Origin of the sequence: Halioglobus maricola (genome assembly GCF_009388985.1) — a bacterium.
GTDB lineage: Bacteria > Pseudomonadota > Gammaproteobacteria > Pseudomonadales > Halieaceae > Halioglobus > Halioglobus maricola.
On sequence record NZ_CP036422.1, the window covers coordinates 3,299,626 to 3,414,968 of the forward strand.

General features: G+C 56.3%; 100 protein-coding genes and 1 pseudogene (2 of these 101 only partly in view). 48 read left to right on the forward strand and 53 right to left on the reverse strand.

All coding sequences use genetic code 11. The features are described 5' to 3' along the window. The 4 genes in view from EY643_RS14935 to EY643_RS14950 are tightly spaced (at most 57 nt apart) and all read left to right on the forward strand, a layout consistent with a single transcriptional unit that may run on beyond the window. A protein-coding gene (locus EY643_RS14935) for a MaoC family dehydratase (protein ID WP_153239978.1) crosses the window boundary here: on the forward strand, positions 1–7 show its final stretch. The gene continues 497 nt to the left of window position 1, outside the view; the window shows 7 of its 504 coding nt (coding positions 498–504); its start codon lies beyond the left edge, outside the window; its stop codon occupies positions 5–7. After that, positions 4–1,155, forward strand: coding sequence for a CaiB/BaiF CoA transferase family protein (locus EY643_RS14940; protein ID WP_153239979.1), 1,152 nt, complete (start codon positions 4–6; stop codon positions 1,153–1,155). The genes EY643_RS14935 and EY643_RS14940 overlap by 4 nt, the downstream gene beginning before the upstream one ends. 57 nt (positions 1,156–1,212) lie before the next feature. Next, complete coding sequence (locus EY643_RS14945; protein WP_153239980.1) at positions 1,213–2,061, forward strand: alpha/beta hydrolase; 849 nt, start codon at positions 1,213–1,215, stop codon at positions 2,059–2,061. 4 nt (positions 2,062–2,065) lie between these two features. After that, positions 2,066–2,899: a fumarylacetoacetate hydrolase family protein gene (locus EY643_RS14950; RefSeq protein ID WP_153239981.1), complete on the forward strand. Its 834-nt coding sequence runs from the start codon at positions 2,066–2,068 to the stop codon at positions 2,897–2,899. 8 nt (positions 2,900–2,907) lie between these two features. Here EY643_RS14950 and EY643_RS14955 read toward each other — a convergent pair whose 3' ends face one another. Beyond that, positions 2,908–4,128, reverse strand: coding sequence for an MFS transporter (locus tag EY643_RS14955; protein WP_153239982.1), 1,221 nt, complete (start codon positions 4,126–4,128; stop codon positions 2,908–2,910). Between the two features lie 197 nt (positions 4,129–4,325). On the opposite strand from EY643_RS14955, the gene EY643_RS14960 reads away from it, so the two are divergent. Next, on the forward strand, positions 4,326–4,985 hold the full coding sequence (locus EY643_RS14960) for a hypothetical protein (protein ID WP_153239983.1): 660 nt from the start codon (positions 4,326–4,328) through the stop codon (positions 4,983–4,985). A 24-nt stretch (positions 4,986–5,009) separates the two neighbouring features. Here the strand turns inward: EY643_RS14960 and EY643_RS14965 are convergent, their stop codons facing one another. The 3 genes from EY643_RS14965 to EY643_RS14975 form a co-directional block, all read right to left on the reverse strand. Then, positions 5,010–5,669 (reverse strand): DsbA family oxidoreductase, encoded by a 660-nt coding sequence (locus EY643_RS14965; protein ID WP_153239984.1) that lies wholly within the window; start codon positions 5,667–5,669, stop codon positions 5,010–5,012. Between the two features lie 65 nt (positions 5,670–5,734). Further along, positions 5,735–6,220: a nuclear transport factor 2 family protein gene (locus tag EY643_RS14970; RefSeq protein ID WP_153239985.1), complete on the reverse strand. Its 486-nt coding sequence runs from the start codon at positions 6,218–6,220 to the stop codon at positions 5,735–5,737. A 57-nt stretch (positions 6,221–6,277) separates the two neighbouring features. Then, the gene (locus tag EY643_RS14975) at positions 6,278–6,997 is read right to left on the reverse strand and encodes a sulfite exporter TauE/SafE family protein (protein ID WP_153239986.1); all 720 of its coding nucleotides are present in this window, start codon (positions 6,995–6,997) and stop codon (positions 6,278–6,280) included. 272 nt (positions 6,998–7,269) lie between these two features. Here EY643_RS14975 and EY643_RS14980 point away from each other — a divergent pair, with 272 nt between their 5' ends. Next, the gene (locus tag EY643_RS14980) at positions 7,270–8,442 is read left to right on the forward strand and encodes an MFS transporter (protein WP_240732911.1); all 1,173 of its coding nucleotides are present in this window, start codon (positions 7,270–7,272) and stop codon (positions 8,440–8,442) included. A 68-nt stretch (positions 8,443–8,510) separates the two neighbouring features. Here the strand turns inward: EY643_RS14980 and EY643_RS14985 are convergent, their stop codons facing one another. From EY643_RS14985 to EY643_RS15005, 5 genes are all read right to left on the reverse strand, one after another. Then, complete coding sequence (locus EY643_RS14985; RefSeq protein WP_153239988.1) at positions 8,511–9,389, reverse strand: carotenoid biosynthesis protein; 879 nt, start codon at positions 9,387–9,389, stop codon at positions 8,511–8,513. A gap of 59 nt (positions 9,390–9,448) precedes the next feature. Continuing rightward, positions 9,449–11,152, reverse strand: a complete 1,704-nt coding sequence (locus tag EY643_RS14990) for an FAD-binding protein (RefSeq protein ID WP_205743083.1) — start codon at positions 11,150–11,152, stop codon at positions 9,449–9,451. Positions 11,153–11,267: 115 nt separating this feature from the next. After that, positions 11,268–12,125, reverse strand: coding sequence for an SDR family NAD(P)-dependent oxidoreductase (locus EY643_RS14995; protein WP_153239989.1), 858 nt, complete (start codon positions 12,123–12,125; stop codon positions 11,268–11,270). Between the two features lie 117 nt (positions 12,126–12,242). Beyond that, positions 12,243–13,052, reverse strand: coding sequence for an SDR family NAD(P)-dependent oxidoreductase (locus tag EY643_RS15000; RefSeq protein ID WP_170287416.1), 810 nt, complete (start codon positions 13,050–13,052; stop codon positions 12,243–12,245). A gap of 59 nt (positions 13,053–13,111) precedes the next feature. Continuing rightward, positions 13,112–15,484, reverse strand: coding sequence for a TonB-dependent receptor (locus EY643_RS15005; protein WP_153239991.1), 2,373 nt, complete (start codon positions 15,482–15,484; stop codon positions 13,112–13,114). Between the two features lie 344 nt (positions 15,485–15,828). Here EY643_RS15005 and EY643_RS15010 point away from each other — a divergent pair, with 344 nt between their 5' ends. Then, complete coding sequence (locus EY643_RS15010) at positions 15,829–16,608, forward strand: SDR family NAD(P)-dependent oxidoreductase (protein ID WP_153239992.1); 780 nt, start codon at positions 15,829–15,831, stop codon at positions 16,606–16,608. A 238-nt stretch (positions 16,609–16,846) separates the two neighbouring features. Here EY643_RS15010 and EY643_RS15015 read toward each other — a convergent pair whose 3' ends face one another. The 5 genes from EY643_RS15015 to EY643_RS15035 form a co-directional block, all read right to left on the reverse strand. After that, positions 16,847–17,446, reverse strand: coding sequence for a TetR/AcrR family transcriptional regulator (locus tag EY643_RS15015; protein WP_170287417.1), 600 nt, complete (start codon positions 17,444–17,446; stop codon positions 16,847–16,849). Positions 17,447–18,021: 575 nt separating this feature from the next. Next, complete coding sequence (locus EY643_RS15020) at positions 18,022–18,939, reverse strand: alpha/beta hydrolase (protein WP_170287418.1); 918 nt, start codon at positions 18,937–18,939, stop codon at positions 18,022–18,024. A gap of 104 nt (positions 18,940–19,043) precedes the next feature. Next, positions 19,044–19,940, reverse strand: coding sequence for a sterol desaturase family protein (locus tag EY643_RS15025; protein ID WP_153239995.1), 897 nt, complete (start codon positions 19,938–19,940; stop codon positions 19,044–19,046). A gap of 110 nt (positions 19,941–20,050) precedes the next feature. Next, positions 20,051–20,257 (reverse strand): helix-turn-helix domain-containing protein, encoded by a 207-nt coding sequence (locus EY643_RS15030; protein WP_153239996.1) that lies wholly within the window; start codon positions 20,255–20,257, stop codon positions 20,051–20,053. Continuing rightward, the gene (locus EY643_RS15035; RefSeq protein ID WP_153239997.1) at positions 20,257–20,769 is read right to left on the reverse strand and encodes a DUF2975 domain-containing protein; all 513 of its coding nucleotides are present in this window, start codon (positions 20,767–20,769) and stop codon (positions 20,257–20,259) included. The genes EY643_RS15030 and EY643_RS15035 overlap by 1 nt, the downstream gene beginning before the upstream one ends. Positions 20,770–20,897: 128 nt before the next feature. Between EY643_RS15035 and EY643_RS15040 the strand changes: the two genes are divergently transcribed. From EY643_RS15040 to EY643_RS15050, 3 genes are read left to right on the forward strand one after another with little or no spacing between them, the layout of a single operon-like run. Further along, the gene (locus EY643_RS15040) at positions 20,898–22,199 is read left to right on the forward strand and encodes an aspartyl protease family protein (RefSeq protein ID WP_153239998.1); all 1,302 of its coding nucleotides are present in this window, start codon (positions 20,898–20,900) and stop codon (positions 22,197–22,199) included. A gap of 49 nt (positions 22,200–22,248) precedes the next feature. Beyond that, positions 22,249–22,596: a hypothetical protein gene (locus EY643_RS15045; RefSeq protein WP_153239999.1), complete on the forward strand. Its 348-nt coding sequence runs from the start codon at positions 22,249–22,251 to the stop codon at positions 22,594–22,596. 48 nt (positions 22,597–22,644) lie between these two features. Further along, positions 22,645–24,906 carry a fatty acid cis/trans isomerase gene (locus EY643_RS15050; protein ID WP_153240000.1) on the forward strand — a complete coding sequence of 754 codons (2,262 nt, stop codon included), beginning with the start codon at positions 22,645–22,647 and terminating at the stop codon, positions 24,904–24,906. Positions 24,907–24,937: 31 nt separating this feature from the next. Here the strand turns inward: EY643_RS15050 and EY643_RS15055 are convergent, their stop codons facing one another. Together EY643_RS15055 and EY643_RS15060 are read right to left on the reverse strand one after the other, a co-directional pair. Next, a complete protein-coding gene (locus EY643_RS15055; RefSeq protein WP_153240001.1) occupies positions 24,938–25,918 on the reverse strand; it encodes an outer membrane beta-barrel protein in 981 nt (326 codons plus the stop codon). A 37-nt stretch (positions 25,919–25,955) separates the two neighbouring features. After that, on the reverse strand, positions 25,956–26,915 hold the full coding sequence (locus tag EY643_RS15060; protein ID WP_153240002.1) for a SphA family protein: 960 nt from the start codon (positions 26,913–26,915) through the stop codon (positions 25,956–25,958). A 188-nt stretch (positions 26,916–27,103) separates the two neighbouring features. Here EY643_RS15060 and EY643_RS15065 point away from each other — a divergent pair, with 188 nt between their 5' ends. Further along, on the forward strand, positions 27,104–28,915 hold the full coding sequence (locus tag EY643_RS15065) for a DUF3604 domain-containing protein (protein WP_153240003.1): 1,812 nt from the start codon (positions 27,104–27,106) through the stop codon (positions 28,913–28,915). A 12-nt stretch (positions 28,916–28,927) separates the two neighbouring features. Here the strand turns inward: EY643_RS15065 and EY643_RS15070 are convergent, their stop codons facing one another. The 4 genes from EY643_RS15070 to EY643_RS15085 form a co-directional block, all read right to left on the reverse strand. Further along, positions 28,928–29,698 carry a hypothetical protein gene (locus EY643_RS15070; RefSeq protein WP_153240004.1) on the reverse strand — a complete coding sequence of 257 codons (771 nt, stop codon included), beginning with the start codon at positions 29,696–29,698 and terminating at the stop codon, positions 28,928–28,930. A gap of 61 nt (positions 29,699–29,759) precedes the next feature. Next, a complete protein-coding gene (locus EY643_RS15075) occupies positions 29,760–32,225 on the reverse strand; it encodes an LssY C-terminal domain-containing protein (RefSeq protein WP_205743084.1) in 2,466 nt (821 codons plus the stop codon). 26 nt (positions 32,226–32,251) lie between these two features. Beyond that, positions 32,252–33,805, reverse strand: a complete 1,554-nt coding sequence (locus tag EY643_RS15080) for a phospholipase D family protein (protein WP_153240006.1) — start codon at positions 33,803–33,805, stop codon at positions 32,252–32,254. A gap of 64 nt (positions 33,806–33,869) precedes the next feature. After that, complete coding sequence (locus tag EY643_RS15085) at positions 33,870–34,727, reverse strand: ThuA domain-containing protein (RefSeq protein WP_420841656.1); 858 nt, start codon at positions 34,725–34,727, stop codon at positions 33,870–33,872. A gap of 136 nt (positions 34,728–34,863) precedes the next feature. Here EY643_RS15085 and EY643_RS15090 point away from each other — a divergent pair, with 136 nt between their 5' ends. The 6 genes from EY643_RS15090 to EY643_RS15115 are packed head-to-tail and all read left to right on the forward strand — an operon-like array spanning position 34,864 to position 40,571. Next, the gene (locus tag EY643_RS15090; protein ID WP_153240007.1) at positions 34,864–35,679 is read left to right on the forward strand and encodes a PhzF family phenazine biosynthesis protein; all 816 of its coding nucleotides are present in this window, start codon (positions 34,864–34,866) and stop codon (positions 35,677–35,679) included. Next, the gene (gene egtB, locus EY643_RS15095) at positions 35,661–36,980 is read left to right on the forward strand and encodes an ergothioneine biosynthesis protein EgtB (protein ID WP_153240008.1); all 1,320 of its coding nucleotides are present in this window, start codon (positions 35,661–35,663) and stop codon (positions 36,978–36,980) included. The genes EY643_RS15090 and egtB overlap by 19 nt, the downstream gene beginning before the upstream one ends. Further along, entirely contained in the window at positions 36,941–37,963 is a 1,023-nt protein-coding gene (gene egtD / locus EY643_RS15100) for an L-histidine N(alpha)-methyltransferase (protein ID WP_240732729.1), read from the forward strand. The genes egtB and egtD overlap by 40 nt, the downstream gene beginning before the upstream one ends. A gap of 12 nt (positions 37,964–37,975) precedes the next feature. Continuing rightward, the gene (locus EY643_RS15105) at positions 37,976–39,232 is read left to right on the forward strand and encodes an MFS transporter (protein ID WP_153240009.1); all 1,257 of its coding nucleotides are present in this window, start codon (positions 37,976–37,978) and stop codon (positions 39,230–39,232) included. 34 nt (positions 39,233–39,266) lie between these two features. Next, a complete protein-coding gene (locus EY643_RS15110; protein ID WP_153240010.1) occupies positions 39,267–40,166 on the forward strand; it encodes a transporter in 900 nt (299 codons plus the stop codon). A gap of 51 nt (positions 40,167–40,217) precedes the next feature. After that, positions 40,218–40,571 (forward strand): DUF3127 domain-containing protein, encoded by a 354-nt coding sequence (locus tag EY643_RS15115; protein WP_153240011.1) that lies wholly within the window; start codon positions 40,218–40,220, stop codon positions 40,569–40,571. A 3-nt stretch (positions 40,572–40,574) separates the two neighbouring features. On the opposite strand, the gene EY643_RS15120 is transcribed toward EY643_RS15115, so the two are convergent. Further along, entirely contained in the window at positions 40,575–41,399 is an 825-nt protein-coding gene (locus EY643_RS15120) for an SDR family oxidoreductase (protein WP_153240012.1), read from the reverse strand. Between the two features lie 18 nt (positions 41,400–41,417). After that, positions 41,418–42,281, reverse strand: a complete 864-nt coding sequence (locus EY643_RS15125; RefSeq protein WP_153240013.1) for a sugar phosphate isomerase/epimerase family protein — start codon at positions 42,279–42,281, stop codon at positions 41,418–41,420. 111 nt (positions 42,282–42,392) lie between these two features. Here EY643_RS15125 and EY643_RS15130 point away from each other — a divergent pair, with 111 nt between their 5' ends. Together EY643_RS15130 and EY643_RS15135 are read left to right on the forward strand one after the other, a co-directional pair. After that, the gene (locus EY643_RS15130; RefSeq protein WP_153240014.1) at positions 42,393–44,078 is read left to right on the forward strand and encodes a GMC family oxidoreductase; all 1,686 of its coding nucleotides are present in this window, start codon (positions 42,393–42,395) and stop codon (positions 44,076–44,078) included. Further along, positions 44,075–44,803 (forward strand): gluconate 2-dehydrogenase subunit 3 family protein, encoded by a 729-nt coding sequence (locus tag EY643_RS15135; RefSeq protein ID WP_153240015.1) that lies wholly within the window; start codon positions 44,075–44,077, stop codon positions 44,801–44,803. Before EY643_RS15130 ends, EY643_RS15135 begins: the two co-directional genes overlap by 4 nt. Here EY643_RS15135 and EY643_RS15140 read toward each other — a convergent pair. From EY643_RS15140 to EY643_RS15165, 6 genes are all read right to left on the reverse strand, one after another. Beyond that, a complete protein-coding gene (locus tag EY643_RS15140) occupies positions 44,800–45,321 on the reverse strand; it encodes a DUF4252 domain-containing protein (protein WP_170287419.1) in 522 nt (173 codons plus the stop codon). The genes EY643_RS15135 and EY643_RS15140 overlap by 4 nt on opposite strands. Before the next feature lie 4 nt (positions 45,322–45,325). Then, positions 45,326–45,850 carry a DUF4252 domain-containing protein gene (locus tag EY643_RS15145; protein WP_153240017.1) on the reverse strand — a complete coding sequence of 175 codons (525 nt, stop codon included), beginning with the start codon at positions 45,848–45,850 and terminating at the stop codon, positions 45,326–45,328. Next, positions 45,847–46,284: a hypothetical protein gene (locus tag EY643_RS15150; protein ID WP_153240018.1), complete on the reverse strand. Its 438-nt coding sequence runs from the start codon at positions 46,282–46,284 to the stop codon at positions 45,847–45,849. The genes EY643_RS15145 and EY643_RS15150 overlap by 4 nt, the downstream gene beginning before the upstream one ends. Then, positions 46,281–46,766: an RNA polymerase sigma factor gene (locus EY643_RS15155; RefSeq protein WP_153240019.1), complete on the reverse strand. Its 486-nt coding sequence runs from the start codon at positions 46,764–46,766 to the stop codon at positions 46,281–46,283. The genes EY643_RS15150 and EY643_RS15155 overlap by 4 nt, the downstream gene beginning before the upstream one ends. 91 nt (positions 46,767–46,857) lie before the next feature. Beyond that, positions 46,858–48,528: an alkaline phosphatase D family protein gene (locus EY643_RS15160; RefSeq protein ID WP_153240020.1), complete on the reverse strand. Its 1,671-nt coding sequence runs from the start codon at positions 48,526–48,528 to the stop codon at positions 46,858–46,860. Between the two features lie 90 nt (positions 48,529–48,618). Further along, positions 48,619–49,413: a class II aldolase/adducin family protein gene (locus EY643_RS15165; protein ID WP_153240021.1), complete on the reverse strand. Its 795-nt coding sequence runs from the start codon at positions 49,411–49,413 to the stop codon at positions 48,619–48,621. A gap of 40 nt (positions 49,414–49,453) precedes the next feature. Between EY643_RS15165 and EY643_RS15170 the strand changes: the two genes are divergently transcribed. The 3 genes from EY643_RS15170 to EY643_RS15180 all read left to right on the forward strand — a co-directional run bounded on the left by EY643_RS15170 (position 49,454) and on the right by EY643_RS15180 (position 51,672). After that, complete coding sequence (locus EY643_RS15170) at positions 49,454–50,053, forward strand: Crp/Fnr family transcriptional regulator (protein WP_170287420.1); 600 nt, start codon at positions 49,454–49,456, stop codon at positions 50,051–50,053. Between the two features lie 29 nt (positions 50,054–50,082). Further along, positions 50,083–50,301: a DUF1653 domain-containing protein gene (locus EY643_RS15175; RefSeq protein WP_153240023.1), complete on the forward strand. Its 219-nt coding sequence runs from the start codon at positions 50,083–50,085 to the stop codon at positions 50,299–50,301. Positions 50,302–50,373: 72 nt separating this feature from the next. Continuing rightward, the gene (locus tag EY643_RS15180) at positions 50,374–51,672 is read left to right on the forward strand and encodes an NCS2 family permease (RefSeq protein ID WP_153240024.1); all 1,299 of its coding nucleotides are present in this window, start codon (positions 50,374–50,376) and stop codon (positions 51,670–51,672) included. 88 nt (positions 51,673–51,760) lie between these two features. Here the strand turns inward: EY643_RS15180 and EY643_RS15185 are convergent, their stop codons facing one another. Continuing rightward, the gene (locus EY643_RS15185) at positions 51,761–54,043 is read right to left on the reverse strand and encodes a TonB-dependent receptor (protein ID WP_153240025.1); all 2,283 of its coding nucleotides are present in this window, start codon (positions 54,041–54,043) and stop codon (positions 51,761–51,763) included. A gap of 194 nt (positions 54,044–54,237) precedes the next feature. Between EY643_RS15185 and EY643_RS19910 the strand changes: the two genes are divergently transcribed. Next, positions 54,238–54,348 (forward strand): hypothetical protein, encoded by a 111-nt coding sequence (locus EY643_RS19910; protein ID WP_170287421.1) that lies wholly within the window; start codon positions 54,238–54,240, stop codon positions 54,346–54,348. Here EY643_RS19910 and EY643_RS19820 read toward each other — a convergent pair. The 3 genes and pseudogenes from EY643_RS19820 to EY643_RS15200 all read right to left on the reverse strand — a co-directional run. Then, positions 54,339–54,908 (reverse strand): annotated as a pseudogene (locus EY643_RS19820) (exosortase H-associated membrane protein); the annotation flags it as partial. The gene EY643_RS19910 and the pseudogene EY643_RS19820 sit on opposite strands and share 10 nt — an antisense overlap. Next, on the reverse strand, positions 54,835–55,338 hold the full coding sequence (gene xrtH, locus EY643_RS15195; protein ID WP_153240026.1) for an exosortase H: 504 nt from the start codon (positions 55,336–55,338) through the stop codon (positions 54,835–54,837). The pseudogene EY643_RS19820 and the gene xrtH, both read right to left, overlap by 74 nt. Before the next feature lie 49 nt (positions 55,339–55,387). After that, positions 55,388–56,572 carry a patatin-like phospholipase family protein gene (locus EY643_RS15200; RefSeq protein WP_153240027.1) on the reverse strand — a complete coding sequence of 395 codons (1,185 nt, stop codon included), beginning with the start codon at positions 56,570–56,572 and terminating at the stop codon, positions 55,388–55,390. A 132-nt stretch (positions 56,573–56,704) separates the two neighbouring features. Here EY643_RS15200 and EY643_RS15205 point away from each other — a divergent pair, with 132 nt between their 5' ends. After that, positions 56,705–57,094: a YbaN family protein gene (locus tag EY643_RS15205; protein WP_170287422.1), complete on the forward strand. Its 390-nt coding sequence runs from the start codon at positions 56,705–56,707 to the stop codon at positions 57,092–57,094. On the opposite strand, the gene EY643_RS15210 is transcribed toward EY643_RS15205, so the two are convergent. Beyond that, positions 57,078–59,759: a bifunctional acetate--CoA ligase family protein/GNAT family N-acetyltransferase gene (locus tag EY643_RS15210; protein WP_153240029.1), complete on the reverse strand. Its 2,682-nt coding sequence runs from the start codon at positions 59,757–59,759 to the stop codon at positions 57,078–57,080. The genes EY643_RS15205 and EY643_RS15210 overlap by 17 nt on opposite strands. Before the next feature lie 131 nt (positions 59,760–59,890). Between EY643_RS15210 and EY643_RS15215 the strand changes: the two genes are divergently transcribed. Further along, positions 59,891–60,817 carry a histone deacetylase family protein gene (locus EY643_RS15215; protein ID WP_153240030.1) on the forward strand — a complete coding sequence of 309 codons (927 nt, stop codon included), beginning with the start codon at positions 59,891–59,893 and terminating at the stop codon, positions 60,815–60,817. A 4-nt stretch (positions 60,818–60,821) separates the two neighbouring features. Here the strand turns inward: EY643_RS15215 and EY643_RS15220 are convergent, their stop codons facing one another. Next, positions 60,822–62,093, reverse strand: a complete 1,272-nt coding sequence (locus tag EY643_RS15220; protein ID WP_153240031.1) for a cation:proton antiporter — start codon at positions 62,091–62,093, stop codon at positions 60,822–60,824. A gap of 135 nt (positions 62,094–62,228) precedes the next feature. On the opposite strand from EY643_RS15220, the gene EY643_RS15225 reads away from it, so the two are divergent. After that, on the forward strand, positions 62,229–63,470 hold the full coding sequence (locus EY643_RS15225) for a cytochrome P450 (RefSeq protein ID WP_170287423.1): 1,242 nt from the start codon (positions 62,229–62,231) through the stop codon (positions 63,468–63,470). 3 nt (positions 63,471–63,473) lie between these two features. On the opposite strand, the gene EY643_RS15230 is transcribed toward EY643_RS15225, so the two are convergent. Then, entirely contained in the window at positions 63,474–64,499 is a 1,026-nt protein-coding gene (locus tag EY643_RS15230; protein WP_153240032.1) for an AraC family transcriptional regulator, read from the reverse strand. Between the two features lie 172 nt (positions 64,500–64,671). On the opposite strand from EY643_RS15230, the gene EY643_RS15235 reads away from it, so the two are divergent. The 3 genes from EY643_RS15235 to EY643_RS15245 are packed head-to-tail and all read left to right on the forward strand — an operon-like array spanning position 64,672 to position 70,273. After that, positions 64,672–66,426, forward strand: coding sequence for a Vgb family protein (locus EY643_RS15235; protein WP_153240033.1), 1,755 nt, complete (start codon positions 64,672–64,674; stop codon positions 66,424–66,426). Continuing rightward, positions 66,423–68,324, forward strand: a complete 1,902-nt coding sequence (locus tag EY643_RS15240) for a pyrroloquinoline quinone-dependent dehydrogenase (RefSeq protein ID WP_240732731.1) — start codon at positions 66,423–66,425, stop codon at positions 68,322–68,324. Before EY643_RS15235 ends, EY643_RS15240 begins: the two co-directional genes overlap by 4 nt. Next, positions 68,321–70,273, forward strand: coding sequence for an outer membrane protein assembly factor BamB family protein (locus EY643_RS15245; RefSeq protein WP_153240034.1), 1,953 nt, complete (start codon positions 68,321–68,323; stop codon positions 70,271–70,273). Before EY643_RS15240 ends, EY643_RS15245 begins: the two co-directional genes overlap by 4 nt. Before the next feature lie 36 nt (positions 70,274–70,309). On the opposite strand, the gene EY643_RS15250 is transcribed toward EY643_RS15245, so the two are convergent. Beyond that, positions 70,310–71,683 (reverse strand): mechanosensitive ion channel family protein, encoded by a 1,374-nt coding sequence (locus tag EY643_RS15250; protein WP_153240035.1) that lies wholly within the window; start codon positions 71,681–71,683, stop codon positions 70,310–70,312. Between the two features lie 105 nt (positions 71,684–71,788). Between EY643_RS15250 and EY643_RS15255 the strand changes: the two genes are divergently transcribed. The 3 genes from EY643_RS15255 (at position 71,789) to EY643_RS15265 (ending at position 75,282) form a co-directional block, all read left to right on the forward strand. Continuing rightward, positions 71,789–72,463 (forward strand): DNA-3-methyladenine glycosylase I, encoded by a 675-nt coding sequence (locus tag EY643_RS15255; RefSeq protein WP_153240036.1) that lies wholly within the window; start codon positions 71,789–71,791, stop codon positions 72,461–72,463. After that, positions 72,464–74,068, forward strand: coding sequence for a S1C family serine protease (locus EY643_RS15260; RefSeq protein WP_153240037.1), 1,605 nt, complete (start codon positions 72,464–72,466; stop codon positions 74,066–74,068). It begins immediately after the preceding gene. Between the two features lie 560 nt (positions 74,069–74,628). Beyond that, entirely contained in the window at positions 74,629–75,282 is a 654-nt protein-coding gene (locus EY643_RS15265; protein WP_153240038.1) for a hypothetical protein, read from the forward strand. Between the two features lie 282 nt (positions 75,283–75,564). On the opposite strand, the gene EY643_RS15270 is transcribed toward EY643_RS15265, so the two are convergent. Then, the gene (locus EY643_RS15270) at positions 75,565–77,460 is read right to left on the reverse strand and encodes a TolC family outer membrane protein (protein WP_153240039.1); all 1,896 of its coding nucleotides are present in this window, start codon (positions 77,458–77,460) and stop codon (positions 75,565–75,567) included. Positions 77,461–77,794: 334 nt separating this feature from the next. Here EY643_RS15270 and EY643_RS15275 point away from each other — a divergent pair, with 334 nt between their 5' ends. Both EY643_RS15275 and EY643_RS15280 read left to right on the forward strand, forming a co-directional pair. Beyond that, entirely contained in the window at positions 77,795–78,463 is a 669-nt protein-coding gene (locus tag EY643_RS15275; protein ID WP_153240040.1) for a transglutaminase-like cysteine peptidase, read from the forward strand. A 24-nt stretch (positions 78,464–78,487) separates the two neighbouring features. After that, entirely contained in the window at positions 78,488–80,413 is a 1,926-nt protein-coding gene (locus EY643_RS15280) for an EAL domain-containing protein (protein WP_153240041.1), read from the forward strand. Positions 80,414–80,434: 21 nt separating this feature from the next. On the opposite strand, the gene EY643_RS15285 is transcribed toward EY643_RS15280, so the two are convergent. The 5 genes from EY643_RS15285 to EY643_RS15305 all read right to left on the reverse strand — a co-directional run bounded on the left by EY643_RS15285 (position 80,435) and on the right by EY643_RS15305 (position 92,118). Continuing rightward, positions 80,435–80,749 carry a tryptophan synthase subunit beta like protein gene (locus tag EY643_RS15285; RefSeq protein WP_153240042.1) on the reverse strand — a complete coding sequence of 105 codons (315 nt, stop codon included), beginning with the start codon at positions 80,747–80,749 and terminating at the stop codon, positions 80,435–80,437. A 68-nt stretch (positions 80,750–80,817) separates the two neighbouring features. After that, positions 80,818–87,717, reverse strand: coding sequence for a retention module-containing protein (locus EY643_RS15290; protein WP_153240043.1), 6,900 nt, complete (start codon positions 87,715–87,717; stop codon positions 80,818–80,820). A gap of 242 nt (positions 87,718–87,959) precedes the next feature. Further along, on the reverse strand, positions 87,960–88,589 hold the full coding sequence (locus EY643_RS15295; RefSeq protein WP_153240044.1) for a response regulator transcription factor: 630 nt from the start codon (positions 88,587–88,589) through the stop codon (positions 87,960–87,962). After that, positions 88,589–89,998, reverse strand: a complete 1,410-nt coding sequence (locus EY643_RS15300) for an HlyD family type I secretion periplasmic adaptor subunit (RefSeq protein ID WP_153240045.1) — start codon at positions 89,996–89,998, stop codon at positions 88,589–88,591. Before EY643_RS15300 ends, EY643_RS15295 begins: the two co-directional genes overlap by 1 nt. Next, positions 89,995–92,118, reverse strand: a complete 2,124-nt coding sequence (locus EY643_RS15305) for a type I secretion system permease/ATPase (RefSeq protein ID WP_153240046.1) — start codon at positions 92,116–92,118, stop codon at positions 89,995–89,997. Before EY643_RS15305 ends, EY643_RS15300 begins: the two co-directional genes overlap by 4 nt. A gap of 399 nt (positions 92,119–92,517) precedes the next feature. On the opposite strand from EY643_RS15305, the gene EY643_RS15310 reads away from it, so the two are divergent. Next, positions 92,518–92,736, forward strand: a complete 219-nt coding sequence (locus tag EY643_RS15310) for a hypothetical protein (protein ID WP_153240047.1) — start codon at positions 92,518–92,520, stop codon at positions 92,734–92,736. Here EY643_RS15310 and EY643_RS15315 read toward each other — a convergent pair. Both EY643_RS15315 and EY643_RS15320 read right to left on the reverse strand, forming a co-directional pair. After that, a complete protein-coding gene (locus tag EY643_RS15315) occupies positions 92,672–93,781 on the reverse strand; it encodes a COX15/CtaA family protein (protein ID WP_153240048.1) in 1,110 nt (369 codons plus the stop codon). The two genes, EY643_RS15310 and EY643_RS15315, sit on opposite strands and share 65 nt — an antisense overlap. A 48-nt stretch (positions 93,782–93,829) precedes the next feature. Beyond that, positions 93,830–94,735, reverse strand: coding sequence for a LysR family transcriptional regulator (locus EY643_RS15320; protein WP_153240049.1), 906 nt, complete (start codon positions 94,733–94,735; stop codon positions 93,830–93,832). 128 nt (positions 94,736–94,863) lie between these two features. On the opposite strand from EY643_RS15320, the gene EY643_RS15325 reads away from it, so the two are divergent. Genes EY643_RS15325 through EY643_RS15340 form a run of 4 tightly spaced genes read left to right on the forward strand, consistent with a single transcriptional unit; the run spans position 94,864 to position 99,358 of the window. Continuing rightward, positions 94,864–95,565, forward strand: a complete 702-nt coding sequence (locus EY643_RS15325; protein ID WP_153240050.1) for a CoA transferase subunit A — start codon at positions 94,864–94,866, stop codon at positions 95,563–95,565. 11 nt (positions 95,566–95,576) lie between these two features. Next, positions 95,577–96,233 carry a 3-oxoacid CoA-transferase subunit B gene (locus tag EY643_RS15330; protein ID WP_153240051.1) on the forward strand — a complete coding sequence of 219 codons (657 nt, stop codon included), beginning with the start codon at positions 95,577–95,579 and terminating at the stop codon, positions 96,231–96,233. Positions 96,234–96,245: 12 nt separating this feature from the next. Then, positions 96,246–97,433: an acetyl-CoA C-acyltransferase family protein gene (locus EY643_RS15335; RefSeq protein ID WP_153240052.1), complete on the forward strand. Its 1,188-nt coding sequence runs from the start codon at positions 96,246–96,248 to the stop codon at positions 97,431–97,433. A 38-nt stretch (positions 97,434–97,471) separates the two neighbouring features. Further along, positions 97,472–99,358 (forward strand): ATP-binding cassette domain-containing protein, encoded by a 1,887-nt coding sequence (locus EY643_RS15340; RefSeq protein ID WP_153240053.1) that lies wholly within the window; start codon positions 97,472–97,474, stop codon positions 99,356–99,358. Positions 99,359–99,378: 20 nt separating this feature from the next. Here the strand turns inward: EY643_RS15340 and EY643_RS15345 are convergent, their stop codons facing one another. From EY643_RS15345 to pepD, 3 genes are read right to left on the reverse strand one after another with little or no spacing between them, the layout of a single operon-like run. Beyond that, positions 99,379–99,987, reverse strand: a complete 609-nt coding sequence (locus EY643_RS15345) for a cadmium resistance transporter (protein WP_153240054.1) — start codon at positions 99,985–99,987, stop codon at positions 99,379–99,381. Between the two features lie 25 nt (positions 99,988–100,012). After that, positions 100,013–101,200 (reverse strand): amino acid aminotransferase, encoded by a 1,188-nt coding sequence (locus tag EY643_RS15350; RefSeq protein WP_153240055.1) that lies wholly within the window; start codon positions 101,198–101,200, stop codon positions 100,013–100,015. Positions 101,201–101,217: 17 nt separating this feature from the next. Next, complete coding sequence (gene pepD, locus EY643_RS15355; protein ID WP_153240056.1) at positions 101,218–102,660, reverse strand: beta-Ala-His dipeptidase; 1,443 nt, start codon at positions 102,658–102,660, stop codon at positions 101,218–101,220. A 159-nt stretch (positions 102,661–102,819) separates the two neighbouring features. Between pepD and EY643_RS15360 the strand changes: the two genes are divergently transcribed. Further along, entirely contained in the window at positions 102,820–103,005 is a 186-nt protein-coding gene (locus tag EY643_RS15360) for a hypothetical protein (protein WP_153240057.1), read from the forward strand. Positions 103,006–103,104: 99 nt separating this feature from the next. On the opposite strand, the gene EY643_RS15365 is transcribed toward EY643_RS15360, so the two are convergent. Beyond that, positions 103,105–103,932, reverse strand: a complete 828-nt coding sequence (locus EY643_RS15365; protein WP_153240058.1) for an alpha/beta hydrolase — start codon at positions 103,930–103,932, stop codon at positions 103,105–103,107. 146 nt (positions 103,933–104,078) lie between these two features. Between EY643_RS15365 and cmoA the strand changes: the two genes are divergently transcribed. Together cmoA and cmoB are read left to right on the forward strand one after the other, a co-directional pair. Next, a complete protein-coding gene (gene cmoA / locus EY643_RS15370; protein ID WP_153240059.1) occupies positions 104,079–104,819 on the forward strand; it encodes a carboxy-S-adenosyl-L-methionine synthase CmoA in 741 nt (246 codons plus the stop codon). Next, complete coding sequence (gene cmoB / locus EY643_RS15375; protein WP_153240060.1) at positions 104,816–105,802, forward strand: tRNA 5-methoxyuridine(34)/uridine 5-oxyacetic acid(34) synthase CmoB; 987 nt, start codon at positions 104,816–104,818, stop codon at positions 105,800–105,802. The genes cmoA and cmoB overlap by 4 nt, the downstream gene beginning before the upstream one ends. Positions 105,803–105,842: 40 nt before the next feature. Here cmoB and EY643_RS15380 read toward each other — a convergent pair whose 3' ends face one another. Then, positions 105,843–107,420: a peptide chain release factor 3 gene (locus EY643_RS15380; RefSeq protein WP_153240061.1), complete on the reverse strand. Its 1,578-nt coding sequence runs from the start codon at positions 107,418–107,420 to the stop codon at positions 105,843–105,845. Between the two features lie 149 nt (positions 107,421–107,569). Between EY643_RS15380 and EY643_RS15385 the strand changes: the two genes are divergently transcribed. From EY643_RS15385 to EY643_RS15410, 6 genes are all read left to right on the forward strand, one after another. Next, positions 107,570–107,902 carry a hypothetical protein gene (locus EY643_RS15385; RefSeq protein ID WP_153240062.1) on the forward strand — a complete coding sequence of 111 codons (333 nt, stop codon included), beginning with the start codon at positions 107,570–107,572 and terminating at the stop codon, positions 107,900–107,902. A 138-nt stretch (positions 107,903–108,040) separates the two neighbouring features. Next, entirely contained in the window at positions 108,041–108,373 is a 333-nt protein-coding gene (locus EY643_RS15390) for a hypothetical protein (RefSeq protein WP_153240063.1), read from the forward strand. Positions 108,374–108,455: 82 nt separating this feature from the next. Continuing rightward, on the forward strand, positions 108,456–109,079 hold the full coding sequence (locus tag EY643_RS15395; protein ID WP_153240064.1) for an NAD(P)H-dependent oxidoreductase: 624 nt from the start codon (positions 108,456–108,458) through the stop codon (positions 109,077–109,079). Continuing rightward, complete coding sequence (locus tag EY643_RS15400; RefSeq protein WP_153240065.1) at positions 109,076–111,022, forward strand: monovalent cation:proton antiporter-2 (CPA2) family protein; 1,947 nt, start codon at positions 109,076–109,078, stop codon at positions 111,020–111,022. The genes EY643_RS15395 and EY643_RS15400 overlap by 4 nt, the downstream gene beginning before the upstream one ends. A 62-nt stretch (positions 111,023–111,084) precedes the next feature. Next, entirely contained in the window at positions 111,085–112,368 is a 1,284-nt protein-coding gene (locus EY643_RS15405) for an ATP-binding protein (RefSeq protein WP_153240066.1), read from the forward strand. Continuing rightward, complete coding sequence (locus tag EY643_RS15410) at positions 112,361–112,891, forward strand: response regulator transcription factor (protein ID WP_153240067.1); 531 nt, start codon at positions 112,361–112,363, stop codon at positions 112,889–112,891. Before EY643_RS15405 ends, EY643_RS15410 begins: the two co-directional genes overlap by 8 nt. On the opposite strand, the gene lipB is transcribed toward EY643_RS15410, so the two are convergent. From lipB to EY643_RS15430, 4 genes are all read right to left on the reverse strand, one after another. Next, positions 112,888–113,502, reverse strand: a complete 615-nt coding sequence (lipB, locus tag EY643_RS15415) for a lipoyl(octanoyl) transferase LipB (protein WP_153240068.1) — start codon at positions 113,500–113,502, stop codon at positions 112,888–112,890. The two genes, EY643_RS15410 and lipB, sit on opposite strands and share 4 nt — an antisense overlap. Beyond that, positions 113,502–113,771 carry a YbeD family protein gene (locus EY643_RS15420; protein WP_153240069.1) on the reverse strand — a complete coding sequence of 90 codons (270 nt, stop codon included), beginning with the start codon at positions 113,769–113,771 and terminating at the stop codon, positions 113,502–113,504. Before EY643_RS15420 ends, lipB begins: the two co-directional genes overlap by 1 nt. A gap of 2 nt (positions 113,772–113,773) precedes the next feature. Next, a complete protein-coding gene (locus tag EY643_RS15425) occupies positions 113,774–114,934 on the reverse strand; it encodes a D-alanyl-D-alanine carboxypeptidase family protein (RefSeq protein WP_153240070.1) in 1,161 nt (386 codons plus the stop codon). A gap of 79 nt (positions 114,935–115,013) precedes the next feature. Then, a protein-coding gene (locus EY643_RS15430; RefSeq protein WP_240732732.1) for a septal ring lytic transglycosylase RlpA family protein crosses the window boundary here: on the reverse strand, positions 115,014–115,343 show its 3' end. Its footprint extends 504 nt past the window's final position; only the last 330 of its 834 coding nucleotides appear in the window; its start codon lies beyond the right edge, outside the window; the stop codon is at positions 115,014–115,016.

Here is a 115,343-nt window from a genome sequence, read left to right on the forward strand (position 1 = left end):
TGAGTGAATACCGAGCAGCACTCTGGCAGGCAGCCTCTCGGCCAGCCGCTCAAAGGGGTGACGGTTGTCGCCCTTGAGCAGGCTGTAGCAATGCCGTACTGCACCTTTGTTATGGCTGAGATGGGTGCGGAGATCATCAAGATCGAGCGCGTCGGTACAGGCGATGTTGTGAGGGGTTGGGATTCTGCCGTTCACGGTTTGTCGACCGGCTTCGTATGGGTCAACGCTGGCAAGAAAAGTGTTGAGCTAGACCTCAAGTCTGACGAAGGTCGCAGCGCCTTGCGTGAGCTGATTCGGGGCGCGGACGTTTTTGTTGAAAACCTCGGCCCGGGAGCTGCGGCCCGCATCGGCGCTGGCATAGATGATCTGGCCGATCAGCCAGAACTTGTTTACGCCAGCCTCTCTGGCTACGGGCAGGACGGTCCCTATAGGGATGTGAAAGCCTACGACCTTACCATGCAGGGTGAAACAGGCATTTTGCTAAGTAACGGCTACCCAGATCAGCCTGCCAAAGTGGGCCTGCCTATTACCGATCTGATCGCCGGTTCCAATGCGGTGATGGGCATCATGATGGCGCTCTATCAGCGCCATAATACGGGGAAAGGCGCTTACCTGGATGTCGCCATGTTTGATTCGGCATTGCCGTGGCTGGGCTACTTTCCACACCATGCCTGGCACAGCAGCTCAGAGCCCCCCATGTCAGGTATGCGGCACCAATACATTGTGCCTTACGGGCCTTACCTCGCGCAGGATGATCGATATGTGTCGCTGGTCGTTGCTGACGATAAAAGCTGGCAACGCTTTTGCGAGCAGGTTGTCGAAAAGCCGCAATGGATTGATGATCCGGTGATGGGAACTATCGCTTCGCGTCGTGAAAACCGACCGGAGGCGGAGGCTGCTGTTGAAGCCGTGATGGCGTCTCAGCCCAGCAAGGTGTGGAAGGAACGGCTTGATAAGGCAGGTATCCCCTACGGTGATGTCAACACGATGGCAGATGTCATCAAACATCCGCAGGCGATGGCTCGCGATATGTTTGTCGATACCAGTTCCGAGTTCGGGCCACTTCCCATTGTACGTTTTCCGCTCGCTCCCGCAGACAAGGAACGCCATTTGCCAGCCTTGGGTGAACACACTGGGCAGGTGCTAAAGGATTAGTAGCCCTAATCAGGCTATCTATAACGAATGAAATGAAGGATAAGGAAAAGCCTATCTATGAGAACTGAATTTCAGGTCGGAGCAGTACATGGTTACGAATATGCAACCGCAGGAGACGCCCCCTACAGTCTTCTTATCGCCCACGGAATAGGCGGTCACGGCGGCACCTACGACGTATTTTGCGAGCCTTTGTCTGCACGAGGGGTTCATGTTGTATCCATGGATCTTCCTGGGCACGGTTTGGCGCGGTGCAGAGATGGCGAGCGAGGCAACTTTCGTTTTTCTGATTGGCTGGAAGATATTGATGTGGCAGCCCAAGCTATGGTTGAAAAATTTGGCAAGCCTGTTTACGTGTTGGGCTCAAGTCAGGGAAGTGCTGCTGCCTTCCATTCACTTGCGTTCTCAGACGCTGTGACGGGCGCAGTGTGCATGAATATTATTTTGACCGAGGTAGAACAAAAAGAAGGTGATCCGCAATTTGAAAATTTTTCGATGATGCGCAGCAAAGATATGATCGAGTATGCCGAGAATGTCGGCGATAGCGAGCGCGTTGATCTGTCAACAGCAATAGATTGGAATAAGAACTACTCGGCGGATGACCCCGATATTCTGGCCAAAAAACAAGAAGATGACTTGCGTACCTGGAGCTATGGCATCGCCAGCATGATGAGCTACGCGAATTATCAGGCTCAGATTCCCGCAGCAGAAAATGCCAAGCCAGTCTTGTTAAGTTATGGCTCCGAGGATCCGTTCACCTCCTCTCGCTACATGGAAGCGTGTTTCAAAGCGATTGGTGGGCCGAAAGAGATGGCTGTCATTGATGGAGGCTCACATCAGTTGATGCTGTATCACACAGACGAGTACATTGAGATCATCGACAGCTGGATTCGATCGCAGGAGGCGTAGTGATATGAAGCTGGTACGAATCGGCCAGCCCGGTGCGGAGCGTGCGGGCATTATTGACGAGGCGGGAAGCGCTCGAGACTTAAGCTCGATTGTCGGTGACATTGACGGAACGGTATTCGCCTCATCGGTTATGGCTGAGTTGAAAGCGCTGGATCTCAGCGCGTTGCCGGTACTACCAGATGGCAGGTTTGGCCCCTGTATCACCGGGGTAGGAAAGATCATCTGCGTGGGGTTGAACTACTATGATCACGCGACAGAGTCAGGCTTCGAGGCGCCAAAAGAACCCGTATTGTTCATGAAAGCCTCAAGCTCGCTCTGTGGCGCCTATGACACTGTGGAAATGCCGGTAGGTGGTGAGAAGCTGGACTATGAGGTGGAACTGGGCGTGGTCATCGGCGCTACCGCCAAGAACGTATCAATCGAAGACGCCGCTGACTGCGTGGGTGGCTATTGTATTTTCAATGATGTGTCTGAGCGAGCCTTTCAACTGGAAGGTACTGGGCAGTGGTTGAAGGGTAAGAGCTGCGATACCTTTGGCCCTTGCGGCCCCTGGCTGGTTACTCCCGATGAAATCGAAGACATCGCTAACCTCGACTTAACGCTAAAGGTAAACGATGAGGTTCGCCAAAAAGCGAACACTCGCGATATGCTGTTTGGGGTGCCCGAATTGATTTCCTACATCAGCCGCTTCATGACCTTGCAGCCGGGTGATCTGATCGCCAGTGGTACGCCTTCCGGCGTTGCGATGGGTATGAATCCTTCTCGATATCTCAAGCCTGGAGATGCTATGGAATTAACCATAGATAGCCTCGGTCGGCAGCGTCAGGTCGTGACATAAATACTGCGTCAACTGCTACTTGCTCTCAAACTGCCAGAAAGCGTTCCGATCAGCACTGACGCTATAAACACTCCCACCGCGACTGGAATCAGAACAGGGCCAAAGCTCCCATATTTGTCATACGTGGAGCCAAACAGTACAGGACCGAATGCAGAGCCTATATAAAGTAGCGCCATAATAGAGCCAAATATTTTTGCATAATGCTCTGAGCCAAAAATGCGGTGTATCAAGTAGGACAACACATCAAACTCTACACCTGTGCCAAAACCAGCAAGCGCTATGGCCAGTAAGGTTATTGATACACTCAGGTCCGGTTGAGACAGAAGTATGAAGGCGATAGACAGCGACATAATCAAGGTTGAGCCAACGATACCCGGGTTGTACTTATCCAACATATAACCCCCGATAATACGCCCGATAACAACTGAAACCCCAAAAGTCGTTCCGGCTGTTACCACCAGCGCTGCATCTGCTCCACCACTCGCCAGAATGACTTCCATATTGGTGATCAAACCCGCTACTGCAAAGCCAATAGGTATGTAAGCAATGGCGATTGCCCAGAAGCGCCAGTCTTTAAAAGGCTTCTTTACCGGCACGTGAGGCGCGACCACAGTTCCATCTTCGTCTACGCGAACCGCCTTTACAATTCTGCTGGTGGGTTCCTTAAACCACGCGATAACCAGGGGAAAAACCACAACAAGGGGGATTATCCCCAGCACCACATAGGCACCGCGCCAACCAAGCTCAGCTATCAGTCCGGCGGTAGTCGGCTTTAGAATCGCTCCTCCCAACCCGGTACCAAGCAGTGTCAAACCGAGCGCAAGTCCGAGCCGGCGATCAAACCAGGAGGTGACCATCTTGGTCCAGGTGAGCGGCAAACTGCCAACAAATGCCAGCGCTGTAAGCACAGCCAGCATATAGTAGAAAACTATATTTTGAGACAGGAATGCGTGTAGAGCAATGCATAGAGACGTGAGAATGATCGAGAAAAGTGTCAGCCGACGAACGCCATACTTGTCGGATAGATAGCCCGCTAGAGGAAGGGCCAGAACGACGGTACCAATCGAGAATAGTGAGCCCAACTGAATAGATCCGTGAGACCAGCCAAACTCCTGAGAAAGCTGGGGTGCCAGCGCACCGATGGTGTAAAGCAAGATATTTGAGCCATTGAATGCCACACCCAGCATTGCCACTAACACTATCTTCCAACCCAGCTTGAACTCATTCATAAACAGCGACCACTTCCTCTTATTATTAGATAACAGCCCTACACTTCCATACCCCGTTCCTCTAACACTACTAGTCGCACGAGCGTCAGAAACACTATAATACACTAATGCATATATGGATTGATTGCCTGATCAGTAATAAAAGTGACACCCGATATAGCACAGCCATCGCAAGCGAAGAGCAAAGGAGTTAGAAAATGTTAGCCGGTCATTTCGCTGTGGGTTATGCGCTGAAGGCAGTAGAAAAAACAGTCCCGTTATGGGTCTTATTGGTCGCTGTTCAGTTTGTCGATATTTTTGCACAAATATTCATTTTTTTGGGTTTGGAGCGCATGTTCATCCCTGAAAATGCCACAAAGATAACCGACATTGTTATCTTTAACCCTTACACTCACAGCCTCATCAGCGTACCCTTTTGGAGCTTGCTGTTTGTCGCCATTTTCGCATTGTTCCGCCCAGTCAACTTACGCATTGCTGCAGTTCTGATCATCGCCGTTGCCTCACATTGGATACTGGATTTTGTAGTTCATGTCCCCGACCTGCCACTTAGCTTCAGTCCCGAAGAAAAGTTTGGCCTGGGCCTATGGAACTATCCACTGTTATCCGCTGCTCTTGAAACAGTGCTGCTACTGGCTGGCATTGCCCTCTGCCTCAAGGTTGTCGAATTCGGAGGATTGATAAACAAACTTCTTTTCTGGCTGCTGTGTACCCTACTTCTTCTTTTGGCGCTTTTCGGCTCTCACACTCAGCCACCAAGTACTATTGGCGAAGCTGTTGTTAAAGGTTTGATGCTGTACACCATCGTGCCTGCATTTGCATACTTCAGTGAAAAACGCATCCGCAAAAACAGTGTTTGAATAGCGGCATCTCGACCATAGCCCTCAATCGCAGTAGGGAGATTCCGAAGCCGCTTCTCTCAAAAGGTTTTTGAATACCTCTACTGGCTGCCCACCAGATGCCACGTTCTTGCCACTAATGAAAAAAGTGGGTACTGAGTGAATACCCATTGACGCACTCCTCTGTTGTTCTTTTCTGACTTGATCTGAATACGCGTCGGAAGTAAGTACTTTCGCGGCCTCTGTGCTGTCAAGGCCTACTGCGCGAACAATACTCAACACTGTCGCCTGATCGTACAGAGGCATACACTCTGAAAAGTGCGCCTGAAAAAAAGCAATACTTAACGAATGCTGTTTGCCCTGCTCTTTGGCCCAGGCTAACAATCGGTGCAAGTCAAAACTATTAAAAATACGGGACTCATCCGAAAAACTAAATTCAAACCCAACCTCTCGTCCTTTAGCAGCAATCATATTGCGCTGCTGCACAAATTGTTCGACTGGAATACTCGGATACTTTTCAGTCAAATGCTTGATGAAATTTTTCCCTTCTTTTTCATAGTGCGGGTTGATTTCAAAAGGCAGCCAGTTGATATCGGCCTCTATGTCCGGGGCAAGATCAGCCATGGCAATCTCCAGGCCTTTATAACCAATAATGCACCAGGGGCACATCACATCTGAAACAATATCAATGGATAATTTTTTCACCTAAGAACCTACTATTTGATCACTATATACGACTGAACTCGGCCAATACTGCTCGCGAGTTGATACTAGGAATCCATAATTGACTGGAAAAAGCCCGCATAAAGAGCAGATAAATCAGGACTTAGTGGATCAGGTCCCAGCTCTTTAAACCAGGTCACCACCTTCGATTTGAACCTCCAGCGCCCGTCGACATCTCGCACAATATCATCCGTATACTGGCCACTACCGCGAATCCTCCAGCCTTTTTCACCAAGCTCAATAACCATAAGCTGCGTGGTTGCCAGCGCGAAATCACCATCCACATTGATTACGGAATTCATTTGCAGGTGGCGGGTGCCACTAAGTGGTGGTGCTTCGGATTCTGCCGACAATGCGGCTTCCATTAACTGCAGAATTTTGGTTCGCGGAGTCAGTGTCACGCCACAGTCGGTAAACGAGCCATCCTCAACAAAGTGGTCAGCGTAACGTTGAGGGTCCCGCGGAAATGTGTCCACAACCTGACCATAACTGGCAATGAGGTTCCTGATTTCGTCAATGTCATTCATTTTCATATCACTTTTATGGACGATGCGTTTCGTCTATTTCCAAAGAACAAAAATATTGAACAGCTAAAAACTTCCATGAATCGCACTGACAGCAAGTGCAGACAATAGAAGCTTGATAACCCACACGTGTCTGGTCATATCAACCCTACGCCGGATGAGCGTGCCACAATATGAGCCCATAACTGCAGCAGCACTCATGCAAGCAATTGAGGGTGCGTAGTCGATAAACTCGAAGCCGACCGCATAGAATATGATGAGCTTCAGCAGATGGTCTGTGGTTACAAGAACCCCAATGGTAGACACAACTTGATGGTGATTCGTCAGTGTTCTCAGTAGTGCTGGCAACTGAAGTGAGCCGGTAGCGCCGACAATCAGACTTAGGCCAGCTTGGATCGCACCAAGAATCTGAAATGACTCGATTCTGGCCATAAGCGCTGAAAAGCTTGAACTCCATAGACTAATCAGAATATATGCCCCGATAATAGCGGGGGTCATTGTAAGATCCAGGTCACGCAGCAGCAGATATGCCGCCGTTATTCCAATACAGGCGCCGATCAAGTGGTCACGGACAATTGCCCAGTGAATTGATCTCCAACTGAATACTGCCAGGCTGGAATTACTGATCAACTGTACAGCGCTATGTACCGGAATTATCGCCGAGACAGGCAAAATATTTGGGAGTGTCGCCACCAGGATCATACCCCCACCAAACCCAAATACAGCCGCAATAGTCGAAGTACTTAACGTTATTACAGAAAGTATAGCGATATCGTCAAAAACCATGGAGACGGGTCTTTTCCTATAAAACTTAGTAAGCAGTGCTGGAGGGATAAACTTGACAGCTATAATGCACTAGTGCACTGTAGCTGTCTAGCTCCTGTAGTGCGGCTAAATAAGTTGTGCATAGCGCTGCAGAAAACAAAAAAGATACTTACTGCGGCTCACCAGCCACGTCCGCTCGGTCTGATAATTCGATGAAAAGCGAATCTCTGATTAGCTCCAATGAGACTGAACTCAAGCGCCCCTCATTACTGGTGATAGCGTGTGCACTTGGAATGTGTGTCAGTGTCGCGCCTCTCTATTTGACGTCTTTTTCGATATTTTTGTTACCTATTTCAGAGGAATTTGCTTGGAGCCGGGGACAGATGTCCGCGCTCTTCGCCGCCACCGCGTTTTCGATTGGCATAGCATCACCACTAGTTGGCCTGCTAATGAAGCGTCTTGGTATCCGTCGAGTCTTGCTAATAGGCGTCTTTTCGTTGTCAGCGTGTATTCTTGTCATATCACGCTTGCCTGGTAGCTTTCCTTTCTATCTCTTCATCACGACTCTTGTGGGTTTCGCCGGTGCCGCCACAAATACGTTCGTTTACGTCAGTATTTTGCCTCAATGGTTCACCGGTCGATTGGGCATGATGATGGGGATAGCAATGACCGGCATAGGCATAGGTCAGACCATTATGCCCGTACTCTCGCAGTTTTTGATCGAAAGCCTTGGCTGGCGAAACGCATATGCTTGTCTTGCATTACTTCCCATGTTGATCGCGTTGCCTTGTATTGTATTTCTCATCAAGGAAAAGCCTGCTCCTGCCATCCAAGACAAGTCCCAGCTTGAGCGGGAGCTCAGCCTTCGAAACATACTGACCTCCATGCCGTTCTTACTGCTAGGATTCAGCTTTCTCATAATCGCGGTTGTGGCGAGTGGCGTAGGCCTTCATACCGTACCCATTCTTATCGATCGTGGTCTCACACCGATGCAAGCAGCATCTATAGCAGCAGCCAGTGGCATCGCTGTCTTTGTCGGTCGTCTTGGTGCGGGCGTACTACTTGACTATCTTGGCGCGCGCATTGTGGGCGCAGGGATTTTTGCAGCAGCAACGTTGGCGCCATTATTGCTCACAAGCTACGCGCCCGAAATCTTGCTGTTTCTGGTTCCTGTACTCCTGGGGCTTGCGCTGGGAGCGGAGGGTGATCTTATGCCGTTTTCGGTCCGCAAGAGATTTGGTCTGGATAATTACAGTGTCATCTACAGCTGGTTATTCCTGATGTTTAATGCCGGGATCATGCTAGGCCCTTTGGTGATGGGCCTCTACTACGATTACGCCGCGGACTATAACGGCATACTTTTCGCCATCAGTGGGATGGTTTTCGTCTCGTATCCCCTATTTTGGGCTGCAATTGGTGGGCCTGAATCGGAACTTCCGGCGGAGCCCGTTACCAGAACAATATGACTTCAAAATTCTGACATAAGCTCACTCTACTGGTGTCAGTAATCCTCAAATCGCTACGATATATCTCATTACTCATTTTCCTTGGATCGAGCAATTAGCATTGATGACAACAGAATAACAAACCCCATCGTGAAGATCGTGATTAGCCCCATGCTGCTGTTGATATGATCCGTCTGCCAAGCGATGCCATTAGCATCGAATACTGTTGTATTTTCTTGTTTGTCGAGCGCCCTTAGCCCCTGATTCAGCGCCACCGAAGAATATGCGAGAACCACCGGATACCAATAGGACGGGAGAATCACCTTCGCACTTCGTAGGGCTGCGTCACTTTTCTCTCCCCTCGCAATAAACAGGGCAAACAGTTGAAATATTGTATAAACACACAGCAGCCAACCCATAAAATTGACAAATGGGACGCCAAAATAGTCTCCACCGTCTTCCCATGTCCAAAAGTTGTAAACAGTTGATGATTTGGGATCCATGACCACATCCCACATAACCATAACGAAACTGGCAACAACAGGGACCAAAATCCGCTCAGCTCCCCGGAGCCTCCGCCCCCAGGTCCCCAACAACACCTGGCCGATCATCCAGGAAAGGTAACCCATTCCAATGTAGGCTGGCGCTATTACCAGAGGAACATGGAAAAGCTTAGCGCCAAATTCATCGGTATAGGAATAATTTCCGAACGGAAACCCAGTCATAACACTCATGTTTTCATAGCCGTTACTGACAACAAAGCCAATCGCCAGGAATGCAAAGACCTCTATACCTGAATATATTCGCAGTCCATGGAGAATCATAAAGGAAGACAGCAGCAACACCATCCCAGGCGCGTTCAGTATCGGGGGTAGCAAATGAAAAACCATCAGAACTGAATGGATGACTAAGGCCCACCCCAGTATCCACAGTATTTTTCCTGATCGTAATTCAGATTGTGACTGCATTTAAAACTCTCCAAGCACTACACTGCTAATTTAAATAGTGAAAAGCTGGCTACTTCTCTTTACTGCTTTGATTTTTGCTCTGCTGCATGCTTACCCACGATGTAAGCGAAGGTCAGCCCTGGGCCCAAGGTCGTCCCCCCACCCGGATAAACGCCGCCCATGATAGAGTCCATTTCATTTCCACAGGTGTAGAGCCCTTCAATCGGCAGACCTCTCTCGGACAAAACCTGTCCATGGATATTGGCCGTCAATCCGCAAGCGGTTCCAATATCACCATGCTGCAATTTGACTGCATAAAAAGGCCCCTCGAGCGGCCTAAGACATTCGTTAGGCTGATGCCCTGGGTCGCCCATTAATCTTTGGTAGGCTGTTGATCCCTTTCCGAATTCCCTATCAATACCGTGAGCCGCATCGGCATTGAAGCCTTCAAGAGTTTCCGACAACTGATTCGCGGGAACACCGATCTCAGATGCCAGCGCTGCTATAGTCTCACCGTGTTTTAAATAACCTGACGCCAAGTGCTTTTTGTAAGGGATTGGCGCAGGCCTAACTGCTCCTAAACCAAATTTTTTCAACATGGTTTGGTCGCAGATTAACCAGGCGTGTTTGAGGCCATTGGCGATCATCGCCTCACCAAAATTGTGATACGAAATCGCTTCATTGGTAAATCGCAGCCCCTCTTCATTAACTGCAATTACGCCTGGCTTCGCACGATCAATCAAATTGGTATGCGGTACTACTGTCTCATCACCGTCAGTGACAAGGGTCACGGGCATCCAGAATGCGGCATTTGCTGAAACCGATATATCTTTGGCCCCAACTTTTACAGCGGCATCCTGTGCTTCACCGATATTTGCAGAACGTACCAAGGTATGATGCTCAGCACCGCCGCCCACATGAGGCATTCTCGCTGCTCTTTTTTCGGCACTTTGAGAAAACCCACCCGATGCCAACACCACACCGCGACGAGCGCCCAAGCGCATTTCCTGGCCCTGGTGCTCTACAACCAGGCCGGTGACAGCGCCATCTTCTTCAATTAAATCCGTCAGCCCGGTATTTAGTTTGAGTGGTATTTCGCGATCAAACACAGTCTTCGCCAATCGAGCCACCAGGGCCTGACCAAACAACAGGCGAGTACCGCGGCCATAGCGCAACAGGCTTACAATGTGATTACCGAGAAGACGGGTAACATACCAGAATGATTTTATTGATCGCGTGACGTTAAACAGATGAGGAAAGTCATCATGATTGACCATCAAGCCATTAAATAGGGTAATGTCCCCCAATGGTGGACAAAGATCTGCGAGGTGCGATTTCAGCTCACGCCCATCGTAAAGAGCAGCGTCCAAGGTCCGCCCACCCGTTGCAGCACCAGGCTTATCCGACTGGTAATCAGGCGAATAATCTCTATGTTGAAATCTCAGTTCTGTATTGCTCTCAAAAAAAGACACCATCTCCGGGCCTTTTTCCAAAAACGTCTGTATCAGCTCTGGCTTAAAGTACTCGCCTGCCAGCGTTTCTATATAGATATAGGCGGAGTCGTAACTGTCCTGCATACCCGCTGCACGCATCTTCGGATTATTTGGAATCCACGATGCACCACCGGAAATCGCTGATGTGCCGCCGTACTGACTGGCCTTTTCTATAATGAGCACATCGAGCCCACCCAGGCTGGCAGTAATCGCTGCAGCCATACCAGCTGCACCCGAACCAACCACGACTAAATCATAGACCTCGTCGTATTGCGCTTCCTGTGAGTTCAATGCATTGCCCGTGTCTTACTTGAGTTATTATGGCGGAGCTAACCCAACACAGTGTTTGGGTTAGCTCCGCAGGTTCAATTTAACCAAAGGGTTAACAAACAAATGTTATCGACCCTTAGTCGAGAATATCATTCATAAATTGACCTAACTTGTCGGCGTTTAGAGAATGCAGGCCCGCCATTCCGGTGTGAGTAAGACCACCATCAGCAAAGTAGTTAGTGCCTGTTATCCACTCCGACTCATCAGAAGCAAAATAGGCCACGATTGGGGCAATATCTTCAGGGGTCCCCATCCGATCAACGGCAAAGATTTGGTCGCGCATTTTCTTGGTTACGCTAACAATTGCTTCTGCATCTTCATAAGATATCCCCTGTCTCATTGCATTCGACGCAATGATATGCCGACCTTCAATTGAACCAAGCGCGAGACTATTAAAGCGAATTTTGTGGCAGCCAAATTCAACGGCAAGAGTTTTAACCAATGCCTGTAGACCACCCTTTGCAGCGCTGTAAGCAGATATATGTTTGATGCCAACATTAGCGGTCATGGAGGAACTGAACAAGACTGAACCAGACTTCTGCTCAATCATGGTAGGAAGCGCCGCACGAACTGGTAGCCACTGTCCGGTAAGCTCCAGTTCAAGACAGCGTGTCCAGAAATCCTTGTCCTGCTCCGATGCTTCAGCAACCCAAACATCGCCCGCATTTGCCCACACACAATCAATCCGGCCAAACGCCTCGTTGGCTTTAGCCGCCATCTCTTCACAGGCCTCCTCGGAACGGGTATCGGACACCAGCGTCACAACTTCGGCCCCAGCAGCCCGGCAGGCCTCTGCGGCTTCCATCAGCGGCTCTTCGCGTATATCGTTAAGAACAAGCTTGGCACCCTCTTCGGCGCAGCGCTTGACGGCAGCGGTACCAATCGAGCCGCCAGCACCTGTCACGATCATGACTTTATTTTCTAACCGTTTCATATGTGTTTTTCCTCAGTATCAATTTTTCGAATTAGATATTGTCTAAAACTTGTTGAAAATGCGTTTCTTAGTGTCGAGGAAATTGTGTTTTCGCACTTATTTACTCCCCACAAACATCTACCATTCACCGGCACCACGTCCACCACAGACAGGCAAGCTAAGGCCCGTGGTAAACGAAGCCTTTTCATCTGCGAGGTATAGAACGGCATAAACCACATCATCAACCAACCCCAGACGCCCTACCGGGTGTCGATCAGTAGCGAGTTGAACTACTTCCTCTTTGCTCTTTCCAAACGCGGAAAGTAGCTCTTGTGTCTCTGCAAACATGTCAGTATCGATAGTGCCGGGCTCTATCGCATTTACGCGTACTGGAACCTGTAGCCTGGCGAACTCCAGTGCCGCAGTTTGGGTGAGTGATGTCAAAGCCGCTTTACTCGCTGCATAAGCGCTAAAAAATGGCACTCCACCGCTAGCCGCCATTGATGAAATATTGACGACTGAAGCCGCTGGTTCCTCAGCACTTCGCTTGGAAAGCAGAGGCAGCAGAGTCTGTATCCCTGTATAAGCTCCACCCAGATTCACGTCCATTACCTGACTGAACTTCGACCATGGCGTGTCAGAAATAAATCCAAAATCGTTGCGACCGGCACAATTTACCAGCACATCAACCCGCTGATCCCTTGCATCAATCGCATCTCTCAATCCAATCCAGCCCTCTTCGCTGGTAATGTCCAACTGCCTGAACTCGGCATTACCCCCGTCATCCGCCAGGGATTGAGTAACCGCATGGCCCTGATCTTCATCGCGATCTGTAAGCCAGACAAAAGCCCCCTGGCTGGAAAATGCTTTTGCAACAGCGGCACCAATGCCGTTTGCGGCACCTGTTACGACGACCGTTTTTTGGGAATTTACTGTATTGTCGTTCACATTTTCTCCTAGAGCATAAAACCGCCTGATTCTAGCGACCTGGAACTAAAACGCCGCTATCAGAAATTGTACTGGGCATTGAAAAATACCTGCCTTGGTTTATCGACGTTCGACCAGAAACCACCTGGATACTGAGGAACGCCACCCCCATGGTTGACTGTTGTCTCGTCGGTGAGGTTTTTGCCTACAATAGAGAGCACCCAGGCATAATCCTCACTGGCTAATTCCACGAGCATATTAAATTTGTAAAACGAATCCTGGACAAGGTAAGGATCGTTTTGGCCAGAAAAATAGAAGTCATCGCTGAAAACAACATCGCCGCGGATTCCAGCCTGCATACCATTGCTTAAACTCCAGCGATAATCTCCGTACAAATTCCCCGTCCACTCGGGTGCAAAACGGAGCTTATCCCCCGCTGCATTTCGAGTATTAGTAGCGAGATCGCAATCATCTTCTACCGCTATCCCTGTAGAGCAATTTGCGCCAGGGTAATCATCGTATGTGGCGTCCAGATAGGCTAGAGCACCACCTAGCTCGAGCTCTGAAGTTACCGCAAAGCGAAAGTCTGCTTCTACGCCTTGTGACTTCGCTTCGGCGGCGTTCCCAAAGGTTATGCTGTTGGTTTCAACATTAAGTCCGCTCACCTGTAAATCGTCAAATTCGGAATAAAAGACTGCAAGATTAACGTTGAACCTGCCATCCATTAGAAAACTCTTTACGCCCAGCTCGTAACTTGTCGCATATTCGGGGTCATAGACACTGGTGCTCTGGTCGGGTGCCAGATTATTGAAGCCTCCCGCCTTGGTAGCCTCGGTATAGGACCCATACAGCATCGTGTCATCAGAGACGTCCCACTGTAGGGAAACACTGGGGTCCGTACTCGTTTCACTGACGTTTGTCTCATCTAGATCCGCAGTAGTGAACGGAACACTTCCGAAAGCGTCCAGTATTAGCTGGTTAAAAGGCGAATCGACCAGGAAAGTCGGTTGGCTTGAATGAACAGGCCTGTCTTTTGACTCATCTGTATAGCGAACACCCAGATTGAGTCGCAAGGCTTCGTTGATATTCCAGGTAAGCTGAGCAAAGGCAGACCAAGCCGTTGTCTCCTCTTTAAAATGTCGATCGTTATAGAAATCTGCAAAAGCCGGAGCTCCGAGCTCCGTCAATTTAAACAGTGTTCTGAAACCATCTTGCTCGATCGTGCGATCCATATAGAACAGCCCCAGAACATAATCGACCGTTTCACCACCTGGCGAGACAAGGCGAAACTCCTGGGTGTACTGACTAAGCTCATCACCACCATTACCTTTGTCACCCTGAAATGTAAGCCAATCTGCCGGCGCTACCGATTGCGCGTAATACTCCTCCTGCTCGTAAGCTGAGTAGCCGGAAATACCGGTAAGAGTACCCATACTTCCCACATCCCAATCAAATTGAAAGGTCGCGGATTCGGATTCAATAGACGCGGACAACTCTTTGTTGGTCACTTCAAGCCTAGTTTCATCGTCGCTTAAATCAAGCCGGTAGCCATTAGAAACCACGCCGTTATCGATAAAATCAAAATTGGGGTCGCGGGCCTGCCAGTCTGCAAGAACAAGCGCCCCTTCCGCGCCAGGCTGAACACCCAATGGAGCAAAGTGCTGGCCGTCGATATCTCTGTTTGAAGCCTCCAGCTTTCCGAAGAATGACAGTGAGTCCGTTGCATCCCAAACCATGCTTAAGCGCAAGACATCGACCGTGTTGGTATTCTGGTCACTAGCGCCTTTCAGGATCGTTCCATCAGAAGAAAGTCGCGTATTGGTGTCCAGCCAGCCGCCCTCCTCGGTGTATTGACCTGTTAATCTCGCATAAAAGTTTTCAGTCAAAGCGCCTGATACAGCACCTTCAACGTAGTACCCCTCATTTTCGAATTCATAACCGCCGCGGACATAGCCCTCGGTCTCTGCTGCAGGCCTTTTCGTGTGAATAACCACAGCACCTGCAACTGAGTTTTTTCCTGCCAATATACCCTGAGGCCCTTTCAACACCTCTACCCGCTCTATATCCAGAAAAGGCGCATTGAACTGATAGCCACGACTCACATAGATACTATCAATATACATACCAACAGATTGCTCGGCTGCCGTATTGCTGGCCCCAGTTCCCAAGCCTCGAATCGTCATATAGCTTGGGCCGGAGGCATTCGAGAAAGTGACATTGGTCAATTGTTCTCCGAGGTCCTGCATTTCAAAGACGTTCTCTCTGGCCATAGCCTCACCAGAGACAGCCTGAATCGAAAGGGGAGTATCGGACAGCGTTTCCACACGCTTTTGCGCGGTCACGATGATCTCTTCAAGCGCAAGATCGGCCGCGTAAGCGGCGTAGGGTGCGCACAGTGGCGCGCAAGAAAGGAGCGGGATAGCAAATGCGGGCTTGAGTTTGAATCGGTTCATAATAGTTCCTCTTATCTTTATGTTCCTATGCGGTGCGGCGGCAGAAACAGGTGAATGTCAGGTATCTCATCAACATTAGTCATTGACGGACGGTCAGTGTGCCACCGCCTAAAAAGTGCACTAGTATAAACTATAGAGACAAATATGCACTAATGCAAGGACTGGATCTGCGAGTTGGCTCGGAGCATGCAGGCCTGGTGCAAGCCCTCCTGCTTCAGAGCCGTGAGGCTGTCAGTCTATAGAGAGAAATGGTCAGTCCAGCAGCAGTTATGCGGTGAGCTTGACAGCATAAATGCACTAATGCATATTTATTGTTTTGGTATACTTCGTCCCGCGGAGCAAGTATGGAAAATGATAACAATGAGCCGTTACCGATCTACAATTTCGGCGGAAAAGTGGCGCTTGTCACAGGTGGTGCCTCTGGTATCGGGGCGGCAGCCGCCAGGCGCTACGCGCAGAGTAACGCCAAGGTTGTGGTAGCTGATATTGATGCAGCGGCGGCTGCGCGCTATGCCGATGCGCTTGTCGCAGAAGGTGGGAGCGCAGTGGGGTTTGGCTGCGACGTAGGTGATGAAGGTCAGGTGGAAAGCCTAATGGCCTTCGCGGTAGAGACATTCGGTGGTCTCGATTATGCGTTTAATAATGCCGGTATTATTGGATTCGAAGGTAATCCAACGGGGCAATTCACAACAGAAAACTGGACAAAGACTCTTGGTGTTAACCTGTCGGGCGTCTTCAACTGCCTCAAGCATGAGTTGGCGTATATGGCTGGGCATGGCGGCGGCACCATTGTTAACAACAGTTCATCAGCGGGCCTGTTTGCTGCTCACGCTGGCGCGGCCTACGGAGCCACCAAGCACGGGGTGATCGGTTTGACGAAAACTGCGGCCAAGGAATATCTGGGCAAGAATATCCGAGTCAACGCCATCTGCCCGGGTGGCGTGGCCACTCCTCTTCTGGAGGGCATGGCTGGTATGCCAATTCCTGCAACTGCACCTGGTGGTGAAATGCCCCCGATTGCTTCACCTGAACAAATTGCCGAGGGCGTTATGTGGCTCAGCTCACCTGCCTCTGCTTTTGTTATCGGCCAGGCATTATTGATCGACGGGGGCATGTTTCTGTAGCCGGATCAGCGGGGTAAAATTTTAACTGGCAGCTTTGGCTGATTTTCTGGGGAAGGTATATGGAACGATATGGAAAAAGTTGTGTTCTCAGAAATTCAACTCGCCTGATTCGCCTTGTATAGCTGGAAAATACAGAATCTCGCCGATTGCCTGCACCTAGTCGGCGGTAATGATTCTTGAAGTGTTTAGCCGTGATAAAACTGATGTTTATCGAAAGAGTTCCAGCAGATTCCGCGTATCAACCATTAATAATCGGGTAGGCTTCATCGACAACCTTATTGACCAGTGCCTCTACTTTGCGCATAGATTTACTAATAGATTCACCCTTGAGCAAACCCTGGGTGAACCACTGCTCACTCGCTATTCGAATAATTAGTGAGGCCTGTCCGGCCAGGATACGGGCCCGGATGCTCTTATCCCTACCCTTTAGCCGCCTGGCTATCTCCTCAGCCAAAAGTAATTCCCATCTTCCCATCAGCGACCACTGGGTGGACTTCATACCCAACCTCAACTGCCGGGCAAAACGCCGCCTGTTAACCGAGCTGCGGCGCTTGCTGTCGGGATTGGAAAAAAAACTCTCATTCATATGCTCCATGGCCAGCAGTGCAGCCAGCAGCGGTTCCTCCGAATCAGGCCTGGCACGGAACTCCGCCATGTGGTTGTCACAAATCGCGCGAAAATCCAGCATAAGGACATCGGCTTTGCCGGTGAAGTGGTTGAAGAAAGACCGCCTGGAGACACCCGCCTTTGCTACGATAAGATCGACAGTGGTCGCTTCATAGCCACCTCCTTCATACCCTCCTAGTTCAGCAAACAGTTCGTCTGCAGCAATAATCATTGCTTCTCGCGCTTTAGATTTCCGTAAGGTATTGCCGGTCGATGCTGTGTCAGATTTTTTTTTGGACTTGGATTTTGCCATTTTAATTCCAGTTTCGAGGCGCAAACAGGCGTGTACTCGCAAAGAAAGAAAAGTCTTGAATTACTATGAATAATCCAATTCTCCACTATCTTTTACCGAATTGCACCCGCACCGTAATCATTGAGCACTAGCCAGTCAAACAGCACGCAACCCAGAGCGCCGACACCCCCTACCCTAGCACGCCTCATTTACCCTACGGCAGCATTGAAGCGCAATACCAATAACTATGACCGAGTGGTAAACGGAAGCATCCGCACCAGAACCCCATCATTGTCTACAAAATGGTGCTTCAGCGCGGCCCAAATATGGATTAGCAGAAGAGCGACAATGGTCCAGTAGATGCCTTTGTGGAAACTCAGGAGTACGTCGTGCATAGAGTCAGCCACGAGATCGAAACAATAGTATTCGTCAGCCTGGTGTTACCCTTCACTCTGATCTTCCCGGGATCGCCTCTCAGGGAAAAGAACGTTGACAGGACCGTGTTCAGGGATAGCTCAGTCCAATTCCATAAACGCCAGAATTTGCTGCAGCGTCTCTTCCGGATGCACCGCAAAGGCTGCTACATGCGCCCCCCAATCTTTCCTCCATGCCAATTCCGGGTGCGAGGGTTCTATCCCAGGAGCCTCCCAGTAATCCACAAGCGTGTTTTCAGATCCAAAAGCGCGGGCATACGAAGCGAGAGTGACAGGATCTGAAGGATCCACAATCAGCAAGGTAGGCGTTGTAATTGAGTTTCGATAACTGAAGGGTTGCTTTTCCTGCCCAGTAGCATCGAAGAAAGTCACTGCAGACCAGATGGACAAAGCAAACGTGGCGGGGGGAACGCCGGTCTCTGCCGCAGCGCCCCGCGCCAAGGCGCTGTCGGTATCGAGTAGTGGGTCGAGGAGGATCAGGCCTTCAACGGCCTCAAAATCAGCTTCGGCGTAGATCAGTGTGGCGCCACCCATGGAAATACCCATGGCGTACAGTGGCACTTCGGGTGCCTCGGTTTTGGCCCATTGCAGGGCTGCCAATGCGTCATACCTCTCGGCCCGCCCAAGTTTCAAGCCGTTCCCGTCATTGTCGGATCTCCCATGATTACGAAGATCGATGGCCAGCACTGATATCCCCTTTTCGACCAGCGCCTGGTAGAAGCTCAGCGCTTTAAAGAAAGAGGAGTTTCTGTCAGAGCTCCCGCCGTGGATAAACACCAATGTCGCCTTGGCCCTGGGCGCTGGAATCCACCAGCCTGAAAGTGCCAGCGGCTGATCGGAGGGCGAGAGCGTTATCTCTTTGAAGTCCAGGTCGTAGTCCGCCGGCGACTCTCCGTTGATGATGTGCGGTGGGTATAGCAAGGCCTTCGGCACAGCCACAAGAAAGCCATACGCCAAACCGGCGACGACAAAAAGGAGAATGAATTTCAGTATTTTCACGAAGAAACCGAATTGCAGTGGGTAAGGTATTCTAGCGTATGCTTGGACAGAAACTCCCCAGTATTCCTAAAGAGCCACCACCTGACACCACCCCTTTCTATTTATCAGTCCAAAGCTTGGCGCAACGTTTTCGCTCTTCTATCTGGGCCGTCATGACTCCAACCGGGCGCGTACACCAGATACCTCAACTTGTCTCGCCAAAGATTGGCCCGCTTCACATCCCTGATAATCGACTGATATTCATGCAACAGCACGTGCAGGGGGCGCTGCGACTCCAGGTTGTGCGTTAAACCATAAACGGGTGGTTCATCAGACATCTCCTTGGAAAAGGTACCCAACAACCTATCCCAAATAATCAGTGTGCCAGCGTGATTGCAATCGAGGTAACGCACATTGGATGCATGATGCACACGGTGATGAGACGGCGAATTGAACACAAACTCAATTGGTGCAGGCAGGCGTTTCACCAATTCAGTGTGCAACCAGAACTGGTAAAAGAGACTAATGCTCATCATGGTGAACACCATTAGCGCGTCGAATCCCAGCAGAGGCAGAGGAAGCCAAAATAGATACTTGTGAACGCGCTCACCCACACCCTGTCGCAAAGCGGTGGCGAAATTCATCTTGATAGCTGAATGATGATTGACGTGGCCCGCCCAGAACCAGCGCACCTCATGGTTAGCTCGATGCATGCAGTAGTAGGTGAAGTCATCGAGAACAAAAAGCAAAGCCCAGGCCCACCATTGGCGGCCGACAACATCCTTAAGGGGGCTCATTTCGTGCAGATAGAAGAACACGTAGAATGCAGCGAATTTTGGCAGGAGGTCTGCAACAACGACATAAATCATCATCCAAAAAGACGCTATGGTGTCGCTCTTATCGTGCAAATCCAGCTTGTTGCGGCGAGCGTAGATGAGCTCCAGCAGGAACGCGAGCAGAAAGATCGGCAGGAACCAGTAGATGAGATCATCCTGCTTATACTGTTCCAAGATTTCATTCATCAGTGAACCCCGAATTTTGAGCAAAACTGTAGCTGAAATGCGACATCCCGATCAAGCTGATGACTCAACATCTATCGGCTACGCTCAACCTGCACTCTAAAGCCGGCTCTCTAGCCAGGCCGATATTCCAACAAGTCGCCAGGCTGACATTCCAGGTATTCACAGATTGCGGTAAGGGTTTCAAACCGCACACCCTTTACCTTGCCGCGTTTAAGCAACGACAGGTTTGCCTCGGTGATCCCGATCGCTTGCGCCAGTTCCTTGGAGCTCATTTTGCGCTGGGCGAGTACAACATCGAGATTGACGATAATGGGCATCAGACGAAACTCTCGTTTTCTTCCTTGATACCTTGAGCCCGCTTCAGGATATGCACGATGAGAAGCAATACCATCAGCTCGGTCAATGTACCTAAATCGAGCGTGAGTGCTGCGTCAACCTCGTCACCCCCGCTGGCCGCCAGCGATGCGAACACCGGCAGGAGCAGGTTGTAAAAGAAGCTGATGACTTTCAGCCAGACCAGCCAGAGATAACAGACCATGACATCGTCTGTGAAGAACCGTCCCATCTGGTAGGCGCCGAACAGGCGTTGCAGCCAGTAGACACCCAGCAGGAACAGAACAGCAACAGGTGCAACCAGCAGCGAAGCTGCCGTCGTGGAAACTTCGCCGGCTTCCACCTGCGCCGCCAACTGGTCGTCGCCAAGCGTCACCCACGATTGCCCCTCAGTGATAATAGCCAGCCCCACTGCCGCGGTAATCGTCAAGCCAACAGCGATGACCAGGTAGCGAAATACCTTGCTGATGCCCTGAATTCTTTTGCTTGATGCCATCACCGGCGCCTCTATTGCTGAAGAGTACAGTTTTGCATATATCTGCAAGGAAATAAATTATTATTGTTTTACGATAATTAATTACTGTACTATCCCGCTGAAGCCCATCGAGACGAAGGAACAGAGACATGCATGACAAGCCCTTTAGCCCCACCACCCATATCAGGGTGCTGCTGGCAGCCCTCCTTTGCAGCCTGGCAACAGGATGTGAACTCGTCACCATGGCCCGCTTCAGCTACGACAATGCCACGGCACCTCACAGCTGGCACAATGGTACGGGTACCACCACAGTTCCATTCTCTCTGGTCGACAACCACATTATTCTGCCGGTGCGCGTGAACGACAGCGCGCCACTGAACTTCGTGCTCGACAGCGGAGCCGCTGCCTCGGTGCTGATCGACAGTCGTGGCTCGCGGGCGCTCAAGTTACAGCCCAGCTCAACGATAACGGTTTCGGGTGTGGGCAATGGACCAGACCCGACCGCAGCCGTCATCCGGGACACTACGCTCGGTGTTGGTAGCCTGGAGATGGAAGAGCAATCACTGATTCACCTACCTCTTGAGGCCATACCGTTCTTCCGCGAATTGGATGACGCGTACTTCGATGGTGTCATCGGAGCGCCTTTTTTCTCGCGTTTCCTCGTTGCCATCGACTACGGCCGCATGGAGATCAGTTTTAGCGAACCCGGCTATTTCAGTGAACCCGGCGACGAGGAACAGCAACAGCCCGGCGCAGGCTGGCAATCAGTGCCGCTGGAAATCATCTCGGGTGTACCCTATCTGCACACCAGAGTGAGCAACGATAATGGCACGCCAGTAGACGTGATGTTATTGGCAGATACCGGCGCCCGCGGGACGGTGTCGCTCACGCCGGCAACGCATGCAGAGCTCGAGCCACCCCGCTACTACTACTCTGAAGTGGGCCAGGGCCTATCGGGCGATGTCATCAGCCGTGTGACCATGGCGCCATCGCTCACTCTGGCCAACTATCAACTGGGCCATCTCCCGGTGAGCTACGACATTGACGGGGGCGAACAGGAAGCCGGTAGCAACGGCATCCTTGGCAACGAGATACTGCGTCGTTTCAACCTCGTTTTCGACTACAGCAGTGATCGCCTCTACCTACAGCCCAATGATAACTTCAGCGACTCTCTCGAAGCCGATCGCAGCGGCCTGCAAGTCCGGCCGCATACAGCTGGAGCCATCGTGAGAAAGGTTGCAGGAGACTCGACCGCCTCCAAAAGCGGCCTGGCCGAGGGCGATATCATCACGTCGTTCGACGGCATTGCGGTCACGCCCACCACGATCGCGGGACTGAAACGCGCCCTGACAAGCCACGCAGCGGCGATCCACCTCTGCTGGACTGCCGCTTCGCTAAACCATTGCGAGGATGTCGCGCTGGCACCGCGAATGTCGCAGCATGAGACCTGAAAGTGCGCTATGGTTAACCCGATCCGATAGCGAGTACGGCGGGTAGGAATTGTCCAGGCATCCCGAGCATGACCCCGACGAAGAACACGAGTTCCCCAAGCTTCATCGCGATGAGGAGCTCGACCACGACGGCGTCGAACAGGTGGTAATTGAGCGCTTTGTTCACTATCGACTCCATTTTCTGTTAAAGGTAAAACAGGAAATGGACGACGGTAAAACACTCACCGAAGGTGAGTTAGAATTGATGATACGCATGATCCCGCGAGCCCAGAGGGTTAGTCACCTCGTCTATGACCACCCGGAGCTCAGTGTACTGGCGGCCAAGCTTATCGATTTGGTCCACGGCATTACCAGCGAGGCGCTGGAAAATGCTACAGGCAACAGTGGCTCGCGCTGAAGTCTCCCCACCGGGGAACCCGAAGTTATCTTGGAAGAAACGTTACCTATGCCTCAACTGACCACCTACTTTGCCACCCTCCTGCTCGCCAGCGTCTTCTCTACTACCGCAAAGGCGGCCAGCGATCCCGCCGCCGCAGAACGCGTTCTCGAGCAACGCTGCATCGTTTGCCACGGCTGTTATGACGCACCTTGTCAGCTAAAGCTGGAGGCCAATGAGGGCCTGGTTCGCGGTGGCACCCTGGCCCCGATATACGACGGGACTCGCCTGCGCGCGGCCGATCTGACCCGGCTATTCGATGACGCCCAATCTGAGCAAGAGTGGCGAGCCAAGGGTTTTCACCCCGTTATCGACAGAGAAGCCCCCGAACAAGGGGTGATGTATCGTCTACTGGAGCTAAAGCAGGAAAACCCCCTGCCCACGAATGAAGATCTGACTCGCGACTTTGATTTTTCACTCTATCGCGACCAGACCTGCCCAACTCAGGAAGAGTTCGATAGCTACGCCCGGGAACATCCTCTGTGGGGCATGCCCTACGGACTACCGGGATTAAACCAGGATGAACACAACACCCTGATTTCATGGCTGGAGGAAGGCGCACCCGCGGCTTCAATGGATGCTCTGTCCGCGCAGCAGCAGGCTACTTTGCAGCACTGGGAGACTTTTCTTAATACGGATGACAAACGCTCACAACTCGTTGCGCGCTATCTGTACGAGCACCTCTTCCTGGCCAGCCTCTATCTGGAAGTAGAAGAGCAGCCAGCCTGGTTTCGCCTGATTCGCTCGCGCACTGGCCCTGGACAGCCGATAGATGTGATCGCCACCCGCCGGCCCTACGACGACCCGGGTGCCGGACATTTCTATTATCGCTTGCAGCGCATGCCCACAGCTCCATTGGCAAAAACACACATGCCCTACCGCCTGGACCAGGCGCGGCTCGAAGAGTACCGGGAACTTTTTCTGGGTGATCCCTGGCAGCTCGATACTCTTCCCGGCTTCGACGCCGCCACCACCTCGAACCCCTTCAAGCGATTTGAGGCAATCCCTGTTGCAGCCCGCTACCGCTTCCTGTTGGGTGAAGCTCAATTCACCATCATGAACTTCATCAAAGGCCCGGTCTGCCGCGGCCAGATAGCGCTCAATGTTATCGACGACCATTTCTGGGTGATGTTTGCCAATCCGGACAAATTGGATCCGGTAGAAGATGCGAATTTTCTCGCGCGTGAAATGGACAACCTGTACCTGCCGGAACCACGCACCGGCACATTGCTGGACCTGCTCAGCTGGCGCAAATACGCCAAGGCAAACAGAAGCTATCATGAGGCCAGGGCACAATATATCGAGAAAGAGCTGAACCGCGACGAGCGGAAATTGGATCTCGACGCTATCTGGGATGGGGACGGAAACAACGCCAACGCAGCTCTGACGATCTTCAGACACTTTGACACAGCGTCCGTGGTGAAAGGCTTTGTTGGCGAAACACCGAAAACAGCCTGGGTGATCAGCTACCCGCTGCTGGAGAAAATCCACTACCTGCTTGCAGCCGGCTTCGATGTCTATGGCGCTGTAGCCCACCAGTTAGAGTCGAGGCTGTATATGGACTTCCTGCGGATGGAGGGCGAATTCAATTTTTTGATGTACCTGCCCGCCGACGAACGACCCAAGCTCTGGAATTACTGGTATCGCGACGCGCCGCACGGGGCCAGAAAATATTTTGACGACAGCAGCGAGTTGAGCGCAAGGCCATCAGATATTGAATTCCAGACCAGCGACCCAAAGAACGAGCTGCTGCAAACCTTGCGCGGGCGTATCCATGGCGCCACCGCCAAGCGCTACGATTACCACTCCCAGGCGTCTAGCGTCACCACCGAGGCGCTGCGTAAACTGGAACTCGCCACAGGCGCACACAACAGTTTTCTGCCCCAGGTCAGTTTTCTCAACGTGATTAGTGAACAACGTGATGAAGCCTATACGCTGATAGCCAACTCGGGCTACAGCAATATCGCGCAGCTGTTCAAGGAACAAAAACGACGCATCCCTGCGGAGGACTCATTGACCGTAGTAAGCGGATTTATTGGCGCCTATCCCAACTACTTTTTCCAGGTGAACGAAAAGCAAATTCCACTGTTCGCAGCCGAGGTACAGGCCATGGAATCCCTTGGTGACCTCGCCGAATTGAAAGCACGCTACGGTGTGCGACGCGATGTGCCGTGGTTCTGGCACTTGAGCGACAAGCTACATCGCATATCGCGGGAACAGGATGGGATTGAGTTCGGCTTGTTTGACTACAACCGATACGCGGCGCAGTAGCGGCCACTGCGGCGCCAATGGCACTGTTTCACTAGAGAGCCGCTGGCCGAAAGTTCAACTGCAAGCCCACAAACGCACTTGAACCGAAGTCCAGATCAGGCTCTTCCACCTCGCTGTCTTCCAGGCGAAGCCCTCGCAAGCCACCATAGCCCGCGCGGGCTCCCAGCCAGAAGCTGCCAGCCAGGCGATACTCGACGCCTAGGCCCACATCCCAGCCGTCGAGATTGACAGCAACATTCTGCGACTCACTATCAACTGACCAGGACGCTCCTGAGGGCGAAACGCCCAGCCGCACCATCCACCGATCATTGGGCGCGTACAGGATAGCCGGCCAGGGCATCACCGCGCTGATCGTCCAGCTCTCGTCAATCGTCCAGGACGCTCCCAGGTAGGGAATATAAAAATCGTCACCAGAACCGCCAACGTCTGCGTAGAGCCCAAAAGCCCACCACAACGTATCGCTTTGCACATAGCGCGCGAAGGCGCCTCCCAGATACTGCCAGTCCCAGTCACTGCCGGGCATATCGCTGTCGTGCCCTAGCGGCATCACAAAGGCAGCGGTCTGCCACTCGGGATTCACCTGGCGAATCCACCCGACTGGCAGGCCGATACTGGTCACTCCTACATCGTCACGGCCATCTGAGAAACTGAAGTCAGAGCGGCTGACATACTCGCCGACAAACACAGCATCTCGTTTACCCAAGAGAAAAGGCACAGCCGCCATTTGCGAGAAGCGATCAACATCGTACTTAAGAGAATCTTTCCCCTCGGCCTCTATCTCTATGTCGCTATAGTGGGTACCTGTGAGGAAGGCGATAGGCGGAAACGGAACGTGAGAGATGCCCCGCTGAAACCGGAAGTCACTGCTCTCAAACGCATTGATTGTCTGCTGAACGAATCCAGGGTTCTCCTCACTGGCCTGGGCTGGGTTAAACAGAACTTGCGCTGACACCAGCCCCAGTATCGCAGTCGTCCTAATCGCGCTCGTAAGCCAGCGGAACCCTGAATTCATAGCTAGTCTCTTTAGTAACTTCAAATTTCGCTCGTGGCTAGAACTTGGTCACGATCTTCAAAAACAGGGTATCCCCTTCAGGGCGACGTTCTACACCCGATTCGTGTAGCCACTTGAATGACGCAACGGTACTGACCCCGGCCACATCACCGACCCACGAAACCACCGGCCCAATACCGAGCGATTTGGCTTTGAAGTCACCATAATTGGCGCCATCGCCACTATCGCCTGTGATCTGCTTGTACCAGAAACCGGTGAGTCCAGCGCCCCCGAGCCCGCCCCACAGCGGGAAATGCTGGGAGGCCGTCACCTCAAGGTGCGCCTGGGTGCCAGACTCATAATCCGTTTTGTCATTTTCTTCATTGAACGTGGCCCCCAGGAACGCCGAAAACTCGCGTCCGCTTTTCGGGTTCAGGTAGACCATGGCAGCAGTGGGCTCGATGCTCCAGTAGTTCTTACCTGTATTGGCCAGTTGGCCTACCTCGTAGTCGCCGGTGGGCGCATATAGGCCGACGCGAAAGTTGTAGTTGAGCGCGGGGCTCACGTTGTAATTCAGCATCAGGGGAAACAACAGTACGTCGCCGAGGCCAGAGTCACTATCGCTACGGCGAACCGTTCGCTGTTGCGGGTCGGCGGGCACACGAACGTCCGCCTCGACCTCTATATCTACGAAGGGCACTGTGATGGCAGCGGCATAGCTCCAGCGTTCACCCAAATCAATGGGTGGGCGCCATACTCCAGTGAGACCTACCGCAAACGAATCAACCTCCACATCAAGCGCGGCCAGCCCTGCCACCGGCACAGTGACATCGGAGTCGAACTCGCCCGCATAATCCAGCACATTCAGACGGAATATGACTGTCTCCGAGGCAGGAATACCGTCTATGAAGGAAGACATGGAGCCGGGAAAATAGTGGCCACTGCCACCTTCTTCGGCGAGAGCTGACCCGGTAAACAGCGTGGTAATAGCCAGCGTCGCAAAGGTGCGCGATAGCATTGTCTGATAACTCGATTTCACTGAAAGCGACATCCAATACCCGAGGAATTAAGTCAGATACTAGTCTAAACTGACCGGGACTTGCCAGACATTATCGCGATCAAATAGAGCGCTTACTGCAAAGCGAAATGCCTGGGCACAACTTAGCAATGGCTACTCTTTTTGAAAAACAGGCACGGAGACAAGTAATGGTGAATCTCAAGAAAATGTCCCTCGGCATCGCCCTGGCGCTGGTTCCACTGACGTCGGTCACAGCTACAGACATTGAGCAAAATCCGGAGCGGAACCTCTACTTCGGTGAGACCCATATGCACACCGCGTACTCCCTTGACGCCTATATCGGTGGCACGCGGCAAACACCTTCCGACGCCTACCGCGCTGCGCGCGGCGAGTCAGTAATAGTGAATGGACTTCCCCACAAAATCCGCCGGCCACTCGATTTCGCCGCGGTTACTGATCATGCCGAATATATAGGTGAAATGTACTCGGCGCTCAACGCGGACGCCCCTGGTCACGATAATCCGCTCATACAGCAGCTGCGCCAGCTCGAAGACATAGAGGAGCGGGAGCAGTGGTTTTTCAAGTACGTCATTAGTAATAACCGCGGCGCCAAGCCCTCACATCCGGAATTTTACGCAGGCGAAGAAACCACCCGCAGCGCCTGGAAGCTGGCTATTGACGCTGCCGAATCGCACAATCGGCCTGGAGAGTTCACCACTTTCATCGCCTACGAATGGAGCGCTGCGCCCGAGGGCGGAAACCTGCACCGCAATATCCTGTTCCGGGGCGACAAGGCACCCGATCTACCGATGAGCTATATCGACATCAATCGCGAGGAGGGACTTTGGGATTGGCTGGCTCGGCTCGAGCAAGCGGGCATTCGTGGAATGGCCATTCCACACAACTCCAACGCCAGTAAAGGCATGATGTTTCCCGACAACAACTCCAGTGGCGAACCGCTTGATAGTGCCTACGCGGAAAAGCGCGCGGCATACGAGCGCGCTATTGAAATGCTGCAGGTCAAGGGTAATTCCGAGGTACACAGAAAGTTCTGGGCCGCAGACGAATTCGCCGATTTTGAAAATGCGGACTCCATACAGAATGCCAGCGGCCGCACGTTCGCCAAGGGCTACTTTGTCCGTTCAGGTGTCACCAAGGGCCTGGCCCTGGAGCAGAGCCTGGGCACCAACCCTTTCAAACTGGGTTTTGTCGGCGGTACCGACAATCACAATGGCATGATGAGTGACGTCGACGAAGACAATTTCGTCGGCGCCCATGGCCCGGAAGACGGCACCGTAAAGGCCCGTCGCGAAGGCAGTGTTACCGGCTGGATAAACAGCCGCGAGCTGAGCATCGGCTCCATTACCGGCGTGTGGGCACCCAGCAACACGCGCCCCGCCCTGTGGGATGCCATTTACAATCGCGAGACGTTCGCAACCTCAGGTCCGCGCATCGGTTTGCGTTTCTTTGGTAGCTGGAAGTTTGACGAAGACCTGCACACAAAAGGCGATGCTATTAAACGCGCTTACAAAAAAGGCGTGCCCATGGGAGGCGATCTGGAAGCGCCCGCGCGAGGCCGTGCGCCCCGATTCCTGGTAATGGCTAGCAAAGACGCGCTCGGTGCCAACCTCGACCGGGTGCAGGTCGTCAAAGGCTGGATCGACGCATCAGGCGGCCTGCAAGACAAGGTTTTCGATGTGGCGTGGTCGGATGATCGCGAGCGCGGCAGCGATGGCAAACTGGCTGCAGTAGGCAACACCGTCGACCTGAACACCGCTACCTATCGCAACACCATCGGCGCAACTGAGCTGGCCACCGTGTGGCAGGACCCGGAGTTTGATCCGGAGGTTCCCGCCTTGTACTACGTGCGTGTACTGGAGATTCCTACACCGCGCTGGACGACCTATGACGCAGTTCGTGCCGGCCTTCCCCTGCTGGACGATGTACCCGCCACCATTCAGGAGCGGGCGTGGTCTTCTCCTATCTGGTATCGGCCCTAAAAGAGTATCCCGTCAGCCGCAAAACCAGGCGCGAACTGATGCCAGTGTGTACTGGGGGTCGGCAGCGAAGTCGGTTAGCTGTATCAGCAATGACAGACGGGTTCTGCCTTGCTGGCTGGGATTAGCCGTCAGATAGCCGTAGAAAAGACCATCTGTATCGTAGATTACCGGCGCTGCTGTGGCGAAGATATTCCACGGGCTGAAGTTAGTATAAGGCGAGCCGAAGTCGCCCGACTCGTTCCAGATACTATAGGCAGCATATGGTGAACCATAACTGCCGTTGGCGTTACATACAGATTCAAAGTGCGCCGCCGGGCAGTTGATGCAACCCAGGAAGAACTGCTGCTCCTCACCCCCATACAGAATCAGGTACGGCGCTTGCTTTTCGAACACCGGCTCGAGATAAAAAACCTGGTCTGACTCCAGCACGGCCATGAGGCTTGGATTGTCGGCCATACCGGCAGTTTCCAGCGAACAGGCGTCGAGGCTGCCACCGCAAAGGCCCCGCTGTCTTTCGCGCCACCCGGTAAACACCTGCCCCTGAGCTGGCACCGCTTCGAAGACTTCAGCGAAGAAAATGTCGTACACATCAACCGTACAGGTTTCGCCGGCATCACAGCGGAAATTCCCGGACGCAGTAACGACACTGCCCCCGCTCGGCACGGTGACTTCAATTTTACATCCGGCTAATGTTAGCGCCGCCAGAAGCCCGGCGATCAATTTCCAGGTGGAGTTGTGCTTCACTGCGCTTTCCTCAACTTCATTGCGCGTATTATTCATCATCTGCCAGCCTCATAGAAGCTGGATTACACACATATTGTGGGGAAAATCGGGGTTGTATTGACTAGGGGCCTATGTGGCCTGTGTGGTAGGGCGTCAGATTCAGGGGAAGGATTTCATCGAGGCCCACCGGCTCATGCGACAGCCACATCACCAGCCTGTTCCCATCGGTGAAGTACGGATCGCCCGTCAGATTGCCGCGTGGCTGATCGTAGTCAGCGCTTCCCACACCGCCGACATAGCCGAATGCTTTGATGCCCTGGCTAAACGCCAGGTCTTCCAGCAGGAACTCACGGGTCTCATCCACGTCGGGGTCTATCTTGTGCGTGGTAATCGTCTTGCGGGTAAAGCGCACACCGATATCGCGACTAATCTGCCCGATCCACACTGGCTTGCCCTCGTGGCGCAGGGGCGACATCCAAACTCGCAGGTGATTGCGTTCGTTGATGCTCGTCCGCGCCCGCTGCAAGGCCGCATCCTGACCGCGGCCAAACACATAAAGAGCACTCACCGGAGAGTACCGGTAAGTGTCACCCAGGAGAGCCGATGCTGCAGTTTTAAGCAATGAGGTCCCGTAAATGGTCTCCGTTTCATCCCACCCTGCCCGCATCAGCGCGTAATACATATCACGGCCATCGCCAACAAAGGCAATATTCAGTGGGTCGCCCTTGTCCTCGCCGGCTGAATCGCGCACGCAGCAGGGCATTGTCTCCAATTCAGCAACCAGTTGTTCAAGAGTCACATCACGGACGCTCTCCTGGGGATAGAGCGCTGCAATATCCACTTCGTGGTGATCCAGGCGCAAACCAGGAACCGGCACGTGAAAGCTCATTAGATACGCGCGGCCATCGCCCACGACATCGACATTGAATGATTTGGTACCCTCGTCAACGCGGGTGAATATGTAGGCGGATTGGATACTCTGGGGCGCCACTGCCAGCCTGGCGTGACCGACACTTTCGAAACGGCTGGCGAATCCCGTGGTGTAGTCGGCCCGACTGCGATGAGCTGTCTCTCGAGGTGTGAAGTAAGCCCTGTCGACGCCCATGGGAGTGAGGTACATCATAGACTCACTCTTATTCTCCACCTGCACCCAGACCGGCTGGATATTCCTGGCATAGAGATCCATGCCGAATATTGCACGGGTCTCCTCCTTACTCGGCACGGCGGTGGCAATCGTTAAATGACCTTTCTGTTCAATATGCAGCCGGTCGTTGGGCGGTGACACCTGGCGCCCATCAAACAAGGCCGCCTCACTCTTCTTCACCCCCGCCTGCCCATCAAACAGGAATCGAGTTTCATCCAGCGCAAGCGTATCCTCTGAGAGAAAGGCCACCAGCCGCAATCCATCGGTAAAATAGGCCTCTCCACCGAACCCGGTTCTCGGTTCTTCGATGGAGACTTCGCCAACACCCGTCACATAGGCCACCTTCGCCAGGGACCCGTGATACCAGAGGTTCTGAAACAGAAAGCGTTGAGCGCTATCGATATCGGCGGTCACGCTTTCGCGCGCAAAAAACAATGATCCACCGGTGCTGTGGCCTTCGCCCTCGAGAAGTGAGAGTAGTCTGAGACTGTCGGCGTAGTAAAAGACCTGGGCGAGCCAGACGGCCTCTCCATCCACCTGCCAGGGTGCCAACCACAGATGCATCTGAATTCGTTCGTTACCGTCCCGGCGCCACTGGGTAAAGATAGCATCGGGCTCACGGCCACGGTAGGACTGCAATCTCGCTCGATCAAGCGCTTCCGTCTCGCGCGACGTCTCCAGCCAGCCGCCTCGTAACATGGCGCGCCGCACGGCTTGTCCAGTGCCCACTAAAACTGCGTTAAAAGGCGCTCCGTATTCAGTCCCTTCTACATTGGTACCGCAACAGGCCAGTTCCTCTTCGAGCCTGGTCCGCAATTCAGCAGGGCTGAGCTCAGCGGTTTCGGCTGAGGTGTAGAGCGAGTCAAAGTTCACCTCGAGAAAATCAGGCACGAAACCCGGGAGTGGCACGAAGAACGTAAAGTCCAGTGCGGTGCCCCCGTGGATCAAGTTCAGATTAAAAGCTTTGGAGCCGGGACGCAGGTGAGAGAAGACAAGGCCGCTGCGGGTCTCACCCGGCGGAACAAAGCGGGGCATACTGTTCTCATGAAACCAGCGCTGCATGGCGTCGTAGCCCTGGCTGCTGTAACCCCGCCGGTTCATATAGGCGACTTCAATTGGCGAGTAGTAATCCGGGTCAATACTGTGCGTCACCATCCGGGCGCGCGTCGGGCTGCGGTTTTCAACTTTCAACCAAATAGGCTGTATCCCCTGGGCATAGAGATCAAGCCCGGTGAGGGCGGCAGCCTCCTCTGCGGTGGGTACCGCCGCCGATACCCGTATATCCCCTTGCTCAAGAATCACAGCGCGCTGCAAGAAATCGGCACTGCCTACGGCAGCACCGTCGTACGGCCGGGATGCACAGGCCACAATTATCGGCAACAACAGCAGATATAATGCAGAACTACGCATCAATCGCACCACACTCTGAGTGCTATGGGTCACGTGCTGTCCCCTCTCCAGCGTCAGCTTCAGTACTGGTCCCGAGGACCAAGTTTCATCAACACGTTCATCACACGCTGGGTCGTATCACGCGCCGGTTGCCTGTCCAGAGTCTCTGTGTCGTTCTGCCAGGTAAGGTCGCCCTCGCTGTTCATCTGGACATGCCAACCATTCGCACCGCTCATATTTCGCTCCAGGATTTTCACCAGGTCTTCGGCCAGCGCCGGCGAGTCGATCATCGCTCCCATCTCGGTATTGATATTCCGGGAACGTGGATCGAGGTTCATCGAACCGATGAACACATATCGTCGATCAGCCACCGCGCACTTGCTGTGTAAGCCACTGAACTCCGCTTTTGCCGGCGCCACATCAATGATGCTTTTCTGTATCTCCGGATGAGCACGAAATTCCCACAGGTCCACACCCACCCGGACAAAATCATCACGCCAGGGCTCATAGTGGCTGTTTACTGCGGGTACATCATGAGAAGCAAGCGAGTTGGTCATCAGCCTAACCCGCACGCCAGCGTCGGTCTTGGATTGGATAAACGTTAGCGCTTCTTCCTGCGGAATAACGTAGGCGTTCTGAATCAGAAGCTCTTCCTGCGCCAGATTGAAGAAATTGAACATGCCGTTCTTCATCGTCTGGGTAATCTGCTCCGCTGCCGCTTCATCGTAGACGAGCTTACTGCGGCCTATACGGAGCTCTGGCGCAAGCGCCCGCCAGTCCTCTGTCCAATCCTTTGGGCTTCTGGGAAAAGCAGCCAGTACCGGCGCGTTGGCTGCTGAGTCCTGCAGAACCTTGCGCTGTTCCCGGGCGATGTCACGATCAGGTTCAGTGGTGAGTGCATCCGCCGTGACCACCCACTCACTGTTCCAGAACATATCGAACATGCCATTGGCCTGCTGTGCGATATGGCCGACGCCTAACAAGTCGGTATCGTGGAAATTGTAGGTATCACTAAGCCCGAAATAGTGGTCGCCGATATTTCTGCCACCGACGACGACAGCATGCCCATCGACGATCATCAACTTGTCGTGCATCCTGGTATTCAGGCGCTCCATCTGGGCGAGCATTTCACCGGCCCGATTTGCCATGGTCCCGCGGTTCTCCCAGGGATTGAACAAACCGAAATCGATATTGGGTGCTGCATGCAGGTTGGCGATCAACTGATCGTGGCCATGCAGAATAAGGTCATCGACAATCAGCCGCACCTTGACGCCGCGCTGGGACGCAAGAATCGCTCGCTCCAATATTAGGCGACCACTGAAATCGGGATACCAGAGGTAGGTCTGGATATCCAGCGAGGTGGTGGCGGAATCGATCATCGCCAGCCGCCACAACAAACCGTCATAGCTGCTGTCCAATATCTTGAATCCAGAGCGGTCCTGCCCGTGTTCCCGGGCGATTTCCGCCGCCATATCAGCGAGGACGCCACTTTTTGCAGGTTCGAGAGCGTGACTGACCATGCGCTCAGGCCGATCTTCTTTGAGGCCTGCCGAACTGCACCCTGCCAACACAATAAGAAACGACAATAGAATCCAGGGTGCGTGTAGCACCCGGGGTAGGCTATCTCTTTGCATCGTCGCTTGCTCTCCTCACATAGAACGACCGGAAGTTATCCGAAGTATAGACGGTAAAACTCACTTATCTCTGACCTGAACAGCCTTCGCCGACAGACCAGCGCATGGCATTGAGCAGCAGTTGACGGTGCTGGGGGTCTGCATAGGTACTGCCGCTGTGGCCCAGTGCTGAATAGAAGGCACTACCCTTCCCTACACAACGGCTCCAGATCACTGGATGGTCGCCCATTCGCAGGTCTTTTTCCGAGCCGAACATTTTTGCCACGGGTATGTAAGTAGTTTCGTCCACGGTAGCGAGAACGTTCACACCCGCCAGACGCGGGCTGCTGTGCCAGGAGTACCACTCTTCCTCGTGCGACCAATCACCCGGCAGCCCTTGCATAGTGGGATGCTCGGGCTGCTCGATAACAACATCGGCGGTCTGAAACTGTGGCTGTAGAATATGGGCGTTGTAGTCCGCTCCGATCAAAGTCTCGGTATACCAGCGCCAAGCCTTGTGGGAACCATCGCCAGCAGAGTGGATACCCATCCAGGCACCACCTCCCTCCAGCCAATCGCGGAACGCCGCCTGCTGTGCAGGGGCGAGCATGTCACCCGTGGCGCAATGGAATATCACGAGGTCGAACTTCGCCAGGTCATCGGAATTGAATACAGCGCCATTCTCCGTGTGGAAAAGGCTCCAGCCCTCAGCAGCGGCAATTTCCTTGAACATCGGCACCCCGGCATCGATGGCCTCCACATGGCGAAAACCATTGGTCTTGCTGAATACCAGTACCGCCGGCGCCGTCAGCGCCGGCAGTACTGGCGCCTCGACATCATGATCACTGGAAGGGAACAGCGCACCCCATGCACCCACTCTCCAAATGAATACCGCCAACACGATCGCCAGGCCCAACAGCACCAGGCCTAACCACTTCAACACCTTACCCAATGTCACTACCTCATTCTTCGCCGCAATTCGTTCTACATAATAGCGAATATTACTCCCCGACACAGTGAACTGCAGCGGGGGCCTGGCGGTGTTAAAGTAAAACTGAGTTCAGGCCGAATCACTGTCGATGATAGATATATACCAGGTTTTCCACGATCTCCCTCTTAGAGAAGGCAACTTCGCCGCGATCAGCGGAGCCAGGAAAGCCGCAGCCGGGCTCGACACTTCCAGCCAACTCTTCTCTGAGGCACTGGCTCAATGTCAGGTGACACTGCTCGGCAGCGAAAGCTACCGGGTAGCCTGCCAGCAGTGGAACCAGCGTATCCAATGCTGTGGCCACGGTTTGTTCGCGGCAGCTCACGCCCTGCTCGCGACAGGAGAGCACTCCCGAATTTCACTCGGAGAGGGTATTTCAGCCCAGCGTACACCTGACCCTCAGGGCAATCTGCAGACGTGGCTGAACCTGCCGGCGCTGGCGACCGTCGACATAGAACTCCCTCTCTGGGCCCGCACACTCGCCAGCCAACAGGGCAAGCAGATCACACCTGCCGGGGCCGCTGCCACAACCCGCGCTGACGGCTACCTGCTGTTGCACATTGACAACGCGGTCAACATTGCCGAACTCGAGGTCGATCTAGCGGCAATCACCCGTCATACCCAGCAGGCAGTATTACTGTGGCAGTATCAGGACAAAGTAGTGCGAATGCGCTACTTCGCGCCGCAGTACGGCAACGATGAAGACATGGCGACGGGATCCGCACTGCGCGTGCTCGCCCCGCATTTACAGCGTGCGGCCGGGCTGTCGTCTTTCGATGTCATACAGTGTTCATCTTCGGGAGGCAGGATGACGGCAAAGAATACAGATGATAGTGTGTCTATCAGCGGCAACATCCGACTGATCGAAAGCAGGGATTTCAGGGCCAGATGGCAAGTATCGACATAGACTCAGCTGTATCTGCCGCCCCCCGTTCGCGTGCTCCTTCCAAGAGCGCACAGATTGAGAACACCCAGGCCAACAGCGTCGCCCAACGCTATCTCGATGTTAGAAATTACTCAGAGGAAATTTGCGCGCCTCTGGCGATAGAAGACTACGGCCTTCAGGCCATGGCCTCGACCAGCCCCGCCAAGTGGCATCTGGCGCACACAAGCTGGTTTTTTGAGACCTTCCTGCTCAAGCCATATGCGCAGGACTATTGCGAATACCACCCTGGCTTCGAATATCTATTCAACTCCTACTACAACGGCGTGGGAGGACAGTACCCACGTCACCAACGAAGCCTGCTCTCGAGGCCGACCGTGGAGGAGGTGTACGCTTATCGTCGCCACGTAAACCAGGCGATGCTGTCCCTTCTGGAAAGCAAGGCAGCTGGCGAATCCACCGATATTCTCACGCGCACGGAATTGGGATGTCACCATGAACAGCAGCATCAGGAACTGTTCTTCACCGACCTGAAATACTGCCTGTTTCAGAACCCCCTCTATACCGCCTACGACACCAACCCACTGCCACCCGCTCACAAGCCCGACGCTTTGCAATGGCGGGCCTACGGTGGACAACTATTAGAGATCGGACACCGTGGCGACGGCTTCTGTTTTGACAACGAGCTGCCTCGGCACAAGCAGTATGTCGCCAACTTCGAACTGGCTGACCGGCTCGTGACCAACAGCGAGTTCATGGCGTTTATGGCAGACGGCGGCTATGAGCGCCCCGAACTCTGGCTGGCAGACGGCTGGGCTGTTTTGCAGGCGTCGCCGCACAGCCCGGCCCCGCTCTACTGGGTGCAGCGAGAAGGCGAGTGGTGGGAATACACGCTGCATGGTCTGGTAAGACTAGACCCACATCGTCCTGCGTCACATCTCTCGGCCTACGAGGCAGATGCCTTCGCCCGCTGGATGGGTTGTCGCCTGCCCACCGAATTCGAATGGGAGATGGCCGCTACGATATCGCCAGCGGCGGAGTTGCACGAAACCAGCAGCGCTCGACCTGCTGTCCATCCAGAGTCCGCCAACCCCGTAGGCAGCCTGTGGCAATGGACCAGCAGCGCGTATACCCCCTACCCCGGCTTCAAGACCGCTGCTGGTGCCATCGGCGAGTACAACGGAAAATTCATGGCGAATCAGCTCGTGTTGCGAGGCGGCAGCGTCGCCACCAGCCCGGGCCACTACCGCCACAGCTACCGCAATTTCTTTTATCCACCGGACCAGTGGCAATTTACCGGCGTCCGACTTGCCAGGGAGTCGTAGACATCTCTACTACGCAGAGCACAAGAAAAATAACGAGCGCAACCGACAACGAGAGCCAGGAAGCTGACCTGGCCATACTGCAAGAGATAGGCGCAGGGCTTAATGCCAGACCCAAGTACATTAACCCGAAATATTTCTATGATGAATACGGGTCACAGCTCTTTGACGAGATTACCCGGCTTGACGAATACTATCCGACGCGCACCGAGACTTTCCTGCTGGAGCGCTTCGCCGACGATATCGCTAGGGTCGCAGGTCGTGGTCGCGTGTTACTGGAGCCTGGCGCGGGCAGCTGTGCCAAAGTTCGCCTTTTACTCAGGGCGCTGGCGCCGGCCTGCTACGTACCCATAGATATTTCCAGGGACTATCTGTTCGATGCAGCAAGGCAGTTGCAGAGCGAGTTCACTGACATCCCCATCCACCCGATCGCCGACGACATGAAGTCGAGCATTCAATTGCCCGCGAAGTTAGACCGGGTCCCTCGTCTGGTCTTCTACCCGGGCTCCACGATAGGCAACTACACGCCTGAACAAGCGGCTGAATTCCTCCGTCATGTGCGCCAGACAATCGGGGATGAGGGCGGTCTAATTATAGGCGTCGACCTGCAAAAGGACCCCGATGTATTGAACCGTGCATACAACGACGCCGCAGGTATCACTGCGGCGTTCAACCTGAACTCCCTCACCCACATCAACACACTGACAGGTGCCGACTTTGATCCGGAAGGTTTTCGACATGTCGCCTTCTACAACGAGCAAGATTGTCGAATCGAGATGCATCTGGAGAGTGAATCGGAGCAGCAGGTAGCGTTCGCAGACCAACTGGTCACCATCGGTGCGGGCGAGCGCATTCTCACAGAGTATTCCTACAAGTACACACTGGAAGGTTTTGCGCAGTTGGCAGCCACCGCGGGGCTCACCGCCAAAGAGCACTGGATCGATGACAATAGCTACTTCAGCTTGCAGTACTTTTCCGCCCACTGAGCGCGCAGGGCGATGAGTTTTGCCAACCGCCACTGGATGGCTCTGGTCGCACTGATTATCGCGGGAGAAGCGGTCTTCTCACTGCCATTCCATGTTGTACGCTTTTTCAGGCCCACCGTACTCGACGTCTTCGGAATAACCAATCTGGAGATCGGTCAGGCCCAGGGCACCTATGGCGTTATCGCCATGGCCTGCTATTTTCTGGGTGGTCCGCTGGCGGACCGTTTCGAGGCCAAATACCTACTGCTGACCAGCCTTCTTGCCACTGCCGCAGGGGGGCTCTATTTTGCCCAGCTACCGGGTATTGAAGGGCTGCGCATACTCTACGCATTCTGGGGATGCTCCACGATCTTGTTGTTCTGGAGCGCATTGATCAAGGCGACTCGAGAGTGGGGCGGGCTGTCCCAGCAAGGTCGCGCTTTCGGCCTGCTGGAAGCTGGTAGGGGCGCCTTTGCAGCGGTACTGGTGTCGATCGCCGTGTGGATTCTCAGCTTCTTCCTACCCGCAAATCTCGACAACCTGGAGGCGTCGCAGCAGCGCGCTGCATTGCAGTGGATCATCTACCTGTACACAGCAGCCACCTTGTTTGCTGCGTTGCTCGTCGCCCTGTTCATTCCGATTCACGGCACGGCCACAATCACCACCCGCGCCGCCTCAGAGAGCAGCGCCATCCTGCGGCTCAAGACCGTCATCGCCGCTCCCCAGGTTTGGCCTCAACTCGTGATTGTGGTCAGTGCGTATGTCGCCTACAAGGGCATCGATAACTATGTGCTGTATGCCGTAAAGGGTTACCAGCTGTCGGAGGTAGAAGGCGCCCGCGTCGCCGCTCTCAGCGGCTGGCTGCGCCCTATCAGCGCGATCGCCGCCGGTTTTCTCGCGGATCGCATCCGGCCGTCGCGGCTGGTTTTAGGCTCTTTCCTGCTGCTGATAGCGGGCTATGGGCTGTTTGCCATTCTCACTCCCTCGCCGGGAATGTACTGGATACTGATATCCAATGTGGTTGTAACCAGCGCAGCCGTTTACGCTCTGCACGCGGTCTATTTCGCTTTGGTAGCTGAGTCACGAATCCCGCTGGGTGTCACCGGTACAGCAGTAGGCATCATTTCGGTGGTTGGCTTCACGCCTGACATATTTTTTGCCCCCGCCATGGGGTGGCTACTGGACAATCATTCCGCCGTGCAAGGGCACCAACTGGTGTTCACGGGGCTGCTGGCCTTTGCCTGCCTGGGTTGTTTTAGTACCCTGCTATTTATCAAGAAAGTGCCGTAGGATATGCGCTTACAACCAATGTGGCAGAGTTTTCATGCAGCTTAAAAATGCGCTAAAAGCGCTGTTAATCAGTTCTCTGGCGAGCGCACCCGCTGTCGCCCAGGAGTTGGAACCGAGGACCTATACCAACCTACCAGTGGGCGAGACCTTCATTGTCGCAGGGTATATCTACTCAGAAGGCGACCTTTCACCTGTTCCCGGCTCACCGCTACAGGACGCGGAGCTGAGTCTCGATACGGGCATCCTCGGCGCTGCGCATACTTTCGAGATCGCCGGTTCCTCTGCCAAAGTCGATGCCGTGATCGGACGAAGCTGCTACGAGGGCTCGGCTATATTCCAGGGCGTACCGACCGAGGGCCGACGCTGTGAATACACCGACAGCAAGCTGCGCCTGGGCTGGAATTTCTACGGCGCGCCGGCACTGAAACTCAAGGAGTTTCGTCAGTGGCAACCCGGGCTCGTGCTCGGGGCCAGCCTGCAAATCTCGGCTCCCACCGGCTCTTACGACTCGGACCAGCTGATCAACGCCGGCGCTAACCGCTGGATGGTGCGTCCCGGGCTCGGAATGTCTTATCGACTGGGTAAGTGGCACTTCGACACATCGGCGTCGGTGAGATTCTATGAGACCAATACCGATTTTTTTGACGGCAACAAGCGTGAGCAGGACCCGCTCTATTCTGCACAGGCCCACATTGTGCGCGGTCTTGGCAAGGGCCGCTGGGTATCAGTTAACCTGAATTATTTCTGGGGGGGCAAGACCACCCTTAACGGTGACACACAGGATGACAGGCAGGACAATTCCCGCTTCGGAATAACCTACTCCCAACCACTCACGCCGCATCACAGTATCAAGTTATACGCCAACTCCGGTGTCATCACCCGCATTGGCAACGACTTCGACACCTATGGCTTCGCCTGGCAGTACAGATTCTGAACTGCAAACACGCTATGATGTGTGCATCAAATTTTAAATGGATCAATCACGGTGTCTTACGAACTAAGCGGCAAAATTAAACTCATCCAGGAACTGAAAACCTTCGACAGCGGCTTCCGCAAACAAGAGATGGTTGTCATCGTCGATGATGGCCGGTATCCGCAGGAGATCAATCTGGAGTTCGTGCAGGACAAAGTCGCTCTGCTGGAGAACCTGCAACCTGGCCAGGAAGTGACCGTTGCCTTCGATATTCGCGGTCGCGAGTACAACGGCCGTTATTTCAACAATCTGCAGGGCTGGAAAATAACAGGTGGGGACGCCGCTTCACCCGCTCCCGAGGCAGGCTATTCCGAGCCACCCCCACCACCACAGGAAGCCTCGTTCGACGACGACATCCCGTTCTGAGAACTACAAACCAACAGCGCGTTCCGACGCTTCCCAAAAGGCCACTCGCTGAATGTTGTCATCGGCGACGGGAGAATAGCCCGCCAACTTGCACTGGTCATAGTATTTACCGCTAACGTTTTCCATCTCGGGATCGCCAGCCAGCTTGATCGTGGTCAGTGCGCCTTTTTCAGGTGAGATAAACAGAAGCCCAACAATCTTCTGCACAACCCATGGGAAACTGCGGACAATGTCCGTGGCCACAGCACCTGGATGCAGCGCATTGACGGTCACGCCGGAGCCCGCCAGCCGCTCAGCCAGCTCCACCGTAAACATCATATTGGCGAGCTTGGACTGATTATACGCGGCTTGCATTTTGTACTTGTCGAAGCCAGTAAATGTCGCCAAATCCATTTCGCTCTTCTTGTGCAGCATCGACGAAACATTCACCACTCGCGCCGGAGCACTCGCCTTGAGGCAATCCAGCAGCAAATGCGTGAGCAGAAAATGGCTCAAATGATTAACCGCCATCTGCATCTCGAACCCGTCTTCGGTGATCACCTGTTTTGACGGCATAGTACCGGCATTATTGATCAGCACATCAAGGCGGTCGTATTTGCCCAGAAAGTTCTCTGCCAACTGTCGCACACTAGTAAAACTCGCGAGATCGACAGGGAGATTGACCGGCGCAATTTCAGCTCCAGCGCCGATCACCTCCAGTGCTGCGAGCGTTTTCTCGCTGTCTCGGCAGGCCAGAACAACTTCCGCTCCGCGCGAAGCCAGCTCCCTCGCCGCTACCAGACCGATGCCGCTATTCCCGCCAGTGATAAGTACTCTCTTGCCCTGCATATCGTGTTCCTCTGATTATTATTCTGATTTTTCCCGATCTGCCAGCAGCTTCTGAAGCCCCTTCAAGGATTCCTCCACAGCCTGGAGTGGCGTCATGTCGTCGGGATACGCCTCCTGCTCAACCAGCAGCCACTGGGTACCGCCCACTTCAAAATTGGCATCCAGCAAGGCATTCCAATCCGTCTCGCCCTCGCCTATGAACGGCCGGTTGTTCAAACTAAACAAGGGCTTGTGCACCTTGTAGTGGGTACTGAATGTGCGCCCGGGATACTTGCGCACATAGGCCGCAGCATCAATGTCCGCATGGGTAGCCCAGCCTACGTCCAGCTGCAACACCACTTCATTCAGCGTATTTTCAGCCAGCACGTCCCAAAAGGTGCTGTTTTTAAACGAACGAAATTCCTTATCGTGGTTGTGATAGCCCACGCGTATACCCGTTCCACGACTGCCCTTGGCGGCTCTGTTCAGCTCCCGCGAGAATTCATAGACATTTTTTTTGCTCCACGCGCGCTTGTCCATGCCGACAACCAGCGCTGGACTGCCCAATGCCTGGTGAAAGCGCAGAAGTTCAGCCAGGTTCGCTTCACTCAAGTCGTCGCTGGCGACATGGGAGCCTGCTGACTCAAGGCCCAGACTCTCGAGAAAGGCCTTGAGCTTTACAGGTTCATCGACATAGGGGCCGTAGACACCCCCATAAAACTCGACCCCGTCGAACCCCATCTCGGCAAGCGCACGCAGGGTACCCTCGAAATCGGCCTGGAGCGCATCGCGCACAGAGTAGAGCTGGACACCCACTTTCGGTTTCATTTCAGACTCCGCCTGGACAGGAAGCTGCCACAACATAGCTAAAAACAGGGCTATCACGCCTGCCGTTCTGATCATTCTTATTCTCCATCGACTCTGGCCGCTGTAATATTTTTATGACCTTGAGGACCCCTGTAAGGGGCAAAGATTTATATACTGAACCCTACAATAAACAGTAAAGAGAATTTCATGCTTGATCAAGCTTACGATGTCGTCGTGGTGGGCTCCGGCGCGGGCGGCGCGATGGCAGCGCACACCCTGACAAAGGCTGGCAAGAAGGTGCTCATTCTGGAGGCCGGGCGCGACTACGACCCGGTCACCGAAACGCCGATGTTCAACACACCCGCCGAGGCGCCCCTGCGCGGAGCGCCCACGCCGGACAAACCTTTCGGATTCTATGACGCCACCGTCGATGGTGGCTGGCAAGTACCGGGAGAACCTTACAGCAAAGCAGAAGGCAGCGACTTCATGTGGTGGCGAGCACGCATGCTCGGCGGGCGCACAAATCACTGGGGACGCTACTCGCTACGTTTTTCACACCACGACTTCAAGGGCAAGAGCCGCGACGGCCTTGGCGCTGACTGGCCTTTTGACTACGAAGAGCTAGCCCCCTGGTACGACCGCACTGAGGATCTGGTAGGCGTATGTGGCACAAATACCGGCCTGGAAGACATGCCGGACTCATCCCCGGGAATCTTGCAACCACCCCCAAAGCCACGGGTGCCGGAACTGCTGATTGCAGCCGCCGCCAGCAAGCTCGGCATTACAGCTGCGCCCATGCACCGGGCAATTCTCACTCGCCCCAAGGACGATCGCGCCGCTTGTTTCTATGCCACCGAATGCGGTCGGGGATGTTCTATCGGCGCTGCGTTTCAGACAACAACGTCTCTCATCCCCATGGCGAAAGCCACGGGCAACTTGACCGTGCAAACGGACGCCATGGTGAAATCCGTGGATGTGGACGCAAACGGCCGGGTCAAGGCGGTTACCTATATCGATCGCAAGAGCGTAAAGCCAGTGACTGTCTCTGCCCCCGTGGTTGTGCTGGCCGCCAGCGCATGCGAATCCGCCCGCATCCTGCTCAACTCCAAAAGTGAGCAGCACCCCAACGGCCTGGCCAATTCTTCCGGCCAGGTGGGGCGCAACCTGATGGACTCAACTGGCGCCGACGTGGGAACGGTGGTCCCAGCTTTGAAAGGGCGCCCTATTTACAATGAAGACGGGCACACAGCCAACCACCTGTTTATCCCCTGGTGGGGTCACGCGGCCCAGGCAAAAGGTGAACTGGATTTTCCACGCGGCTATCACTTTGAAATCAGCAGCGGGTTCAAACCGCCCGGTGGCTATTACCCGGACAAACTTCAGGGCTACGGCCACAAAATGAAACAGCAGGCCAGATTCGACTACGGCGCCCAGATAGGCTTGTCGCTGCGCGGTGAAATGGTGCCAAACCAACACTGCTACATGGAGATTGACGACAAGGTGACCGACAAGTGGGGGATACCCGTCGCGAAATTTCACTGGCAGTGGTCTGAGCATGAACTAAAACAAGTCCGCCATGGCCTCGCTACAGCACGCGACATTTTCAAGCTATTGGGTGCGAAGGTGGACGATAAGCTACCCGAACCCGAGACGGCGATAAAACGAGGCGGTGAAATTATCCACGAGGTCGGCACGACACGTATGGGTGCCTCTGCCAAGGAATCCGTTACCAATCAGTGGGGCCAGACCTGGGACTGCGACAACCTGTTCGTCATGGACGGCGGCGTGTTCGCCTCTAACCCACATAAAAACTGCACTCTCACCATCATGACGCTCGCCATGCGCAACGCCAGTTGGCTTGCAGAACAACTCAACAAGGGGGCAATCGCATGAGTAACATAGAGCAGCAAGCGGGCCTTACCCGGCGCCAATCGTTGAAGTGGCTGGCGGCGGTCACTGCCACGATCACCACGCCACTGATTACAGGCTGCGAAGCCACCGTCATTGAGGCGGCAAAACTCGCCGGGCGCTGGCCTGACCTACAACTGGATCCTATTGTTGCACCTGGCTACGGCACAGACCCGGCGCTGATCGCGCCCGCCCCCGCGCCATGGCCACTGACCATGACGCCAGCCCAGCGCAGGATCACAACGACCGTGCTGGATCTGCTGATACCACGCGAGAATGAATACCCATCGGCATCCGAAGCAGGTGTGGTCGAGCTGGTCGATGAATGGATCAGTGCCCCCTACCCCGAGCAACAAGAGACCCGGCCAGAAATTCTCTCCGCATTGGTCTGGTTCGACGAGGAATCCCAGCGGCGCTACGACCGCCCCTTTACCGAGGCAAGCATGCAACAGCAACTCGCGATTTTTGACGATATTGCCTATGAGGAGGCCGAGAGCAAACTGCAGTACGCTTATATTTCCAGGGTCTTTGACGGCCTGCGGACCCTGGCATCCATCGCTTACTTCAGCTCACCGGAGGGCGTAAAAGACATGGGCTATGTGGGTAATGTCCCCATTGCAGGCGACTACCCGGGCCCGACACCGGAGGCGATGCAGCACCTGGAAAAGGCACTGGCTGAACTCGGTCTCAGTGAGCATGCGTACGGCTAGACATCGACGGGTGGCGCCGGGACATCCAGTGCCGCCATGGTGTCAGCCAACATTTCCGGTTGCAGTTCGCCCATCACGTTCACGAACACAACCTCGCTCTTGTCAGCGGTGAGAACCGTGAGGCCGGCAATCTTGTCATCGACCATCTTCATCAGGACATAGGTGGTTTCGCCCTCTTCCCGCACCAGTATGACTTGCTGCCAGCCGTCGGCGTTAAGACGCGCATTGATTTCACCGAGGTCTTCGGCGACAGCGAGGGGGTCATCTTCAATCTCGTACGCTTTCACCCGCACTCCGTCGAGCTGGCGCATCAGCGCCCTGGCCTGCGGATCATCCTCAATTGAATGAGACGCCAGGTGCAGCAGCGTTGGGCCAATCGACAGGCTGACAGTAGCGTCTACATCCCACATGGACAGGCCGTCGAGGTCCGCAAAGCCCGCATTGCGATGTGGCGCGGTTACACCACAACCGGTGAGCGCAGCCATCAGCAGTAACAATCCTATTTTCAGCGTGTTCATCTGATCACTCCGTATCAACATCAACGTCGACATTGACCTGCTTCATAACCTTGCTGACGTGAGCCGGGTCAATGTTGCCCAGGATATTCAGGAACACCGCCTCTTCCGCGTTCACCACCATGATCGCCATACCCTCCATCTTGTCTCCGTTGACGCGAGTGAACATCTGCACTTGCTCGTCCGCCTCCTGCACCTGCACAATCGGTTGCCAGTCAGCTGCCTGCAGCGTGCTTTTCGCTTCGTTCATTCGCTCCAGTGCCGGATCGAGGTTGCCGCCGGTGTTGTAGACATTGACCCTGATACCTTCAAGACCCTCCATAATGGCCGCAGCCTCAGGGTCGTCCGATGCCGCCGCGGCGGCAGAGAGGAGCTGCATCAGCGGGCCACCAATATTGATCATCACCCGGGGCTCACCATAGATCTCATCCATGGTGCCGAAATCGACATAGCCCGGCATATTTTCATAGTCCTGGGCGACAGCCGCCACACTCAACAAGCAACTCATCACTACCGCCAGCAAAATTTTCATAGTTCGTACTCCCGTGTCGTTTCCAGGGGTTTCTCGATCACCTGGATTGTTGTGTCTGTTACCGGCCGGGCAACGCCCGATCCAAGGCTTGTAACTACCTGGCTGGCGACGCGCTCATTCGCCTGCTGCAAGTACCCCAGTGCCACATTGAGATCCTGCTGGGCCTGCGCCAGCTGGCGTTCCTGCGCCTGAATCTGACGTTGCTGCACAGCAAGGCCGAGAGCCAGCGGGACAGCGATCACTGCACACGCCAGCGCTGGCCGGAGCCAAGCCCGTCGCCACCAGGGTTCCCGTTCCAGCGCCAGCTGCTCCGCAGGTATACGCTGCAGCCTGCGCTGCAAGCTCGCCGGCATGGGTTCTGTGGGAAGATCTGCCAGCGCCTGCTGGAGTTCCTGTTCCCAGTCCCCGGTGTTTGGTTCAATCTTTTCGGTCATGGTCGCAACTCCATCAGTTGGTCCCGTAATGTTTTTCGTGCCCGGTGCAGATAGGTCTTCACCTGCGGCAAGCTCAAATCCAGCGTCGCTGCCACATCTTCGTAGCTGTGCTGCTGCACGTCGCGCATGATCACCAGTGAACGATAGGGTTCATCAAGCCCGAGCACGGCCGCATGCAGCTTCCGGCCTTCCCTGCTGCGTTCCATCTGTTCCAGCGGCTCTTCGCCCCCCGCCAGATCATCCGGAGCCGTATCCGCCTCCGGCCGCTCGCGCCGCAGGCGATCCAGACACATGTTCCGGGTCACCCGCAACAGCCAGGGCTTTACCCGGGCTTCAGACAGGGTTTCGCGGTGCTGCCAGAGGCGAATGAAAGCCTCCTGCACAACATCCTCTGCCTCGGCGCTATCCTTGAGCAGAAAGCGAGCCAGAGACCAGACCTGTGTCTGGTATGCGGTAGTCCATTGGCGAAAGTATTTGTCCATGTTCACGGACTATACGGATGGGGGCTGGAAAAGTTACACCGCCGGCGGGCTTTGCGATGAGCTGCCCGAATCCGGCGATGAATGGCAAGAATCAGGTGTAAATCAAGGTGTCGCCGGATTTACGGATGCGCGTCTGGCGAAGACTGAACGGCTTGTACTCACGAGATTTAATATTGCTTACACCGACATAATCGACAGTAGCCTCACTGTGGTTCAGGACGAGGCGCACATAGCCATTGCTCTGGCCTTCGGTCCACAACACCTCGGGGCTGGCATCCGCGAGCAGCTGATTCATGGCCTGTGCCTCTTCCTGCCCGAGGTCAGAGAAAGGCCCCGGGGACGTAATTCCGGTGGTACCCAATTCCAGCCCCATGGCCTTGCCGCGAGCATCGAACAGCTGGTTCTGCCAGGATGCATGGGTGTCGCCGGTGAGCACCAGCAAGTCCGTGGCACCCGTTGCACTGGCCATGCCATAAAATGCCTCACGCGCATGGGGATAACCGTCCCAGGCATCAAGATTCAGCGGCAGGCCAGCCTCACCCAGAGGGCGGAATCGCGTGGCGTAGTCGTACAACCCCGTACCGGGCTCGACGCCCATCTCGGCAAGCTGCTGCTCGCTAATCTTCGGCGCCAGCCAGCGGGCCATCAACACCTGGTTGCCGATAATCCGCCACGGCCGGCCGGCTTCGACAGACTCCGCGAGCGCCGCCGCTGTGAATGCCTTGCCTTCGGCCGACATCATTTCGCGCTCGGGGTCCCAAAGGTCTTCGCGGTAGAAGCGGTGAACGTCGTCTTCGGTCTTCAGTCGCTCCAGGTGGTCTTCATAATCCAGCTGCTCATCGCGGCCGGTGAGACGGGTTTCCAGCGTAATCAGACTGGCCAGATCGCCAAAGCGTAGATGGCGCCAGTAGTCCGCTCGGCTCCCTCCCTTGCCCGGCTCACGCACAGGCATCCACTCGTAATACGCCTGCAGAGAATCATCCCGGCGCCGGTTCCAGTCGCCCTCGGTTTCTGGCTGATGATTCTCGGCACCATCGGTCCAGGGATTATTAGTGCTTTCGTGATCATCCCAGATGGCTATCAGCGGATGATTACTGTGCATTGCCTGCGACTGGGGATCGGCTTTATATTGACCGTGACGCTGCCGATAATCATCCAGGCTGACAATTTCCTTACGCGGCAGATGCTCGCGACCTAGCGCTACTCCGCTCTTCCCACCGTAACCGTCGGGTCCGTATTCGTAGATGTAATCCCCGAGGTGCAGGACCAGGTCGACAGCGGGGTCCAGGGCAATAGTTTCGTAGGCATTGAAATAGCCGAATGGAATATTCGAACAGGAGGCGATGGCAATACCCAGACTGGCCACGTGGCCTGTTGGCAGGGTGCGTGTCCGCCCGGGCATGGAGTAAACATCACCCACGTTGAAGCGGTAATAAAAGGAGCCGCCCGCCGGCAGCCCTTGAGGAACAACCTTGACGGTCCAGTCGCGAGCGGCATCGGTACTGAAGTCACCCTCGGCAACCACGGCAGAAAAATGCGCATCGGTAGCGACCTGCCACTGCCCGAGCACGGTTCCGCTCGCCCCGCTAACCCGCGTCCACAGCACAACACTGTCCTGATCGGGGTCGCCGCTGGCCACGCCGTGAGCGAAGCGCAGTCCAGCGTCCGCTGGAGCCTCGGGGCCACTGGCACAGCCAATCACTGGCAGCACTGCAGTTGCCGACATCCCCTTCAATACACTGCGACGACGAATTTTGCTCATAGATTTCCCCTAACCAAAAAAGGCCCTCGCTGGGAGGGCCTTATGGAGAGTAAACCTGCACGCGGCGATGTCAAATGCCGCGTATTTTTTCTAGTCGAGTAGTTCGGGCTGCTCGGCAGTAATCACGTCGTACAGTGGCTGAAAACTGAACCAACCTGCGAGCGCAGAGCCTACGGTTTCGCGTGAACTCAGCGCAACCTCGTGGCCAATCGGCTTGGGCGTACCCGCAGCTTCCGCCAGCAGCTGCGCCTGACAGCTGCGTTCCATGGTGATGTACCACCATGCTGCCGCATCAACCGTCTCGCCCACGGTAAGCAGGCCGTGATTCTGCAGGATCGCGGCCTTGCGCCCATCGAGTGCGGCGGCGATGCGCTGGCCTTCACTGTTATCCAGCACGACGCCAGAGAAATCATCAAACAACACATGGTCTTCGTAGAATGCGCAGGCGTCCTGAGTCAGCGGATCCAGTGTCTTGCCCAGGGAAGAAAAGGCCTTGCCGTATACCGAGTGGGAGTGAGCCGCCGCTATGATCTTGGGGTCTGACATATGAATCTGGGAGTGGATGGTAAATGCGGCACCGTTGAGCAGGCCCTCTCCCTCCACTACTTCACCCTTGTGGTTTACCAGCAGCAAATCCGAGACAGTCATTTGCTTAAACGACTTACCCATGGGGTTTACCCAGAAGTGAGACGTATCTTCCGGGTCACGCACGGTTATATGACCGGCGACACCCTCGTCGAACCCGAACTTGCCAAACAGGCGCAATGCCGCAGCCAGTTTGTTTTTGCGATCGGCACGGATACCCGCGATATCTTCAGGCTGGGCCAGCATCTCCTCAGCATTTTCACGGTTCATTACAATGTCGTTGACTACTGCATCGTTCATCTCAATCTCCTTTCACCTTTGTTCGGTTTATACTGCCGCCATGACCGCAGCGGATTTCACAAAAAATCGCGACTCCTGGCTTCAGCGCTGGGGCCTTACAGGCCTTGCGCCGGACTTGCCATGGTTGCAACGCATGGCGCCCGTCAAGCGGGACGCCGGCGAGTTCCTGGTGCACGCCGGTGACACCGGGGACACACTCTACTTACTTGAAGCCGGGCTGGTGCGGCTCTTCTACACCACACCTGACGGCCGCGAACGCAACAAATCGTTCCTGCGCGCCGGTGAGATCACCGGGCCCGTCAGCGCGGCCATTACCGGCGGCGCTGCCCCCTTCTCCATCGAGTGCCTGGAGCCGGTGGAAGCCATTAGCTTCCACCTGGGCGACCTACTGGCTGCTGCAGATAATGACCTGCAAGTGGCCCGACTGTACCGCGAATTCCTGACCGCCGCTTTTATCCGCAACCAACGCCGCGAGGCGGTGTTGCTAACCGGCAATGCCGAGGAGCGCTATCAATGGTTGCTGGCTCACGAACCCGACCTCAGCGACCGCGTGACCCAGGCCCATATCGCTTCCTATCTGGGCATCGACGCTGTGTCTCTCTCCAGGATCAAACGCAAGCTTAGAGACGCCGGCCGGTAGCAGCATTAACATATGTTAAGAGGAAATCCATGAACGAGCCAACGCCTGGCATTTATCAACACTTCAAAGGCAGCGAATACGAACTGATCGGCCTGGCTACCCACTCGGAAACGGGCGAGAAGCTGGTGGTGTATCGGCCCCAGTACGGGGAGCGTGCGCTGTGGGTGCGGCCATTGGCGATGTGGCAGGAAACCGTAGAGCGCGACGGCGAAACCAAACCGCGATTTCGCTACCAACGCCCCGCCTGACGCGGCCGCTTTCCCGTCACCGGGGAGTGTGCCACTATTGCCATCTTTCAGGGACAGGGAAGTACTCTCACCATGCAAGCACTGCTGGAACGGCTGTTCAAGCTGGAGCACCACCAGACCCGGGTCAGCACTGAGCTGGTAGCAGGTCTCACCACTTTCATCACCATGGCCTATATCATCTTCGTTAACCCGCAGATGATGGCATCAGCAGGTATGGACCACGGCGCGAGCTTCGCCGCCACCTGCCTCGCCGCGGCACTGGCCTGTATTTTTATGGGCCTGTACGCGAACTGGCCGGTCGGGCTTGCTCCCGGCATGGGACTGAACGCCTTTTTCACCTATACGGTGGTGGGCGAGATGGGCTACAGCTGGCAGGTCGCTCTCGGCGCTGTCTTTATCGCCGGCATCCTGTTCGTGATCATGAGTGTCACTCCGCTGCGAGCCTGGATGCTCAACAGCATTCCCAAGGACCTGCGCGTTGCGATGGCGGCGGGCGTGGGGCTGTTCATCGGTTTTATCGGTCTCAAGAGCGCCGGCCTGATTGTCGACAATCCAGCCACCCTGATTTCGCTGGGCGACCTCACTCAGCCTGAACCACTACTGGGCGCGCTGGGCTTTCTGCTGATCGCCGGCCTCTCAGTCAGGCAGGTGCCCGGCGCGATCATGCTGGGCGTTTTGCTGATCACTGTACTGGGCCTAGTGGCGGGCCTGGTGGAGTATCAGGGCCTGGTGTCCGCACCACCGAGCATCGCCCCCACGCTCATGCAACTGGATATTGCAGGCGCCTTCGAAGTGGGCATGGTCAGCGTCATCATCGCCATCCTGTTCGTCAACCTGTTCGACACAGCAGGCACGTTACTAGGCGTCGCCACCCGTGCTCGCCTCGTCAATGAGAACGGCGAGATCCAAAACATGAACAAGGCCTTGCAGGCAGACTCATCCTCCAGCGTAGTCGGAGCCCTGTTTGGCTGCGCCCCGGTCACCAGCTATGTCGAGAGTGCTGCAGGTGTTGCCGCTGGTGGCCGCACCGGTCTCACTGCCGTGGTGGTGGGCATTCTGTTTCTGCTGGCAATGTTCTTTGCACCGCTGGCGGGCATGGTGCCGGCCTACGCCACAGCGGGAGCACTGGTCTATGTGGCCCTGCTGATGATGTCTGGCATGGAACAACTGGACTACTCTGACGCGACCGAGCTCACCCCTGCCCTACTCACCATCATCATGATTCCGCTCTCGTTCTCGATTGCCAACGGTATCGCGGTGGGCTTTATCAGCTACGCCGTGATCAAGGTGTTTGCTGGCCGCGCTGGCGACGTGAGTTTCGGGGCGTGGTTCCTTACCGGTATCTTCGTCGCCAAATTCGCGTTCTTCTAGACCGTGCGGTGAATGGATTCCCGGGTTTATCGAGACACAAAAAAACGCCCCGAAGGGCGCTTTCTCAAAGAACCATGATTGCTCAGATTTAGAAATCCAGGCCGAAGCGCACCATGTACTGACGGGGAGCGATAAGCTCGTCACCCGTAGCACCAACACCGAATACATCGGTGAAGCGCGCATTGATGCCGTCTTCATCGGTGAGGTTCTTGCCGATCAATTCAACGCGCCAATCGCCATTCGCCGGATGGAACCCGAAGATCAGATCTATGACATCGTAGCTATCGACAACGTCGGTGGTGTCGTTGTTGAAGATACGGTGCTTGAAATCACCGCGGTAGGTGTACTGCAGCACGCTGCGCAGGTCACCCCAGTTACCGAGGGTGGCATCGTGGCTGAGAGCAAGGTTGCCGGTGAAACCCGGTGTCTTGGCGAGTTCATTACCTTTGACGTTGGTGATCTCAGCGGCACGAGCCATCTGGATCTCAGGTCCGAACAGGTCGAAGCCCTGCCCCAGCAACGCGTTGGTGGCAGCGTCGGAAGCGACATTGTCCAGCGCGTCGTGGTCAGCAGTGATCTCGGTATCCAGCCACGCCATACGCGCATCCAGCACCAGAGAGTCGGTCAGGAACGCTGCAAACTCCAGTTCAGCACCGTAGATCTCGGACTCGGGGATATTGCCCACGCCACCCTGGAAGACTTCGGGGTCGGTAGCCTGATACTGCAGGCCTTCGTAGTCGTAGAAGAACGCAGCGCCGTTCAGACGGACACGCCCGTCCGCCAGATCAGTCTTGAGGCCAATTTCGTAGGCGTCGACAACTTCTTCTTCGTAGGTTGGCAGCACGACAATCGGTGCGACCTCACTCTCGCGGCCGTAAGTCAGGTTGGAGCCCCCGGGCTTGAAGCCGCGGGTATAGGAAACGTATCCCATGGTCGCATCGCCGAAGTCATGCTCGAGCACCACGCGGCCGGTGACCTTGTCGGATTCAATCTCAAGCGCGTCGGTGCCTGAACGTCCGTAGAAGTTAGTCACCTCCGAGTTCACCTCATCCTCGGTATAGCGCAAGCCGAATACACCGCGCCAGCTGTCATTGAAGTGCCAGGTGCCCTGGCCGTAGATGGAGGCGGAATCGCGCTCAGGGGTGGAATCAGAGATGAAACCAAAATCACCGGTGAAGTTGTAGACATCTTCCACAGTGAACGGGTCGAATGTCCCGTCAAAGCCATAGTCCAGGCGTTCGAGAATACTGATATCAACTTCGGTATCGAGGTAGAACACCCCGGCAACCCAGTCCAATTTACCAAAGAGAGGATCGCCTGAAATCAGGTTAATTTCCTGAGTAAACGTGGTTTGCTCGTTAGTCTCAGCATCGTAGTAGCTTGGCAACAGGGCAAATGGCGGCAGGCTGTCCAGATCGTTCCGGTCGTTGTCGCGGCGAATCAGGATGTCATCGTCCTGGTAGCTGGTGAGCGACTTCACGGTAAAGGCTTCGAGGTCCCACTCCAGAACGGCGCTGTACAACTCAGAGGTCAGTTCATATTCCGCGGGGGAGTCCTGAGCCAGCTTACGCGGGTCGCGCGTTTCATCCAGCAGACCTTTTTGGGCCGCGCCATTCACTTCCTCTTCGAAGTACTGGGCAGTCAGGTGGGCACGGAAGGTCGCGGATGGTTCTATCAGAAGGCGCAGGCGGCCAGAGATGCTATCGGCATCGTCCAGTTCCTGGTCGAGAACAATATTTTCGGAGAACCCGTCATGTTGATTGCTGGAGACACTGGCGCGCAGGGCAACGGTATCACCCATGGGGATATTGATTGCGCCGCGGGCCTGCACCAGGTTGTAGTTACCCAGAGTCAGGTCGGCAGTGCCGTAAAGCTCGTCTGTGGTTGGCGCCTGGGTAATAACATTGATAGCACCGCCGGTAGAATTCTGTCCAAACAGTGTGCCCTGCGGGCCACGCAGTACCTCGACCCGCTCAAGGTCGAGGAAATCTGTCTGCAGAGCATAGGGTGAAGCTACATAAATGCCATCCAGGTGATAGGACACCGACGGATTGGCAATCGCGTTCTGGTTCGCCTCATTACCCACACCGCGAATCGTGATAACCGTCTTGAAGCCTTCGTTCTTGGCGACATTAACCCCTGGGGCAATGGCACTGAGATCAACGAATGACGTGATCTGGCGCTCGTCCAGGTCCTGTCCAGATAATGCGGTTACAGCCTGTGAAAGATCCTGCAGGCTCTCGCTACGCTTCTCAGCGGTGACCAGGACTTCCTCAAAAGCCGGACGTGAATCCTGCGCGACGGCAGTAAAGGGAATGGCGGAGCTGACTGCAACTGCAATAGCTCGCAGCCCGAAACGGGGCTCAAACATGGGAGAATCCTCTGTAGGCGAAGTAAAAAGTGCGCATTACAGGAGTCTTCGCCCCCGTTTAATTGCGGTACGTACCGAAGGGCGCGGAATTTAGCATTTACTAGCCAAAAAGCAAATACCCAACCCGTTGGGATAATACCGTCAGGCGCGCCCTGCAGGGGGCCCTGTCACCCGGGACTCAGGCCTCGTCTGCAGTGGCCTCGCGAGGCCCCAGAAGGCTTTGGAACAACTCGGTATCCCGGCTCTGCCAGGCCCACACGCCTATGGGCGCTACCGTCGGTACGATCAATACATTCAGTTGGTAAAACAAGCCGATCACATTGCCATTCGGAATAAATATACCTGGCTGCTCCATAAATAACGCGCCGAGGTTAACCATAAGGTCTTTCATGCAAAGGCTGACGAGACCGAAAAGAATAAACGGATAGAGAACCATCACGCCACTCACAAACCCACCTAGGTATTTGTCCTTCTGTGTCGCAAAGTGCAGGGTGGCGTAAAAAGGTAAAGAGTAAGACAGGATAGCCGGGTTGATGCGGAAGCCGAACTGGTACTCCGACTGCTCAGCCGGCACCGGCCTACCGCCAGCCTCTCCGAACTGCGTCAGCAGATAGACGTCGGAATTCTGGAACACAATAGAGTCCACCGTGTTGGGGAACCACCCGCCCAGAATCATATTGGTCAGCCCCACCACCGGCATGGCCACCAGGTCCGCCGCAACAGTCCATAGTGCAAAACAGGGGATAATCAGCGCGAACACAAATAGCAGGAACTGCCGCAGATGGCGATTCTCAGGCAGCGACATGTGCCCCTTCCTCGTTATTTGAAAGGTAGCGGAGATAGAAAATAAACACGACCAATACATCCAGCATGATCAGAGCCGGCCACAGGTAAAGGTGCACCCAGCCGAAAATATCGAGGTCCCAGTCGCCGAGATAGAACAAGCTGATGATCCGGGCAACATTCATCACCTGAACGGCAAAAAAGCCGAGCACAATTGCAGCGACCCGCTGTTTCCAGGTACCGGGGAATGCCAGCACAGCGGCGATAAGGACAATCGTTGCCTCCACCCCGTTGCATCCGGCTTCAATGGATACGGCAAACCCGGTGTCCTGAAACTGGAGGATCTTGCCGTACGCAATAACATTCTCATCAAACGGCGATATCAGAAATGCACTGAATTTGGCCAGCCCAGTGGTGAAAGGCACGATGACATGCTCTTGCACTGGATTGAGCATTTCTACAGTAAACAGGGTCACCAGAACGACCCCGAAAACAACGATAAAACGGTTCACTTAACACCTACAGCTATACAGTATCCGCTAGATGTTAGCACAGCTGTCGTCAGAGAATGACTTCTGATGTGGGATGAAAAAAAGCTTCAAGCATGTCGCGCTGTTCAAGTGCATCGCGATAGCCAGTCTCTATCAAATCGCGGCAGAAAGCGCCCTCGAAAAGCAGATAGCTCGCCAGGCTCGTGCCCCCACCCCTGGGCGTTGCGCCAGTGATATTCAGCAGGGTACGCATCGCCGGTGGCAGGCGATGCAGGTGATCGGCCACCACCTGATCGATTTCGATAGAGGGATTGATACAGAGGAAATCCACCAATTGGGCTCCACCTGTCTCGGCGCTGGGATTCTCATTGTGCACGATACCCACGAGCTCATTGATCCTCTCCAGATGCTCCATATCGCTCTCCAACGCGTCAATAAATGCACTGTTGAAAACATGGCCCACCATTTTTGCCAGTGATGGCGAGTGAGTCTCTCTACCCTCCACTGGTGGGCGATTACGGTTTCCACTCACACCCACCACCATGACCCGCTGGGCGCCGAGATGTAGCGCCGGGCTGATCGGCGACACCTGCCTCAGCGCGCCGTCTCCATAGTAGGCACCTTCAACCTGGGTGGCTGGCAGGATGGCCGGAATCGCAGAGGACGCCAGCAGGTGCTCCACGCCAAGACGTGTCGGAACACCGCGACGCCGAGAACGTCTCCAGGGCAGGAGTACACTGCCATCGAGATCGCTCTGATAAAAGGTGACTGATTCGCCCGTGTCATAACTGGAGGCGGTCACACCGATAGCGTCGAGCAGACCACTCTGCAGCCGCTTTTCCAGATCGTCAAAATCAATCGCATCTGCCAGTAAACGAGCCAGTGGCTCTGTGTTCAGCAGCGCCAGCGGCTTGCGCCTGCCTGTGCCTCGGTGGAACAGAGAGCCCAGCAGACGAAAGACACTGCCGATCAGATCCTTATAGCCGGCCCGATACACCTGCTCTACCTGCAGGTTTGCCCAGATATGTTCAACCTTCTTTACCGCCAGGCGAAAATTGTTGGCGGAGGCGCCCAGTGCCACAGCATTGATCGCGCCAGCAGACGTCCCGGTGATTATGGAAAACGGGTTTTGAGCCTGCTTATCCAGCACCTCCGACGCTGCACGCAACACACCCACCTGATAGGCGGCACGTGCGCCACCCCCGGTAAGAACAAGGGCGGTCCGATCTTTGGCTGGCAGGTGTGGTGAATTCATACGCCCATTGTTACTGGAAGTGGTAGCCGATGACCAGACCCCGCTCGATTCCAAAGCCAACAGTTTGATCGCATCTTTGCTCCCCATTATTGATAGTATTCACAACTTCAGCCCATGGTGAGCGAGAGACGCGTGAAACGCCAATTTTACAAACCCCTGGGGTTCCTGTTCCTCGGCCTGGGACTCGCAGGAATACCATTACCGGTTTTGCCAAGCACGCCCTTTATCTTGCTGGCCGCCTGGTTCTTCGCCCGGTCTTCTGAAAAATGGCATCAGCGCATGCTGAGCAGTGAACTGTTCGGCCCGATCATCCGCAACTGGGAGGAGCGCCGTTGTATTTCCCAGCGCACCAAGGCCATGGCCATTATCTCGATGCTGGCGGCAGGCACGGCGTCGATCGCATTCGCCATGGAGAGTACTGCTCTTCGCATTGGCACGGCGGTACTGTTGTCGATTGGTGGCGCAGTCGTTCTCAGCATCAGGACGTGTCCGGAATGCAGCGGGCCTAAAGAGGCAGAGTAACCACCACGATCTCCGGGTCTTCCGGGCTGCGCAGTGAGCGGAAACCAAGACGCTTACACATCCTCAGCATGCGCGAGTTCTGCGCCAACACCTCACCGATCATAGTTTCAAGGCCGCGTCTTCGGGCGATGTAGATCAATCGCTCCATCATTCGAGGACCCACCCCGCGGGACTGCCACTCGTCCGCCACGGTCAGGGCGAACTCACAGGAGTTAGCGTCCGGGTTGGTGACATAGCGCGCAACGCCGATAAAGGTATCCCGGCCTTCCTCGTCCTGTTCGATAGCCACCAGCGCCATCTCACGGTCATAGTCGATCTGGGTAAATCGGGCGAGCATCGACGGGGTCAGGCGATGAAGGCCGTGCATGAAACGGAAGTAGCGGCTTTCAGCCGAGAGGTTGGCGACGAAACTGTCCTCACTGTGACCATCCTCAGGACGGATCGGCCGCAGCAGGACCTCCGAGCCATCTGCCAGTAGCAGTTGGCTTTCAAGATCGGCCGGATAGGGGTGAATGGCCATGTGTCCATACCGACTGGCCCCAGTGTCCTGCTGCCGCACCGTAATGCGTGCATCCACCGCCACAACCCCTTCCTCGTCGACCAGCAAGGGATTGATCTCCAACTCGGCGATCGAGGGCAACTCACATGCGATTTCCGATACGCGCTGCAATACCTCGGAGAGCTTCGCCATATTGACTTCCGGCAGCTTGCGGAACTGACGTAAATAGCGAGACGCCGCGGTGCGATCCACCAGTTCCCGGGCAAGAAAATCATTCAGTGGCGGCAGCGCTACCTGCGTCTCGCCGGAAATCGCTTCCGCGGCGGTTCCCGCTGGCCCCAGGTGAACTACCGGGCCGAACACCGGGTCATAGGTGATTCCGATCAACAACTCGCGTGCGTGGGGGCGATCTACCATCGGCTCGATGCTCACGCCTTGTAAGCGGGCCTCGCCATCTCTGCGCGCAACGTCGCGCATCAACTCCTCATAGGCTGTGTGAACTGAGCGGGACTCACTCACATTCAGGCGCACACCACCCACTTCCGATTTGTGCTCAATGTCGGGTGAGACAATCTTCATCGCCACAGGCAGGCCGAGATTTTCCGCAGCAACAAGCGCTTCTGCCGCGCTGTTGGCAATACTGCTGGGCAATACGGGAATGCGAAAAGCACTCAGTACCGCGCGGGACTCGGCGATGCTGAGCGTGGTCCTGCGCTCTGCCAATACTTGATCGATAATCGCCTTGGCGCCATAGCTGTCGGGATCGCGATGCTCGGAAAGAGGCTCGGGCACCTGCATCAATGCGCTCTGGTTCCGTCGGTACCGGGCCAGATAATTGAAGGCATCCACGCCCGCTTCAGGAGAGACAAACTGGGGAATGCCCGCGCTCGCCATACGTTCGCGCCCCTCGGCTACCAAACCCGCCCCCATCCACGAAGCGAGCACCGGCTTGTGTGCTTTTTCACTCGCAGCGATCACGCCCTCGGCACAGGCGGAGGCGTCGGTGAAACCCTGCGGGGTCAACAGCACCAGAACGCCGTCGACACCGGCGTCCGCCAGCAGGGCCTCGGTGGCCGCGCGATAGCGCTCTGCATCGGCATTGCCGAGAATATCCACCGGGTGAGAGTGCGACCAGTAATCGGGGAGTATCTCACTCAGTCGGTCCAGGGTCTCGGGCGCCAACTCTGCCAGGGGCACGCCGATACTGCCCGCCCAGTCAGCAGCCATAACACCGGGTGCGCCACCATTGGTAATCACCCCGAGGCGCGAGCCGCTCACACGGGCACCGGAAGAAAGAATGGTGGCAGCCGCAATTAACTGGTTGACGATGGTGACGCGCACTGCGCCAGCCCGCAGAATGGCGGCATCGAAAACTTCATCGCTGCCCAGTGGCGTTTGCATCTGATTCAGTGCTGCGCGTGCGCCGGACTCGTTGCGGCCAGACTTGATCACCACTACCGGCTTCAATCGCGCTGCGGCGCGCAGGCCACTGAGAAAGAGGCGCGCATTGGTGATGCGTTCGACGTACAGCAGAATGCTGCTGGTGGAGGGATCCTGGGCCAGATAATCGAGCACATCTCCCAACTTGACGTCGGAGGTTGCTCCGAGGGAAGCCACGGCAGAAAAGCCATAACCCGCTTCGTCAGCCCAATCCAGAATCGCCGAACAGAAGGCGCCGGACTGGGTCACCAGAGCGACCTTGCCCTCTTTGACGGGGCTGCGTGCTGATGATGCATTGAGATTATTGCGCGGCCGAATAATACCGAGACAGCGGGGACCTACCACCGCGATATTATGCCTGCGTGCAATCTCTACCAGCTCGTTTTGCAGTGCCAGCCCCGCTTCCTGGGTTTCACTGAAGCCGCCGGAGAGGATGACCACGGCCTTGACCTGAGCATCGCCACACTCGCGCATGATCGCCGCCTGACGGTCGGCTCGCGCGGCGACGATGACCAGCTCCACCGCGCCGTCAACATCGGCAATAGCAGCTCTGGCCGTGCGCTGCGCGAGCTTGCTGCCAGCAGCTGCGATCAGATGGATATCGCCCTTGAACCCGGATGCGTCGAGATTGTTCAGCACCTGCTCGCCAATCGGGCTGTACTCCTGATCGCAGATCACTGCAACGGACTCGGGACTGAAAATGCTTTCGAGGTAGTGTTTACGCATGGCGCCAGAGAGTGTGAGCCAGTGGCTCCCTCGTAAGTAATGATTCAAAGCAAAGTATAGGCACAAATCGCCAGTGCTTCTTGCCCCCGTTGGGGAGAGAGTGCAAGATCGAGAAAATGCCGGAGCACGTCATGAGTATCGCCTACATCAGCCACTACAAGTGCCAGCTACACGACATGGGTGAATACCATCCTGAACAGCCAGCACGCCTGTCCGCCATCAACGATCGCCTGATTGCCACAGGCCTGGATATGATCTTGCGCCAGCACGACGCCCGCCCCGCCGAACGTGCACAACTGCTGCACGCGCACGGCAGGGCACATGTCGATGCGATATTCCGCAAATCACCCGAAATGGGCACGGTGGCAGTAGACCCCGATACCACCATGAACCCTCACTCACTGGAAGCTGCCCTACTGGCAGCGGGTGCTGTAACCCAGGGTGTCGACATGGTCATGGCCGGCGATGTGGGCCAGGTCTTCTGCGGCGTGCGCCCCCCGGGCCACCACGCTGAGCGCGACAAGCCGATGGGGTTTTGTCTGTTCAACAATATCGCAGTGGGTGCATACCACGCCCTGGAACAACACGGCCTGGAGCGGGTGGCGATCATCGACTTCGATGTCCACCACGGCAATGGCACCGAAGACATCGTTGCAGGAGATGATCGCATCCTGTTCTGTTCCAGCTTCCAACACCCGTTTTATCCCCACAGCGGTGACAACTGCGAGGCCGCGAATGTTGTGAACACCCCGCTGGCCGCTGGCAGCGGCGGCGAGGAATTTCGCGCGGCGGTCACCTCCCAGTGGCTGCCGCGACTGGCAGAGTTCAATCCACAACTGATCTTCATCTCGGCGGGCTTCGATGGCCACCAGGCAGACCCACTCGCGGACTTCCGCCTGATAGACGAGGATTTTGCCTGGGTCACCCGACGCCTCTGTGAGCAGGCGGATATCAGCGCCCAGGGGAGAATCGTATCTTCACTGGAAGGGGGCTACGACCTGCACGCCCTGGCACGCTGCGTCGAAGCACATGTGAAAGCACTGTTGGGCGAGAGCTGAACTGTTAGAACCGCTGCAACCGCGGCTTGAGCATCGCTGGGCCGATAATGGTGGTGAACAACACAACGGTCACTACCACGGTGTAAATATCGCAACAGAATACTCCCTGAGCAAGGGCGAAGGCGGCGAAGATCAACCCCACCTCGCCGCGCGGAATCATACCGAAACCAATTCCGGCGCGATCGAATTCCGGACCGCGTGCCAGCTGGCCCGCCAAACCTTTCGACACCACCGCCACTGCGCTGAGGGTTACTACCAAGAGCAAATTTGCCCCGTCCGCCAGCGCAAGCAGCTCAACCTGCACACCAATACTCACAAAGAAAATACTGATAAGGATGTCGCTTATCGGTCGGATCAATTCTTCCAGCCGGTGTTTTTGCAGGTCGTCTCCCACGCGAAAGCTAACATCGTCCAACAGCAGGCCAGCGACAAAAGCGCCTATTAACGGCGCCATGCCGGCCAGCGCCGCCAGTTCGCCAAAGGCCAGGGCGAGGCAGAAAGCAAAACCCGTCCAGATACTGGCGTGCTTGGTCAGCGAAACCATATGGACCATTTCAGGCATCAGTTTCTGGCCGATAAACAGTGCGACGACAAAGAAGCCCACGGCCTTGGCCAGAATAATCAGCAGGTCCGAGGCGACGAAATCGCCATTGGCGGCGACGCTCGCCAATACCGCCAACAAAAGAACCCCAAGAACATCATCGATGACGGCCGCCCCCAGAATCACCTCGGATGAGGGGCGTTTAATAACACCCTGGGCCTCCAACAATTTGGCAGTGATACCTACCGACGTTGCCGCCAGGGTCGCGGCGATGAACCATCCCTGCAAGCCGCTGCCCAGACCAAGGGCTGCCACGGCACCGAGGCCGAGGGCCAGCGGCAGCACCACACCCGCTATCGCCACGGAGAGAGCGGTGCGCCCCACTCGCAGCAGGTCGCGCATATCGGATTCCAGCCCCACCAGAAACAACAGCAACACCACCGCCAACTCCGAGGCGTAGGTCATGAATTCACTTTCTTTGAGGGTGGTAGCGATATCAAAGTCGAGCCCGATCAGCGCGAGATTGCCGAGGATAATCCCGGCTGAGATCTCGCCCACCAATTCAGGCAGACCAAAGCGTTCGAACAGAAAACCACAGGCGTCTGCCAGGGTGATCATAAGAATGAGAAGTAACGAGGTGCGAGTAAACGATTCGCTGGCGCCATTGGCCCAGGCCAGTGAAGGCACCAGCAAGGCGAGCGCGAGCAAAATACAGATCCGTTTGGCTCTCGGCAATGCTCCCTCCAACACTCGCTCCCCTGAATTCCACCATGCTACCAATCAGGGGGCCTACATGAAATAACTGTCACTTGCTCCAAAAGTAGACATATGTATACTTTTGCTATCAATTTAAGAATCCCGGAGACCGATATGTCTGAGGCCGCTACTGCCTTGCCCCCCGTGGCAGAAATTTTTAATCCCCACTCCCCGGAGTACATGAATGACCCCGTGCCCCAGTGTCTTGCGCTGGCGGAGCGCGGTCCCATTGTCTGGTACGAACCCTGGCAGGCCTGGATCATCACCCGCATGGAGGATGTCATGGCCTGCTGGAAGAGCGAGCCGCTGTCGTCCGATTTCTACGACTGGGAATTTGCGCCTGAACGCCCGCCACAGGACAAGTGGAGTAACTTCGAGCGCGCCATGATCGGCCACAGCCTGCTAGCCGACCACGGCCACCATCGCCTGGTTCGAAAGGTTGTTTCGCCGGCTTTTTCCCGCAATGTGGTCGACAAGATCCAGGAGAAGATCAAACCGGACGTGGAGAAATTATTCGACGAACTGGGCACTCCAGAGACCTTCGACTACATCGAAGAAATCGCCCAGCACATCCCGTTTATTTCCATCACACGCATGGTGGGGATACCCGAAAAATACTGGCCCGAGATTCGCAAGGTCATCCTGACCTTCACCGAGACCTGGAACCCCACAATTTCCGATGAGCAGCGTGAGGCGGCCCGCCAGGATTGCAACAAGGCCATCGACATCATTCTCAAAGTCATAGCCGAACGGCGCGCTCAACCGGAGCAGGATGACTTCCTGTCCACCCTGCTCAAAATCGAAGAGGAGAATGAGAACTTCGAGGAGTGGGACATTGTGACCCTGGTACTGGCATTGATCGGCGCTGGTGCAGATACCACCCTGGTAGCGCAGCAGTGGTCGGTCTACACCCTGGTCCAGCACAAAGATCAGGTGGCCACAGCGCTGGCCAGCCCAGACGCATTCTCCAACGCCTTCTCGGAAATCAACCGCTGGGGGGTGTCCTCCAAAATGGGCTTTGCCCGCTATGCGCCGGAAGATATGGAATTCATGGGCCAGCAGCTGCGCAAGGGCGTCATGGTATTGATGATGCCCCACCTGAAGGACTACAACCCGGCGTACTACGAGAACCCCGAAACCTTCGATGCCGAACGCGTGTTCGAACCCGACGCCATGTTCGGCTATGGCCCGCGCTTTTGCATCGGCGCCGCCCTCGCCAAGCGGCAGCTATACCTCACCATGTGTGAGCTGTTTCGCCGTTTCCCCGACATCGAACTGGCGGAAGAGCCAGAGCGAGACCCGGACGACCACAACGCGATTGTATTCAAACGCCTGATGGTTCGAACCAACGCGTAAGCCTCAGAGCCCGGCGCCGGCAGTTTGCCGATAGTCGCCGGGCGTCACCCCCTGCCATTTGCGGAACGCCCGATAGAACGCACTGGGCTCGGCAAACCCCAGTTGCGCCGCCACGTCCGCCAGTGGGACATCGCGGTTGCGCAACATCTCCAGCGCCAGGTGATGGCGCGTCTGATCCAGCAACTGCTGATAAGTGGTCCCCTCTTGTTGCAATCTGCGCTGCAAGGTCCGCTCACTCATCCCCAACTGCGAGGCAATCGCCTTACGCGCCGGCAAGGCCTGGTCGAGTTGAGTCGCCAGCAAGCCGGCTACCCGCGCAGCGACCCCCGGCCCCAGCGACAGACTCGATAGCAGTCGATCAGCTCGTTCAGTCAGCAAATTCAACAGCTCCTCACTCGCGTGAGTCACTGGTAATTGCAGCACAGTCGGTGCGAAAAAAAGTCGGTTCTCATCACAGCCACTGATCACAGGGCATTCGAAGTACTCGGTGTAAGGCGCGAGATCCGTGCCAGGCAACGAACACACTTCCAGCCGCTCCAGGCCATAACTCCCGCCCGCCAACCAGCGCCCAAGGCTAACAATGGAAGCGAACATCGCGATCACCCGGTGTGCCGTAACGGCATCGCCCGGGTTCACAGCCTGGTAATCCAGCGCCGGATACTGATCGCAACCCGTGCGCCGAAAACTACCGCCCTGCCCCGCGAGAAACTGGTAGTCCACGATGACATCCAGGCAACCATCGATGGTGCTGCAATTCATCACCATATAACCCATCAGGCCAAAACTGGCGGGCTGGATAGCCCGGGCAAATTGCAGGCCGAATACGGGAGAGCCACTGCGCTCAACAGCCAGCCCCCATAGCGCCTCTTGCTGGTCGAAGCTGATGCGGTTTTCCGGCCGCTCCAGCACCGCGGAATCAATCCCGAGCTCGTCCAGCAAACACTCCGGCCTGGACTCCCCCTCAAGGCGGAGAGTGTCCAGTAATGCCCGTGTCAGGCCTACACTTACCTCTCGTTCATGCTCAGGCAAAATCACCCCCAGCGCTCATAATAATTTCCTTTCGCCACACGCTAAAGGATACCAGCGAATGGGGGCCCGCAAACAGTTGGCGCGTATTACCATAGCCCGTGGCTCACCAGAGCAATGCGCAGGTCGCAAAGGTCTGCCACAATAGATACTCCACCTGAAAGGGAAAGATCCAATGCGCTCCTATCTGCTCACCACCACACTATTAATGGCTGTGCTCGCCGGCGCCACACAGGCATCTGAGTTGCTCGTCACCGATGCAGCCGGAAAGCCTTTGCCCCAGGCGATGGTCACACGCACGCCCTTGCAAGTGCCGGCTGCCGACCTGAGCGATGACGGCTATGCGCCTCATGGCGTTAGCAATACCTCCGCTGTGACCGTGACTCGCTTCAGTAACAGTGAGGGCGAAGTCGATATATTCCTTGAGGGCGACTTCAGTTACCGGGTCAGGGCACAGGGTTATCGCGATGCCTACCTGAACGAGACAGTGGACAAAGTGGCTTTGGAACCCATGAACGCAGAAGAGCACTATGCCAGCTACCCATCCAATGTCTGGTTGTCACAACTGGATTTCGGTGGCGACGAGGAGCTCAAACAAGTGTTCCAGCTTAACTGCGCGTTCTGCCACCAGCAGGCCTCGCCCTTCATGCGTAACGAGCGCACGGTGGAACAGTGGATGAGCGTGATCCAGCGCATGAATACCTACGGCGCGCGTCTGCCCGAGGACGACCAACTCCCGGTGGCAGAATTGATGCAAAAGGAGTATCGCGAGCTGCGAGAAAACCCCGAGCAAATTCCCCTGCCCCGCCGCTGGGAGGATCATCTCGCCAACATCGAAATGACCGAATGGCCGATCGGTGATGGCTTCTCCCAGATGCATGATTTTGTCCTTCACCCGAATGGCTATGTCTATGTAGGTGACAATCTGTTCGACCGAATTTACGAGATCGACACCGAGACTGGCGAGTACACCGTTTATAAAGTCCCCCACGACGAGGACGCTCGCCTGGGTGGCATTCTCGGCAATCGGTTCCAGGTATTCCCCAAAATGCACAACTACATGGGCGTGCACTCCTTCGCGATTTCACCGAAGGACGGCAACATCTTCATCACGCCATCGATGCAGCAGGCGCTACTGGAATTCGATGTCACCACCAAGGAATTCATCGTGCATGAGATGCCAGGTGGCCTCTACCCTCATACCATTCGCACCGATGCCAACGACGATGTCTGGTTCACTCTGGCGCTCTCTTCCCAGGTCGCGAAGTTCGACCGCCAGGCAGACGAGTTCACGCTCTACGACCTACCCGCCCGCGGAACAAAAGAGTGGCTGATGTTCAAAGCGCTGCCCTTGCTGTTCAGCCTCGATCCGGAGAATCGCCCACTTCCCTCTCCCGACCGGGAGTCCACCGGCCTGCCCATGCCCTACGGCATCGACGTTGCGCCCGATGGCGGTGTGTGGGTCGCAAGACTGTACGCCAATGACCTCGCCCACATTGACCCGGACAGCGGAGAGGTAACCATGATCGACTTCCCGTACGAAGGCCCGCGTCGCCTGCGGGCAGATGCCGATGGCAACCTGTGGATTGTCGCCTTCCAGAATTCACTGCTGGTCAAGTACGACCCGCGCAGCGAGAAGTTCACCGCCTATGATCTGCCGGTGGTTAACGAACTGCCCTACGCCCTGAACGTAGATCGCAAGCGCGGCGTTGTCTGGGTGAACGGCAACCAGTCAGATACCATCCTCGGTTTTGATATCAGCAGCGAAAGCTGGAAGGTTTATCCGATGCCCCGACAGCGTTTCTTCACTCGCGACATCGAGGTATCTGAGGAAGATGGCGCGATTTACACCAGCAACTCCCACTTCCCGACCTGGCAGTCCGAGGGAGCTGTACCCACCCTGTTGCGCATCACCCCGCTTGCCGAATGAACGCGCGCGGCTTACTACCGGTCATGCTTGCCTGCACTGCATTTGCAGCGCAGGCAGGTGAGTGGCAATTCTACGGCGGCGATGCCGGCGGCAGGCACTACTCCGAGGCCGGCCAGATCAACACTGGCAATGTAGACCAGCTTGCAGTTGCCTGGACCCACCGCAGCGGTGATCTGGAGCGGCGCGCCGAACTCATGCCGCAGACCTCGGGCCAGGCCACACCGCTACTACTCCCTGAGCAGGCCGGCGAGTCGCTCGTCTACTGCACTCAATTCAACGAAGTCATTGCACTGGACCCAGGCAACGGCACTGAGCGCTGGCGCTTCGATCCAGAAATAGACACCAGCGGCGAACGCCCCTTCCGCTGCCGGGGAGTGGCCTACTACGAAGAACAGCGGGTTGCCGATGGAGAGCACTGCCGCCACCGCCTGTATACCAATACCCACGACCGCAGACTACTGGCGCTGGACGCCATCGACGGCCAGCCCTGCAGAGATTTTGGCAAAAGCGGCGCAGTCACCCAGTTCGGAAGCGATCGCGGCGCAGACCATGTCAGCAATTCATCTGCACCAGTTGTCGCGCAGGGTGTCGTGGTCAGCGGCTCTACCGTAATTGACTTTCACTTTGCAGAATCTCCACGTGGCCTGGTGCAAGCCTTCGACAGTCTGACCGGATCCCTGCGGTGGAGCTTCGACCCCTTACAGGGTCACAGCGGCAGCGGGAGCGCAAATGTCTGGGCACCGATGTCGATCGATGAGGCCCGAGGGCTGGTATTTCTACCCACCAGTGCACCGTCACCCGATTACTATGGCGCCAATCGTCCAGGTGACAACCGCTACGCCAATAGCATCGTCGCGCTCGACCTCGCCACTGGCGAAGTGCAGTGGCACTTCCAGCACGTGCGCCACGATCTGTGGGATTACGACACCCCGGCGCAGCCCATTCTGTTCGATTGGCAGAAGAACGGTGAGACCATTCCCGCCCTGGCGCAGCCCACCAAGCAAGGGTTCGTGTTCGTGCTGGATCGCCGCAATGGCAAGAGCCTGTGGGAAATCACCGAGCAACCGGTACCGCCCTCACAGATACCCGGCGAGCACACCGCACGCACGCAGCCCAAGCCTATTGCCCCGCCGCCTCTGCTCGATCCCTTTTTGATGCCCGAACAGGCCTGGGGCCTGACACCCTGGGACCGCTCCGACTGTGCAGAGCAATTGGCAGAGCTGGACAACCTCGGTCTGTTCACCCCACTCAGTGAGAAGCTCACCCTGATGCTGCCCGGCAGCCTTGGCGGAGCCAACTGGGGCGGCGGCGCCATTCTCGGCGACAGCGGGGTGCTCGTTGTAAACGTGAACACTACCCCCTTCAGCGGGCGCCTCGTACCCCGTGAAGAAACCGCCGGACAGGGCACCAGCGACCATCCCGCCGCAGGCGCCAGAATGCGCGTACCTATGCGCGGCACACCCTACGATGTAGAAGTGGGAGCGCTGGTCTCGCCGCTGGGCACGCCCTGCAGCCCTCCCCCCTGGGGCAAGCTGGTGGCCGTCGATCTCGTTGCCGGCAAAACATTGTGGGAGAAGCCGCTGGGGTCGGTTCATGATATGGCGCCTTTTCCCGTGCCATTCCACCTCGACTGGGGCACACCCAATCTCGGCGGCGGTATTGCCACCGCCGGTGGCCTGTTCTTTATCGGCGCCACCATGGATAAACATATTCGCGCCTTCGACACCGAGAGTGGCGAGGTGTTGTGGCGCTACGAGCTACCCGTGGATGCGACAGCTACCCCTATGACCTATACCTACAAGGGACGGCAGTACGTCGTGATCAATGCTGGCGGTCACGCCATGTTCAGTCGCCCCCAGGGAGACTATCTCTACGCATTCGCCCTGGAGCAAGAATGAGAAAATTCCTACTGCTGTTACTTTGCCTGCCCATAGCGGCGGGCCTCTGGTGGGCAACCCAGGACAAGCCCCTGAAAACGATCGAGGGGCTGGCGATCCAACACGCCGACAAACTGCCACTGGCGTTCTTTGGTGAACGTATTTTTGACGAACACTGCGCCACCTGCCACGACAATCCCCAGATGCACGCGCCAACGCGTGAAGCACTGGCTGGCTTCTCCCTCGACTCGGTTATGGTGGCCATGAAATTCGGCAAGATGCAGCCGATGGCAGCCCACCTTGGGGATATCGAGCGCGGCCTGATCGCAATCTATCTCAGCGGCGCCGAGAGTGGCGACTTCGACTGGATGGATGGACACAGTTGCCGCGAGCCGGCAGCGTCCGACGAGGTACGCTATGTCGCCAACTGGGGGCAGGGAGAAGGCAACCGCAGGTTTGTAGGGCCTGAACGCACCAACATTACCCGAGACAATCTTGGGTCGCTGGAATTGGCATGGACACTGGCCTTTCCCAAAGTCACCGATATGCGCTCTCAACCCGCGGTTGTGGGCGACACCCTGTTCTTCGGCGACAAGACTGGCCGCCTGTACGCCATCGATCGCGAACGCGGCTGCATCCGCAATCACACCAAAGTCGCCAGTGGCATACGCTCTGCGATCACGGTGGTAGATGGACCTGAGGCGCCCATGCTGGTGTTTGCCGACTCTATGGCCGTGGTCTATGCCATCGATAGTGATTCACTGGAAACGCGCTGGCGCACCGATATGCGCCTGTTCTCAACATCAACCATCACCGGCTCCATCAGCCAGCATGACGGACGCCTGTTCGTGCCTATCTCTTCCTATGAGGTCGCTGCGGCGGGCAACCCCGGCCATGTCTGCTGTGAGTCACACGGCGGCGTGGTGGCGCTCGACGCAAGCAACGGCGACAAGCAGTGGGAGTGGCATGCCACCGCAGAGGCTACGCCACAAGGCCAAACCAGCGATGGCAAACCCCTGCTGGGGCCTTCCGGTGCCTCTGTGTGGAGCACCCCGACAATCGACGTGGCACGCAACCGGCTCTATATCGGCACCGGGGAAAACCTGTCACACCCGGCCACCGACACCTCCGATGCAGTGATCGCACTGGACATGGATACGGGAGAACTAGTCTGGAAATTTCAGGCTACTGCTGACGATATCTGGAACGCGGCCTGCCTGAGCGGCGGCAGCAATTGCCCGGAAAATGCCGGCGGCGACTTCGATATCGGTGCCTCCATTGTTCACGCCATGCTCGATGATGGCACCGAACTGCTGCTGGCGGGCCAGAAATCCGGCGACGCGATGGCGCTGGATATGAACGGCAAGCTTCTCTGGAAGACCAGAGTAAGCAACGCAGCCATTGGCCCCGACCTCCACCAGACCACAACCAATGGCGGCATTCACTGGGGCATGGCCCTGGCCGGTGAACGGCTGCTGGTACCCGCGGCTGACCCGGAGCGAAAGCGGCCCGGCTACGACCCCAGGCCCGGGATCCACGCACTGGACGTGCGCAGCGGCGACGTACTCTGGTTTCAGGGCGTGGAGCGCGGCTGTTATCTCGCGGACGAGGATAAACCACTAGTGGGTTTGCAGAACATGCGCGCGGGAAAAAACCGGCCGCTGGCAGAGCAGTACCAATGCTCTTTCTATTACGGCCTGTCCGCGGCGGCCACCGCCACCGAGGAGTTGGTGTTCAGCGGCGGCTTGAACGGCGTATTGCGCGCCCACGATATCGAGAATGGTGAGGTGTTGTGGCAGTACGAAACTGCCGTGCCGGTAACTGCAGTCAACGGTGTGACTGGACACGGTGGGGCCATTGATGTGGATGGCCAGCTGCTGGCCGGAGACTGGCTCTATGTCCAGTCAGGCTATGCCATGTTCGGCCAACTACCCGGAAACGTACTGATGGCGTTCCGCCTGCAGCCCTGATTGACTGGCGCGGAGCAGACTCGCGCGCCAGTATCTTCAGCTTTTGTCCGACACTTCTTGCGAATTTTCTTCCGGCTCGTCTTCGGGCTCTTCTTCGGACAGTACTTCCGGCACATTGACCGGGTTGCCATCGCGCACTGCGCGATAGTGGGGAGAAGTGATCTCCACGTTGTGCCCGTGAAATTCATCCAGAATATTCGCGTGCAGCATGGAGTAGATACGCGGTAACTCTTCCGGTTTTCGCGTCCAGCCATTCACCTCGTAGGCCACATAATTGTCTTCCAATGACGTTTGCAGAACAAAGGGCGGTGGCGTTTCCGCGATACCTTCAGTCTTTGATGCTGCCCCCACCAGCAGCTTGTTTACCACCTGCCAGGGGACGTCATAGCCGATGGTGATGCCCGTGTGCACCAGCAGGCCAGTCTGGCCCATGTTCTTGCTGTAGTTGATGATGTTGTTGTTCAGCACCATGGAGTTGGGAATGGAGACAATTACGTTCTTCAAGGTCTGGATTCGCGTCACAAACATACTGCGCTCCACGACCCTGCCCCGGGTTTCGGCAACATCCACCTGATCGCCAATCTGGAAGGCACGCGTGTAGGTGAGCACGACACCGGCGATAATATTTGCCACCGCGGTAGTGGAGCCAAGGGACACGAGAACACCTACAAAAATCGAAATCCCCTGAAATGCCGGCGAACTCGAACCGGGGAGATAGGGAAATATGATGACCGCTGTGAGTGCATAGACGAGCAACTTTATGATGCCGAAGCTGGTATCGGCCCACTCAGGATAGAAATTCTTCAGATAGATTCTGCGCGTGCGGATGCCATCGAAAATCAGCGACAACATGCGGATAACAAAGCGCGCCGCTACCACAATCAAAATGATGGTTAACAGGTTAGGTAGATAACTGATAAAACCCTGCCAGATATAGAGCAGTGCCTGCAGAAAGCCATTAATCATTCGCGCAGCCAGCCGCAGCGTCCAACCCGAAGTCAACAGCAGGCCATTGAGGGCGACAAGTGCGAAAGCCAGGGTGATCAAGCGCCCCACCCACCGATTCAGTCCGATCCAGAAAGACTTCATGTCCTCTGCTGACAGTAAATCCTGGGCCTGCCAACGAAGCGCCTTGTAGCGCGCCTCGGGTAGCTCCTCCATTCGCGCTATTCTGCGGTGAAAGTAGATCCTGCTAGCAAGCAGGAGCATTAGCGACACACCGACAATGACACCCGCAATAATCAGGCGCATCAGCGGTGCCTGCGCGTCCATCTCACCGAACAGGTGCAAAATGAAGAGCGTGTCTTCGCTTATGGGAGCCGGCGTAATCAGCGGGTTATCAATAATAGTGGCGACTTCGGGCTCGGTCGCCTGGTTTGGATCGACTGGCACCTGGTTTGGGTCGGACATAGTGAGGCTCGTTCATGAACAATCACTTGATGATAGCAGGGGATTACCGCACTGCCACACTCTCCGCCTGTACCCCGGCAGAGGCTTTGGTCTAAACTGCGGTGCATGGAAAAATTCGCAGCAATTTTCGCCAGGGCGAGCGAACGCAAAGGTGGTGAGAGCGCCCTCTCCCGGCTGATGCCCGAGATCAAATCAAGCCGCTCCCTGAGCGCTAGCAAGAACGATCGCTGGCTGGCCCAGATGACCCGCTGTATATTTCAGGCGGGGTTTGTCTGGCGTGTGGTCGACAATAAATGGGACGATTTCGAGGAAGTTTTTTTCAACTTCCCTCCCGATCGGATACTCATGCTCAGCCCCGATCAGATCGATCGCATTTGCCAGAATCCGAAAATCATCCGCAATCGGCAGAAAGTGCTCAGTATCCAACACAACGCCCAGTACATACTGGATGTATGCCAGGAGCACGGAAGCTTCGGAAAAATGGTCAGCCAATGGCCTGGCGACGACCTGATCGGCCTGCTCAGCCATATGAAGAAAGGCGGCAGCAGGCTCGGGGGGATGAGCGGCCAACGTGTTCTTCGCAATATGGGCAAGGATACCTTCGTACTCACGGGCGACGTGATTCGCTGCCTCCAGCGCGCCGGGGTGGATATCAAGAACAACCCCACCAGCCAACGTGAGATGAAACTGATTCAGAGCGCCTTCAACGACTGGCACGATCAGAGCGATCTTCCCTACAGCCACCTCAGCCGCATTTGCGCCTGCTCACTGGACAGCTGAATGAGAACGCTGATACGCACGATCGAACGCAGGCCAACGCTGCAACTGGTGACACTGCTAGCGGTAGCCATGCTACAGGCCTGCTCCTCATCCACGTCCTCACCCGACCACACCGGCTCCAGTGCCCTGCGCCACCTCGAATCGGGCTGGTGCCCAGGTTCGATCGTCAACAACCGCGGCCAGGACGCCAGAGGGAAAACGCGCTACGACCGCTCGGCCCAGCGCACCGGGCTAGATGCATTACGCGCAAGGGAAATCGCGAACTGCCAGCGGCTTGTCGACCAGGGCGACACCTCGGCCCTGGCCACACTGGTGGACTACTACGATATCAGCAGCCAACAGGCGGAGTTGGTGCAAATCCTGGAGCGCTATGTCGCGGTGGGCACGGACAGCCAAAGGCTAAGTCAGGCCGGCACCTATCTCTACCAGACGTATGCCCAGGGCTCCGCGGCAGTAGCGCGGAACCCGGGCAAAGCGTTCAACTATCTCGGGCTGGCAGTGAACAACGGTGCCAGCGCACTGGAAATCAATTATGCCCGCGCACTGACAAGCCGAGGGCTCTATCTCGATGCGGAACAGTATTTCTCACGAGTCCTGAGCTCGTCTCAGGGTCGATCAAGCGTTGATCGCTGTGAGGCAAACCTCGGGCTGGCCTATATCCAGTTCGGTCTGGCACCCGAGCGGGAAAATTGGAACACCGCCTACTTCCACTGGCGTCAGGGTCTTTCATTGGCCATGGGCAAGGAGTGGGCCTCCTGTGCCCAGGACAATTTCACCAGCCCGCACTATAGCTACGAAGCCGGGCGCAAAGCCTATATTGAAGAACGTGTTTCCCTGATGAGTGCGCCCCAGAAGCAGATCATTGACGAAGCGCGTCTGGACCCACGCAAGGGCCTGGCATTCGCAGCCGCGCTGGATTTCCGTCCGCCCGCCTCTCGGCCAGCAGGTGGCCGCAAACCCGCCACTTACGCTACGACCACGCCGTCCAGCGCTGGCGTCCGCGTCACCGCTGGAAGCTGGCAACCGCTCAATGCGCAGATATGCCGTTTGCAGAGCATCCCCTATTCCCAGCCCTGGAGTAATGTCTTCGAATCCAACAGCGAGGCGATCTGGACCGTAGATTCTCAAGCAGGCTCAACCCGGTCGACCGGCACCGCTGTCGCGGTGTCCAGCTCTGAACTCATCACCAACTGTCATCTCATCAATGATCCAGCAAACATCAGCATTCGTCGCGTGGGTTCGACCCTTCAGGCGAGCCTTCTGTACGCTGATCGAGACGGAGATCGCTGCGTGTTGAAGGCGCAGGGAAGCTTGCCGACTTACGTGCAGTACGGGCGCAGGCACGATGAGGTGCGTATCGGCGAGGAAGTTGCGGCCATCGGCAACCCCCGCGGCCTGGAAACATCACTTTCCCGCGGCATCGTCGGCCAGAAGCGGAGCAGACACGGGCTGAAACTGATTCAGACCGATGCCGCCATCTCCTCAGGTTCATCAGGAGGCGGCCTGTTCGATCAAGCTGGCAATCTGGTCGGCATCACCACCTTCACGGTCAGCGATGGCCAAAGCCTGAACTTCGCCATCGCCATCGAGGAGTTCTGTCACTGACCATCAGGCAAACGTCGGACTGTTGGTTCTCGCACTGATTAAAACCAGGCCGATAGACAACCGTACTGATTCTATTGAATATTTGCGAAAATAGCCGAGAACCAAACCCACCTGCTTTTTCTCGATATGTGCTCAAATAGAGAATCTGGCCGCAGATTGGAGTGTCCGTTTTCACCTCAAAGCGGTCTAGATTTCAGGGGAAATTCAGCCAAAATTTGGTCTCTTATGTGCCAGTTGCGGTCACTCAGTTTTCGAACTTGTAGCACAGCCTCTTGCTTGTACTTTGGTGAGCACGGTCTTCTTTGGGGCATGCGCTACCGCTTTTTAGTGGATTATCCAACCTTTGTGGTGTCAGCGTCATATCGGGCTAAAACCATTGCACCGAGGTACGGTCAAGGTGAGTGTGTACTAAGAGCCCTCGTGTTGGCGGTAAGTGATATTACCTCAAGACCCTGCCCTGCTTTCGCCACAATTGCACAATGTCTCTTTATTGTTTATGGAATTTCCAGTATGTTCATCGCTATAAAAAATACCAATATACTGTCAAGGGGAAACATATTATGAAATTGCTTCACTCCGCTAGATTGTCAGTGCCCGCTCTGCTGTTCGCTTTAGGATTGTCTGCTACTAGCTACGCCGCTCCATTTGATATCGTAGGTCCTGCCCAGGATGATGTAGACACCGAAGCCGTAGCTCCTACTATCATAAATTTTAATGTCGCCGAGGTTGGTGAAATATCTTCCCTCAGCCTGCGCTTATCATTCGAAGACGTAGGGGATAATGGCTGTGACTGCTGGGACAATCTGTTTGTCCAACTGTCGCACGCAGGGCAGGATGTTGTCATTATGGACCTGCAAAGTGATGACGGCCCTGCACCTTTGTCGGCTACTTTTACCGATGGCGGCGCAGTCCTTACTACAAGTGATACTAACGGTATTTTTGATCCTGCCCAGCCGCTGTCAGCGTTTGTTGGCTTACCGCTTGATGGTGAATGGACCTTGACGATATACGATCACGACGATTCTATCGCTGGTGACTCGACCGACCTGACGGCATCTTCGCTATTTGGGGAAACGGTGGATGTGATCGTTGCAGCACCTCCCGCTCCCCCAGAAGCTGTTCCAACAATGTCTGCCTATGGACTTGTTCTAACAGTGCTCGGTTTAATGTTTGTCGCTGTTCGCCGGTTGCGTGCCTCTGCCAAGCGGGACTAGCCTGAAGCAGAGATATTACTGAATAAATCAAAGCCTGCTTCGAGCGGGCTTTTTTATGACCGCAGATTGGCTGGGCATATGGCCGCAATGAGTTGAAAGCTGTCGAAACCGGTGGCAAAGGGCTAATGTCTCTTCCTAGGCGAAAGCGGACGTTGGCCGAACCCCCCAGGCGTACAGCCTAATATTTCAAGTTTCGTGCGAAAGTTTCAAAATCCGTGCGAAGTTACAGGACAGAAAAAAAGGGCGCCATAGTGGCGCCCTTTTTAGTATCAGTTGAAGTGACTAGTTCGACACATCCATCACCAACTCAACCCGGCGATTCTGAGCGCGCCCTGCGTCGCTGTCATTACCTGCGACCGGCATGCTCTCACCGCGCCCGACAGCAACAAGCTGCTGTGCCGGAATACCGTGGGAGTCAATCAGCAAGGTCCTCACTGCATCGGCCCTGCGCTCGGACAACCACTGGTTGTACTGGTCATCACCAACGCTGTCAGTATGCCCCTCAACCGTAGCGCGAACACCTGGATGCTCCTTGAGCACCGCTGCAGCATTGGCGATCTCAGTGTCGAATGCTGAGGAGATGTTGGAGGAGTCGAATTCGAACTGGACGTCCATCGTCAGCGACACCATTTCGCCACCCACTGCGGTGTAGCGATCACTTCCCGCCGCAAGGCCGGCAAGAGCCGCCGCCGAAGCAGCTGCCGCCGCAGAGTCATTGGTGCCATTCAAGCGGGCAAAGAGTGCGTCGCGATCAACCGCTGCAGGCAGCGGCGCACCGGGAGGGCACAGCGCCTGCGCATTCTCATCGTCAGAATCGCGAGACAGATCCAGATCGAGCTCAGCCAGGCTCTCCGCATTGAGTCCATCAACCTGGAGCGCAGCGAGGAGGAGTCCCATATTCGACAGGGTGCGTGCCTGGGCAATGCGCAGGTCCGCCAGTGCAGCCATATGGGCGCGCTGGGTGTCGAAGTATTCATTCTGGGAGTCCAACAGGTCCAACAAGGTGCGCTGGCCAATATCAAACTGGTCGCGGTAAGCGCGACGTGTCTTGTCCTGGGAGATGCGGTTGCGTTCCAACAGGATGACCTGCTCTTCCAGTACTTCGATATCATTGAAGGCGATAGAAACATCCTGACGGACGTTCAGGCAAGCCTGTTTACGCTCCTCAATCGCAGCATTGTAAAGATTGTAGTACTCGCGCTTACGCGCGCTATCGGAGCCACCGCGGTAAAGGTTGTAGCTCACTACAACTTCAATTGCCTCTTCATCATAGCGACCTTCAAGGCCATCGGTATCGTGCTCAACCTCATTGCGATAACGCAAGTCCAGACGCGGCATCATCGGTGCATTGGTCGAATTCAGGGCTTCCTGAGAAGAACGCAGATTTTCGATGGCGGAATTGATAACAGGGCTGCGCTGGTACGCGAGCTCCAGTGCAGTCTCACGCATCTCGGGGATCTGCCCTGCAGGCACGTCAGGTAACTGGAGGTTGTCTGCCGGCATGGCGTGAACGACGCGCTGGAACCGGGTCATGACGTCATGCAGATTGGTAATCTCGGTCACCAGGTTAGACTCTGCTAACGCGACACGCGCTGCTGCCTGGTCCAGGTCAACGCCCTGGCTGACACCGCCGCCTGTGCGCTCGGCAATCTTGTCGTACACCTGCTTGTGCACGATGTAGTTCTCTTCTGCGTATTTCACCAACTGCTGGAACTGAACGGTATCCAGATACGCTTCAGATGCCTCAAGTGCCAGTTCTTCAGAAGCACGCTTGAAGTTATAGTACTGAGAAAGTTTTGCATAACCCAGACGTGCGACCTCGTCACGAGTGGCGAAACCGTCAAACAACATCTGGGTGATACTGAAACGCGTGGCATCGCGCGAGTAATCGTCGAAGTCTACCAGCGGTGTTTCGCGTTCCTCCCTACCCCACTCGGAATAGAGATCAGCACTAGGTAGGTAGCCTCCCCGGGCACCACGCTGGGCCTCGCGGGTCGCTTCGAAGTTATACCACTCGGCATTCACCCGCGGGCTCAACAACACGCCCTGGGTAACTGCCGTCTTGAAGTCGGCTACTGTGTCAGTAGATGGTGAACTGGTGGTCTGTGCAGAAACGCCATGCGCTACAGCTGTAACGGCCAGTGCCAGAGAAATACGCCTGAATGGGAGACTTTTCATTTTACTAATCCCTGTTATCCCAAAAAGAATGTCTGTCGCAGCTATTGCCGCTAAAACCCCTCGTTGCCTCAACCGACACTTCTTCCTGAAAGTGCCATCTGGTTCTTTCTTATCGCCTACAGAGTGTAGACCATGCTCGATTGTCCATCGAATGCCCGAATTATTTCAATAACACGCGATTTCACCCGAACAGTTATAACTAAAAGTTACTCTCTACTGCTCATACTGATTACAAAGTAGTCTATTATTCAGTGAATTCCAGCCATCTGGCCGGTTTCAGGAAAAAATTACACTAGCGTCTCCACCACCTGGATTCAGTGAATTGCAAAGGAACATGCATAAAACTCGATTCGCCTGCCTATTTCTCGGGATTTGCCTGTGCCTGGGAACGCTCGTCTATGCCCAGGTAGACCTCGAGAAACTGCGCTCGCTTGCCTTGACCCGCTACGGTCAAAGCACCGCTACTCTCGTGGATGAGTGGCGCGCCATGATCGAAAGTACGCGTAACCAGGACGAAATGACCCGCCTGAAAATTGCCAATGATTTCATCAACCAGCGCATTCGCTGGGTGCAGGACCCCGAAGCCTGGGGCCAAAAAGATTACTGGGCCACACCGCTGGAGACGATGGGAATACGCATGGGCGACTGCGAAGACTTCGCCATTTTCAAATACACCACGCTGCTATTGGCAGGCGTCAACGTCGACAAATTGCGCATTACGTACGTCAAGGCGCAGACCGGCGGACCCAACAGCCAGATCCATCTCGCGCATATGGTGCTCGCTTACTACGAGACCCCAGGCTCAGTGCCGCTCATTCTGGACAATCTGATCGGCGACATTTATCCAGCCACCAAACGTACAGATCTGACCCCGGTCTACGGCTTTAACAGCAAAGGATTGTGGGTAGGCGGCGCTGCCGCACCCGCCACAAACAACCCTGGCGCAAAACTCTCTCGCTGGCGCGACCTCCTGCAACGCGCCGCCAGCGAAGGGCTGGGATAGAAGAACAAACGAGGATTACTGACCATGTCACTACGCATAAAACTCTGGCTGGCCATCATCGCCCTGCTACTAGCCGTTTTCAGCGGCAGCTTTTTAGTGTCCACGCTGTCGGCGAAGTCCTATCTCGAACAGCAGATCAGCATGAAGAACGCGGACAACGCCGCCGCGCTTGCTCTGTCGCTCACCCAGCAGGGGGCTGATGAAGTACTCCTGGAACTTACGCTTTCCGCTCAGTTTGACACCGGCTTCTACGAGCTTATCGAACTCCAGTCGCCAGCTGGCGATACGGTTATCCAGCGCCGGGACACACAGTCTGCCAGTGAAGCACCCCAATGGTTCGTCAGTGCCTTTCCGCTCAACATTGAAGACGGGATCGCTGCGATCCAGTCAGGATGGACCCAGGTGGGCACCCTGATCCTGCGCAGTCACTCCCGCTTTGCCTATGACCAGCTGTGGCAGAGCACCCAGATACTCGCCCTGATTTTTCTCGGCTTTATGCTTGTCTCCTGCCTGATCGGCGGGCAAATTCTCAAGCGCATCCTGCAGCCGCTGGACGATGTAGTCGACCAGGCAGAGGCCATCGGCGAACGTCGCTTTATTACGATTCCTGAGCCAAACACACTGGAGTTCAAACAGGTCGTAGGGGCAATGAATACGCTGTCAGGCCGCATCAAGGACGTACTCGACAAGGAAGCGATGCGCCTGCAGAAGTGGCAACAGGATGCCCACTACGATGAGGTCACCGGCCTCAATAACCGCGAACCCTTCTTCAAGGAAGTTTCAGCCGCTCTTGAGAGCGACGATGTGAATGCCACTGGCAGCGTCAGCCTGGTCAGGTTCACCCACCTGGCGGAACTCAATCAACAGTGGGGCCGCGCTACCATGGATAGCGTGCTGGCAGACATCGGTGCGGCGCTAAGCGAAATTGTCGCCGGGCACAGCCGCTGGTCGGCCAGCCGCCTGAACGGCTCAGACTTCGCACTCCTGGCACCGCGGGCCATCGACGCAAAGGAAACTGCGCAGGAGGCGCTGTCGGCCATTCAACAATCGCTTGAACAACGTGACATCGGGAGCGACATAGAACTGCCAACGGCCTGCACCATCTACGCCCACGGCGACACCATAAGCTCACTTCTCACCCGTCTGGACAACGCGCTCCAGACCAGCGAAGAAGCTGGCGGAAATACGATCAGTCTCGCGGTAGAAAGCGATTCGCAGCTGCGCCCCGTGCGGCAGCAATTGGAAGACTGGCGCGTTATTCTGGAAGAGGCATTTCGCGAGGAGCGCTTTAGTCTCGACTTTTTCCCCGTGGTGGGCCTGCAAGGAGAATTGATCCACAACGAATCACCCGTGCGCCTGGTGCAGGACGGGGAGCGACTCTCTGCAGGGGTATTCCTGCCCTGGGTGAACCGGCTGGAGGTATCCCTGGAGCTCGATAAGGCAGTGGTTAAACTCGCCATGAATGAACTGCGCGACGGCAGTGAACCCATTGCGGCAAATCTTTCAGTGGCTTCCGTGGTCGAGCCAAGCTTCCTGCCCTGGCTGACAGACACTCTCAACGCAGCGCCCGACGCAGCCAAACGCCTATGCCTGGAGCTACCAGAGGCGATGGCCTTCCGACATATGGAAAGATTCAAACCACTATGCAGTCAGGCGAAAGCCATGGGTGTACAGGTGGGCATAGAGCATGTCGGCCATCAGTTGGCAGAGCTGGGGCAGCTCAGTGACCTCGGTATTGATTACCTTAAGATTGATGCCAGCTTTGTGCGCGACGTCAATGAGAACGCAGCCAACCAGACGCTGCTGCGGACGCTTTGCACCGTGGGTCACTCCATCGGTGTGAACGTGTATGCAGAAGGTGTTCGCAATGAAGCGGAGTGGGCTACCCTGCAGGAGCTCGGGGCCGACGGCGCTACCGGCCCAGGCATCAATCTGCCTGATCAGGCCTGAGAACGGCGTTAGCTAAAAGGCCTAGTCGTCACCGATAAGGTTGAGCCTGCTGCCCAATTTACTGCGCAAACGCTGCCTGCGCATGATCTTGTCCTGGGCTGATTGCGGCAGGTCGGTGAACAGGATAATCCCCTTGTCGATGAGCAACTCGACCACATCCTCCAGCACCCGGACAAAATCCTGATCGGTCTCGTCGAGGCCCCCATCCCTGGCTCTATCTCCAAGCACGGCTGCCAACTCCGGCGAATCCTCCGCCAGCTGCTCTTCAAACCCGTCCATCGGTTCCCAACTCAAGGCAACAACCTGCCCTGACACATCCCTTTTTATATACGGCATCCTGCTTCTCCAGGCATAAAAAACCCCGCCGATTACGCGACGGGGTTCAATCATACAACGACCGGGTATCAGTCGGTAATCAACTGGCCACTTGCAAGCATATTCTGGATCGCGGTGGCGACGTCATCACCGCCCACCAGGTCCATGCCCTCGATAGTGATGACCTGGTCGACCTTGGCTGCGTCGCTGTCATCGCCGACGAAACCACCCGTAGTGCTGACTTCGATCACGGTATCAGCCCCATCGTAACTCACGTTCAGGTAGCTGGTGAGATCTGCTCCATCCTCTCCCACCAACAGATCCCGAAGGTCCAGTGTGTCAGTACTGTCGACACTGAAATCCCGTACGATGTCAGAACCTGGGCTGCCAGGTTCACCCGCATCCGCCAACTCCCAGGCGAACACATCGTCGCCGGTCGTTCCGAACAACACATCGTTTGCACTCGTCGCCGCCTGACCATCTTCGTCTGCGCTGAATGTGCGGACCTGCTGTTTGCTGAGCACATTCTGCTGGCCATCCGGATCGAGATCGATAACGACAGAAGAGGGTTCAGCCGAGGTATCACCATCGCCGTCTGTGATCTGGTATCCCAGTGTATCTTCACCTGTGGAGGCGGGGTCGGCCTGATAGGTAAAGTCGCCAGTATCCATCTCAATAGTCCAGACACCATCTTTGTCGGTTGTCACTACCAGTTCATTGGTGTCCTCATCGAAACTCCAGTCATCATCTGGCAAGCCGCCGCCGTCATCAAAGGTATCGGTAGCAACATTGTAGCTAACGGTGTGGCCCTCGATCGTGACAGCCAACGCCAACACGTCATCCGCACCAGCATCGCCGGTCAAATTCCCCGAAATAGGCGGCACGGTGCCCAGAATAGTGTCGCTCAACTGGCTAAAGCTGGTAACAATGATCGGATCAATCTGGGTGTCGTTTGCGCCATCATAGGCGATAGGCGCGAGCGAACCGGACGATACCCCAGACCCCATGCCGATTGCATAGGAGGTAATGTCATTGGCACTCAGGAACGCTTCCAGATCGTCCTGCTCGTCACCGTTGATGTTGCCGTTGTTGTTGTCGCCGTTATCCCGATTCGGCTCACCATCAGAGAAGAAGTAGGAAACATTCTGGCCACCATCAAGTTTGCCATCGAAATCCCAGGCATCAGCGCCATTGCCACCGATAGTTCCACTGGTGAAGTTCAGCCCAAACGCCGCTTCGATCGCTGCGTCGTAGTTGGTCCAACCGCCGGGCGAACTCAGCGCATCCAACGCGGCAGTTGCCTGGGCGAGTGTCATCCATTGCGATTCCGGCGTGGATGCCCCTGTCGAGAACAGCGTGATCTGGACGCGAACATCACCGAGCGCGTCGTAAGCGGCGATCAGGTCCTTGGCAGCCTCCACTTCCGCCTGGAAGCGAGTCAGTTCTCCTACACCACTGGCGTCCCCCATGCTGCCTGATACATCGAGAATCAGCATCAGGTTGGTCTGCACCGGGGCTATAGCCTCGTTCTCGGTGACCGTTTCAGGAATGTCGTCGACAACTTCAAGATTCACTGCGGCCTGCGCGTAATCCGCAGGGTTCGCTTCGCTGGCGACGACATTAACCTCGCCCAGATCCAGCACTGTCTGAAGGTTGTCGGCGAATTCGTGATCGAGGTTGTCACTCAACTCCATAGTGACTGTGACCGTATCGGTCTCTCCAGGTGCGATAGACCCTGGAATATCTTCCAGGGTAAGCGTCACCACAGTATCGCCCCCAATCTTGCCCTGAATCTCAGTATCGGACACGGTCTCCCAGACGATTTCATTGCCAACCGCATTATCGGTATCGCCGATCAGTGCAGTCAGGTCGGTGGAGAAGGCAAAGTCGGTAATTGCTTCGGTACCCGCCGTAAAACTCACTGTCTCGGACATCTCAGTCGGACCTGACTGATCGGTACCCAGCGGGGACAGATCATCTTCATCGAGGCTGAGGAAAATCGGATCGCCCGCACTCGGGCCAACATCAGGGATGATATTGATGGTGTGACTGTCAGAAACAGTGTCGCCATCGTCATCAGTGATGGTGGCCACAAAGGTGAAGGTGGGAGCTTCGGAGTCATTGTCCGCTGGAGTAAATGACCAGGTCGCGTCACCGGCTCCGTCCGTCGTAACGGTCAGTTCGCCCAACACATCACCGCCATTGCTAACTTCCCCGGTAGCTGATTGCGCCACGCCGACCACGAACACAGCGGCGCTGAGCGGCCCAGTCAGGGAACCGGCACTCGTACCAATGGTGAAGCTGGCTGGCTGGTCAGCACCGCTATCGAGATTGATGTCGCCGCCAATAGCGCCATTGTCTTCGACCACATCGTCTGAACCCTCGTTACCCACCGCATCGCCAATATCAATACCCGGGCCGTCATCGGCAAAGACCACATTGCCACCCAGATCGACGGAGTGATCTTCGGAGACACTGTCGTCATCGCCGTCAGTGACGGTGTAAGTACCGTCCAGGCTCACCAGATCATTCGCCAGTGCCCGAGTATCGGTCTCAAAGTTAGCGCTTTGAGGAACACCGTGATCTATCTCCTGATACTGAGTCAGGGTCACTATCCCATCGCCGTCCACCGCAAGAGAGAAGATCGTGTTACCGGCGTTAATCGCGCCCTCGGTGGCTGCAGTCGAGCCAATCACCGTACCGTCGTCGGCAAGGTACAACTTGATTGCGGCCTCACCACTGGTGAGGTTCGAATCCGTACCCTCATCCACAATCAGGCTCAGGCCATACGTCCAGCCCATGGAGCCGGCACCGTCCGCGCCATAATCGCCACTAGCTATGAAGGTGCCGCTGAAGTCAGCTGTGGTGCTGTCACTATCGGAATTTGCCCCGATAGTATCGGCATCATAGGTCTGGAGAATCACCTGGCTTTCGTTTGCTACACGGGCCTCAAGACTAGGGCCATCGTCACGGAAACTCAGGGTGCCAGCGATATCGACAGATGCCGAGGCCCAGTCGCCTTCTTCATCAGTAATCGTAGCCGTCAGGGTTACCAGGTCGTCGGCAGCGAAACCGGTCACATCATCGGGATCGTCAGAATCACTATGCTCGACTGCGCGGAGCTGGTTCAAAGTCACTTCGCCCGAATCGTCGACAGAGACTTCGAACACCAGATCATCGCTGCCGGATGTGCGGCCTTGAACGACACCGAGATTCAGGCTCAGTACAACTGCCTCTCCGGTAAGCGTATCTACCAGGCCGGTAACACCCACGTTAATACCCAGAGCATAGGCGATATCACCAGCGCCATCAGCGCCGTAATCACTACTGAACAAGAACGAGTAGTCAGCGGAGTCATCGATTGTAAGATCAGACTCATCAACTTCCAGTGCAGGGGGGCCCTCGACTCGTGCAAGTTCGATAGAGGGGCCGTCGTCAGCAAACGTAACATTACCACCGAGGTCCAGGGCAACCGTCTCTGCCGCGGTGTCATCATCACCGTCGGTGATAGTTGCCGTAGCCTGCAGGGACACAAGATCATTGGCCAGCGTGCGCACATCGGTTGGGAAATTGGCGTTCTGGTCCAGGCTGTGGTCAAGCTCCTGGAACTGGGTCAATGTCACCACGCCCACAGCATCCACGGATAGAGTGAACACCGAATTACCTTCGTTCACATTCCCCTCGAGCGCGGCAGTGGAACCCACAATATCGCCACCGATAAGGAACAGATTGACGCCATCGCCGTCACTGGACAGACCAGACGCTGTGCCTGAAGCGACAAGCAATGCCAGTGAATAGGTCCATGCCACTGTGCCAGGGCCGTCGTTACCGTAATCGGACGAAACAATATCGAAGGAATCGCTGAAGTCCGCTTGCGTGCTATCGGTATCGGAAAGATCACCGATCGTTTTCCCGTCCTCTGTACGCAGCACGACAGTATCGCCGTCAGTGCCGCTGATATCGATCACCGGACCGTCGTCGAATATCAGCGCATTGGCGATGCCCACCTCATCGCTGACAACCGAATCGCCGTCGGCATCGGTCACGGTGAGGCTGAGGGTGATCAGGTCAGAATCAGCGAACGTAACCGAATCTCCGGCCACGTCATTTTCATCCGGATGACGCACGGCGCGCTGCTGGTCAAGCGTAACGTCACCCGTGCTCTCGTCGACCGATACCACCAACACGATATCACCGCCAATTGCTGTACGGCCAACAACCTCTCCGTTCTCCAGCGAGAGAACAACGTTCTCATTAGTCGCCGTATCAACCAAGCCGCTGGCTGCATCGGTCACATCCAGGGCGTACGCCGCGCTGCCCTCGCCATCGGCACCATAGTCCTTGCTGAACAGTCCAGCGAAGCCCGCGGTCGCATTGATAGCCAGGTTTTCATCGCTGACCTCGAGCTGCGGAACTTCCACGTCGAGGAGTTCAATCGCTGGGCCGTCGTCAGAGAAGTTAAACGCGCCGACGAAGGTCTCGGATTGCGCGTCAAAGTTTTCAATTTCGGTCAGATCAACGGTGGCACTGTCAGTATCTCCATCGTCGTCTGTAACAGTCTGAGTAAGATTGATCTGGTACTCAACTTCACCCTCCTGCTGGCCGCCACCGCCAAAGCCGGTCAGCGAGACAATCTCGTCATCAGAGCCGGTATCGGGGTGCCAGATAGACAGCGCGGTCTCGCCATCATCCAGAGCCTGGGTCAGTGTAATCTCACCGCTGGCGCCATCGACCGCGATCGTGAAGTACAGGATGGAGTCGGGCTCGCCCGGGCCACCACCGATACGCCCTTCAAGTACACCGCCGTTGTCGTAGAGCATAATTTCTTCGCCGGGAGCCGGACCACCGCCAGCTTCATCCACAGCATATACGCCGGAGGCTACGCCAGTACTGCCATCACTGGGCAGGTCGCCGCCCTCTGAAGCAAGGCTCAGGCTGTAGGCCACGCTGCCGGGGCCGTCTGCGCCGAACTGCACATCGTCATCGGTGTCACCGGTAGAGCCATCGACATCATTAGCAAACAACACGCTGAAATCGGCGCTGGACTGGCGATCGCCGACATTGTCTTCCGGGTTAGCCTGCGCTTCGGGTGATTCATCTACGATCAGAGACAGGCCGGGAGCACCACCGCCCTCACCGCCTTCGCCGCCCTCGCCAATATCACTGACCACTGCCTGCGGCACATCATCGATAATATTGATGGTTACAAAACCGATATCGCTGCCGCCATTGCCATCGAACACGGTGAACTGGAACTGCTCCGCACCGAACTCGGTCTGGGTGCCATTATCAGCATCCGGAGAGGTATCGAAACGGTTGTTCAAGGTATAGACGTAGCTGCCGTTGGCGCTGATCTCGAGTGTACCGTAGGTGCCTACCTGTACCCCGGCGAGGTAATTAATAGGATCGCCATCGGGGTCGGTGGCAGCCAGCTGCCCAGCAACGGTTTCGGCATCACTGGTCGGATCACTGCCCGTGGCCAGTGCCGCCTCATCAACCGTCACTTCTTCATTCTGGGCGACGGGGGGATCATTCTCTTCCTGGACTTCGTTATCCCTGATAATCACCTGACCCTGCGGATCGGCAATCTGGGCGTTCTCAGCGTTGCTCAGGTTGACGACCATAAACTCAGTAGGTTCATCAACCGTATCGTCTATGGTGATCACATTGATGATCAATTCGGTCTCGCCGGGGGCGAAAGTCAGCGTACCTGATGTACCCAGATAGTCGCCGTTAACTTCTATCGCGGTGCCATCTGCACTCACGAAATCCACGGTAACCTCTTCCTCAACGGCGCGTGAGAGGCTGACGATCAGCGTCCCGGTCGCACCCTCAATCACCTCATCATCAGTGATCGAGATAGTGGGCTCGTCATAGAGATCAATAATCTCGACGACACCCTCTCCATCGCCAATAGTGGCATTGACGGGATCGCTGAGATTCACATCGAAAAACTCGCTGCCTTCTTTGATATTGTCCTGATTGGTAGAAATCAGGATTACCAGTTCAGTGACACCTGGCTCAAACGTGATAGTGCCGGTTTCGGGATCGTAGTCACCGCCGACAACCGTCGCGGTGTCGTCTGCGGTTTCGAAAGAAACGGTGATCGGCTCATCCCAGGGCTTATCAAGGCTGACAACCACCTGGGCAGTATCGCCTTCGATAACCACATCGTCACCGATGTTGATTTCAGGGAGAACAACTTCTATCGGTGGCTCCAGCGGGGGCTCAACAGGCGGTTCTGCAGGAGGGTTAACTATCACAGTCACTATGGCAGTATCACCCTGGGTACCGTCCGGATTCGTCGCGGTATAGGTAAAGGTATCGGTGCCAAAAAAGCCGTCGTTCGGGGTGTAGGTTACGGTGTCATCGCCATTGAGGACTGCGACACCGTTATCAGGCTGGGTGATGGAAATGACATCTTCGCCTTCAGCGAAAATGTCATTAGTCTCTACGGTAATCACTACGGGAACACCGGGGTCCGTGGTGGCCTCATCGTCAATCGCGTCGACCGGAGGCTCGTTCTGAGAAACCTCGGCCTCGTCTACGCTGGCAACCGTGCCACCGATACCGACAAATTCCTCGGTTGATTCAGCCACACGCCCCAGGCGAATAAAACTGTGCCCGGCGCCAGCTGGGCCACCACCGGAGGGACCTGCAGCAGTAGCTTCCAGGATGTCACCGAGGTCTTCACCGCTTTCGAGGGCTGCGAGAACGGCGTCTATCGTTTCGTCCTGAACTGCGCTCTCATCCGGACCCGCCGCGGTATCTGCGACAAGGTCGGCACTCAGGGACATTTCTGGTGTATCTACCACCATCAGCGAACCATCGTTCAGCGTCAGCTCCACCGAACCGCCATCGGGCGTTACGACAGTCTCCCCTTCAAAGAGGACATCGCCAATCGCCAACTCGCGCAATTCTCCGTCCACATTCCTTGCATAGGCCTTGCCAGTCAAACTGGCTACTACTGCTATTTGAGCCCCATCCATGATCGTACTCCCTGTAACGAATGATTGAGTGCAGCCTCCTGGCGCATCTCTCTGTAGTTAAGCGTAGACCCACTCTGTCCAGCGTAAATTGTACTTTTGTACAGGTTGCGCCCAACCTTCGACAAAAATGTGACCTGGATCACATAACGACCTGTGAGCCAAAACTCAGGCACATCTCGAGAACACTGTAGAGCAGCGATCTATCTCACTGAAATGTTTGTTTTTTACTGAAACGTGCGCGCTTAATTTACGGTTGAGTAGGTCGGAATATTATTCATCGCCAGGGCCAACTGGACCCTGTCGCGCACTGATAATTTTTCGAAAATTGCGGACAAATGGGCCTTTACAGTGCGCTCGGTGATGTTGAGCGTCTGTGCGATCTCCCGATTGCTGGCACCGTGAGCTACTTGCTCCGCCACCATTAACTCACGGGAGGTGAGCTCATTCAGTACTGGCTCGCTGGGTGCGGCAGGCGGCACCACACGCAGCGACAGCGCGAGGAACCGCTGCATCAGCTCTGGCGGCATCCAGAAGCCCCCGTGCTCCACAACCAGTGCGATCTCACGAAGTTGCTCCGGTGCGGCACCAAAGTGGCAGTAGCCCACCGCACCGAGATTCAGGAACTGGAACGCCTCCGACTCACCCGGAGCCGCCGACATCACCACCACGGGCCAACCGAAGGCCACCGCGTCCGCGACCTGAGCCGCCCGATCAGCCGGCGCGGTCGCCGACAGGTCCAGCCACACAATGCCCCGCGCGCGGCTGGTAGCCGCTCCGATATCGCCTATGCGAGTCGCCAGCTTGGCGCACGGGAAGGCCTGGCGCCAGCGCTCCCGAATGCTTCCACCAGCTGTGACGAACAGGTGTTCCATCAGCGCTCCGTCATGGCGTATTGCCTGGCCCGCAGGACCGGTTTCATCAGGTAGGCAAGTATGGTTTTCTTACCCGTCAGAATATCTGCTTCTACCGTCATACCGGGAATAATCGGTTTGTCGTCGGCTATGCCCGCCTCGTGGGTGCGCACCAGGATCTCGTAAAAGGGATTTCCCTCCTCGTCCATCACTGTATCCGCACCGATATGCTCAACCACACCGTCGAGGCCGCCATAGACCACAAAGTCGTAAGCGGTAAATTTCACCAGCGCAGGCTGGCCCGGTACCAGGAACGCAATATCCTTGGGCCGAATCCGCACTTCCAGCAATAGCGTGTCGTCTGCTGGCACGACCTCAACAATTTCCTTGCCCGCCAGCACCACGCCGCCAATGGTATGGTAGTAGAGTTGCTTCACCGTGCCATTCACCGGCGACCGCACCTCCGTCTGCTTCACTCTGTCAGACAAACCCAGACCGGCTTCGCGCAGGGCGTTCATACGTGTAAGCGTGTCGGCCAACTCCTCACGCACCTCACCAACAAACTCCAGCTCTACTCCGGCGACTTTACCCTCGGCCTCGTGAATCGCCGATTTGATCCTGCTGATCTGGGCCGCGGCCTGCTTGCGCTCGCCGCTGAGTTGGTTCACCTCGCGCTCGAGGCGCAAAATTTCCACTTCCGACACCGCGCCAGAGGAAACCATGGGGCGCGTCAGGTTCAACTCGCGCTGGGTCAACTGCAAAGAGCGCGCTGCCTGGTACTCTCTCGCCTCGACTTCAACCAATTCCTCGCGCCGCTGCAACAACTGCTCTCCCACCATCTCCTGCTCCAGCGCCAACTCCGCACGGCTGGAATCGTACAGTGCCTGTTCCTGAGCAACGATGCGCGGCACCGCTGCCGTCAGCGACGGGTCAGGCCGGAATTCAGTCTTGTCTACCACCGCCCGCAAACGGGCAGCCTTCACCGCAAGGGCTTGATAGTCAGCGCGGTTTTCGCGCAGCGAGGACTGCGAGCGAGTCTGATCGAGGCGCACCATCAGCTGCCCTTTCTCAACTGTATCGCCCTCGCGCACCAGAATTTCGGTGACTACACCGCCGTCCTGTGACTGGATAACCTGAACCTGCCGGGACGGAATGACCTTGCCCTGGCCCCGTGTCACCTCGTCGATCTCGGCGACGGACGACCAGATAACAAGCGCCACCACGATAAGTGCGACGACATAGAGCAGAGTCCGTGCACGCAGGGGCTGCTGTTCCAGATACGCCCTATGGGCATCCTGCTGCCAGCCGGCAGGCGGAACTGGGTCTTTCATCCATGGCGCGAAAACTTTATCGGCCATACGCCTGCCCGGCCCCTTGCGCGGCTCGGGCTGTGCTTTCGCGGCAATGTCGGCCAGCTGCTGCTCAGTCATTGCGCCTTACCTATTTTGCCCTGCTGCAGGGCCTGGACCACGCTCTCGCGAGGGCCATCAGCAACGAGTTTGCCGTTATCGATCACGATGATACGGTCTACCATCTCCAGCAGGGAGTTCCGGTGAGTCACCACCAGCCACGTTCGGCCGTCGACAAACTCAGCCAGCTTGTTCTTGACTGCACTCTCGGTAGAGTGGTCCATTGAACCTGTAGGTTCATCCATCAGCAGAATCGGCGATTCATTGATAACACCTCGCGCGAGGGCCACCGATTTGCGCTGACCGCCAGACAGCGAATCTCCGCGCTCTCCTACCAACATGTCGAAGCCCTGCGGATGGCGATTGACGAAACCCGTCAGATTGGCTATCTCGACGGCGCGCACCAGGGCCGCATCCGAGGCCTGCGGATTCGCCAGCGTCAGGTTATCGCGCAAGCTGCCGTAGAACAGGGTGACGTCCTGCGGCACATAACCCACCCTGGAGCGAAGTTCTGTGGGATCCAACTGACGCAAATCGATCCCGTCGACCATGATCGAGCCTTCAGTGGGCTGGTAAAGGCCCATCGCAAGCTTCTGTAAGGTGGACTTGCCAGAACCCACTCGCCCCAGAATAGCCACGTGCTCACCGGGTTTGACTTTGAAGGACACATTGCTCAGTGATTCGATTTCCGCACCGGGGTATGAGAACGAAACATTCTTGAATTCAATCTCGCCTCGGAACATCTCCCGCGACAGAAACTGTGCACCCGGAGGTCGTTCCACCGGCTGATCCATCACCTGGTCGAGTGTCTTCAGCGCAATTTCAGCGTTGTGGTACTGAGTGATAAGGCCCGCTGTCTGACCAAAGGGTGCCATGATCCGCCCGGATAACATGGTGCAGGCAATCAGCCCGCCCATGCTGAGTTCACCGGCGGTAATCAGATAGACCCCGGTGACGATGACAAACATCGTCACCATCTGCTGGGACCACTGGGTCACGTTAATCGCCGATGTAGACAGCAGACGCAATTGCACTGCTACATGCGCCAGAAAAGAGGTGGTCTCTTCCCAGCGGCGCTGGGTGCGAGACTCGGCACCCATGGCCTTGATCGTATCCAGCCCAACGAGTGACTCGATCAGAGTCGAGTTGCGCATTGCCCCGGCACGGTATGTCGTTTCCGCCAGTTCCTTGAGCTTGCCCTGCACGGACAGCGCGAACCCGAGAACGATGACCAGGCCAATCACTATAGGGATCAGCACTGGCCAGGCGATCCAGGCGATGACCCCGATGAAAATCAACGCAAACGGTATATCGATAATCGTCGTCACCGAGGCCGAGGTGATGAAGTCTCTCAGGGTTTCGAATGAACGCAGGTTGACCGCATAGGAACCCACTGACACTGGGCGGTTCTCCAACCGAATTCCCAGCACCTTTTCCATAATCGCTGCGGACAGCGTGATGTCCACCCTGCGGCTGGCGAGATCGAGAAAGTACCCGCGCATGGTGCGCAGGGTGATATCGGCAATGAGCACGAGAATGACCCCGGCCGCCAACATCCACAATGTCTCCACCGCATGGTTTGGCACCACCCGGTCATACACGTTCATGGTGAACAACGGGAGCGCCAAGGCAAAGACATTGATAAAAAACGCCGCAAGCAACACATCCCGATAGATCGGGAGATTTGCGCGCATTGCATCCCAGAACCAGTGGCCGCGCTCCGAGGTTCCCGTGCGCGGTGCGCGCTGGTCAAACTTGAACCTGGGGCGGCAAACAATGACTGCATCCCCTGAAGACGCCAGCAATTCCTCCCGTGGCACATCGACCACAGACTCATTCAGCTCCGGGTAGATGACCCGCGCGAATGTGCCGTCTTTCTTCCAGCCCAGCAACAGGCAGGCGCGTTCGTTGTTCAGCAGCACGACGGCCGGTAACAGCGCTGGCTCAATCTCTTCTGGAGAGCGATACACCAGACGACTGGCCAAACCCACCCGACTGGCCGCTCGCTCAAAGAGGCCAGGCGTCAAGTTGCCGGAGTGCGCCGGCAGCCCGCCCATGACAGCCTCGGCAGTAGAGGCATTGCCATGATAGCGGCACAGTGCCAGCAGGCACTGCAATAGCGGGTCATCCACGTGGTTCATTCCCTGATATCCACTCCAGTGAAGCCAGTTTTTAGGTTGCGCCGCTCAGCGTATGGGACTGCGCGGTTTAACTGGCTGAATCTAAACAAATTATGGTAATAAAAAAGCATAGGCCAGAAGCCGGGGATTGACTATGTACCGAATGCGCTCCAATTCACATTTCGCTCCATTACACGGACATTTCCGCCAAACTTGCGCCCACTCATAACCCGACCGGCAAAATTACCGTGAAAAGCGCACAATCTTCCGTATTTCAAGCAAGCTAGCGAATGCTGAGCTTTCTCACCGGCGCGCCCCAAAATGTGAACCAGTTCACAGATACCGCGTGAATACCCCATGGCCAGAACCCAAGGCAGGTCTATACTGAGGCTGAGAAGTTACAACAGGGGATTTGATCTCATGGGTGACAAAGCAATATTTGAGTCTCGCGACGTGTCTGCGCCCTTCAGTGGCAAGGCTGATGAAGCGCGCAAATATGTCGGAGAAGAGCGCAGGCGGGACACCCGTCGCTCAGGCGAAGACCGCCGTGATGCAGTCAGGTTCGGCGAAGGCGTCAAACCCGAACGTCGTCAGACTGCAGGCCGCCGGGAAGACGATCTGAGCCTGCAGTTCTGGTAGTTGGCTCCACCTGCCGCAGCAGGACATGGCCCGTGTAAATACTGGTCGTCAACAGCAATACCGCCCCCCCCTGGTGGCAAGCCGCCAACCAGACAGGCACATGTAACAGCAAGGTGCTAATCCCCAGAATAACCTGCAACCACAGCGCGGCCAGCATGAGCGATACAGCGACTTTCACGCGCGCCCCTTCTGAACCGTGCGACTTCGTGATCGCCTGCCAGGCATAGATATGCATCACGCCAAACAACGCATAAGCGAACATTCTGTGATTGAACTGAACGGTGGTAATGTCCTCGAAAGCGGACACCCACCAGGGGTCGAGGTCATATAGCAGTGGCGGGATAAATGAAGACCCCATCAACGGCCAGGTATTGTAGGCAAAGCCTGCACGGATGCCCGCTACAAGCCCGCCTGTAAGAATCATCAGAAACACCAGCACGGGTATTGCCCGGGCCCAGTTCGGCGCTGTCGGCGCAGTGCGTTTGCGGCCATCAAACAGCAAATCAAACGCCACCCAGAGCATATAGGCATAGATAATGACGGCCAGGCCAAGATGGGACGTCAGTCGGTACTGACTCACCCGGGGGTTATCCACCAGGCCACTTTTTACCATGTACCAGCCAAGCAAGCCCTGCAGCCCACCGAGGACAAACAACACCCAGAGTCTCGGCATGTAGCCCAGACGCACCCTGCCCTTAAGGGCGAAGAACAGCATGGGAAAGAAAAATATCACGCCGATCAGGCGCCCCAGCACCCGGTGCAGGTACTCATACATGAAGATGGATTTAAAGCCATCCAGATCCATACCGAGGTTCACTTTCTGGTACTCGGGGAACTGCTTGTACTTATTAAACGTCTCTTGCCACTGACCCTCGGTCATTGGCGGAATAACGCCCATCAATGGCTTCCACTCCACCATGGACAGGCCAGAGTTGGTCAGGCGGGTGACGCCACCGAGCAGGATCATGCCAAAAATCACTGCGGCGCAAAGCAACAGCCAGCAAGCGACCTGGCGGTCATAGCGACTTTGTTGGGTTAAGGACATATCAGAAGTAGTTCAATTTCGAGGGGCTATCATACCGCAACATGCACCTCAGCGGGGCGCTTCCGGAGGTACACACTGCACCACGATGTCGAACATAGCCTGGGCAGCAACAGACAGGGGATACCGGCGGCGTGTGATGACGCCCACCTCCCGCGTCACCACCGGTGCGCTGATGGGGCGGACTTCCGCCCCCATTTCCAACACCTGGGATGAGCTCAGGGATGGCACGACACTGACTCCCAGGTTCTCGGCCACCATACGCCCGACACTCACCAGCTGATGCGCCTCAAAGGCCGGCGTCAGCACAATGCCCTTCTCCCGCAACATGCCATCGATCAGCAGGCGCACACTGGAGGGGCGCTGCAGGGTGATGTAGCTGTGCTTTTGCAGGTCGCGCCAGCGCAAACCCCGCTCCAGCGCCAATAGCGGATGGCCCGGCGGCAGTACCGCGACCAGGCGGTCCGTGAACAGTGGGTGAAATTCCAGGTCTGAGGCTTCGCCGGGTTCGAAAGTCACCCCCAGCTCCACCCTGCCCTCTCGGACCATATCAACGACCTGCTCGGCGACCACGTCGTGCACGGTGACGTTGATGTCAGGATAGTCGCCGTGGAAGCGCTTCAGCAGGCCGGGCAGCAAGCTAGAGGTGAAGGTGGGCATCGCGGCGACATCCAGCTTACCCCGACGCAGGGCAAACAGATTGTGAACGTCATCCAGAGCCTGCTCCCAATCAGCCAGCAACCTCCTTGCGACGGGGTAGAGCGCCTCTCCCTCAGGCGTCAGTGCCACCACCCGGGTAGAGCGGGCAAAGAGCTTGCCGCCCACCTCGTCTTCGAGCTTGCGAATAGCGATACTCAGTGCCGGCTGTGACAAGTGCACCAGAGCGCAGGCCTCAGCGAAACTCTGGCAGCGCGCCACGGCCACAAAAGCCTGCATTTGCTTGACTGAAACATTCATTAATATTTCTTATTAATTCTTCAAATATTTATATTTGTTAAATGTAGCGAGCTCATGCAGTCTTGGCAATCCCGGCCGCGCACCCCAGCACCCGACCCACCCGCTGCGGGCAATCAAAGGAGAACAACATGTCCGGTTTTGACAAAGTGGTAGGCAGCTATGAAGAAGCCATGGCTGGCCTCGAGGACAATATGACGGTGATCGCCGGCGGGTTTGGCCTGTGCGGCATCCCGGAAAACCTGATCAAGGAAATCAAGCGCAAGGGCACCACCGGTCTGACCGTGGTTTCCAACAATGCTGGCGTGGATGGCAAGGGTTTGGGCCTGCTGCTGGAGGATAAGCAAATCCGCAAAATGGTCTCCTCCTATGTCGGCGAAAACGCCCTGTTCGAACAACAGATGATGAGCGGCGAGCTTGAAGTTGAACTAACGCCTCAAGGCACTCTGGCCGAGAAAATGCGCGCAGGCGGTGCAGGTATTCCAGCATTCTTTACCGCTACTGGCTACGGCACACCCGTGGGCGAGGGCAAGGAAGTGCGCGAATTCGACGGGCGTCACTACATCCTCGAAGAATCCATTGTGGGCGACTTCTCCATTGGCAAGGCCTGGAAGGCCGACCGCTATGGCAATCTCGTGTTTCGCAAAACCGCGCGCAACTTTAACCCAGGCGCCATCACCGCTGGCAAAATCGCCGTGGTTGAGGTGGAGGAAATCGTGGAACCCGGCGAGCTGGACCCGGACGAGATCCACTTGCCCGGTATCTACGTGAACAGGTTGATCAAAGGCTCCTTTGAGAAAGCTATCGAACAGCGCACTGTGCGCAGCGCCTGAGGAGAGACAACATGGCACTGACAAGAGAACAACTGGCCCAGCGTGTTTCCCAGGAATTCCAGGATGGTTTTTACGTCAACCTGGGCATCGGCATTCCCACCCTGGCCGCCAACTATATTCCCGACGGCATGGAGGTCATGCTGCAATCTGAAAACGGACTGCTGGGCATGGGCCCCTTCCCGACCGACGACGAAGTCGACCCAGACCTGATCAATGCCGGCAAGCAAACTGTCACCATGGCGACAGGCGCAGCGCTGTTCGACTCCGCCGAATCCTTCGCCATGATTCGCGGGGGTCACGTGGATCTGACAGTGCTCGGCGCTTTCGAAGTAGATGCTCAGGGCAATATCGCGTCCTATATGATTCCCGGCAAGCTCATCAAGGGCATGGGCGGCGCCATGGACCTCGTAGCGGGCGCCGACAATATCATCGTGGTAATGACCCACGCCTCCAAGCACGGTGACTCGAAATTGCTCAGTGAATGCACCCTGCCCCTGACGGGCAAGGGTTGCATCAAGCGGGTTCTCACCGACCTCGCTCTACTGGACATTGAAGACGGGAAATTTATACTCCGCGAGCGTGCTCCAGGCGTGAGCGTGGAAGATATCGCATCACTGACTGAAGGGGAGTTAGTCATCCCCGACCACGTACCCGAAATGCAGCTGTAACAGGATAGAATCATGAGCAAAAGAGAAGTAGTTGTACTGAGCGGCGTGCGCAGCGCCATCGCAGATTTTGGCGGCAGTCTCAAGGATGTGGCCCCCACCGAAGTCGCCGGCCAGGTCGTTGCTGAGGCAGTGAGCCGCTCAGGCCTGGATCCCTCAGACATAGGCCACGTGGTCATCGGCAACGTCACCCATTCCGATCGGCGTGACATGTATATGAGTCGCACAGCGGCCCTCAAGGGCGGCCTGCCGGTTGAAACACCTGCTCTCACCGTTAACCGTCTGTGTGGTTCCGGCCTGCAATCGGTGATCTCCGCCGCCCAGATGATCCTTCTGGATGACTGTGACGCTGCCGTTGCCGGCGGAGCTGAATCCATGAGCCGCGTGCCTTACTGGCTTCCCAACGCCCGCTTTGGCGCGCGTATGGGTGACGGCCAAATGGTCGATGCCATGATGGGCGCCCTCACCTGCCCCATGGGAGACACCCACATGGGCATCACCGCGGAAAACCTGGCGGAAAAATATGCCGTGAGCCGCGAAGAACAGGACGCACTCGCCGTTGAGAGCCACCGCCGCGCCCAGCAGGCACAGGAAGAAGGCCGCTTTGACAGCCAGATCCTGCCCATTGAGATCAAGACCCGCAAGGGTACCGTGGTGTTCGACAAAGACGAGCACGTGCGCAACGACTGCAAGACCGAGGACATGGAGCGTCTGCGCGCCGCCTTCAAAAAAGACGGCACTGTCACCGCAGGCAACGCCTCCGGCCTGAACGATGGCGCTGCCGCCGTGGTCCTGATGGAGCGCAGTGCCGCCGAGGCCAAAGGCCTCAAGCCGATGGCCCGCATGGTCGGTTATTCTGTCGCGGCGGTTGACCCCGCGATCATGGGCATTGGCCCGGCACCGGCGGTGCGCAAGCTCATGGAAAAAACCGGCGTAGCGATCGAGGACATCGACATCTGGGAATGCAACGAAGCGTTTGCCGCCCAGGCCCTGTCGGTCGTCAAGGAACTCGACCTGGACCCCGCCAAGGTGAACCCCAACGGCTCCGGCATCAGCCTGGGCCATCCTATTGGTGCCACAGGCTCCATGCTCACAGTGAAGGCCCTTTACGAACTGGAGCGCAGCGGCGCCCGCTACGCGGTCGTCACCATGTGCATCGGCGGCGGACAAGGTATCGCTGCACTGTTCGAACGCTGCGAGTAATCATGTAGAATCCGCGTCCTCTCGACGCGGATTCTCACATGCCACAACTCACACTCTCAAAAGCCAGCCTGCACTACGGCACCCACGTTCTGCTGGACGAGGTGGAACTGTCCATCGACGCCGGCGACAAACTGGGCCTGCTCGGGCGCAATGGCGCCGGAAAAACCACCCTGCTCAAAGTTCTGGCGGGCGAACAACCACTGGACTCAGGTGAGCGCTGGCTGCGGCCCGGCACCAAGATGGCTCGACTGCACCAGGAACTGCCTGCGGCTGACGATCTCACGGTCTACGACGTCGTCGCGGCGGGCCTGGCCGAGGTCGGCGAGCTGATCGCCAGTTACCACCACGCCGTACTGGAAGGCGATATGGAGACCCTGGCACGCGTTCAGGACAAACTGGAAGCCAAAGACGGCTGGAGCCTGCAACAGAAGATCGAAACCACCATTACCCAGTTGCAACTGCCTGCCGATGCCACAATGGGCGAACTCTCCGGCGGCTGGCGTCGACGCGTCGCCCTGGCCCAGGCGCTGGTATGTGAGCCGGACATCCTGCTGCTGGACGAGCCCACCAACCACCTCGATATTCCCGCCATCGCCTGGCTGGAAGAACAGCTGCGCAACTACCGCGGCAGCCTGATCCTGATTACCCACGACCGCCGCTTCCTGCAGAACGTGGTGAACTGCATCGCCGAACTGGATCGCGGACACCTCAGCGTTTGGCGCGGTGATTATCGCGGCTTTCTGCGCCATCGAGAGCATGAACTCGCCGCAGAGGAACGCGCCAATGAGTTATTCGACAAGAAGCTGGCCCAGGAAGAAGTCTGGATTCGCCAGGGCATCAAGGCCCGCCGCACACGCAACGAAGGCCGGGTGCGTGCCCTCAAGGAAATGCGCAACGAGCGCGCCCAGCGCCGTGAGCGCCAGGGCGCTGCCGGTTTCAGCGTCGAAGACGCAAGCCGCTCTGGAAAGATAGTGGCGGAGCTGCAGCATGTGGGCCACGCCTATGGCTCCAAGACCTTGCTCCACGACTTCAGTACAGTCCTCCAGCGGGGCGATCGCATTGGCATCGTAGGCCCCAATGGCGCCGGTAAATCCACCCTGGTGAAGATTCTGCTGGGGGAACTACTGCCAGACCAGGGCGACGTAAAACTGGGCACCAAGTTGGAAATTGCCTACTCCGACCAGCTTAGAGGTCACCTGGATCCAGAGAAAGACCTGATCGACAACGTCTGCGGTGGACGTGATTTCATTGAGATAGACGGCAAGCGTAAACACGCCATTTCCTATCTCGGCGACTTCCTGTTCTCACCTGACCGAGTACGCACCCCGGTAAAAGCCCTGTCGGGCGGCGAACAGAACCGCGCCGTACTGGCACGCCTGTTCAGCAAGCCCGCCAACATGCTGGTGCTCGACGAGCCCACCAACGACCTCGATATCGAAACCCTGGAACTGTTGGAAGAAATTCTGCTTAAGTTTGAAGGCACCGTACTTCTGGTGAGCCACGACCGCGAATTCATGGACAACGTGGTCACCAGCCTGTTTGTGCTCGAAGGCGACGGCGTGGTGAACGAACAGGCAGGCGGCTACAGCGACTGGGAAGCCCGCGGCGGCAAGCTGCGCGAAATGGGGCAGCAGGCGGCAAGCGCTGCGGCGCCCACTGAAAAACCCCAGACGGCTCCCGCTGCCGCGACAGAGCCCGCGCCAGTCAAGCGCAAACTGTCCTACAAAGACCAGCGTGAGCTCGATGCACTACCGGAACTGATTGATGAGCTTGAAACCAGACAGGCCGGACTTGAAGAGCAAACTGCAGCTGCGGATTTCTATCAGCGGGATCATACTGCGGTGCAGGAAGTTTTGGATGCACTCGCCGCTGTGCAGGGAGAGCTTGACCAGGCAATGGAACGCTGGGCCGAGCTGGAGGACTGAGCGCCGCTAACTATGCGGTTTCACAGGCCGTCGGTCGCAGTGTCGAGGAAAATATAGAGCCCGACCGCAATGACGATCCACGGCACGACCTTCACACCCCAGCGCTCCACCGTCACCGCGAGAGAGCGCTGCTGGCCAATTTTCCAGGCCAGTCCAGACCAAAGCACAGCACACAACAGATAACTGGTAATCAGGGTCAATTCACCAGCTGGATTGGTATCAGCTAACAGCGGCATTAACACCAGTAGACTGTCCGTGCTGTTTGCAAGCATCAGCACTAGCGTCGCAATCAGAGGACCGGCACCCGGTGCGATCATCGCTTCGCCGGACTCCGCTCCCTCAACCGATGGTCTTTTGCTGCCCGAATAGAGCATATGAAGTCCAAGCCCTATCGGCACAAGACCAAAGTACCCGACCAGCCCGGCGTCAAGAACTCTACCAACGGCAATACCCAGCAGTGAGACAAGAACCACCAACAGTACGGCGCTTAAAAAACCCAGCAGCACCGCGAACTTTTTGCGGGGAAAGGCCCCCTGCAGCAGAACCAGCAGCAGCAGATTATCTGTATTGGTGGCCACAAAGCTGCTGGCCGCAAGACCGATCAAGCTTAGCTCGCCAGAATAGCTCATCTAAATTCAGGCTAGGACTGAACAATCAAAGAACAGCAGCGACCGACGTCGCGAAGTGATCGATATTATTGTCGTTTACACCGGCGATATTGATTCTCGATGAATTCAGTAAATACACCGAGTATTCCTCACGCAGGCGAACAGCCTGCTCCGCCGAGAGGCCTAGGAATGAAAACATGCCTTTCTCTTTCTCGATAAAAGCAAAGTCACGGCCCGTCGAAACTTCCAACTTCTCGCGAATAGCTTTGCGCAAGCCGTTAATACGCCCGCACATCTCTACCAGTTCCGTGCGCCACAACTTATCGAGACTTTCGTCCGACAGAATGCGGCCGGCAATCAATGCGCCATGGGATGGTGGCATCGAGTACACACGTCGGGCGGCAACCAACGCCTGACTGACAAGCGCCTCGGCACTGTCCTGATTTTTAGCCACAAACACGGTAGCCCCGGTTCGCTCCCGGTACAGGCCCATATTCTTGGAGCAGGATGCCGCGACAATCATCTCGGGCACACGCTCCGCCAGCAGGCGCAGGCCAGCAGCATCCTGATCCAGGCCATCTCCCAGGCCCTGGTAGGCGATATCGACAAAGGGCAGGAAACCTTGCTGTTCTGCCATGTCGGCTATCACACCCCACTGCTCGAGCGTGAGGTCGGCGCCGCATGGGTTATGACAACAGCCGTGAAAAAGCACTACGTCATCGGCAGTGGCGTTCTTGAGGTCTTCCACCATGGCGTCGAAATTGACGCCGTGGGTCTCGGGGTCGTAGTAGCGATAGCTCTTGAATTCCAGACCGACGCTGCCCAAAAGGGGAATGTGCACAGGCCAGGTCGGATCGCTGACCCAGACCCTGGCACCGGGGTTGGCCGCATTCACGATCTCCGCACCAATGCGCAGGGCGCCACAGCCACCAGGGGCCTGCACGCTGCTGACACGACCACCAGCCAATGCCGGATGAGCCGCCCCGAACAACAGGCGCTGCATGCCGTTGTTAAAATCGGCGTCGCCCGCAGGCGGCATGTAGGCCTTGGTGATTTCCTCCTCCGCCAGCACGGCCTGTGCTTTCTTCACGGCTTCAAACACGGGGCACACGCCTTGCTCGTCCATATAAATACCCACAGTAAGATCCACTTTGCTCGGGTGGGTATCGGCACGTGCTGCAGCGGCCAGGCCGAGAATAGGATCAGCGGGAAGACGTTCAAGTTTGTCCAACATAGGGGTATTCCTTGTAATCAAATATCAGCCAGCAGGCCTTTCAGGTACTGCCAGAATGGAGTAACGGTAGCGATCTCGAGCCGTTCGCTAGGTGAATGGGCACCGCGAATCGTGGGCCCGAAGGAGAGGATATCAACATCGGGCTTCTTGCCTTTGAGGATGCCACACTCAAGGCCGGCGTGAATGGCTTTAACTTCCGGTTTGAAATCAAAGAGCTTCTGATGCAGGGCAATGCCCTGTGCCAACAGCGGTGATTCAAAGTCAGGTTGCCAGCCGGGGTATCCCACATCCGGAGTCACTTCCAGATCGAAGGCACGCGCCAGGGCCAGTACTGACTGCTGCAAGGGCAGCGACTGTTCGTCATTGAAAAAGCGGTAACTGGATTCGAGAAATAGTTCGCCATCGGCCAGACGCAGAACCGCAAGATTAATACTCAAGTCAACCAGATCGGCTGGTTGGGCCAGGCTGTAAGACTGAGCCCCGTGCGGCCAGGCACTGATCAAGTCGAGCAGCTGCAATGAATCCACTTCATCCAGCGCCGGCTTCGCGGCCGCTGATTCCAACTGCGCCTCCACACCGAGATCCGCCTCGGGCAGGTAACTTTTCCAACGGCTTATGCAGGTATTCAATTTGTCCTGTAACAGCTTCTGTTGCCCCGCCGGGCACAGAAATTCGACATTGCCTTCCCGAGGAATCACATTGTGCGCCACACCAATATCGATGGCGCCAATACGCAGGCCGGGAACCTCTCGCAGGCATTCAGCAAGCAGTTTGACGGCGTTTGCCAACTGTTCGTGTATCTGGACGCCAGAGTGCCCTCCCGCCAGCCCACGCAAGCTGAGGCGCCAGCACTCGCTGCCCTCCAGTGCTGGCTCGGTGGAAAAAGTGCGGGCGAATTGCCAGCCGCCGCCACCGGCGCAGCCCACGTACAACTCGTTCCAGTCCTCAGTATCCAGGTTCAGCATCAGGGTGCCGCTGAGCAAAGAGGCATCGAGATTGAGCGCGCCGCCCAGCCCCGTCTCCTCATCTACGGTGAACAACAATTCCAACGGTGGATGTTCAACGCTGTTGTCGGTCATGACTGCCACTGCTGCTGCTGCACCCAGACCATTATCGGCGCCCAGTGTCGTGCGATCTGCGCAGAGCCAGCCGTCATTAACCTCAAGAACCAGCGGGTCGCTCTCGAAATCATGATCCTTGTCGGCCGTCTTAACCGTCACCATGTCCAGGTGGTTCTGAATAATGACTGTAGGACGATCCTCGCGGCCGCTACTCGCGGCGACGGAGATCACCAGGTTGCCGGCCTCATCCAACTTCCATGGATGCCCCCCCTGCTCTGCCAGATCAACCACGTACTGGCGCACTGCCTCTTCTTTCTTCGAGGGACGCGGAATCTGGCTGAACTGGTAAAAATGCTCCCACAGGTGGGCGGGTTCGACGGGATAATTGTCTGGCTTCATAGGGCAATCTGGGTGAAATATCAGGGCGAGAGATTATAGCGCCGCAGGACATTTTTCACACAATTTCACCGTATTTTTTACACCAAACAGGGGGAACAACTGGCATACACTGAAGTCGTAGAAAGACCAATAAACAGCTTTCGACTCGAAGAGTGCAAAATGAAGAGAATTGACGACGGCAAAGTTAGCCTGGTTGAATTTATGGCAGCGATCAAATTCAACCGTCGCAGCCAGCCACATAAGAGCGCCGTAAACGCGACCCGCTTCGCAGGTTTTAATCCGCGAGCGCGAGTCCAGGGCCAGCTCAACCTGGAAGAGTCCCAGCTGATTCGCAGCGCAAACTAGGCGCTGCCGCTAGCGCGGACCCCATTGCCGACCCCGGCATAGCGAGCGCGACACCTCTGTCGCGTTCAAATCACGCCCACAAGTAATCGCCGTCAACATCTAAGCCTGCCGCACCAGCGGCGCCAACCTTGCATCGCCACAGAACCGCCAGCGCCGATTTTTTGCCACCATGTGATTAGCGATAACCGCAAACACTATCGGGTTGAAGGGAAATCCGACATGGCTTGCTGCCACAGCGAGATTGGTCACGTAGTTGGGGTCGGCCTCGCAGCGCGCAATACCGGTACCGACAACGCCATCGGACTCACTGTATAGCGCCAGCACCGGCACGCGGAGCTCACCGCCGCTGTAGGTGTAATTCACCCAGTTCTGCAGCGATTCTTCTGAGACATCGCCCTCGCTGCCATTCATCCTGCTCATCACGCTGTAAATGGCTGTGCCCCTGGGATCACCATAGGGCGTACCCAGCGTAATCACCTGGCGAATCCACTCAGGAAAACGGTGGGCCAGAGCCACCGCATACAGGCCACCCAGGCTCCAGCCGATCAGGGTTATCTTGCGCCCGCTTGATTGAAATTCGCGGCCCAGCCGATGTGCAATTTCGCCCTCGATATGGGCTCGATGCTCCATGAAATCTTCCAGCGTATCGGCGCTCGCTTCAGAGGCATTCCGCCCCATACCCCAGGAAATGGCATTGTAACCACGGCCGTTGAGGAAACGCCGCAACATGGATGTAGAACCATCTGAGCCCATAAAACCCGGAATGGTCATTACCGTATGCCCATCGCCCCTGGGCAGGGAGCGCAACAGCGGGGACAGGCACAAGCTCGAGCCCGCCTCAAGCAGCACCCGGCCCAGCTCCGAAGCAGTATGACGCAACTTTGGCGGGGTGAGGTCCGGAGAAAAATGCAGCGGAAAATCGGCCATTCTCAAATTCCTGCGAGCAATTATTATGCAACCATTGTGGCCCCTTCACGGCCCATAGGACAGGGCAACCCGGGATCGCCGGTTTAAATAACTATGCTAGAATCCCGCCCTTTCGAGCAGCACCCACACAGCCAGACAGGAAGCCTGTGACTGACGCGAGAGACAATATCTACGCTAGCGCCGACCCACTGCGGGAAGCGGGCCTGTTCCGCTTTGACGACAATGTGGCGAAAGTGTTTCCAGACATGATCAAACGATCTGTTCCGGGCTACACCACAATAGTCGCCATGACCGGCCTGCTCGCCCAGCGCTACGCCAGTGCAGGGTCACGCCTGTACGACCTGGGCTGCTCCCTCGGAGCTTCTACCCTGGCGATGCGCCAGAACCTGCAAGTCTCCGACTGCCGCCTGGTAGGAGTGGACAACTCCGCTGCAATGCTTGAGCGCTGCCGCAGCATCATCGATACCGACACTCATGAGACCCGCGTCGACCTGGTCTGCGCCAGGCTGCAGGATATTGCTATCGAGGATGCCTCAGTGGTGGTACTGAACTTCACCCTACAGTTCGTACCCGTTGCTGAACGCGATGCCGTGATTCAACGCATTTACGAGGGGCTCCGCCCCGGCGGCGTCATGGTGCTATCCGAGAAGGTCACGTTCGAAGACCCGCATCTGGACGAACTGAACATCGCACTGCATCACGAATTCAAGCGGGCCAACGGATACAGCGACATGGAGATTGCGGGCAAACGCGCAGCGCTGGAAAACGTACTTTTACCGGAAACACTGGCCACGCATAAACAGCGCATCGGCGACGCCGGCTTCAGTTCCTGCGACGTCTGGTTCCAGTGTTTCAACTTCGCCTCGCTGGTTGCGCTGAAGACATGAATTACCAACCCTTGCTGGAGCGCTGGCAGGACAGCGAGATGCAGGCCTGGGCCGAACGGTTACCCAGCCAGCTGGAAAAAGGCCTGTCGCAGCAGCGCTACGGCGATCTGGCCCGCTGGCTGACGGTACTGGACAGCCTGCCTTCACTGGAAGTGAGTGAGCGTATTCTGGATCAGTCTCGTGTCGGCGCGCGTGGTTTGGCACCCCTGAACGCTGCCGCGCACGCAGACCTGAAGCAAACACTGATGGGACTGCATCCGTGGCGCAAAGGGCCGTTCGAACTCTTCGACGTGCATATCGACACCGAGTGGCGCTCTGACTGGAAATGGGACCGACTGCGCGACGGGATCGCAGATCTCGAAGGACGCCGCGTGCTGGACGTCGGCTGCGGCAGTGGCTATCACTGCTGGCGCATGGCGGGCGAAGGTGCGCGCGAAATCATCGGGATAGACCCCACGCCGCTGTTCGTTGTCCAGTTCTGGGCCCTGCAGAAATACCTGCAGCAGGATCACGTGTGGATAATACCGGCGGGCATTGAAGACGTTCCGCCCAAGCTCAAGGCGTTTGACACCGTGTTTTCAATGGGTGTGCTCTATCATCGGCGTTCGCCAATGGACCATCTGATGGAATTGCGCGATTGCCTGCGCCCCGGCGGAGAGTTGGTACTGGAGACACTGGTCATCGAGGGTGGCCCGGGCGAAGTGTTGGTGCCCCAAGGCCGGTACGCGCGCATGGGCAATGTGTGGTTCCTGCCCAGTTGCGACACCTTGCTGGGCTGGATGAAGAAGGTCGGCCTGGAGGCTCCCCGGGTTATCGATGTTAGTGACACCAGCACAGAAGAGCAGCGCAGCACTGAATGGATGACATTTCACTCGCTGGCGAACTTCCTCGATCCGGACGATGCGAGTAAATCCATTGAAGGGTATCCGGCGCCACGCCGGGCGGTAATCACCGCCAAAGTGCCGGGGAAGTGGGAAGCGTAGACTGGTCAACGCGGCCCAGGCCACGCCGACAGTCTCAAGATTAGTGCTCGCGCGTTGCGCGAAACTCCAGGTCCGGCCAGCGCTCTTCCATCAGGGAGAGATTGACCCGGGTAGGTGCGAGATAAGTGAGATGCCCGCCACCATCAACCGACAGATGCTCCGAGGCTTTCTTGCGGAACTCTTCCAGCTTGCGCGGATCATCACAGCTAATCCAGCGCGCCGTATACACGTTCACCGGCTCGTAGATCGCTTCAACTTTGTACTCGTCCTTGAGTCGGTACGCGACCACGTCGAACTGCAGTTGGCCAACCGCTCCCACGATCAGATCGGTGCTATTGATAGGGGCAAACACCTGGGTCGAACCCTCCTCCGACAATTGCTGTAGTCCTTTCTGCAGTTGCTTGGACTTCATCGGATCAGCCAGGCGTATGCGGCGGAACAACTCCGGTGCAAAGTGCGGGATACCTGTATATTGAAGGTCCTCACCGGCGGTAAACGTATCGCCAATCTGGATGGTGCCGTGGTTGTGCAGACCAATAATGTCTCCGGATACCGCTTCTTCAACCAATACCCGCTCGCCCGCCTTGAATGTGACTGCGTCGGCAATCTTCACATCTTTACCGACACGCACATGGCGCATTTTCATGCCCTTGCTGTACTTGCCCGAACACACGCGCATAAACGCAATGCGATCGCGGTGACGCGGGTCCATATTGGCCTGAATCTTGAAAACGAACCCTGAGAACTTCTCTTCCGTCGCCGGTACATTGCGAGTGACGGTGTCCCGTCCCAGCGGCGCGGGTGCCCACTGTACAAAGTCATTGAGCAGCTCGCGGACGCCGAAGTTACCCAAAGCGGTACCAAAGAATACCGGGCTCAATTTCCCCGCAAGGAAGGCGTCGAGATCGAATTGATGGCTCGCGCCACGCACCAACTCAACTTCCTCGACAAAGTCATCGTACTCGTCGTCCAGCAACGCGCGCGCTTCGTCACTGTCGAGACCGTCGATGCGCACGTCGTCGTGCAGCACAGCGCCCTGGCCCAGCTGGAAACAGTGGATGGTATCCGTATACAGGTTGTACACGCCCTTAAAAAACTTGCCCATACCAATGGGCCAGTTGATTGGCGCGCCCTGGATATCCAGCACTTCTTCGATCTCATCGAGCAGTTCAATCGGGTCACGAATATCCCTGTCCATCTTGTTGACGAAACTGAAAATAGGCGTGTCTCGGAGGCGGCACACTTTCATCAGCTTGATGGTCCGATCTTCTACACCCTTGGCGCCGTCAATCACCATCAACGCCGAGTCTACGGCCGTTAGCGTACGGTAGGTATCCTCTGAGAAATCCTCGTGCCCAGGTGTATCCAGCAGGTTTACGGTGCGCTCATCATAGGGAAACTGCATCACTGACGAAGTGACAGAAATGCCCCGCTCCTGCTCCATGCTCATCCAGTCCGAAGTAGCATGAGGGCCCTTCTTACCCTTTACGGTACCCGCCACTTGAATAGCACTGCCCCATAGCAGGAGCTTCTCCGTGATCGTTGTTTTACCGGCGTCCGGGTGCGAGATGATCGCGAAGGTACGGCGCGCGGCGATATCTGTGCCGAGGTCTGACATGAAGTTATCCGGGGGGAAAAGCGCGGATTTTAACTGAATTTGGCACTTTGACCACCATCCCGCTGTGAATAGTCACAAGTAGGAACTGTCTCATGGCGCACAGGGGTCGATTGTGGGATATTGCACGCGACCGTATTTCGGAGGAAATTATGAGGTATTCCCCAGTTTTACTGGTAGCTTTTGCACTCTTTGCCAATGCTCAGACCACCACCACTTCACGCGCTGATTACTGCACCAGCATATCCAGTTATGCAGAGCGTATCATGCTGGCCCGACAGGCTGGCCAACCCAAGGAAAGCCAGCTGCAAAGCCTGGCGCTCTACTTTACTCAGGAATCTGAGCAAGCCGCGGCGGCCGAGTTAATCGACGAAGCCTGGAAAGGCAAGCAAGCGAGCACCGAGCGGCGCCAGCAGATCAAAACCAACCGTTTCCGCGAGAATGTTGAGGAAGATTGCCTGAAGAACAAAATTTTCCCGAATTAGCGCCATAGCCGGCAAATTTGCCGATATTGTTAACAAAGTCACGAAAAAATATCGCCAAAAACCGCATACAGGATGGCATCCATGGCCCCTGTGTGGAATATTCGAAGTGCAATAAAAAATAATAACGTTGGAGGAAAAATGAAATATTTCCCCATTGTATTTCTTGCCATCTCGGTATGCGCACCTGTCGGAGCGATGGCAGATGATCGCGCGGACTACTGCGCCGGTATAGCCGAATACTCGCAGCAACTCATGTTCATCCGCCAGATGGGCCAATCCATGGAGAGCCAGATGCGGAGTGCGCTCTATAAATTCGATACAGAAGCCGAGCAGACCGCCGCCCAGGCCCTGGTCCAGGAAGCCTGGGCCGTGGAGCTCAACAGCACATCCAAGAAACAACAAAAACAGATCAAGAGATTTGGAGAGTCCACCGAAGAAGCTTGCCTGGCAGGTAAAATTTTCCCCCTCTGAACCCGCGTCCTAAAGCAGGAGCGCACGGCACGCGGATTTGCGCTATCTTTCTGGCTATCACTGACGGGAGACCCATACCGCCATGACGGACCGCGGCAAACGCATCCTCATCTTATTCGCCCACCCATCGCCGGACAGATCAGAAGTCAACGTTCCGCTGGCAGAGACTTCCACAGAGCACTCTGCCGTGACGTTCGTCGACTTGTATCGTGAGTATCCAGACCTGCGCATCGACATAGATCGCGAACAGCAGCAGCTGCGAGAACATGACGTCATCGTGTTCATGTTCCCCCTGTACTGGTACTCCACGCCCGCCATTCTCAAGGAGTGGCAGGACCTGGTGCTGGAATACGGGTTCGCCTACGGCGCCGAGGGCAGGGAACTGCACGGCAAGACCTTCCTCTGTGCGATCACCGCCGGGGGCACTGAGAACGCTTACCACCGCGAGGGTTTCAACCACTTCGAGGTCCGCGAATTGCTGGTACCGCTGGAAAACACAGCGGGCCTGACAGGGATGCACTACCTTCCACCCTACGTCCTGTTCGGCGCCCGCACTGCGGTGGAGGAAGGTCGCGTCAGCGAACACATTGCCGGTTGGCAGCGACTGCTCGATGCCCTGGCCGCCAACACCCTCAACCTGAAGCGGGCCGCCGGCAGCAATACACTCAACGATGAGCTCGCAGCAATCGCGGGGAGTACCGCATGACCGCGTATTTCCTGCAGGGCTTCATCTACCTGATCGCCGCTATTATTGCCGTGCCTCTGGCCAAGCGCCTGGGGCTGGGATCGGTGCTCGGATACCTCATTGCCGGCGTTATTATCGGCCCTGTGACCGGTCTGGTCGGTCAAGAAACCGTGACCATCCAACACTTCGCTGAATTTGGCGTGGTGATGATGCTGTTCCTGGTAGGCATGGAACTGGACCCAAGATCTCTGTGGGAGATGCGCAACAAGTTGCTGGGATTGGGCGGCCTGCAATTGAGCCTCACGGTAGGAGCAGTCACCGCTATCTGCCTCCTCATCGGTCTGGACTGGTCGATCGCCCTCACCATTGGCCTGGTGCTTTCCCTGTCTTCCACTGCGATTGTGCTGCAGACCTTCAGCGAAAAAGGCCTCACCAATACCGAAGGCGGCCGCAGCGCCTTCTCGGTCTTGCTGTTCCAGGACATTGCCGTCATCCCGATGCTGGCCATGCTCCCGCTACTGGCTATTCCGGAACTGGTAGAGATCGCAGCCCAACACGGCGGCGGCGAACACCATGTAGAACTCAGCCTGGTTGCACACATGCCGCCATGGGCGCACGCACTGGTGGTTATCGCTTCAGTCGTCGGCCTGATCGTTGCCGGCAGAGTACTCAGCCGACCATTGTTCCATTACGTTGCCAGCTCCGGCCTACCGGAAATATTTACCGCCACTGCACTCATGCTGGTCGTGGGAATCGCCGCCCTCATGAGCCTGGTGGGGCTCTCCCCCGCTCTGGGCACATTTCTGGCGGGTGTTGTTCTCGCCAACAGTGAGTTCAGGCATGAGTTGGAAAGCGATATAGAGCCCTTCAAAGGCTTGCTGCTGGGATTGTTCTTCATCACTGTCGGCGCCGGCATTAACTTCGCCGCGCTGCAGAGCAATCTGCTCATCGTTATCGCCGCCACGCTGGGCTTGATGGCGGTCAAAGGGCTGGTGTTACTGATTATCGCGATCATTTTCAAGATCCGCTCTTCGGCCCGCTGGCTGCTGTGCCTGAGCCTCGCGCAGGCCGGGGAGTTCGGTTTCGTACTGCTCAGCTATACCCAGCAGCATGCGGTGCTGCCGGCCGAGATCGCGCAAGTGCTGTCGCTGGTGGTCGCACTTTCCATGTTCCTGACACCGGCCCTGTTCATTTTCTTCGACAGAGTGATCACGCCTCGCTACAAAGAGACCGAGGGTGAGCGGGAACCAGACAAAATCTGCGAGTACGGCCCGGTCATCATCGCGGGCACTGGCCGCTTTGGCCAGATTGTCAACCGTATGCTGGTGGCGAACGGCATCGAAACCGTCGTGCTGGACCACAAAGCCAGTCAGATTGAGGAAATGCGCAAGATCAACATCAAGAGTTACTACGGGGACGCCACACGCACCGACCTGCTGCATGCGGCAGGTATTGAGAAAGCCTCTCTGCTGGTGGTGGCCATCGACGAGCCGCAGCGTGCACTGGAGCTGGTTGAGCAAGTGAAGAAACACCACCCCCACGTCAAGATACTTGCCCGGGCCTACGACCGGATGCAGAACTTCGCCCTGCGCCACAATGGTGCCGACGTAGTGATCAGCGAAACCTATCACTCGGCCCTCGAGATGGGAGAGGAAGCACTGCTGGCTCTAAACTATCACCCGTTCCGCGCCCAGCATCTGAAATACGCCTTCGAAGAAACAGAAGACGAAATCTCGGATGATCTCTACCTGAGTTGGCGCGACGAGGATGAGGCCAACACGTTCTCCGAACACACTCGCGATCTATTCCTCAAGCTAGAAGACAAGATACGACACGCGATGGGGCAGGACCGGGATGGCAAGCACTCCCGCAGCGAGCGAGGCTGGACCCCGCCACCGAAGAACTATCTGGACACGATTCAGGGCGATGATAATCGAGACAACAAGGGAGAGAATCAGGACTAGCCATCACAGGCTGCGACATCAGGTCGCTGCCCTGCGGGTCCGGTGCCGCGTATACTAGCGGCGTGAACCAAACGACCAACCATATCGCCAGCCCGGCACTGGAGAACCTGCGCAGCCTGCTGATCATTCGCAGCATCGCGCTGCTGGGGCAAATCGGCGTGCTCTGCTATGTGCTCTACAGCAGCCGCACCACTGAAGAACTCTGGGGCATGACCGCCAGTCTGGTCGTGCTCGGCCTGTTCACCATGCTCACGTTCTGGCGCTGCAGCAAATCGTGGCCTGTCTCCGACGGGGAATTCCTCGCACAATTACTCATCGATGTCGGCGCCTGGACTGCCCTCATGTATTTCACCGGCGGCGCCAACAACCCGTTTATCTCGTACTACATCGTACCGCTGGTCGTTTCCGCAGCGGTGCTGCCCTGGCGCCATACCTGGTTGGTCGCCGTCGCCTCGCTACTGGCTTACAGCCTGCTGCTCTATTTCTACCGGCCATTTCCCTTGTTCACGCCCCACGCCCACATGGGCCACGGCACGAATGCCAACGTTCACATCCTCGGTATGTGGTTCAACTTTCTCTTCAGCGCGGGCCTGATCACCTACTTCGTTGTGCGTATGGCCGGCCAGCTGCGGCAGCAGGAAACTCGCGCCGTGGCCCAGCGTGAAGACCAATTGCGCAATGACCAGATCATGGCGGTCGCCAGCCTTGCGGCAGGGACTGCCCACGAGCTGGGCACGCCCATGGCCACCATGACGGTACTGCTGGATGAAATGCTGGCGGACGATACCCTGTCAGCTCAGGCCAGGGAAGACTGCAAGCTACTACAGACGCAACTCCAGACATGCCGCAGCACCCTGACCGAGCTCACCCGCACTGCGGAGCTCAAGACCACCGCCGAGAGCAAGCCAATGCCGGTGGACAAATTCGTCGAGGAAAGTATTGAACGCTGGTCCGTGCGGCGCCCCACTGTGAGTTACCAAACGGTGCGACTCGGAGAGGGTTCCGCGCCATCGATACCCTACGACCCTACCCTTGCACAGGCGTTTGAAAACCTGCTCAACAATGCCGCCGACGCGGGCTCTGAACGGGTTGAAGTTAGCGTTAACTGGAGCTCTCAGCACGCGAGCATTACCGTACGGGACTGGGGCACCGGGATAAGCCCCGACCTGCTCGAGGACATCGGCAAACCGATCATTCGCGCCAGCCGCGCGGGACTGGGCATCGGCCTGCTGCTTAGCCACGCCACGGTTGAGCGCTACGGTGGCAGAGTCGAACTGCGCAACGCCGAAGATTCCGGCGCCATCGCCACTCTCACACTACCTATAGTAGATTCGAGCCATGACTGACAAAATTCTGCTGGTAGATGACGACACCACCTTCACCGCGGTGATGACGCGCGGCTTCGAACGCCGTGGTTTCACCGTGCGCAGCTGCAATAGCGGCGCCGAGGCCCTCGTCGCAGCGGCAGAATTCCAGCCCAGCCATATTCTGCTTGACCTGAACATGCCGGAAACGTCAGGCCTCGTCGTACTGCCCGAGCTACTCGCCGCCACCAATGCGGCAGAGCTGGTCGTACTGACCGGATACTCCAGCATTGCCACGGCGGTCGAAGCCACCAAACTCGGCGCGAAGAATTACCTCTGCAAACCAGCCACTCTCGATGAAATCCTCGCGGCGTTCGGTGATCAGAAAACGTCTGTCGACATTGAAGTGCCCAATGATCCAATCTCGGTCGATCGCCTGGAGTGGGAGCACATTCAGCGCGTGCTGGGCGACAACGACGGCAACGTCTCGGCAACAGCGCGCGCCCTGGGCATGCATCGCCGCACACTCCAGCGCAAATTGCAGAAACGCCCGGTCAGGCGCTAAGGGGAGAGCTTTTGTTTGAGAATCTCAATCAGGTGCCGGCCGACAGCATCCATATCAAGCGCACGATCTGGCAGTAGTTGAGCCATCGACGTCACCTGCAAGCCCTCGTAGCCGCAGGGATTGATCCGCTGGAACGGCTCCAGGTCCATATCCACATTGAGCGCAAGCCCGTGATAGCTGCGCCCCCTGCGCACTCGAAGGCCGAGCGAGGCAATCTTGTTGCCATCCACATACACGCCGGGTGCTTTCGGGTCAGGGGCTGCCTCGATACCATTCTCGGCCAATAGGTTCACAATCGCTTCTTCGATCAGGGTCACCAGGGCACGCACGCCGAGGCTGCGACGCTTGAGGTCGATGAGCAGGTAAACCACCCACTGCCCCGGGCCGTGGTAAGTCACCTGTCCTCCACGATCCACCTGGATAACCGGAATGTCCCCCGGCGCCAGCACATGCTCAGCCTTACCCGCCTGCCCCTGGGTAAAGACCCGGGGATGCTGCAGCAACCACAATTCGTCGGGGGTGTTTTCATCGCGCCCGTCGGTGAAAGCGCGCATATCGTCGAGCACTGTCTGGTAATCCGCCAGACCGAGCTCACGGGTAATGAGCTCCATCAGATAACCATCTGGACATGACCGGTGGCCATCAGGTCCTCGTGCAGCGCTCGCAGTTGGTCTTCGCCAGTGGCCGTAATAGTGACGGTCATGGCCGTAAAGGTGCCCTTGGCGCTGTCGCGAACCGTGATCGCCGCCTCGTCGAAGCCGGGCGCGTGGCGCTCAAAAACCTCGAGAATGAGCCCGCGAAACTCGCCCGAATTACGCCCGAGTACCTTGATCGGATAATCGCAAGGGAATTCTATCTTTGGGGGTTCTTGTTCGGCCATGATCAGACCTCAAACAGACTCGCAATCCACATCAGAATCATGTCCCAGATGCGGGCAAAGAAGCCTCCGGGCTCGACCGCCTGGAGCGCAACTACGGGGCCGGTGTATACCGTCTCGCCATCAAGACTCATGATGACGGTACCCACTTCATCCCCTATCGCCAGCGGCGCTTCGAGATTACTGTTGACGGCAACCTCGCTCACCAGGTGCTTCTTTTTGCCACGAGGCAGGGTAACCACTGCCTCGTCCAGAATACCTACTGGCACGTAATCGACCTGGCCTTTCCATACTCGGGGCTGATCCAACTCCTGACCCGCCTCAAACAGCGCCGTGGTCTCAAAGAAGCGGAAACCGTAGTTCAGCAGGCTGCGAGTCTCGTTCTTGCGCGCACGTGGACTGGAGGCCCCCATGACCACAGATATGAGTCGCATCCCGCGGCGTTCGGCAGATGCCACCAGGCAGTATCCCGCCTCCTTGGTGTAGCCCGTTTTCATACCGTCGACAGTTGGGTCTTCTCCCAACAGCGAGTTGCGGTTGTATTGCTTGATATCGTTATAGGTAAATTCCCGTTCCTTGTAGATCGCGTAGTGCTCCGGGTATTCCTTGATCATCGCGTTGGCCAGCGTCGCCAGGTCGCGCGCCGTTGTCACATGCTCGGGGTGTGGCAAGCCATGGGTATTGATGTAGTAGGTATCGACCATGCCGAGTTTCTCGGCGTGGCTATTCATCATCTGGGCGAAGACTTGTTCGCTACCCGCAAGGTGCTCGGCAACAGCGACGGTAGAGTCGTTGCCGCTGGAAATCATGATACCTCGCTGCAGATCGCCAATAGACACATCCTTGCCCGGTTCAATCCACATCAGGGAGGACCCGGAAAAGCGCGGGTTCTGGGACCAGGCATTCTCGCTGATCACCACCATATCGGTCTCGGAGACATTGCCCTCGGAGATCTCAGAGGCCAGCACGTAACTGGTCATCATCTTGGTGAGGCTGGCCGGGGGCAGCGGCAGGTCTGCGTTTTGCTCCGCCAGCACCTCACCACTGTCCGCGTCAATCAGGAGATAGGCCTTGGCGGCAATCTGCGGCGGCGAGGGAATAATGGTGGCGGCCTGGGCATTCAGCGTAAAGAGTGCCAGGACAAGGACCAGTGAGAGTCGCATCATAATGAGTGAACCGTGGAAGTGAATGTTGCCAAGCGGGCATGTTAACGCATGCGCCGAGCCAGCGGAAGAAAGCGCGCCTTCAGGGCAGGGGCTGGCCCTCGGTATAGCCGCCATCCCGCAGCTGTTGTTGCACCAGCGCGAGCTCTTCGCCGCTGGCTACAGGGCCAATTCTGACCCGGTAGAGTGTGCGCCCACCCGCCTCCACCGGCGCAATGAAGACCGGCGCCTGCACAAAGCCCTGTAATTTGGCCTGCAGCTCCTGCGCCGAACTCTGGGCACTGAACGCACCCAGCTGCAGGAAGCGATAGTGAGTGCCAGGTGCGCCGCGGCGGTCGTCCACGCCGGCAATATTCAACACCTCTACCTCCACCGGTGCTGTGCCCTGCTCTCTGTAACCGAGTTTGACGGC

Bases quoted from the DNA above. Each gene is read 5' to 3' on its own strand.
- EY643_RS14945 (WP_153239980.1), top strand. From the start codon at position 1,213: ATGAGAACTGAATTTCAGGTCGGAGCAGTACATGGTTACGAATATGCA.
- EY643_RS14950 (WP_153239981.1), top strand. From the start codon at position 2,066: ATGAAGCTGGTACGAATCGGCCAGCCCGGTGCGGAGCGTGCGGGCATT.
- EY643_RS14955 (WP_153239982.1), bottom strand. From the start codon at position 4,128: ATGAATGAGTTCAAGCTGGGTTGGAAGATAGTGTTAGTGGCAATGCTG.
- EY643_RS14960 (WP_153239983.1), top strand. From the start codon at position 4,326: ATGTTAGCCGGTCATTTCGCTGTGGGTTATGCGCTGAAGGCAGTAGAA.
- EY643_RS14970 (WP_153239985.1), bottom strand. From the start codon at position 6,220: ATGAAAATGAATGACATTGACGAAATCAGGAACCTCATTGCCAGTTAT.
- EY643_RS14975 (WP_153239986.1), bottom strand. From the start codon at position 6,997: ATGGTTTTTGACGATATCGCTATACTTTCTGTAATAACGTTAAGTACT.
- EY643_RS14980 (WP_240732911.1), top strand. From the start codon at position 7,270: ATGTGTGTCAGTGTCGCGCCTCTCTATTTGACGTCTTTTTCGATATTT.
- EY643_RS14985 (WP_153239988.1), bottom strand. From the start codon at position 9,389: ATGCAGTCACAATCTGAATTACGATCAGGAAAAATACTGTGGATACTG.
- EY643_RS14995 (WP_153239989.1), bottom strand. From the start codon at position 12,125: ATGAAACGGTTAGAAAATAAAGTCATGATCGTGACAGGTGCTGGCGGC.
- EY643_RS15005 (WP_153239991.1), bottom strand. From the start codon at position 15,484: ATGAACCGATTCAAACTCAAGCCCGCATTTGCTATCCCGCTCCTTTCT.
- EY643_RS15010 (WP_153239992.1), top strand. From the start codon at position 15,829: ATGGAAAATGATAACAATGAGCCGTTACCGATCTACAATTTCGGCGGA.
- EY643_RS15015 (WP_170287417.1), bottom strand. From the start codon at position 17,446: ATGATTATTGCTGCAGACGAACTGTTTGCTGAACTAGGAGGGTATGAA.
- EY643_RS15025 (WP_153239995.1), bottom strand. From the start codon at position 19,940: ATGAATGAAATCTTGGAACAGTATAAGCAGGATGATCTCATCTACTGG.
- EY643_RS15030 (WP_153239996.1), bottom strand. From the start codon at position 20,257: ATGCCCATTATCGTCAATCTCGATGTTGTACTCGCCCAGCGCAAAATG.
- EY643_RS15035 (WP_153239997.1), bottom strand. From the start codon at position 20,769: ATGGCATCAAGCAAAAGAATTCAGGGCATCAGCAAGGTATTTCGCTAC.
- EY643_RS15040 (WP_153239998.1), top strand. From the start codon at position 20,898: ATGCATGACAAGCCCTTTAGCCCCACCACCCATATCAGGGTGCTGCTG.
- EY643_RS15050 (WP_153240000.1), top strand. From the start codon at position 22,645: ATGCCTCAACTGACCACCTACTTTGCCACCCTCCTGCTCGCCAGCGTC.
- EY643_RS15055 (WP_153240001.1), bottom strand. From the start codon at position 25,918: ATGAATTCAGGGTTCCGCTGGCTTACGAGCGCGATTAGGACGACTGCG.
- EY643_RS15060 (WP_153240002.1), bottom strand. From the start codon at position 26,915: ATGCTATCGCGCACCTTTGCGACGCTGGCTATTACCACGCTGTTTACC.
- EY643_RS15065 (WP_153240003.1), top strand. From the start codon at position 27,104: ATGGTGAATCTCAAGAAAATGTCCCTCGGCATCGCCCTGGCGCTGGTT.
- EY643_RS15070 (WP_153240004.1), bottom strand. From the start codon at position 29,698: ATGATGAATAATACGCGCAATGAAGTTGAGGAAAGCGCAGTGAAGCAC.
- EY643_RS15080 (WP_153240006.1), bottom strand. From the start codon at position 33,805: ATGCAAAGAGATAGCCTACCCCGGGTGCTACACGCACCCTGGATTCTA.
- EY643_RS15090 (WP_153240007.1), top strand. From the start codon at position 34,864: ATGATAGATATATACCAGGTTTTCCACGATCTCCCTCTTAGAGAAGGC.
- egtB (WP_153240008.1), top strand. From the start codon at position 35,661: ATGGCAAGTATCGACATAGACTCAGCTGTATCTGCCGCCCCCCGTTCG.
- EY643_RS15105 (WP_153240009.1), top strand. From the start codon at position 37,976: ATGAGTTTTGCCAACCGCCACTGGATGGCTCTGGTCGCACTGATTATC.
- EY643_RS15110 (WP_153240010.1), top strand. From the start codon at position 39,267: ATGCAGCTTAAAAATGCGCTAAAAGCGCTGTTAATCAGTTCTCTGGCG.
- EY643_RS15120 (WP_153240012.1), bottom strand. From the start codon at position 41,399: ATGCAGGGCAAGAGAGTACTTATCACTGGCGGGAATAGCGGCATCGGT.
- EY643_RS15125 (WP_153240013.1), bottom strand. From the start codon at position 42,281: ATGATCAGAACGGCAGGCGTGATAGCCCTGTTTTTAGCTATGTTGTGG.
- EY643_RS15130 (WP_153240014.1), top strand. From the start codon at position 42,393: ATGCTTGATCAAGCTTACGATGTCGTCGTGGTGGGCTCCGGCGCGGGC.
- EY643_RS15135 (WP_153240015.1), top strand. From the start codon at position 44,075: ATGAGTAACATAGAGCAGCAAGCGGGCCTTACCCGGCGCCAATCGTTG.
- EY643_RS15140 (WP_170287419.1), bottom strand. From the start codon at position 45,321: ATGAACACGCTGAAAATAGGATTGTTACTGCTGATGGCTGCGCTCACC.
- EY643_RS15145 (WP_153240017.1), bottom strand. From the start codon at position 45,850: ATGAAAATTTTGCTGGCGGTAGTGATGAGTTGCTTGTTGAGTGTGGCG.
- EY643_RS15150 (WP_153240018.1), bottom strand. From the start codon at position 46,284: ATGACCGAAAAGATTGAACCAAACACCGGGGACTGGGAACAGGAACTC.
- EY643_RS15155 (WP_153240019.1), bottom strand. From the start codon at position 46,766: ATGGACAAATACTTTCGCCAATGGACTACCGCATACCAGACACAGGTC.
- EY643_RS15160 (WP_153240020.1), bottom strand. From the start codon at position 48,528: ATGAGCAAAATTCGTCGTCGCAGTGTATTGAAGGGGATGTCGGCAACT.
- EY643_RS15165 (WP_153240021.1), bottom strand. From the start codon at position 49,413: ATGAACGATGCAGTAGTCAACGACATTGTAATGAACCGTGAAAATGCT.
- EY643_RS15170 (WP_170287420.1), top strand. From the start codon at position 49,454: ATGACCGCAGCGGATTTCACAAAAAATCGCGACTCCTGGCTTCAGCGC.
- EY643_RS15175 (WP_153240023.1), top strand. From the start codon at position 50,083: ATGAACGAGCCAACGCCTGGCATTTATCAACACTTCAAAGGCAGCGAA.
- EY643_RS15180 (WP_153240024.1), top strand. From the start codon at position 50,374: ATGCAAGCACTGCTGGAACGGCTGTTCAAGCTGGAGCACCACCAGACC.
- EY643_RS15185 (WP_153240025.1), bottom strand. From the start codon at position 54,043: ATGTTTGAGCCCCGTTTCGGGCTGCGAGCTATTGCAGTTGCAGTCAGC.
- EY643_RS15200 (WP_153240027.1), bottom strand. From the start codon at position 56,572: ATGAATTCACCACACCTGCCAGCCAAAGATCGGACCGCCCTTGTTCTT.
- EY643_RS15210 (WP_153240029.1), bottom strand. From the start codon at position 59,759: ATGCGTAAACACTACCTCGAAAGCATTTTCAGTCCCGAGTCCGTTGCA.
- EY643_RS15215 (WP_153240030.1), top strand. From the start codon at position 59,891: ATGAGTATCGCCTACATCAGCCACTACAAGTGCCAGCTACACGACATG.
- EY643_RS15225 (WP_170287423.1), top strand. From the start codon at position 62,229: ATGTCTGAGGCCGCTACTGCCTTGCCCCCCGTGGCAGAAATTTTTAAT.
- EY643_RS15235 (WP_153240033.1), top strand. From the start codon at position 64,672: ATGCGCTCCTATCTGCTCACCACCACACTATTAATGGCTGTGCTCGCC.
- EY643_RS15240 (WP_240732731.1), top strand. From the start codon at position 66,423: ATGAACGCGCGCGGCTTACTACCGGTCATGCTTGCCTGCACTGCATTT.
- EY643_RS15245 (WP_153240034.1), top strand. From the start codon at position 68,321: ATGAGAAAATTCCTACTGCTGTTACTTTGCCTGCCCATAGCGGCGGGC.
- EY643_RS15250 (WP_153240035.1), bottom strand. From the start codon at position 71,683: ATGTCCGACCCAAACCAGGTGCCAGTCGATCCAAACCAGGCGACCGAG.
- EY643_RS15255 (WP_153240036.1), top strand. From the start codon at position 71,789: ATGGAAAAATTCGCAGCAATTTTCGCCAGGGCGAGCGAACGCAAAGGT.
- EY643_RS15260 (WP_153240037.1), top strand. From the start codon at position 72,464: ATGAGAACGCTGATACGCACGATCGAACGCAGGCCAACGCTGCAACTG.
- EY643_RS15265 (WP_153240038.1), top strand. From the start codon at position 74,629: ATGAAATTGCTTCACTCCGCTAGATTGTCAGTGCCCGCTCTGCTGTTC.
- EY643_RS15270 (WP_153240039.1), bottom strand. From the start codon at position 77,460: ATGAAAAGTCTCCCATTCAGGCGTATTTCTCTGGCACTGGCCGTTACA.
- EY643_RS15275 (WP_153240040.1), top strand. From the start codon at position 77,795: ATGCATAAAACTCGATTCGCCTGCCTATTTCTCGGGATTTGCCTGTGC.
- EY643_RS15280 (WP_153240041.1), top strand. From the start codon at position 78,488: ATGTCACTACGCATAAAACTCTGGCTGGCCATCATCGCCCTGCTACTA.
- EY643_RS15285 (WP_153240042.1), bottom strand. From the start codon at position 80,749: ATGCCGTATATAAAAAGGGATGTGTCAGGGCAGGTTGTTGCCTTGAGT.
- EY643_RS15290 (WP_153240043.1), bottom strand. From the start codon at position 87,717: ATGGATGGGGCTCAAATAGCAGTAGTAGCCAGTTTGACTGGCAAGGCC.
- EY643_RS15295 (WP_153240044.1), bottom strand. From the start codon at position 88,589: ATGGAACACCTGTTCGTCACAGCTGGTGGAAGCATTCGGGAGCGCTGG.
- EY643_RS15300 (WP_153240045.1), bottom strand. From the start codon at position 89,998: ATGACTGAGCAGCAGCTGGCCGACATTGCCGCGAAAGCACAGCCCGAG.
- EY643_RS15305 (WP_153240046.1), bottom strand. From the start codon at position 92,118: ATGAACCACGTGGATGACCCGCTATTGCAGTGCCTGCTGGCACTGTGC.
- EY643_RS15310 (WP_153240047.1), top strand. From the start codon at position 92,518: ATGGGTGACAAAGCAATATTTGAGTCTCGCGACGTGTCTGCGCCCTTC.
- EY643_RS15315 (WP_153240048.1), bottom strand. From the start codon at position 93,781: ATGTCCTTAACCCAACAAAGTCGCTATGACCGCCAGGTCGCTTGCTGG.
- EY643_RS15320 (WP_153240049.1), bottom strand. From the start codon at position 94,735: ATGAATGTTTCAGTCAAGCAAATGCAGGCTTTTGTGGCCGTGGCGCGC.
- EY643_RS15325 (WP_153240050.1), top strand. From the start codon at position 94,864: ATGTCCGGTTTTGACAAAGTGGTAGGCAGCTATGAAGAAGCCATGGCT.
- EY643_RS15330 (WP_153240051.1), top strand. From the start codon at position 95,577: ATGGCACTGACAAGAGAACAACTGGCCCAGCGTGTTTCCCAGGAATTC.
- EY643_RS15335 (WP_153240052.1), top strand. From the start codon at position 96,246: ATGAGCAAAAGAGAAGTAGTTGTACTGAGCGGCGTGCGCAGCGCCATC.
- EY643_RS15340 (WP_153240053.1), top strand. From the start codon at position 97,472: ATGCCACAACTCACACTCTCAAAAGCCAGCCTGCACTACGGCACCCAC.
- EY643_RS15345 (WP_153240054.1), bottom strand. From the start codon at position 99,987: ATGAGCTATTCTGGCGAGCTAAGCTTGATCGGTCTTGCGGCCAGCAGC.
- EY643_RS15350 (WP_153240055.1), bottom strand. From the start codon at position 101,200: ATGTTGGACAAACTTGAACGTCTTCCCGCTGATCCTATTCTCGGCCTG.
- pepD (WP_153240056.1), bottom strand. From the start codon at position 102,660: ATGAAGCCAGACAATTATCCCGTCGAACCCGCCCACCTGTGGGAGCAT.
- EY643_RS15360 (WP_153240057.1), top strand. From the start codon at position 102,820: ATGAAGAGAATTGACGACGGCAAAGTTAGCCTGGTTGAATTTATGGCA.
- EY643_RS15365 (WP_153240058.1), bottom strand. From the start codon at position 103,932: ATGGCCGATTTTCCGCTGCATTTTTCTCCGGACCTCACCCCGCCAAAG.
- cmoB (WP_153240060.1), top strand. From the start codon at position 104,816: ATGAATTACCAACCCTTGCTGGAGCGCTGGCAGGACAGCGAGATGCAG.
- EY643_RS15380 (WP_153240061.1), bottom strand. From the start codon at position 107,420: ATGTCAGACCTCGGCACAGATATCGCCGCGCGCCGTACCTTCGCGATC.
- EY643_RS15385 (WP_153240062.1), top strand. From the start codon at position 107,570: ATGAGGTATTCCCCAGTTTTACTGGTAGCTTTTGCACTCTTTGCCAAT.
- EY643_RS15390 (WP_153240063.1), top strand. From the start codon at position 108,041: ATGAAATATTTCCCCATTGTATTTCTTGCCATCTCGGTATGCGCACCT.
- EY643_RS15395 (WP_153240064.1), top strand. From the start codon at position 108,456: ATGACGGACCGCGGCAAACGCATCCTCATCTTATTCGCCCACCCATCG.
- EY643_RS15400 (WP_153240065.1), top strand. From the start codon at position 109,076: ATGACCGCGTATTTCCTGCAGGGCTTCATCTACCTGATCGCCGCTATT.
- EY643_RS15410 (WP_153240067.1), top strand. From the start codon at position 112,361: ATGACTGACAAAATTCTGCTGGTAGATGACGACACCACCTTCACCGCG.
- lipB (WP_153240068.1), bottom strand. From the start codon at position 113,502: ATGGAGCTCATTACCCGTGAGCTCGGTCTGGCGGATTACCAGACAGTG.
- EY643_RS15420 (WP_153240069.1), bottom strand. From the start codon at position 113,771: ATGGCCGAACAAGAACCCCCAAAGATAGAATTCCCTTGCGATTATCCG.
- EY643_RS15425 (WP_153240070.1), bottom strand. From the start codon at position 114,934: ATGATGCGACTCTCACTGGTCCTTGTCCTGGCACTCTTTACGCTGAAT.